Here is an 85,297-nt window from a genome sequence, read left to right on the forward strand (position 1 = left end):
GTTCCCCGCGCCCCTAAAGGGGGCTCCGCCCCTTTAGGGGCGCTCCACACATCCCTCGTTTCGGAAGTCACGTAAGGACTCGTCATGGCCAGCCATCCTGAAGCCGCCGCCCTCATCGCTCGGTCCCGGCGGCTTGGTGCTGATGCGCGGAACACGAACTACGCGGGGGGCAATACGTCCGTGAAGGGAATCGGGACCGATCCCGTCACCGGGGGTGATGTGGAACTGATGTGGGTCAAGGGGTCCGGGGGTGATCTGGGGACCCTGGGCGAGAGTGGGCTGGCCGTGTTGCGGGTGGACCGGCTGCACGCGCTCAAGGGGGTGTATCCGGGGGTGGAGCGCGAGGACGAGATGGTCGCCGCGTTCGACTACTGCCTGCACGGCAAGGGTGGGGCGGCGCCGTCCATCGACACCGCGATGCACGGGCTCGTCGACGCCGCGCACGTGGATCACCTGCACCCCGACTCCGGTATCGCGCTGGCCTGCGCGGCCGACGGGGAGAAGCTGACCGCCGAGTGTTTCGGGGACAGTGTGGTGTGGGTGCCGTGGCGGCGGCCCGGGTTCCAGCTCGGGCTGGACATCGCCGCCGTGCAGGCCGCCAACCCACGGGCCGTCGGCTGCGTTCTCGGCGGACACGGCATCACCGCCTGGGGCGACACCTCCGAGGAGTGCGAGCGCAACTCGCTGCACATCATTCGTACCGCGGAGGCGTTCCTCGCCGGGCGCGGGAAAGCCGAGCCGTTCGGTCCGGTTGCCGAGGGGTACGGGCCCCTCGCGCCGGACGAGCGGCGGGAGCGGGCCGCCGCTCTCGCCCCGTACGTCCGGGCCGTCGCCTCGCGGGACAAGCCGCAGGTCGGACACTTCACCGACGTGGACGTCGTGCTCGACTTCCTCTCGCGTGCCGAGCACCCCCGGCTGGCGGCGCTCGGTACCTCCTGCCCCGACCACTTCCTGCGCACCAAGGTCAGGCCGCTCGTCCTCGATCTGCCGGCCTCCGCACCCCTCGACGAGGCGATCGCGCGGCTGCGGGAGCTGCACGCCGAGTACCGCGAGGAGTACGCCGCCTACTACCGGCGCCACGCCCTGCCCGACTCCCCCGCGATGCGCGGCGCCGACCCCGCGATCGTGCTCGTGCCGGGCGTGGGCATGTTCTCCTTCGGCAAGGACAAGCAGACCGCGCGCGTGGCCGGTGAGTTCTACGTCAACGCGATCAACGTGATGCGCGGGGCCGAGTCGGTCTCGGCGTACGCGCCGATCGAGGAGTCGGAGAAGTTCCGGATCGAGTACTGGGCGCTGGAGGAGGCGAAGCTCCGGCGGATGCCCGAGCCGAGGGCGCTGGCGGCGCGGGTCGCTCTCGTCACCGGTGCGGGCAGCGGGATCGGGAAGGCCGTCGCCGGGCGGCTGGTCGCCGAGGGGGCCTGTGTCGTCGTCGCCGACCGTGACGCGGGGAGCGCGGCGGCTGTCGCGGAGGAGCTCGGCGGGCCTGACAAGGCCGTCGCCGTCACCGTGGACGTGACCAGCGAGGAGCAGATCGCCGAGGCGTTCAAGGCCGCCGTGCTGGCCTTCGGCGGGGTGGACCTCGTCGTCAACAACGCGGGGATCTCCATCTCCAAGCCTCTGTTGGAGACCTCGGCGCGCGACTGGGACGTGCAGCACGACATCATGGCGCGCGGGTCGTTCCTGGTCTCGCGTGAGGCGGCGCGGGTGATGATCGCGCAGGGGCTGGGCGGTGACATCGTCTACGTCACGTCCAAGAACGCCGTGTTCGCCGGGCCCAACAACATCGCCTACTCGGCGACCAAGGCCGACCAGGCGCACCAGGTGCGGCTGCTCGCCGCCGAGCTGGGTGAGCACGGTATCCGGGTCAACGGGGTCAACCCCGACGGCGTGGTGCGCGGCTCCGGGATCTTCGCGGCCGGCTGGGGTGCCCAGCGTGCGGCGACGTACGGCATCGATGAGGAGAAGCTCGGCGAGTTCTACGCCCAGCGGACCATCCTCAAGCGTGAGGTGCTGCCCGAGCACGTGGCCAACGCCGTGTTCGCGCTGACCGGCGGGGAGCTCACGCACACCACCGGGCTGCATGTCCCGGTCGATGCCGGTGTCGCCGCCGCCTTCCTCCGATGAGCCGGACGTCCAGGGCGTACGCCGCCGTCGACCTCGGCGCGTCCAGCGGACGTGTCATGGTCGGCCGGGTCGGGCCCGGCACGCTGGAGCTGACCGAGGCGCACCGGTTCGTGAACCGGCCCGTGCGGGTGCCCGAGGGGCTGCGCTGGGACGTTCTCGGGCTGTACGCCGGTGTGCTCGACGGGCTGCGGGCCGCCGGGGCGGTCGACTCCGTCGGCATCGACAGCTGGGCCGTCGACTACGGGCTGCTGGACGGCGACGGGGCGCTGCTCGGCAATCCCGTGCACTATCGAGACGCCCGCACCGAGGGTGTCGCGGAGAAGGTGTGGGCGTCCGTCCCGGCGGCCGAGCTGTACGCGGCGACCGGGTCGCAGTACGCGCCCTTCAACACCCTCCACCAGTTGAAAGCCGCCCAGGGCACCCGCCAACTGGCCGCCGCCCAAAGGCTGTTGCTCATCCCCGACCTGCTGACGTACTGGCTGACCGGCGAGGCCGGCACCGAGCTGACCAACGCCTCCACCACCCAGCTCATCGACCCCCGCACCCGCGACTGGGCCCATGACATCGCGCGGAGACTGGACATCGACCTCGGGCTGTTCGCGCCGCTGCGGCAGCCCGGTGATCCGGCGGGTGTGCTGCGGGCCGAGGTGCTGGCGGAGACCGGGCTGACCGGGCCGGTGCCGGTGACCACGGTCGGGTCGCACGACACCGCCTCGGCGGTGGCCGCCGTACCAGCCGTCGGCGAGCGGTTCGCCTACATCTGCACCGGCACCTGGTCCCTGGCGGGACTGGAGCTGGCGGCGCCCGTCCTCTCCGAGGCGAGCCGGGCCGCCGACTTCACCAATGAGCTGGGACTCGACGGCACGGTCCGCTATCTGCGCAACATCATGGGGCTGTGGCTGCTCCAGGAGTGCGTACGGGCCTGGGGCGACCCCGATCTCGGCGCGCTGCTGCGGGCGGCGGCCGAGGCGCCGGGGCTGCGGTCCGTGGTGGATGCCGAGGACGCGGGGTTCCTGGCGCCGGGGCGGATGCCGGAGCGGATCGCCGAGGCCTGCCGGGGCTCCGGGCAGCCGGTGCCCCGGACTCCGGGCGCGGTGACCCGCTGTGTCCTCGACTCCCTCGCCCTCGCGCATCGGCGGGCGGTGGCGGACGCCCGGCGGCTCACCGGGCACGGTGTCGATGTCGTGCACATCGTCGGGGGCGGGGCGCGCAACACGCTGCTGTGCCAACTCACCGCCGATGCCTGCGGGTTGCCGGTGGTGGCAGGTCCGGCCGAGGCCGCCGCGCTCGGCAACGTCCTCGTCCAGGCGAGGGCCCACGGACTCGTCGGCGACCGTGCGGACATGCGCCGGCTGCTGGCCCGTACGCAGCCGCTGACCCACTACGAGCCGTCCGGCGACGCGGCGGCCTGGGACGCGGCCGAGGACCGGCTCGCCGCCGCCCGGTGAGACAGGGATTCCCACTCCGCGCGAGGTCCGCGTACCCTGCACTCATCCGATGATCGATCGCTAGGAGCCGCGATGCGTGTCGCCCTGTTCCTTACCTGTGTCAACGACACGCTGTATCCGGACACGGGCCGCGCCGTCGTGAAGCTGCTGACCAGGCTGGGTGTCGAGGTCGACTTCCCGATGGCGCAGACGTGCTGCGGGCAGGCGCACTACAACACCGGGTACCGGCACGAGGCCGAGCCGCTCGCCCGGCATTTCTCCGATGTATTCGGGGGGTACGACGCCATCGTCACGCCCTCCGGGTCGTGCGGCGCGATGGTGCGGGAGCTGTACCCGCGGATGGGTGAGCGGGCGCGGGCCGAGGGGCGCGGGGACTCGCTCGCGGCCACCCTGGCGCCGGTCGTGCCGAAGACGTACGAGCTGACGGAGTTCCTGGTGGACGTGCTGGGGGTGACGGACGTGGGCGCCTGCTACCCGCACACGGTCACCTACCACCCGACGTGCCACGGGCTGCGCGGGCTCGGGCTGGCCGACCGGCCGCTCAGGCTGCTGCGGGCCGTCAAGGGGCTGGAGCTGCGCGAGCTGCCCGGGGCCGACGAGTGCTGCGGCTTCGGCGGGACGTTCGCGCTGAAGAACTCCGATGTCTCGGCGGCGATGGGCACCGACAAGGTGCGCAACGCCGAGTCGACGGGCGCGGAGGTGCTGTGCGCCGCCGACAACTCGTGTCTGATGCACATCGGGGGGACCATGACCCGGCTGAGCACCGGTATGCGGCCGGTGCACATCGCGGAGATCCTGGCGAGCACGGAAGAGGAGCCCCTGGCATGAGCGGGACGTTCGTCGGGATGCCGGCCTTCCCCGAGGCGGCCCACGAGGCGGTGGCCAACCAGACCCTGCGCGGCAATCTGCGCCACGCCACCCACACCATCCGCGCGAAACGGGCGGCTGCCGTCGCCGAGATGTCCGACTGGGCCGAACTGCGCGAGGCCGGCAAGCAGATCAAGGACCACACGCTGCGCCACCTCGACCGCTATCTCGTCCAGCTGGAGGAGTCGGTCACGGCGGCGGGCGGTGTCGTGCACTGGGCCGCCGATGCCGACGAGGCCAACCGGATCGTCATCGACCTGGTGCGGATGACGGGCGAGTCGGAGGTCGTCAAGGTCAAGTCGATGGCCACCCAGGAGATCGGGCTCAACGAGGCGCTGGAGGCCGAGGGGATCAGCGCCTTCGAGACCGACCTCGCCGAGCTGATCGTGCAGTTGGGCAAGGACCGCCCCTCGCACATCCTCGTCCCGGCGATCCACCGCAACCGGGGCGAGATCCGGGACATCTTCGCCCGTGAGATGAGCGAGTGGGGCCGTCCGGCTCCCGAGGGGCTCACCGACACGCCCGCCGAACTGGCCGAGGCGGCACGCCTGCACCTCCGGGAGAAGTTCCTGCGCGCTAAGGTGGGTGTCTCCGGCGCCAACTTCATGGTCGCCGAGACGGGCACCCTGGTGGTGGTCGAGTCGGAGGGCAACGGGCGGATGTGCCTGACGCTGCCCGAGACGCTGATCTCGGTCGTCGGCATCGAGAAGATCGTGCCGACCTGGCAGGACCTGGAGGTCTTCCTCCAGACCCTCCCCCGCTCCTCGACCGCCGAGCGGATGAACCCGTACACGACGACCTGGACGGGTACGACGGACGGCGACGGCCCGCAGGCCTTCCACCTCGTCCTGATCGACAACGGCCGCACCGACACCCTCGCCGACGAGGTGGGCCGCCAGGCCCTGCGCTGCATCCGCTGCTCGGCCTGTCTGAACGTCTGCCCGGTGTACGAGCGGGCCGGCGGTCACGCCTACGGCTCCGTCTATCCCGGACCGATCGGCGCGATCCTCAGCCCGCAGCTCAGGGGCACCGAGAGCGAGATCGACGCCTCGCTCCCGTACGCGTCCTCGCTGTGCGGGGCCTGCTACGAGGTCTGTCCGGTCGCCATCGACATCCCCGAGGTGCTGGTGCACCTGCGCGAGCGTGTCGTGGAGGGCGGTCCGGTCACCCAGGAGGGCAACAAGGTCGTCCTGAAGCCCGCCAAGGGCCACGCCGCCGAGCGGGCCGCGATGCGTGCCGCCCGCTGGGCGTTCAGTCACCCCGGGGCCCTGCGCACCGGCCAGCGCCTCGCCTCCCGTACCCGCCGCTTCCACCCCCGTACCCTGCCCGGCCCCGGCAAGGCCTGGAGCGCCACCCGTGATCTGCCTGCCATGCCGGCTGAGCCGTTCCGCGACTGGTGGCAGCGCACGAACGGCGGAAAGGACACCAGCAAGTGAACAGCCGCGAACTGATCCTGGACCGCGTGCGGCGCGCGCTCGCCGACGTACCCCGCGAGGACACGCCGTACGAGGGGGCCGTCGACCGCGACTACGCGCGCGAGCACGGAAACCGGAGCGTCGAGGAGACGGTCGAACTCCTCGCCGAGAACCTGGCGGACTACCGGGCGCTCGTGCACCGCTGCACCGGCGCCGAACTCCCGGCACTGCTCGCCGGGCTCCTGTCCGCGCACGGCTCGGCGTCGGTGGTCGTACCGCCGGGGCTGCCGTCGGGCTGGCTGGAGGGTACCGACATCGCCCGCGTCGAGGACAGCGCGAAGAGCACCCCTTACGACCTGGACGGCGTCTCGAGCGTCGTCACGGCCTGCGCGGTCGCCGTCGCCGAGACCGGCACCATCGTCCTGGACGGGGGCCCGGACCAGGGGCGCCGCCGGATCACCCTGGTCCCCGATCACCACATCTGTGTCGTCCGGGTACCGGACCAGGTCGTCTCGTCCGTGCCGCAGGCCCTGGAACTCCTGGACCCGGCAAGGCCGTTGACCTGGATCTCCGGTCCGTCCGCGACCAGCGACATCGAACTCGACCGGGTCGAGGGGGTGCACGGTCCGCGCACCCTGGAGGTGGTCCTGGTGAGCGGTGACGACCGGGCGTGAACGTGCCCATGGGGCCGGGCGCTGCGGCGCTCGGCCCCGCCGCGCGGTGCCGCTGGGCGGCTTGCTCCTGGTGCGGTCCGGCGGTCAGGTTCCCGGTGCCTTCGCGTAGTCCTGTGCCATGCCTCCCGCGAAGTCGTGGACGATGACCTGTTCGTCGCCGATGACCCACGCGTCGTGTCCGGGCGGGCACACGAAGACGTCGCCGGGGCCCACTTCGCCCTCGCCGCCGTCATCCATGCGGAGGCCCATCCGGCCCTGGACGACATAGCCGTTGTGGTGGATCTGGCAGCTCTTCGTGCCCGCGATGGGCCCGACCGACTCGGACCAGCGCCAGCCCGGTTCGAAGGTTCCCACGGCGAAGTCGAGGCCTGTCATGTGTACGGCTTCGAGGTGTCCGCGTGGGAAGTCACGCCGTTCGTCCGGCTTCTCGACCGTCTTGATCTCCAGCATGTCCCATGCCTCCCATCCCCCTCCATGACTGTCGGCCCCCTGCTCCCCTCCATCGTCCGCCCGTCGAGCCGGGGCCGCCATCCGGGCGATGCCCGGGGTCGGCGTTCTCGTCGGCGTTCGTCGAAGCCCTTCAGAGTTCGAAGGTCACCAGGCCGTCCGGCGCGCCGGGCTCCGGCTTCGTCACCGTGTAGCCGAAGCGGTCCTTGAGGGTGGTGACGTCCCATAGCGCCCCGCGGTCCCGGTAGTTGAAGACGATCTCCTTGCGGTCTCCGCCGTTCCGGAGGATCCGGGACATGGCGATCTCGTCGGGGTGGTCGTGCCGGGCGCCGCTCGTGGAGATCAGATAGCGGTCGCAGTCGAGGAGACCGAGCAGCTCGTTGGAGATGTTGTGGGCGCTGCCGTGATGGGCGACCTTCAGGACGTCGACATGGAGCCGCCCGCCCGCCGCCTCGGCCCGGGGGCGTATCGACTCGACGAGCCGGCCGGCCTCCCCGTCGCCGGTGAGGATGATCCGCCGGTCCTCGAACTCGAAGAGCAGCCCGATGCTGGTGACGTTCGTCGCCGAGGTGTCCGTCTTGAACGGCGTCGCGGCGAGCGCCTCCACGTCCACGGCGCCTCCGAAGTGCTCGAACCCGGGGACGACGGGCGGCTCGTCCGGGTCACGGCCCGGGATCAGCCCATGGGCGGCGCACTCCTTCACCCACACCGGCGCCAGCGCCTCCAGTTGCGCGCGGTCGGGCGAGAGCACCTCCATGGTGGACCCGTCGTCGAACCACCCGAGCTGCCGTCCGACCTCCACGCCGCGCCCGCCGAAGGCGTCGTTCCAGGGCACCTTCTGCGCCAGCAGCGCGCTGGTGAGCCGCTCGCCGTCCTGTGCGCCGAACCCCTCGGTGTCGAGCAGGTGGTCGAAGCCGTTGAACCACACGTCCCCGAGCTCCACCGGGCGTTGCGAATCCTCCAGCAGGGCGAGCACACCGAGGATGTGGTCCTGGTCGACATGCGTGACGACGAGGAGGTCGACCAGCCCGAAGGCGCGGGCCGAGAGCGGGGGTGAGCTGAGCTGGCGCATCCCGTCGGGGTCGGCGACCGGTGACTCGCCGCCGGCGAGATGCGGGTACTTGCCGACTCCGACGACCAGCGCGTGGGTGCGCGGCTGGTCGGCCGCCTCTTCGAGATGGATCACTGAACCGGCCATGGATCCTCCGGAACACCATCGCTCCCGAGCATGTCCAATGACAGCGTCTCACCTATTGTATTTCGTCATGCGCGATATGTCCTTGCGCGTTCCGCTCAGCCGGCTCGTGGCCGGGCGTGCAGGAGAAGGTGGTCGGCGAGCAGCTCCAGAGCCGCCCGGCTGTCGGCGGTGTTGCGGTCGACGAGCCAGGTCATGTTGAGGCCGTCGATCATCGAGTGGACGTATCGCGCGAGCACCGGCACGGGTCGGGTCCACTCGATCCCGGCGTTGTCCGCGGCGAGTTCGAGCAGGCCCGCGAAGGCGCGCAGGAAGATCTCGTACTGCTTCGCGGCGACCCCCTCGAAACCGGGGTTGCGCAGCGCGTACTGGGTCAGCTCGTAACTGATCTGATGCTCGCCGGGGTTGGCCTCGAAGCCCTTCCAGAACGCGTGCAGGCTGTCGAGGACGCTGTCACGGATGTCCTTGTGCGGGGCGAAGAGTTCGCGGACCTCGGCGACGTACCGCTCGGTGAGGGTCTCGGTGACGAGTTCGAGCAGTTGGGCCCTGGACTCGAAGCAGTAGTGGAAGGCCCCGAGGGTCATGTCCGCCTCGGTGACGACCGCGCGGGTGGTGGCCTTGGCCACGCCGTCACGCGCCATGACCCGGATCGCCGCCTCGAGGAGCTCGGCCCTCCGGTCGCTCGCCGCCATGCGGGGCACGCGTTCTCCTCTCCACACCGGTCTCACCTGTCAGCACCGGTCTCACCTGTGGGTTCGCCGGTCAGGATAACCAATCGGCCGGAACAGAAGTAAGTCGCTTGTCCAGGACGCTTGACTTACTTCGCGGGTCTGCGCCACCGTAGCGTGGACAGAACGGGCACGAGCAGCGTCTGGAGGCAGGGGTGCGACCGAGGGCCACAGTCGTCCTGGACGGATTCGGCGTCCTGGAGTCACTGCGCTGGCACGAGGGTTCCCTGTGGTTCTGCGACCTCGCCCACGGGACGGTGCACCGCTGGGACACCCGGGGAGAGCCCGAGACGGTGCTGGAGGTCCCCGGCCGGGCGGGCGGTCTGGGCTGGCTGCCCGACGGGCGGATGCTGGTCGTCTCGATGGACGGGCGCTGTGTGTACCGGCGCGAGCCGGACGGCTCCCTCGTCGTGCACGCCGACCTCAAGGACATCGCGGGCGGTCCCGTCAACGACATGTTCGTCGACCGGCTGGGCCGCGCCTACGTGGGCAACTTCGGCTTCGACTACCACGGCTTCGTCCGCCGACGCCCCAACTCCATGCTCTACGCCCCGCCGGGACCGCCCGCCACACCCCTCGCCTGTCTCTCCCCCGAGGGTGAACTGCTGGGCCTGAGCGAGCCGTTGGTGTTCCCGAACGGCCTGTTCCCGGTCGAGGTCGACGGGGAGCCGGCGCTGCTGGTCGCCGAGACCCTGGCGATGCGCCTCACCGCCCTTCCCGTACTGCCCGACGGGCGCCTCGGCCCGCCCCGGCCGTGGGCCCCGCTGATCCCGTCCGCGCTGTGGAGTTCCCTCAACCACCACGGGCCGCTCGGCCGTGTCACCCGGCGGGTCTCCGCCCTGCTCGACCGCCCTGCGATCGCCGAACGCTCCGCGAGCCCCATCGCCCCCGACGGCATCGCACCGGGCCGGGACGGCACGGCGTGGGTCGCCAACGCGCTGCGCGGCGAATGTGTCCGGGTGGGGCCGGGCGGTGTGATCCTGGACCGCGTCGCCACCAGCCGACGCACCCTGAGCTGCCTGGTCGCCGGGCCGGGCGGCAACACCCTGTACGCGGCCACCACACCGACCGACGACCCGGTGGCGGCGGCCCGGCTGAACGGGTCGCGGCTGGAGGCGTACGTACTGCCGTCCTGAGCGTTCCCCTGATCCCCTCGGTTCCCTTCTGTTCCCCTCGGTTCCCTTCTTTCCCCTCTGTTCCCCTCGTCGGCTCGGCCCATCTCCCCGGGAGTTCCCATGCACGGACAGCGAACGGACGGCCCCTCTCCCCCGCCCACGGGCGCCCAGGTCAGGAGCCACCGGTGAGTGTCGTCCTGATCACCGGCGCCGCGAGCGGCATCGGCGCGGCGACCGCGCGCGAGGCGGTGCGCCGGGGGCACCGGGTCGCCCTCGCCGACATCGACCTGCCCGGCGCGACGCGGATCGCGGACCGGCTGGGGCCCGCCGCCCAGGCGATCGAGCTGGACATCCGCGACGAGGCCGCGTGGGAGTCGGCCCTCGACGCGGTGGCGGACCGGTTCGGCCCGGTGGACGTGCTCGTCAACAACGCGGGGATCATCCACACCGGGTACGCACACCAGTTGTCGCCTGCCGAGCACCGGCACATGGTGGAGGTGAACCTGCTCGGTCCGATCAACGGCACACTGGCCGCCCTGTCCCGGATGCGGGCCCGGGGCCACGGGCACATCGTCACCGTGTGCAGCATGACGTCGTTCCTGCCGCTGCCCGGCTACACGACCTACGGCGCGACCAAGCACGGACTGCGCGCCTTCCACCACAGCGTGGCCATCGAGGAACGCGACGGGCCCGTGACGTTCAGCATCGTCCATCCGCCCGGCACCCGCACGCCCATGCTGGAGCAGGAGATGGCCGATCCCAGCGCGGTGATCACCTTCGCCGAGAAGCCCCTCTCCGCCGAGAAGGTCGCCTCGGTGATCGTCGACGCCATCGTGCGCAAGCCGGTCGAGGTCGTCCACCCCGCCGTCGGCGGACGCGTACAGCGGGCCGCCGGTGTGTTCCCCCGGCTGATGCGCTTCGTGATCCCCAGGGTGGAGGCCATGGCCAGGCGCCACAGCGCGGGCCTCGCACCGGCCCCCGCGGCGACATCCGCGGCATCCGACGTATCCGCCGTGTCTGACGTATCCGACGTATCCGAACCAGGAGACCCCAACCGATGACCGTCAACACCACCGTTCCCAGGGCCGGTTCGGATCCCATGTCCCAGAGCCACTTCGACGGGCTGCGGGCGGCCACCGCCGGTCTCGAACCCCCCTTCGGCGTGATCGACCTGGACGCCTTCGACGCCAACGCCCGTGACCTGGAACGCCGTGCGGGCGGCAAGCCGATCCGGCTGGCCAGCAAGTCGCTGCGCTCCCGCGCCCTCATCCGGCGCGCCCTGGACCGCCCGGGATTCGACGGCATCCTCGGCTTCACCCTGCCCGAAGCCCTGTGGCTGGCCGAGGAGTTCGACGACATCGTCGTCGGCTACCCGACCGCCGACCGCACGGCGCTGCGCCGGCTGGCCGCCGACGAGCGGCTCGCGTCCCGGATCACCCTGATGGTGGACTGCGTCGAGCATCTCGACCTGATCGACGCGGCGACCGGCCCCCGCGAGACCCGTATCCAGGTGTGCCTGGAGCTGGACGCGGCCCTGCGCCTCGCGGGCGGGCGGATCCATCTCGGACCGCGCAGGTCCCCGGTGTACACCCCGCAGCAGGCGGCGGCGTTCGCACGCGAGGTCGTGTCCCGTCCGGGCTTCGAGCTGACGGGCATCATGGGGTACGAGGGCCAGGTCGCCGGTCTGGGTGACAACCAGCCCGGCAACGCCGTCAAGCGGGCCGTCGTACGGGCGATGCAGCGTTCGTCCGTCGAGGAGCTGAGCCACCGCCGGGAAGCGGCGGTCGCGGCCGTACGGGCCGTCACACCGCTGCGGTTCGTCAACGGCGGCGGCACGGGCAGCCTGGAGACCACGACGGCCGAGGCTTCCGTCACCGAGCTCGCGGCGGGCTCCGGCCTCTACGGTCCCGGCCTGTTCGACTTCTACCGCGCCTTCCGGCCCGTCCCGGCGGCGTACTTCGTGCTGCCCGTCGTACGCCGTCCCTCGTCGTCGGTGGCGACGCTGCTGGGCGGCGGCTGGGTGGCGTCCGGGCCGCTCGGCAAGGACCGGCTGCCCACGCTGGCCTGGCCTCTCGGACTGCGCGTCACCGCCACCGAGGGCTTCGGGGAGGTGCAGACCCCGCTGGTGGGCAGGGCCGCGAGCGTGCTGAACATCGGGGACCGGGTGTGGCTGCGGCACGCCAAGGCCGGTGAACTGTGCGAGCGCATCGGCGATCTGCACCTGGTCAGCGGTGGCGCGGTGGTCGACACCGTGCCCACCTACCGCGGTGAGGGCCACCACTTCCTGTGACCGCCAAGGCCACCACCATCACCGGCCGGACGGTCCTGATCGTCGGTGCCTCCTCGGGCATCGGGGCGGCGGTGGCCCGGCGGCTCGCCCCGGCGGGCAACCGGCTCGTCCTCACGGCCCGGCGCGCCCCCGAACTGGCCGCCGTGGCCGAGGAGGTACGGGCCGCGGGCAGCGCCTGCCTGGACCTCGCCGCCGACGCCCTGGACCCGGAGGCGGCGGCCGGGGTCGTGGCCGCGGCCGTCGCGGAGTTCGGCCGCGTGGACATCGCGCTGCTCAACGCCGGTCAGGGGCCGGACATGGCCATGGACCGGGTGAGCGCGGCGGACGTCTCCCGGATCATGGCGCTGAACTACGACGTCGTCGTCAACTATCTGGTCCCGCTGATCCGGCGGTTGGGCGAGCAGCCGGACGGCGGCCTGATCGCCCACACCAACTCCCTCGCGGGGCTGATGGGCATCCCCCGCCAGGGCCCGTACTCGGCGGCGAAGGCGGCCGTACGCACCCTCCTGGACGCCGCGCGCGTCGAACTGGCGCCCAGGAACATACGGTTCACCTCGATCCACCCGGGTTTCGTGGGGACGGACCGGGTCGGCGGGGACGGCCTGCCCAAGCCCTTCCAGGTCAGCCAGGAACGCGCGGCCCGGTATGTCGTACGCGCGTTGGAGCGGGAACCGGCGCAGGCCTGCTTCCCCTGGCAGACGACGGCGCTGGTCCGCACGCTGCGTGCCCTGCCGGCACCGGTCTCGGACCGGGTGCTGCGGCTGCTGGCCGCGCGGTAGGGCCGGGCGAGCCGCCCGTGCTCAGTCCGCCGTCAGGGGCAGTACGCCGAAGGTGTGCTCCTGCCACAGGCGCCGGGAGGTCTCCTCCGGGTAGGGGGCGACGGCCGGTTCGGTGTCGAAGAGCTGGACGAGGCGCTGTTCGGTGTCGTACGCGGGCCAGCCGGGGTCGCCCGTGGTGGCGAAGGCGGTCCAGGCCGAGCGGAAGCGGGCGGACAGCGCCTCGGTCTCGGGCGGCGGCGTGGACCCGACCAGCATGCCGCCGAGACCGCCGTCGATGCCGTCGTAGTTGCCGAAGGTCAGCGGCACGTCCAGCGCGTGACAGGCGCCCAGGGCGCCGCCGTGCAACGGGGCGGGCCAGGTCAGCTCGTACACATGGGCCCGGCCGCCGCCGGCCACTTGGGCACGGGCCAGGTCCAGCGACGGCATGCGGAACAGCCAGTCGGACTGGACGAGTTCGTACAGGTACTCCGCCGAGGCGTCCGGGAACGCGGCGCGATAGGCCCGCTCGGGTTCGGGCCCAGGGCCGAACGACCGCAGGGCCGTGGCCGCCGTCTCCTCGTCCACGCGGCCGAACAGCCCGCCGAACATGAGGAAGAGACGGAACTCGTCCCGGGTGTGCCCGACGATGAGGTCCACGTCCCGCGCGGCACCGCCCGCCAGCGCCTCCCAGGGGGCGGCGGGCAGGACGTCACCGTCGACGACGGGCGAGAACGGGGTGGGAGTGAGGGCGACCGCGCCCCACCTCGACACGTACTCACGCATCCGGGGAGCGAGCGCGGCCCCCGCCTCGGGCAGCTTGCGCGGATCCACCCCGGCCAGGTCGGCGACCGTCGGCCGCAGCCCCAGCTCACCGGCCAGCGCCTCGCCGATGTCCCCGGCCAGCGTGTCGGAGAAGAACGTGCCGGGCACGCTCTGCAGGATCGCCCGCCGGAACAGCCCCCGGGCCCTGGGCATGACCAGCAGCGCGGCGATGGACCCGGCGCCCGCCGACTCCCCGAAGACGGTGACCCGGTCGGGGTCGCCGCCGAACCCGGCGACGTTCTCACGCACCCACTCCAGGGCCGCGACCTGGTCGAGCAGCCCGCGGTTGGCGGGGGCACCCTCGATCCGGGCGAACCCTTCCATGCCGACGCGATAGTTGAGGGTGACCACGACGACGTCCCCCTCGCGCGAAAGACGGCCGCCGTCGTAGTTCGGGTCGTCGGCGGAGCCCAGCTTGTAGGCACCGCCGTAGATCCACACCAGCACCGGGCGGCGCGCCGCCGGATCCGCGCCGGGCGTCCAGACGTTGACGGTCAGCCAGTCGTCCCCGGCGGACGGGGCGCCGGCGGGCACCAGTTCCTCCTGCGGAGGAGGCGGCCCGAACGCGAACGCCTCCCGTACGCCGTCCCAGCGTCCGGCCGGCCGGGGCGCCGCGAACCGCAGCTCTCCCACCGGCGGCTGAGCGAACGGAATCCCGCGAAACACCGCGGTGCCGCCCTCCAGGCGCCCCCGGACCACACCCGCGGCCGTCCTGACCTCGGGAAACTCTCCTGCGTTCATCGCCGACTCCTCAGGACACGTGCCGATGGCGGTCCAGCCCACGGTACCGAAGTGAACCAACCTTCACTGGACGAACAGCCAGGACGGGTCTCCGCGACGGATGCCGAGACATCGCTCCGTGCGCGTGGGCTCACTCCCGGACTAGGTTGTGCCCCATGAGCAACCTTGACCGTGCGCCCGTCCCCAGCGTCTGTGGCGGCCGTGGATTCGTCGTCGCCGAACCCGTGCGCGAGCTGCTGAGTCCCCGGCGCGTGAAGCTCGGGGAGAGCACCGAGGTACGCCGCCTGCTGCCGAACCTCGGCCGGCGCATGATCGGCGCGTGGGCCTTCGTCGACCACTACGGGCCCGACGACATCGCCGACGAACCCGGCATGCAGGTGCCGCCGCACCCCCACATGGGCCTCCAGACGGTGAGCTGGCTGCACGAGGGCGAGGTGCTGCACCGCGACTCGACCGGCAGCCTCCAGACGATCCGCCCGCGTGAACTGGGCCTCATGACCTCCGGCCGGGCGATCAGCCATTCGGAGGAGAGTCCCCGGTCCCACGCGCGGTTCCTGCACGGCGCGCAGCTCTGGGTCGCGCTCCCGGACAGCCACCGCCACACCGACCCGCACTTCGAACACCACGCCGACCTGCCCAGGGTCACGGCGCCCGGTGTGACGGCGACCGTGATCCTGGGCGCCCTCGACGGCGCGGCCTCGCCCGGCACGACGTACACCCCGATCGTCGGCGCCGACCTGACCCTCGCCGCCGACGCGGACGTACGCCTGCCGCTCGTGCCCGACTTCGAGTACGGGGTACTGGCGATGTCCGGGGAAGTGCACGTCGACGGGGTGCCGGTACTGCCGGGCTCGATGCTCTACCTCGGCTGCGGCCGCACCGAACTCCCCCTGCGCGCCGCGTCCGACGCGAGCGTGATGCTCCTGGGCGGCGAGCCGTTCGAGGAGGAGCTGATCATGTGGTGGAACTTCGTGGGGCGTACGCAGGAGGAGATCGCGCAGGCGCGGGAGGACTGGATGGGCGGCTCGCGATTTGGGGAAGTGAAGGGTTACGAGGGAGCGCCTCTAGCTGCCCCCGAGCTGCCGCCAACACCCTTGAAGCCGCGCGGCCGAGTGCGATGAACTGGCGTCTTTCAACACGCCAGCCATGTCACCGGGCGCGGCGAAACACACCCCGCCCGGTTCACTCAGACCACGTGAGCAAACCACGTTCACACCCCTCGTTCCGGACCGCCCAGGCCTGCCTCACCCATCAGATCCTCGTTCTGGCCGACCGCGCGTACCAGGGCGCCGGCACCACCGTCCGCACCCCCTACTACGGCCACCGTGAACTCCCGGAGCACTATCAGCGCTACAACCGCGACCATGCCCGTCTCCGCGCTCCGGGCGAACGCGCCTTCGCCCGCCTCAAGTCCTGGAGAGTGCTGCGAGGAGCACGCCGCTCAACAACCGCATCAGACGCCTGGTCGCCGCCGTGCACACCCTCTTGACCTGCCAATACTCAGGATGAAAGAGGTTCACTCACCCGATGCCGAGCATCGGAATGGCGAGACTGATAGCAGTGAGCAGCGGCACTCCTACTTCTCCTGCTGTGGCTGCGACTCGGCGAAGTCTGTCCAGAGTGCTCGGGCCCGGTCGGCGCTGCCTGATTTCTTCCAGCGATTCGTCGATCTCTTGGCGCTCTGCAGGCGACACGTGATCCCGCAGAGTCAGTGCGGTGCGGATGAGATGCCGGATTTCCGAACCGGACTGGATATTATTCACGACTTTGCCGGTGGCATTGTCTCCCGTAATCTTAATATTGTCGCCGATGTGTACTTTGTCGCTCATTTCATCACCCTGATCGCCGTGCCGTTCGGGCCGTTGATGCTGATGTTGTCACCGAGGTGAAACTTCTCGATGGTGATTTGGAAGTCCGCCAGGGGGTTATTGATCGCTGATGTGATTTCCAGAGAGATCTTGCGCAGCTGTGCGAGATTCCTGGATGCAATCGCGACGCCAGATAGTCCGGCGCTTACTATGACAAGGATTCTCACGGTAGACCTGACGTACAGGCGCCGGGCGACCTGACAGATCCCGATGGGCAACAGAATCGCTGCGACGGCCGTGCAGATTGTTGTTGGGAGATCCACGGTGTACGCGTGTTCCCTCACAAATTCTGGCGGGCCCCCCATCACGGCAGACGATCGCGTATTTCTTGTCATGGTGAAGAATATCAAGCCGGCTACAGCAGACAGGCCAGCTGCTAGCACTTGAGGAAACTTGAATTCAGGCTCAACTATCTGAGTGCTTGAAATGTTATGCATCGGGAAAGAGCTGTCGCCGACCGACAGGATTCTCTGGCTAATTTTGATGTTGACGCTGCGGCTCAACTTCCCCCACGCCCCCATGCACCCTGAAATTTTTAACAACGAGACGTGGCTGAATGTTTGCAGAAATCGAAGGCGTCGACAATCCCCGCGTTGAGATTTCCTGGGGCGCATGAGCGCACGATTGGACGTCTGTGCGCGCCCCCGAGTGGCTTCCCTGACGGCAGGGATTCGGCGTAGTTGCGTGACGCCTGGTTCGTGGCGGACCGTCAGCCCAGCGGCTGTGTTCTCGGAACGTGACAGGCACGACTTCCAAGATCATGAAGTTCTCTACGCCCCGTGATCCAAGTGGAAGACCGTGCCGGCCGACGCAATATCTCTGATCCCGCCCGCCTTTGACCAACTGCGCGAGAATCCGCAGGTCGACCTGAGGAGGCCCCGGGTCTGCTGGAACGGCTGGCCGAGGTGCCAAACCCGCGTGACCCACGCGGGGTGCGCCACCGCCTGGCCGTCGTGCTCGCTCTCACCGCGTGAGCGGTGCCGGCCGGTGCAACCTCGCTGCTGGCGGTCGGCGAATGGATCGTTGGACGAGCTGCTTCGTTTCGACTCGCCCGTCAGCACGGCCACCTTCCGGTACACCACGGAAGCCGTCACGCTCGGCGGCACCGATATCCCGGCCGGTGTCCCTGTGGTGGTCGCTCTTGGAGCGGCCAACCGCGATCCGGAGCGGTTCCCGTCACCGGACCAGCTCAACCTGCATGGGGATGCTGCCGGCCATCTCGGCTTCGGCCACGGTATCCACCGCTGTGTCGGCGCCCCCCCTGGCCAAGGCCGAAGCCGACATCGCCCTGCGCGCGGTCCTGGCCCGCTTCCCTCAGTTCCGGCTTGCCGTCCCACCTGATCAACTGCAGTGGCGGCGCACCCGCCTGGTGCGCGGACTGACCGCGCTTCCACTCCTTGTCCAGCGTCCCGGCGCACTCTAAGCAGCAGGACGCCGCCGCGACCTGGAAGAAGACGTTCGGACACCACCCGCCGATGGGGTTCGTCGACCACGGCCGTGGCGGGTCCGGAGAGGCGGTCGTGGACCTGCTGCGGCCCGGCAACGCGGGCTCCAACACCGTCGCGGACCACATCGAGGCCACCAAGCCGGCCCTGGCCCGGTTGCCGTGTGGCCGAGCACCAGCAGGTCGGATACACGGTGAGGCGACAGTGGTGCGTCACGCCGTCAGACGTGCTTTCTCGCCGAGCGCGGTCAGCCCTCGTCAGCCCTCGTCGGCCCGGTCGCCGTTCGCCTGCCCGCGGAGTAGGTCGATGACCGCCAGGACCGTTCTCGTGCCGGTCTCCGAGGTCCAGGTCTGCGGATCCTCCAGGACGGACAGCCAGTAGCCGCGAAGGAGGAGGTGCAGTACGTCCGCGGACAGCTCGGCGTCCGGCAGGCCGGCCTCGACGGCGGAGTCGTGTATCTCCTTGCGGTGTTTGCGCGACATCGCACGGAGATCCCGTTCGACGGCTGTTTCCTCGCCGTCGGCCGAGGCCTCGCCGACGACCTCCATCAACAGGCGCCGGAGGACCACGTCGTCCCGCTCGGTCGTGCACATCCACTGGGCGAACGACCTGAGCCTCTCCGGTCCGGCGAGCCCGTCGAGCGCCTCGGTCTGATCGCGTTCCCACTCCTCCTCGGCGCAGCGGATGGCGTTGAGCATCAGGGCCGAGCGGCTGGAGATGTAGTTGGTGACCATGGTCGTCGAGCCGCCGAGCCGGGCGGCGACCGCTCGGATGGTGACAGAGCGGACGCCTGATTCCCTGGCCACCTGCAGTGTCGCCGCCGCGATCTCGTTTCGGCGCCGCACCTCGTCGACCTCTATCGGCATGCCTCAGTCCTTACGTCAAGGGTTGACCCCATTGTCACGAGCTGCAATGTTGTCACACAACAGCGTTGTACAACACTGTTGTCCATCTGTTTCCGCGCTCTTCGAAAGGCCGGCATGCCTCCCTTCACCTATCAGCGGATCATCGCCGGCCCCGTTCCCGCGCAGGCCCGGCAGTACATGGTCCGCATGCGCGACGGGGTACGGCTGGCAACCGACGTCTATCTGCCGGAGCCGCCGCCGGAGGTCCCCGGCGGCGACCCGGCGGCGCCGACGTATCCGACCGTGCTGGTCCGGCTGCCGTACGACAAGAACAGCCGCTACGTGTTCTTCGACCGGATCGCCGCCCGCTTCACCGCCCGGGGTTACGCGATGGTGGTGCAGGACGTGCGTGGCAAGTTCCGCTCCGGCGGCCGGACTCTGCCGTTCCTGTCGGAGGCCGACGACGGCTACGACTCCATCGAGTGGACCACCCACCAGCCCTGGTCCAACGGGCGTGTGGGCATGTTCGGGGACTCGTACTACGGCTTCACACAGTGGGCCGCCGTGTCGTCGCAGCACCCGGCCCTGCGTGCCATCGTGCCGCGTCTGACGTGCGCGAACTTCAACGACCTTCTGCAACACGACCCGCGGGGTGCGGCCCAGACCGGCCGGCCGGTCTGGGTGGAGGGAGCGGAGTACTACGCCCACCACTGGGTGGAGAACGACACGTACGAGTTCGAGGTCGACCGCTCCGTACGCCCGATGATCGAACAGTACGAGCAGGCGTTCCGTGCCCTCGGTACCCGCTCCGAGTGGTTCGACGTGATCGCCCCGAACTACGCGAACCTCCTTCCCGCCGCCCTCGGACGGCACCCGTACGACGCCAGGCCCGTGCCCGTGCTGCACTGCGTGGGGTGGTTCGACAACGTCCGTGTCCCCCACATGCGGGACTACGAGGCACTGGCCTCACGACCCGGCTGGGACGCGGTGCAGTACCTCTGGGCGGCTTCGATCGACCACGAGAACTACACCCTTGACGGCGCACCGGTCACCGCCCCGGAGAACGACCACGCCCTCGACGACACAGCTCTCGACCGCATGCTGAACGACTACACCGGTCCCGCTCTCGATTTCTTCGACGTGTTCCTCAAGGAGACCCGTCCCGTGTCCTCGCTGCGGAAAGTCAGCTGGGAGCTCGGGCACGCCGGCCGTCGTACGTCGGACGTGTGGCCCCCTGCCGACAGCACCGTGCGGACCCTGTGGCTCGGCGACCCCGCCCGGTCGGCGGATCCCCTGCCGGGTGCGCCGCTGACCCACGTGTCCCCGCCCGAGGAGGGATCCGTGGAGTGGGCGTACGACCCGGACGCCCTGGTAGCCTCCGCCGTAAACAACAGCTTCGCGTATCTGCAGGCCTACCCGGACCTCGCGGAGACCGCCGCCCGCAGCGATGTCCTCGCCTTCACCGGACCGGTGCTGTCCGAGCCACTGGACCTCGCGGGCCCGGTCGGTCTGGACCTGTACGTCACCAGCAGCGCCCCGGTCTTCGACGTGTTCGCGCAGCTCCTCGACCTGAGCCCGGACGGGCAGGCCCGTCTGGTCGTCCGGGGCGAGGTCGAGGTCGTCCGGGAAACGGCCCCGGAGCAGATCCACGTCGAACTCGGCCACACCGGTTACCGGCTGCGCGCCGGACACCGGCTCGCACTGATCATCACCAGCAGTGACTACCCGCTCTTCCTGCCCGCCTCGGGCACGGAGGAGAACCGCTGGACCACCGCCACCCCCAAATCCAGCACCCAGACCCTCGGCACCGGAGGCGCCCGGCCGTCCCGCCTGACGGTCACGGTGCTCCCGTCAGCGACCAGCGGCTGACCACCGGCTGACCACCGGCCGGCCGTCCCGCCGACCACACGAAGTTCCTCTGCCGCCCGCACGGCAGTGAAAGGCCCCCCATAACGCCCCTGTAACTTCCACCCAGGAACAGTCACATGCGAGCTTCCAGAATCACCGCGCCCGGTGCCGCCCTGTGTATCGGTCTGCTCACCGTCTCCGCCTGCTCCTCCGGCGCCACCGGGTCGGCCGGCGGTGCGTCCGGCGCCTTCAAGCTCACCACCAGGACGCCTGCCGCCACCGGGTCCCTCGACGAGGTGACCTGGAACCTGCCCCTGGGTGAACCGACCACGCTCGACCCCGCCAAGGTAGGCGACTACTCCCCGAACACGGTGGAGGCCAACCTGTGCGATCCCCTGCTGCGTCTGCGGCCGGACTACTCCATCGCACCGGGCCTCGCCTCGTCCTGGAAGAAGCCGGACGACCAGACGCTCGTGCTGGAGCTGCGTGAAGACGTGAAGTTCTGGAACGGCGACCCGATGACAGCCAAGGACGTCGTCGCCAGCCTGACCCGGCAGAGCGCTCCGGCCACCCAGGCCGTCAACGCCTCCGTACTGGCAAGCGTGAAGTCCGTGACCGCGACCGGCGACCACCAGGTGACCATACGCTTCAAGCAGCCCGACGAACTGTTCCTGAAGTCCCTGGTCAATGGATTCGGAGGGGTCAGCGAAGCCTCGTACATGAAGAAGGCCGGTGCCTCCTACGGCACGGCCAAGGGCGGACTCATGTGCAGCGGGCCGTTCAAGCTCGAAAACTGGAAGTCGGGTGACTCCATCACCGCGGTCCGCAACGACCAGTACTGGGACGCCTCGCTCAGGCCGAAGGTCAAAAAGCTGACGTTCAAGTTCGTCACCGACTCCAACACGCTGACCAGCGCCCTGCTGTCGGGCCAGATCGACGGCAGTTACGAGATCCCCTCCAGCGTCGCCAGGGCCCTGCGCTCCTCCGGCGCCGGAAAGCTCTACTACGGTCCATCGGCGCAGACGAACTTCATCGCCCCCACCACTCCCTCCTCCCCGCTCGCCGACAGCCGCGTCGCCAAGGCACTCTCCCTGGTCCTGGACCAGGACGCGCTGATCAAGAACGTCTACGACGGCGCGGCCGGGAAACTGAAGACCGTGATCCCGCCGCTGGTGTGGAAGAACGGCGAGGCCGCCGCCGTCTACGCCCAGGGTTACGGGCGGCTCCCCGCCACCCCTGGGACGGACGAGGCCAAGGCCAAGCAGCTCATCGCGCAGGCCGCGCCGAAGAAGCGCTCCGTCATCGTGGCCATGCCGGCGGGTGACCAGCAGTCCCTGCAGATCCTGACCTTCCTCCAGGCCGCGGCCAAGACCATCGGGCTGGACGTGGTCATCAAGCAGCTCCAGCCGACCCAGATGTCGGACGTGTTCTACGACGCCGGCCTCCGCAAGGGCCTGGACGGCGTCATAGGTCTCGGGTACGTCGAGGTACCGGACCCGCTGTCGTACGTCCCGCTGTTCACCGCGCCGGACGGGCTCTTCAACTGGACCGGCTACAAGAACGCCGAGGTCACGTCCCTGCTGACCCGGGCACAGGCGGCGACGGACCCCGAAAAGTCGGCCGCCCTGTTCAATCAGGCTCAGGAGCTGTACACGAAGGACCTGGCCATCGTGCCCATCGCGGCGCCCTACGAGCGCATGTTCATGAACAAGCGGCTCAGCGGCGCGCCCTCGTCCTTCGCCTACATCAACATGCCGTGGGCGGCCTACCTCGGCGGCACCGGAGGAGCCTCGTGATCTGGCGCTTCATCGCCCGCCGCACGGCGATGCTGGTGGTGACCGTACTGGTGGCCAGCATCGTCATCTACGGTGCGCTGTTCATCGCGCCCGGCGATCCGGCCACCCTGCTGGTCGGGGGCGGCAAGCCGCCCAGCCCCCGGGTGATCGAGGAGATCCACCGTCAGTACCACCTCGACGATCCGTTCGTGCAGAGCTACTGGCGCTGGCTGACCGGCATGCTGCACGGCGATGCCGGCCAGTCCCTGTCCTACCGGGACAGCGTCACCCACCTGATCACCGACCGGATGGGCAACACCCTCTTCCTCGTCGCCTACGCCGCGCTGCTCATCATCCTGCCAGGTGTCGCCCTGGGCACCCTGGCCGCATTGCGCGGCGGCCTCGGCGAGAACCTCATCACCGTCGTGACTACCACGCTGATGGCAGTGCCCACGTTCGTGATCTCGGTGCTCCTCATCTGGTGGCTGTCCGTACGGTGGGGGTGGTTCCCGGCGTACGGCTCCGGCGTCGGGTTCGCCGGACGGATCGAGCATCTGACCCTCCCCGCCCTGGCCCTCGCCGCGTCCTGGCTCGCCTACGTGGCCCAGGTGACCCAGGCGGCGGTCCGTGCCGAACTGGCCTCGGAACACGTCGAGACGGCTCGCTCCCGGGGCATCCCGGAACGGTTCGTGCTTCGCAAGCACGTCCTGCGCAACGCCGCCGGCCCGATCTTCTCGGTGTCCGGTGTGGCCGTCGCGGGCCTGATCGCGGGGGCCTCGATCGTCGAGCAGGCCTTCGGCGTCAACGGCATCGGTGCCCTGCTGATCCAGAGCGCCGCCAAACAGGATCTCGCCGTGGTCCAGACCCTGGCTCTGATCACGGTCGTCGTCTTCGTCGCCGTCAACACCCTCGTGGACGTGGTCACCGCGGCCCTCGACCACCGGGTCTCGCTGGAGGCCGGCGCATGAGCAGCTACCAGATCGCATCCCTGGGCCGTGGGCTGATACGTAGCAGCAGGCTCCGTTCCTTCGTACGAGGCCATGGCGTACTGGCCGCCGCCGGCGCGGTCGTCGCGGTCGTGGTCCTGGCCTCGGTGTGCGCCCCGCTGATCGCGCCCTACGACCCGAACGCCGTCGACGTGATGGCCGTCTCCCAGGGCAGGTCGGCCGCGCACTGGCTGGGTACCGACGACACAGGCCGGGACATACTCTCGCGGCTGCTGTACGGAGCGCGCCTCAGCCTGCTGGCCCCGGCCGCCGTCGTCCTGATCGCCGGAGTGCTCAGTTCGGCCCTCGCGGTGAGTGCCGCCTGGCTCGGCGGCTGGTGGGACCGGACGGTCTCCGCTCTGCTGGACGTCGTCTTCGGGTTCCCCGGACTGGTCCTCGCGGTGGTCGCCGCCGCCGTCTTCGGCGCGGGTCTCACGGTGGCCGTGGTCGCCCTGTCGGTCGCCTATCTCCCGTACATCGGCCGTGTCGTACGCAATGCCGCCCTGCGCGAGTGCCAGCTGCCGTACGTCTCGGCTCTGCGGATGCTCGGCATGTCCGGGTGGCGGATCTGTCTGCGCCACGTCGTCCCCAATCTGCTGCCGATCGCCCTCGTCCAGGTGACCATGTCCTTCGGCTACGCCCTGCTCGACGTCGCCGCGTTCTCCTTCATCGGTCTCGGCACCCAGCCCCCGACCGCCGAGTGGGGACTGATGGTCGCCAACGGCACCTCCGGCATCCTGGCCGGCCGGCCCGAGCAGTCCCTCTACGCCGGCGTGGCGATCGTCGTCTTCGTCATCGCCTGCAACCTCATCGGCAACGGCCTGTCCACGCGACTCCAGGGAGAGACCCGATGAACCGGCCTCAGCCCCTCCTGGCCATCGACGAACTCCACGTCACCCTGCCCTTCAAGGGGCAACCCCGTACCGTCATCCAGCGCGTCGACCTCACTGTCCCCGCCGGCTCGGCCGTAGGGCTGGTCGGCGAGTCGGGGTCCGGCAAGTCGATGACCGCCCGGGCGGTGCTGCGGCTCCTGCCGGGCGGCGCCCGCACGGGCGGGAAGATCCTCTTCGACGGGGCGGACGTCACCACGATGAGCCCGGCCGCCCTCCGCAAGCTGCGCATCCATGACGTGGCCATGATCTTCCAGGACCCGAGGGCGCACATCAACCCGGTGCGTACCATCGGCGACTTCCTGACCGAGGCACTGGTCACGACACGGGGCGTACGCCCCCGGGCCGCCGAGGCGACCGTGACCGCGCTGCTGCGTGAGGTCGGCATCGCCGACGCCGCCCGTCGACTGCGCCAGCGTCCCTCCGAACTCTCGGGCGGCCTTCTGCAACGCGTCATGATCGCCGCCGCTCTCGCCGCCGAACCGCGTCTGCTGCTCGCCGACGAACCCACCACCGCCCTGGACGTCACGACACAGGCCGAGGTGATGGCGATCATCGACGAGGCACGCGCCGAGCGGGGACTGGCCATGCTGTTCATCACCCACGATTTGGCCCTGGCCGCCGCCGTGTGCGACCGCATCGCCGTGATGTACGCCGGCAGTGTGGTGGAGGAACTGCCCGCCGACCGGCTGCACGACGGCGCCCGTCACCCCTACACGCGTGCCCTGCTCGCCTCCCGCCCAGCCCCGGGCTCCGGCGGGTCCCTGCGGGCCATCCCGGGGCGCCCGCTGCCGGCGTACGAAACCGGCCCCGGATGTGCCTTCGGGACCCGCTGCTCACAGGCGCAGGAGGTCTGCGGCGCCGAACGGCCCCTGCCGCGCTCGGGCGGCGGAGGCACGACAGCCTGCCACTTCCCCGTCGACCCCCTCGTTCCGCAGGCCACGACCGGCGCGGGAGACAGGAGCACCACCCATGGCTGACTCGCTGCCGCCGCCGGCTCTCGAAGTCACCGGCCTGCGCAAGACGTTCGGCGACTTCACCGCCGTGGACGATGTCGCGCTGACGATCGCCCCCGGAGGGTCGCTCGCCGTGGTCGGGGAGTCGGGTTCCGGCAAGACGACGACCGCGCGCATGATCGCCGGCCTGGAGAAACCCACCGCCGGAACGATCAGACTGAACGGCCGCGGTCGCCCCGGCGTGAACGCCCGCACCTCCGAGCGCAGGGAATTCGCCCGCGAGGTGCAGATGGTCTTCCAGGACCCCTACGCCTCCCTCGACCGGCACCAGAAGATCGGCGACTGCATCGCCGAGGTCCTCACCCTCCACACCGACCTGCGCGGCCCCGCTCGCGCCGCGCGGACGGCCGAACTCCTCGAACAGGTCGGCCTGGACGAACGCCACGCCGCGTCACTCCCCCGCGCGCTCTCCGGCGGACAACGCCAGCGCGTCGCCATCGCCCGCGCACTGGCCGTCCAGCCCCGGCTCCTCGTCCTCGACGAGGCCGTCGCCGCCCTGGACGTCTCCGTCCAGGCCCAGATCCTCACCCTCCTCCAGCACATCCGCGAACAGACCAGCGTGGCCTACCTGTTCATCACCCACGACCTGGGCATCGTGCGGCACATCTGCGACGAGATCGCCGTCATGCGCCACGGACGCGTCGTCGAGAGCGGCGCCGCCGACACCGTACTCACCGACCCGCAGCACCCCTACACCCGCAAACTGCTCGACTCCGTACCCGTCCCGGGCTGGAAACCGAGCCGCGTCCTCGCCACCGCCGACACGGTCCCGTCCGTTCCGGGAACGGAAGCCTCGAAGGGGGATGCGGGCAACCGGCCGTGAAGCAGGAGTGAGGTGACCGGTCCCGGCAGGCGTCGATTGCCTGTCGGCCGCGTTCGCGCGCCCGTGGCCTGCGCCTACAGTGGGTGCGTGTCCTCAGGAAACGCCGTCGTGTCGCGCAATGTGCGCCTACTCAGAGAGCAGCGGGGTCTGTCCCTGGCCGAACTGGCCCGGCAGGCGGGGCTGGCCAAGCAGACGCTGTCCAATCTGGAGCAGGGGACGGGTAATCCCACGGTCGACACCTTGTTCTCCATCGCCGCCGCGCTCGGTGTGCCGGTCACCAGGCTGGTGGCGGAGCGGGAACAGATGATGACCGTGCAGCGGGGCGACGAGGGCGTCTGGCAGGAGCACGGGGGCTACAAGTCCCGTTCCCTGGACCACATCTACGGTTCCGGTGTCATCGAGAACTACCTGCTCCGGGTCGTCCGTGGGCCGGAGGGCACGACAACACCGTCCGAACCGCATCCGGTGGGCACGCTGGAACACCTGTACGTGATCAACGGCCGGGTGCGGGTGGGCCCGGTGGAGTCCCCGGTGGAGCTGGCGGCCGGGGATTTCGTGCGCTACCCGGGCGACCGTCCCCATCTCTACGAGTCGCTGGTGGACGAGAGCCTGCTGCACGTGGTGGTGAGCGTGCCGCGGGTCCAGCCGGGTACGGGTGGCTCGAACCCCACCCGCACGCAGGGCAACGGCCGCCGCTGAGCGGTGTTTCGGGCTCAGGAGCGGGTCGCGGCGACCGCGGCTCGACGGGCCCGGGCCGCGGCGACCGTACGGGAGGCCTCGTGGGCCACTCGGCGCAGGGCCGGGGCGAAGCGGGCGGGGTCGAAACGGGGCTCCGCGCCCGCGACGGAGAGTGCGGCCACGGGGCGGCCGGCGGGCCCCATGATCGGCACGGCCACACAGGTGAGGCCGAGAGTCGCCTCCTGGCGGTCGTAGGCGATGCCGTCCTGGCGGATGTCCCGCAGGGCCGCCCGGAAGCGGTCGGGTCCGGAAAGCGTGTACTCGGTGCGTGGTGTCAGCCCTTCCGCCACGGCCGCCTCCGCCGCGTCGTGGTCGAAGGCCAGCAGTACCTTGCCCACCCCGGTGCAGTACGCGGGCAGCCGGGCGCCGATCTGGGACGGGGAGCGTGCCGCGCGATGGCCGTGGAGCTTGTTGACGTACACGATGTCGGTGCCGTGCAGCACCGCGAGGTGCACGGTCTCGTGCGTCAGCTCGTACAGGTCCACGAGGTGCGGCATGAGTGAGTCCCGCAGCAGCACGGGGGCCGAGCCGTACGCGCGCGTGCCGATGTCCAGCATCTGGGTGCCCAGTCGGTAGTCGCTGCCGACGCGTTCGACCAGGTCATTGCGCTGGAGGATGCCGAGCAGGCGGAAGGCGGTCGACTTGGTCAGCCGGGTTCGACGCGCCAACTCGCTGACGCCGGCCTCGCCGTCGAGTTCCGCGAGCGACTTCAGCAGGACCAGGGCCTTGTCGACCGCGGTCTGCTGTTCGAGAGATGTAGACACTGTGGGCACTGCCATGACGGGCTCCGGTGGTGGCTCGGGCGGCCATTTTGATGGACGCCTGTCCAATGTAAATGACTGTCGCGAGCGTGTAAACGCATCGGGACCACACCAGGGCCTGCGACGCCGCTCACACCGCCGACACGAAAAAGGGCGGGGAGACGACCGGCTCGTCTCCCCGCCCCGCTGTCAGGAACTGACCCCGCGACTGCTCCTACCCGTTCACCAGGTCCAGCGCAATGTCCACGATCATGTCCTCCTGGCCGCCGACCAGCCCTCGCTTGCCGACCTCCAGCAGGATGCCCCGCACATCGACGCCGTACTGCCGGGACGCCGCCTCGGCGTGCCGCAGGAAGCTGGAGTAGACGCCTGCGTAGCCGAGCGTGAGGGTCTCGCGGTCGACCTGGACCGGGCGGTCCTGAAGGGGCCGTACGAGATCGTCCGCCGCGTCCTGGAGGGCGAACAGGTCGCAGCCGTGCTTCCAGCCCTGGAGGTCGGCCACCGCGACGAACGGTTCGATCGGGCAGTTGCCCGCGCCTGCCCCGTGCCCCGCCAGTGAAGCGTCGACCCTGGTCACACCCTCCTCCACGGCGACGACGGAGTTCGCCACGGCGAGGGAGAGGTTCTGGTGGGCGTGGATGCCGATCTGGGTCTCGGGATCGAGTACGTCCCGGTAGGCGCGGACGCGTTCACGGACGCCGTCCATGGTGAGCCGGCCGCCGGAGTCGGTGACGTACACGCAGTGGGCGCCGTACGACTCCATCAACTTGGCCTGTTCGGCGAGTTTTTCGGCCGGGGCCATGTGGCTGAGCATCAGGAAGCCCGAGACGTCCATGCCCAGTTCGCGCGCGGTGCCGATGTGCTGTGCGGCGACATCGGCCTCGGTGCAGTGCGTGGCGATGCGGATGGACCGGACGCCGAGGGAGTAGGCGTGCTTCAGTTCGGCGATGGTGCCGATGCCGGGCAGCAACAGTGTGGTGAGTGTGGCTCGTTGGAGGACCGAGGCCGCCGCTTCGATCCATTCCCAGTCGGTGTGGCTGCCGGGGCCGTAGTTCAGCGAGCCGCCCGCCAGGCCGTCGCCGTGTGCCACCTCGATGGCGTCCACGCCGGCCGCGTCCAGTGCAGCGACGATCCGGGTCACGTCGGCGGGCTCGATACGGTGCCGGACGGCGTGCATACCGTCCCGCAGGGTGACGTCCTGGATGTACAGGTTCTTCGGGCCATTCACGTTCTTCAGGTCCTTGGTCATGCCCGTGCCCCCTCGCGTGCGTGCTGGGCGATGCGTTCGGCGGTGCGCAGGGCGGCCGAGGTCATGATGTCGAGGTTTCCGGCGTAGGCCGGGAGGTAGTGGGCGGCGCCCTCGACCTCCAGGAACACCGAGACCTTGGTGGTGACTCGCGGCGCGTCGACGGGCAGCAGGGTGTGCACCGGCTCGTCCGGTGATACGGCGGTGAACTGGACGTCCTGCTTGAGCCGGTAGCCGGGGACGTACTTGGCGACCTCCGCCACCATGTCCGTGACCGACGCGCGGATCGCGTCCTGGTCGGCGTCGCCGGTCAGGCAGAACACCGTGTCCCGCATGATGAGCGGGGGTTCGGCCGGGTTGAGCACGATGATCGCCTTGCCGCGCGCGGCGCCGCCCACCTGCTCGATGGCCGACGAGGTGGTCTCCGTGAACTCGTCGATGTTCGCCCGGGTGCCGGGGCCCGCCGACCTGGAGGCGATCGAGGCCACGATCTCCGCGTACGGAACGGGAGTCACGCGCCCCACGGCGTGCACGATCGGGATCGTCGCCTGGCCGCCGCAGGTCACCATGTTGACGTTGTCCGCGTCCAGGTGGGCGTCCAGGTTCACCGACGGTACGACGAACGGGCCGATAGCCGCCGGGGTCAGGTCGATGAGGATCTTGCCGTAGGGCTTCAGCCGCTCGGCGTTGGCGGCGTGCGCCTTGGCCGAGGTGGCGTCGAAGACGATGTCGATGTCCTGGAAGCCGTCCAGGGCGATCAGGCCCTCCACTCCCTCGTGCGTCACCGGGACACCGAGGCGGCGGGCGCGGGCCAGGCCGTCGGAGTCCGGGTCGATGCCGACCATCGCGGCCATCTCCAGTGTCTCCGAGAGCCGGATGACCTTGATCATCAGATCGGAGCCGATGTTGCCGGAGCCGATCACGGCCACCTTGGTCTTCTTGGCGTCGGTCATGACGGGTCCTTCTCGCTGAACGTGGCGGTCACCGTGCCGAGGCCGGAGATCTCCGCGCGGACGGTGACGCCTGCGGTGACGGCGACCATGGGGCCGAGCGCCCCGGACAGGACGACCTGGCCGGCCCGCAGGGGGTCTCCGTAGGCGCGGGCCGTACGGGCCAGCCACAACAGGGCGTTGAGGGGGTCTCCGAGGCAGGCGGCGCCGTCGCCCTCGGAGACGAGGGTGTCGTCGACGTACATCCGCATGGCCGCCTCGCGCGGCTCGAACGCGGTGAGCGGCAGACGCGCCTCGCCCAGGACGTACAGGCCGCTGGAGGCGTTGTCGGCGACCGTGTCGGTGATGCGGATGTCCCAGTGGGCGACGCGGCTGTCGACGATCTCCAGTGCGGGTGTCGCGTAGGCGACGGCCGCGCGGACGTCGGCGGGCTGGATGTCGTCGCCGTCCAGGTCCGCCGCCAGGACGAAGGCGATCTCCGCCTCGGCCTTCGGCTGGAGCAGCCGTGAGGTGGGCACCTCGGCATCTCCCGAGACGTCCATGTCGGCGAACAGGACCCCGAAGTCGGGCTGGTCCACGCCGAGTTGCCGCTGGACGGCCGGGGAGGTGAGGCCGATCTTGCGGCCGCTCACGACGGCGCCTTCGGCCAGCCGGAGCCGGTTGAGGCGCTGCTGCACCTGGTAGGCGCTGTCGATGTCGAGCGTGCCCAGTACGTCGCGGACGGGGGCACACGGTTCCCCCTTGGCCCCCGCCACCAGCAGCCGGTTCGTCGCGGCCTCGATCGCTTCCTCGCGTCCCGTCATGGGTTCACCTGTCTCCGTATCGCGGCCGTCGGCGGCCTTCGGTTCGTCTCTCTGCGCGCTGCGGCTGTCCGTCATCGGTCCGCCCCCTGTCGCGCCGTCGCCACCGCGAACCCGGCGATCCACTCCGGGATCGGCGTGTAGAAGCGGGACGTCATCCGGTAGTCGCCGGTCGCGGCGAGGGACGCGAACGCGGCGATCCAGCTGCGTACCTCGTGGGCCGAGCCGCCGCCCTCCGCGCCCATCCACTCCACGGACCAGGAGTCGACGTCCGTGAGACGGCCGCTCTCCAGGGTGTCGAGCACGTGGTTGTCCCAGTCCGGATTGATCGGGATCATCGCGGTCGAGCCCGCCGCGTAGTCCCGGCCGGCCTGTACGACCCGCTCCTCGCCCCGGGCCCGCTGCTCGGGCGTGGGCGGGTGTCCCTCGATGAGCGCGTCGGCCACGCGGGGCGGCGCGCCGTCGAGGACCGGCACCGGCGGGTCGTGGGAGAGCCCGCCGGAGCCGAGGAAGAGCACGCGCCGGTCGAGCGAGGCCGCTGCCTCGCCGATCGCGGTACCCAGCGCGCGGATGCGGCTGACCGGGCCGAGCGGAGTGGCGACGCCGTTGACGAAGACCGGTACGACCGGCACCTTGTCGATGCCGCCGAACAGGACCTCCAGCGGCTGTACGAAGCCGTGGTCGACGGTCATCCGCGCCGACACGGTCAGGTCCACGCCCCGCTCCAGCACACAGCGGGCGAGCGCGCGGGCGGCGTCGGTGTCGACCGACAGAGGCCCGGCGGCGGAACCGAAGTCGCCGACCGCGTTCGCGCCGGTGGCCAGGCAGAAGGGCGGCATCTCCTTGTAGAAGAAGCCGTTGTAGTGGTCGGGGGCGTACAGGACGACCAACTCGGGGTCGAAGTCCCGTACGAAGGAGCGCGCTCCCTCGACCGCCTCCTCGACGGCGGCGAGGACCTCGGGCGCGGGATCGTTCTTCCCGATCAGCGGGGAGTGGGACAGACCCACGGCGGCTGCGGTCACGACGGTTCTCCCTGGGGGTGGATGACGAGCTTGCCGGTCAGCCGCCCGTCGATCATGAGCTGGAAGCCCTGGTGGATCTCGGCCAGGGGCAGGGTGCGGTCGATGACCGGGCGCAGGCCGGTGGCGTCCATCAGCTTCAGCAGGGAGACCAGCTCACCGCGGGTGCAGCCGGTCGAGCCGAGGATGCGCTGCTGGAGGTAGAAGACGCGGCCCAGGTCGGCGGGCGGGTTGGTGCCGCTGGTGGCGCCGGCGATGACGATCGTGCCGCCGGGCCGCAGCGACTTCAGCGAGTGCGACCAGGTGGCCTCGCCGACCGTCTCGACCACGACGTCCACCCGCTCGGGCAGCCGCTCACCGGTCGCCACGGCCTTGCGTACGCCCCAGGACTCGGCCTCCCGCCGCTTGTCCTCGCTGCGGCTGGTGGCGTACACCACGGCGCCGGCGGCCACGGCCAGGTTGATCGCCGCCGAGGCGACCCCGCCGCCCGCGCCCTGCACCAGGACCCGGTCGCCGGCCCGAAGGCCTGCCTGGGTGAACAGCATCCGGTACGCGGTACCCCAGGCGACCGGCAGACAGGCGGCCTCGTCGAAGGTGAGCCAGTCCGGCTTCGGGATCAGGTTGCGGGTGGGGACGGACAGATACTCGGCGAAGGCCCCGTTGTGCCGCTCGGACAGCAGCGCGCGGTTCGGGTCGAGGGTCTCGTCGCCGAGGCCGGCGTCCGGGTCGGCGAGCACGGGGTGGACAAGGACCGGGGTGCCGTTCTCGTCGTATCCCGCCGCGTCGCAGCCGAGGACGATCGGCAGCCGCTCGGGAGGATGGCCCACCCCGCGCAGGGTCCACAGGTCGTGCATGTTGAGCGACGACGCGACCACACGGACCGTGGACCATCCGGGGCGCGGCTCGGGCTTGGGGATGTCCTCCAGGACGAGCCCCGACAGCGGGGCGGTCGCGCTCTGGGAGGTGGCGATTGCGGCAAGCATGCGCCCACGCTCTCCCGGGTGGACGAAGTCCGACAGCGCGTGTGCCACTCTGCGGCACAGGACGTGGCACACCTTCCGCCGCTGCTGTTGCCTGTGCGCATGACCTCGACGAACGAACCCCAGGGCGCCGCCACGGCGGCACCGCGCGGCGCGCTCAGGCGCCCGGCGGACCTGGCACGGAACCTCGACGTCTCCGGGCTCGTGGACACCGAGGGCGGGCTGCTGGATCGCGTCATCTTCACCGACCAGGAGCTGTACCGGCAGGAGCTGCGCCGTGTCTTCGCGCCGAGCTGGCTGTTCCTCGCGCACACCGACCAGTTCCACAAGCCCGGCGACTTCTTCACCACGTACATGGGCGAGGACCCCGTCATCGTCACCCTCGACCGTGACAGGCGAATCCGCGCCTACCTCAACTCCTGCCGCCACCGGGGCGCCCGCCTCTGCCGTGCCGACTTCGGGCAGACCCGCAACTTCACGTGCACCTACCACGGTTGGTCCTTCAACCTGGACGGCTCGCTGGTCAGCGTCCCCAACAAGGACGGCTACCCGGACGACTTCGAGGAGGGCAAGTGGGGCCTCGTCGAGGTCCCGCACGTGGAGACCTACCGCGGCCTCGTCTTCGGCACCTGGAATCCGCAGCCGGTCCCGCTGCGCGAGTCGCTCGGTGACATGGCCTGGTACATGGACGCCATGCTCGACCACGACGACGAGGGCACTGTCGTCGTCGGTGGGGTCCACAAGTGGGTCCTGGAGGGCAACTGGAAGCTGGCGGCGGAGCAGTTCGCCACCGACTGGTACCACGTCAACATGAGCCACGCCTCCGCGCTCATGCTCCTCGCGCCGGCCGGCAAGAAGCCCCGGGACGAGGTCGTGCACCGCACCGGCCGCCAGTACTCCGACGCCAACGGCAACGGCGCCGGCTTCCCGGTCCACCCCAGGAACCGCTTCGACGCCCGGACCGTGCACGAGTGGACGGACTACGACGCCCTGCGCGAACGCCTCGGCGAGGCCCGCGTGGAAGGCCCGCTCACCAACGGGCACGCCACTGTCTTCCCGAACTTCTCCTACCTCCCCGTCAACGGCTCCGTCCGCGTCTGGCACCCCAAGGGCCCGGACAAGATGGAGGTCTGGGCCTGGACCGTCGTCGACAAGTCGATGCCAGAGGAGGTCCGCGAGGCCCAACGCCTTTACAACCTGCGGACGTTCGGGCCCAGCGGGATCTTCGAGCAGGACGACGGCGAGAACTGGAGCGAGGTGCAGGCCATCTCGCAGGGCTTCATCACCAACGGAGTCCCCCTCAACTACCAGATGGGGCTGGGCTCGGAGCGCGAGGACGGCCGCCACCCCGGCAGGACCAGCGAGTTGTACAGCGACGCGGCCGGACGCGCCTTCTACGGGCGCTGGCGCGAGCTGATGAACACCCCCGCATGGCACGAGGAGAGCAAGGCATGAGCAGCACCGGCATTCGCGTCGCCGCCCTGGACGACATCCCCGAGGGCGAGGGCATCGCCATCGACAAGGCGATCACCGGCACCGCCGACAACATCGCCCTGCTGCGCGACACCGACGACAGCGTCTACGCGCTCGACGACACCTGCACCCACGAGACGGCCTCGCTCGCCGACGGCTGGGTGGAGGACGGGTTCGTCGAGTGCCCGCTGCACTCCAGCAAGTTCTGCCTGAAGAGCGGCGAGGTCCAGGGCCTGCCCGCGACGAGGAACGCCTGCCCGCACCGCGTCGAGGTGCGCGACGGCGAGGTCTGGCTCTTCCCGGGAGAAGCGCCGTGAGCGTCGGGCGCGTGGTGATCGTGGGCGGCGGCATCGCCGGGGTCGGCACGGCGGCGGCTCTGCGGACCGGCGGTTTCGACGGCGAGGTCACCCTCGTCGACGCCGGTGAGTTCCCCTACGACCGGCCACCGCTGTCGAAGGACTTCCTGACCGGCACCAGGGACCTCAAGGAGATCGCCCTCCAGCCCCCGCAGTGGTACGACGACCAGCGCGTCCGCCTGGTCAACCGGACCGCCGTGACCGCGCTGCGGCCCCGGGACGGAGCCGTCGAACTCGCCGACGGCCGCCTGCTGCCCGCCGACCGTGTCGTCCTCGCGACCGGCGGCGCCGCGGCCCGCCCGCCGATCCCCGGCGCCGACAGCGACCGCGTGCACGTCCTGCGCACTGCCGACGACGCCGACCGGCTGCGCCTCGCGCTCAGCCCAGGCGCCCACATCCTCGTCGTCGGCGCCGGCCTGATCGGCGCCGAGGTCGCGTCCACCGCCGTACGCCTCGGCTGCCAGGTCGACCTGGTCGACCCCGTGGCCGTCCCCTTGGCCCCGGTCCTCGGCCCGGACCTGGCGGCCTGGCTGCACGGACTGCACGCCAAGAACCACGTCACCACCCTGCACGCCTCCGTGGAGTCCTTCACAGAGCGCAGTAATGGCATCGAGGCGCGGCTCACCTCGTCGACCGGCCCGCGGTTGTACGACGCCGTCGTCCTCGGCGTCGGGATGGTGCCCTGCGTCGACCTCGCCCGGACGGCCGGTCTCGATGTGGACCGGGGAATCCTGGTCGACGCCGGGCAAATGACGTCCAACCCGGCCGTACTGGCCGTCGGCGATCCGGCCCGCGTCCGCGACGAGCACCGCGCCGAGCACTGGGAGGCCGCCCAGCAGGACGGCGCCCGCGCCGCCGCCACCCTCCTCGGTGCCGCACCGCCGGAGCCTTCGGCGTCCTGGTTCTGGACCGACCGGCACGCACGGCACATCGAGGCGGTCGGACACATGGACACGGCTTCCGACACAGTCCTGCGGGGTTCCTTCGACGGACCGTCCTGCGCGGTCTTCGGCCTGCGCGACGGGTTGGTGGTCGCGGCTGCGTCCGTCGACGACCCGGCCGCCGTACGCGCGGCACGCCGCCTGATCGACCGCCGTATCCCGGCCGACGCGGCCCGGCTGGCCGACCCGTCCGTCAAACCGCGCGACCTGCTGCGCGGCTGACGCACCCGCCGCGCACCACCGGGCCCGGACCGCACAGCCCATACCCGCCCACACCCGCCCAGACCTGCCCGCCGAACCGGAGAAGGGACGAGAGGACACCGTGAGCACACCCACCGACCGGCTCCGGTCACGCGCGGGAGAACGCGCCGACCGGGACACGCACTTCGAGGTCGAGCAGTTCTACTACGAGGAGGCCGCCCTCCTCGACGAGGGCCGCTACGCCGACTGGCTCGACCTGCTCGCCGACGACCTCGACTACTGGATGCCCACCCGCACCAACCGGCTGCGCCGCCAACAGGCCCTGTCGGTGGCCGCGCGCGGCGAGGCCGCCTTCTACGACGAGACCAAGGAGAGCCTCGCCTGGCGCATCCGCCGCTTCGACTCCGGAATGGCCTGGGCCGAGGACCCGCCCTCCAGGACCCGGCACCTGATCACCAACGTCATGGTCAGGCATGTGGACCCGGCCGACCACGAGGGGTTCACGGAGAACGACCTGTGCGTCGGCTCGGCGTTCCTGGTCTACCGCAACCGCCTCGAACGCGAGGAGAACGTCTTCGCCGGCGGGCGCACCGACATCCTGCGCAAGGCCGCCGACGGACGGCTCCAGATCGCCCGCCGGACCATCCTCCTCGACCAGAACATCCTCCAGGCCAAGAACATCTCGACCTTCTTCTGACGCCTCAGACCACCCAGCCCCCTCTGACTGCTTCGACAGGACTCACCGTGACCGACCTCGAACTCAAGCACCATCAAGTGGCCACCTCCCTCGGCGAGATCGCCGTGGCCGAAGTCGGCGAGGGACCGGTGCTGGTCATGCTGCACGGCGGCGGCCCCGGCGCCTCCGGTGTCAGCAACTACCACCAGAACCTGCCCGCCCTGGCACGCCACTTCCGTGTGATCCTGCCCGACCAGCCCGGTTTCGGGGGCAGTTACCGGCCCGGGGAACAGGATCTGGCGGAACGGTCGATCACCGAGATCGGTGTCGACGCGCTGTTCCAGGCACTCGACTCCCTCGGCATCGGCACCTTCCACCTGCTCGGCAACAGCCTCGGCGGTGCCGCCGCGATCGCCATGGCCCAGCAGCGTCCCGAGCGGGTTACCCGGCTGGTGCTCATGGCGCCGGGCGGCGGCTGGCTGCCCTTCGGGCCCACCCCCACGGAGGGGCAGAAGGAGATGTTCCGCTACTACAACGCCGGCGGCCCCAGCGAGAAGAAGATGGCCGCGTTCATCCGCACCATGGTCTACGACCACAAGCAGTTCGGCGAGGACGTCGTCCGCGCCCGCTACGAGGCCTCCCTCGACACGAGCCACATCGCCTTCTACCACTACTACAACGCGGCCTTCGCGAAGCGCGGCGGCATGGACCCGCTCTGGCGCGATCTCCACAAGATCAAGGCGCCGACGCTGCTGCTGTGGGGCCGGGACGACCGCACCATCACGCTCGACGGCGCCCAACTGATGCTCAAGCAGATCCGGGACGTGCAACTCCACGTGTTCGGCAAGTGCGGGCACTGGGTCCAACTGGAGCGGCAGCACGAGTTCGAGCGCCTGGTCACGGGCTTCCTTGCCGAGGAGACGACGGAGGCGGCGTCATGAGCGGAAGCGTCATAAGTGGTGGCGGCTGGCTGGAGGGCTACACGGCCCTGATCACCGGGGGCGGTTCGGGCATCGGCCGCGCGGTGGCCGAGCGTTTCCTCGCCGAGGGTGCCTCGGTGACGATCGTCGGCCGGGACAAGGACCGGCTGGACGAGGTCGTCGACGCGGCCCCCGACCCGTCCCGTATCCACGCCGTGGCGGCCGACGTACGCGACTCGGCCGCTCTGCACTCCGCTGTCGCCGGGACCGTCGACCGTTTCGGCAAGCTGGACACGCTCGTCGCCAACGCCGGCATGTGGGACTACCAGCGCCAGCTCACCCGGCTGAGCGGCCAGGAGCTGGACTCCGCCTTCGACGAGATCTTCTCGGTCAACGTCAAGGGATACGTCCTCGCCGCCGAAGCGGCCTGGCGGGAGCTGGTGAAGACCCGCGGCAGCATCATCATGACCCTGTCCAACGCCTCCTTCTACGTCAACGGCGGCGGCCCCCTCTACACCGCCAGCAAGCACGCCTGCCTGGGCCTGATGCGCGAACTCGCCTACGAGCTGGCCCCCAAGGTCCGCGTCAACGGCGTCGCCTGCGGCGGCATGAACACCGACCTTCGGGGCCCCGAGTCGCTCGCCCTGTCCGGCCGCTCGATCGCGTCGTCGTTCGCGAAGAAGACCCCGGACGCCCCGCCGCCGCCCATCCCGCTGCACGACTCCAGCACGGACCCGCGCGACTTCACCGGCTCGTACGTGCTGCTCGCCGCCCGTGAGCAGAGCGGACCGATCACCGGGCAGGCGATCAGCGTCGACGGCGGAATCGGCGTACGCGGCTTCGCGACCGCCGCAGGCGGCGACCACCTCTGACCTCTGACCATCCGGCGCAGCTCAACGAGGAGCCGCTCGTGACCACGTTCTCCACCACGACCCCGCATCCGGCCAACTCGTGCGCGCGGGTCGACCTGAACCCCGCCGCGGCGGTCGAACGCCACGCCCGCCACGACGCGGACAGGGTCGTCGTCCGCTACGCCGGAGGCGACCTGACCTACGCCCAGCTCGACGACAAGGCGGCCCGGCTGGCCGCCGTCCTCGCCGAGGGAGGTGTCGCGGACGGGGACCGCGTCGCCTACGTCGGCCTCAACAGCAGCTCGTTCCTCGTGACGATGCTGGCTGGTTTCCGGCTCGGCGCCGTGTTCGTGCCGGTCAATTTCCGGCTGGCCGAAGCGGAGCTGGAGGCTGTGCTCACTCACAGCGGTGCCACGGCCGTGATCTGCGAGCCGGGCCACCGCGAACGCGTCGACAGCGTACGAGGACGCACCGGCCTCGCCCGTTTCCTCCTCGTGGACGACGACACGGCGGTCCCGGCCGCCGAAGTGACCGGGTGGGAGCCGTGGGCTCGGCTGCTGACGGCCACCCTGCCCACCGCCCGTGTGGTGGCCAAGCACGCCGATGACCCCGCGATCCTGATGTTCACCTCGGGCACCACGGGCGCGCCCAAGGGCGTCGTCCTGACCCACGGCAATATCTTCTGGAACGCGGCGAACGTGGAGCTGCGCCTGGACACCCGGCGCGGTGACGTCACCTACGCCGCCGCTCCCCTTATCCACGTCGGTGCCCTGAACAGCTTCGTCCTGCGCACCCTGGTGCGCGGTGGCACGGTGGTGATCCGCCGCGGCTTCGACCCGCAGGCCTGTCTGGACGACCTTGTGGCGTACGGCGTGAACTCCATGTTCGGCGTGCCCCAGATGTTCGCCGCCCTCGCCCGGGTACCGGGTGTCTTCGACGCGGACCTGAGCCGACTGCGGTCGGTCGTCGTGGCGGGAGCACCGGTCCCGCCCTCGCTGATCGAGCAGTACGCCGAGCACGGGGTTCTGCTCCAGCAGGCCTGGGGACTGACCGAGACCGCCCCCTTCGCGACCCACCTGCCGATCGAGCGCACCCTGGACAAGGTCGGCTCGGCAGGCGTCCCGATGCCCTTCACCGAGGTCCGTGTCGTCGATGCCGCGACCAACCGTCCCGTCCCGGACGGCGAGCCCGGCGAGATCGTGGTGCGCGGCCCGAACGTCACCGCCGGGTACTGGAACAACCCGCAGGCCAACAGGGCGGCCTTCGACGAGAAGGGCTGGTTCCACTCGGGCGACATGGGCCACCTCGACGAGGACGGCTGCCTCTACATCGTCGACCGCCTCAAGGACATGATCATCAGCGGTGGGGAGAACGTCTACCCCGCCGAGGTCGAACGGGTTCTGTCCGCCATGCCGGGCGTGGTCGACGTCGCGGTCGTCGGAGTGCCCGACGAACAGTGGGGGGAGACCGTGGTGGCCGTGATGAGCGTGGACGACCCGGCGATCACGCTGGAGGCCGTGCGCGCATGGGCGGCCGGACGTCTGGCCCGCTACAAGTTGCCGCGTCGGCTGACCGTCGCGCCGGCGGTCCCCAGGAACGCCTCGGGCAAGCTCGACAAGGCCGTCGTCCGCCGGATCGCCGGAGAGGACAGCTGACATGCTCGCGGTACCCGCGCTTCCCGACCTGACCGTCGAGGGTCCCTGGCAGGTCACCGTGGAGACCTGGAGTCGCCGCGAGGGCAGGCTGCGCGTGCGCGGGGCCGAGGCAGACGCCGACACCGTGGTCCGGATCGAGCGCTGCGCGGCCGGCCGGCTCCGGGACGCCTATCCCGTCGGCGCCCACGACGTGGAACTCGTACTGGAACCGGAGCAGCAGCGGGCGCGTAGGGCTCCCGCGCTGCTCCGGGCACTCGCGCTGGCCGTGCACGCTGCCGACGTGCGCTGCCGCAAGGTGGTGTACGCCGTCGAGGAGGACGACCGCGCGGGCATGGACCGGGCGGAGGCGGCCGGATTCCGATACGTGGTCGACACGGACCTTCAGGAGCGGCGGCTGAGCCTGCTGGTCCACGAACCGGCGTGGGTCACCCACACCGACATGGACCTGGACCGGGTGCCGGGCAGCTGAACGGTCCCGGTCCCAGAGGGCCTGGCCGGTCCCGGTCCCAGACGGCCTGACCGGTCCCGGACGGGCAGCGGTTCGGTCCGGGCAGGGTTCAGCGGCCACGATCCGCACGCGAACCCGTGCCTTCGGGTGATCCCTTCCCCATGCCCTGGACATTGCGTCGACCTATATATAAAACTTGCTACATAGTGGCCGTAGTACAAACCCTGAGGTCGGCCCCAGGATCACCGGAACGGCCCGAGAGGGCGAGGCGGCTTCGCCCGCCGCCCTTCGTGTCGACTCTCCCTTCAGCGTCCGGCCGCCCCGCCGGTCCAGAACATCCCCCGGAGGACTCGATGTCCGACCCAGTGGCCCCGAAGCTCGAACCGACAGTGGAAGCCTGGCCCGAGGGCTCATTCGACGCTTCGGTCCTCAAGCCCCTGTGGCTCGACAGCGACCGGCGCCCGGAGCCCCGCAGCCCGCTGGCGGGCGACGAGGACGTCGACCTGCTCGTGGTGGGCGGCGGCTTCACCGGGCTGTGGACGGCGCTCCGGGCAGTCGAGCGGGAACCCGGACAGCGTGTGCTGCTCATCGAGGGCGACCGTCTCGCCGAACACGCCACCGGCCGCAACGGCGGCTTCTGCGAGGCGAGCATCACCCACGGCGAGGAGAACGGGCGGGCCCGCTGGCCCGACGAGTACGAGAACCTGCACCGATTCGGGATGCGGAACCTGGACGAGATCGAGGAGACCGTCGCCCGTTACGGCATCGAATGCGGGTTCACGCGCGCCGGGAGCCTGCACGTCGCCACGCGCCCGCACGAGGTCGACGCCCTCGACCCGGGCGAGCCGGGGTTCCTCGACTCGGACGCCGTACGCGCACTCGTCGACTCACCCACCTACCTCGCCGGCCGGCACGTCCCCGATGAGTCCGCGCTGGTCGACCCCGCACGTCTGGCCTGGGGCCTCGCCGAGGCGGCGGAGGGCCTGGGGGCGCGGATCGCCGAGCACACCCGTCTGCTTTCGCTGAGCGGCGCCACCGGTCACGTCACCGCCGTCACCAGCGGCGGCACGGTCCGCGCCCGCAAGGTGGTGCTCGCGACCAACGCCTTCCCCAGCCCGCTGCGGTCGCTGCGCCTGTTCACCGTGCCCGTCTTCGACTACGTACTCGCCACCGAGCCGCTGACCGACGAGCAGCTCGCCGCGATCCGCTGGAACCCGGACTTCGGCGTGGCCGACTCCGGCAATCAGTTCCACTACTACCGGATCACCCCGGACCGCCGAATCCTGTGGGGCGGGTACGACGCGATCTACCACTACGGCAGGTCGGCCAGGCCGGAGCACTACGACCGCCGGGAGACCTTCGAGGCCCTGGCGCGGAACTTCGCCGCCACCTTCCCGCAGTTGCGCGGGATCCGCTTCACCCACCGCTGGTCCGGCCTGATCGACACCTCCACGCGGTTCTGCGCCTTCTACGGAACCGCGCACCGGGGGCGCACCGCCTACGCCACCGGCTTCACCGGGCTCGGTGTCGGCGCCTCCCGGTTCGCGGCGGACGTCACGCTCGACCTGCTGTCGGGCCGGGAGACCGAGCGCACCGGCCTGGAGATGGTGCGCAAACGGCCGCTCCCCTTCCCGCCCGAGCCGCTGGCCTGGACCGGCATCCAGATCACCCGCTGGTCCCTGGCCCGCGCGGACCGTTCCGGGCGCCGGAACCTCTGGCTGCGGGTCCTGGACCGGCTGGGCCTCGGCTTCGACTCCTGAGTGGGGCACCCGTCCCGTTTGCTCTCCGCACCCGCGTCGAACGACCCTGTAAATCCTGCGTGAACTCTGGCTTTATTGAATAATACGCGCTATACAGTGACTGTTATGTACGGTGCGCCTCTCGGTCCGAGGCCCATCTCGGAGCCTCGCTCCGCGCACATCAAGGAGACCCTCATGTCCCTGGCTGTGACGCCCTGTCGCCCTAGGCGCAAGGCATCTCTCATCGCCGTCGCGATCGCACTGACCGTGACGGCAAGCGCCTGTTCCGGGAATTCCGGTGACTCGTCGCAGAAGTCCCCCGGGGAAAAGCGTGAGCTCGTCTCCACCGCGGAAGCCGCCAAGGGGAAGGTCGACCAGGTGACCTGGAACCTCACCAGTGGCGAGCCGGACACCCTGGACCCGCCGAACGCGGCCACCTACGGCGGCGGCCAGGTCGTGATGAACCTGTGCGACACGCTGGTCCGCTACGACGCCGACTACAACATGTCGCCGGGGCTCGCCGACTACAAGCAGGTCTCGCCGACCAAGCTGGTCTATACCCTGCGGGGCAACGCGCATTTCTGGGACGGCAAGCCGGTGACCGCCGAGGACGTGGTCTACAGTCTGGAAAGGGCGAAGGCGAACAGTATCGTCAGCAGCTTCTTCGCGTCCGTGAAGTCGATCAAGGCAACCGGCGCCAAAGAGGTCACAGTCGAATTCTCCACGCCCGACGAGAAGTTCAACACGGAGATGACGGATATCGCCGGCGTCGTCGTGGAGAAGGCGTTCACGGAAAAGGCGGGCAAAGATTTCGGCACGGCCAGCGGTGGACTGATGTGCAGCGGGCCGTTCAAGCTCGACAAATGGAAGTCCGGTGACTCGATCACCATGTCGCGCAACGACAGCTACTGGGACCCCAAGCGGCTTCCGCTGGCCAAGAACGTCAAGTTCACCTTCGTCACCGACACCACGGCGCTGACGAAGGCGCTCGACACGGGCGAGATCGACGGCGCGTACGAGCTTCCGCCGACCGCGATCCAGGCGCTGGAGAAGTCGGCCGCCGGCCGCCTCTACTTCGGTCCGTCCACGCAGAGCGTCGCGCTCAGTGTCGCCAACAAGGGTGTGCTGACCGAGGATCCGAAACTCGCCGCCGCCCTGCAGCGCGTGATCGACCGGGAGGCTCTGGCCGAGGCCGTCTACCGAGGAGGCGGTGACGCCCTCTACACCACCGTCACCCCGCGCACCTGGCCGACGGACCAGACCGCCGCGTACCAGAAGGCGTACCAGGAGTTCGAGAAGTCGCGGTCGTACGATCTCGCGGCGGCGAAGAAGCTGGTCGACGCGTCCGGCTACAAGGGCCAGGACCTGGTGCTCGCCTACGGCGCCGGTGACCCCACCGCGAGCCGGATCGTGCAGCTGGTCCAGCAGCAGGCCAAGCAGGCCGGCATCAACATCAAGCTCCAGAGCATGGGAGCCCTGGCCTTCCAGCAGGCCGGCTACGACGCGGGCAAGCGCAAGGGCATCGACCTGATGTTCGGCTCCAGCTTCAACTCCGTCAGCGACCCGCTGGAGCCCGCGCTCTTCTCCTACCTGCCGGGATCGCCGTACAACTACACCGGCTACAGCGACGCGACGACCGGGAAGCTGCTGGGCGAGGCCGTGGCGACCTTCGACGGTGCCAAGCGGGCCCAGCTCATCATCGAGGCCCAGCGCCGCTGGGAGGCCGCGAACCTCACCGTCCCGCTGGTGGCCACCCACACCGTGACGTTCCTCAACAAGCGACTCGCCGGAGCGGTCACCTCGTTCGCGTACTGGTCGACACCGAACATGGCCTTCATCGGCTCGGCCTCCTGATCTTCCTCCGCAGGGTGCCGTGCCCACCGCTCGTGGGACACGGCACCCCCGTCCCCTCGACGCGACCGTCTGCCCGACCGGGAACGCAAAGGCAAGAACATGACATCCACCTCAGCGACCAGCGGCACCGCCCGCTGGACCCGCCCCTGGCCCCGCCTGCCCGTACTGCGCGTGATCGCGCGCAGTGTGCTGGGCGCGGCGGCGACCGTGCTGGCCGCCTCGTTCCTCATCTACGCCGCGCTGTCGCTCACCCCGGGCGACCCCGTCGACCAGATCGTCGGACAGCGGGCGACCCCGGAGCAGCGCGCGGCGGCCCGGGCACAGCTCGGGCTCGACGAACCGCTGCCCGTGCGGTACGTCCACTGGGTGACCGACGCGGTTCAGGGCGACCTCGGCCGGTCGATCACCTACCGCCAGGACGTGACCGGGCTCGTCGAGCCACGGATCGCGACCACGCTCACACTGGTCGCCCTGGCCGCTGTCATCATCGTGGTGTTCGGCATCGCCCTGGGCGCGTTCGGCGGCATGAGCGACCGGTGGCGGCCCGTCGTCAGCGCGTTCGTCGGGGTGGGGTTGTCCGTGCCCGCCTTCGTGTCGGCGACCGTCCTCATCGGCGTCTTCGCCGTGAAGCTCGGCTGGTTCCCGACGTTCGGCGCCGGTGACGGGTTCGTCGACCGGCTGCACCACCTGCTGCTGCCGGCCATCGCCCTGTCCCTCGGCTGGACGGCCTACGTCGCCCAGATGACGACGGCGGCCGTACGCGAACAGGCCGGGAAGGACCATGTGACGACGGCCGTCGGCCGGGGTCTCGGGCGCGGACTCGTCTTCCGGCGGCACATCCTGCGCAACGCCGCGCTGCCGGTCATGACCGCCTCCGGGCTCACGGTGGCCGGACTGGTCGCGGGCTCGGTCATCGTCGAGACCGCGTTCTCCGTCGACGGGATCGGCTCGCTGCTGATGAAGAGCGTGACCAACAAGGACTATCCGGTCGTCATGGCGATCTCGATGCTGATCGTCGTCATCTTCGTCGTGGTCACCACGCTGCTCGACCTCGCCCAGACGGTCCTCGACCCGCGGACCCGGACCACAGGAGGCCGGAAGTGACCACCCTCGCTCTCCCGGCCGGACGCGCCGCCCGTATCGGGCGGTCCGTCCGGCGGGCGGACCCGGTACTCCTCGCGGCGGCGACGGTCTGCTCGCTGCTGGTGCTGCTGGCCGTGCTCGGCCCGCTGCTCGCGCCGTACCCGCCGAGCCAGACCGACCTCCTCGCGGCGAGCCAGGGCCCGAGCGCCGAACACCTGCTCGGTACCGACTCCCTGGGCAGGGACATCCTGTCCCGGCTCATGAACGGTGCCCGCCTCAGCTTCATGGGCCCCGGCCTGATCGTCGTACTGAGTCTCACTCTGGGCACCGGCCTCGGGATCGTCGCGGCCTGGCGCGGCGGGATCGTCGACTCGGCGCTGTCCAAGGTCTTCAACGTCGTGTTCGCGCTGCCCGGCATCCTGGTGGCGATCGTGGCGGGCGCCGTCTTCGGCGGCGGCTTCTGGGCTCCCGTGCTCGCGCTGTCCCTGGTCTACACGCCGTACGTGGCCCGTGTGGTGCGCAGTGCGGCGGTGACCGAGCGGCGCATGGCCTATGTCGAGGCCTGCGAACTCGCCGACATGCCGGCATGGCGCATCTGCACCCACCACATCCTGCGCAATCTCCTCCCGATCGTGCTGGCCCAGGCGACCATCAGCTTCGGCTCCGCGCTCATGGACTTCGGAGCCGCCTCCTTCCTGGGCGTCGGCATCCAGCCGCCGCAGGCCGAGTGGGGCCTCATGGTCAGCGAGGGGCAGGCGGACCTGCTGGACGGGGCCATGGCACAGACCCTGTCGGCCGGCCTGATGATCCTGATCTCGGTGGTGGCGTTCAACACCCTTGGCGAACGCCTCGGTTCACGCGCGGGAGGGCGGCGATGACGGCGACGAAGACGACGGAGGCGGAGATGCGACAGATGGCGGCGGCTCCCGCACTGCTCGACATCGAGCACCTCCGTATCGACCTGCCCGGACGCGGTCGCGGCGACAGCATGCGGCGTGTCATCCACGACGTCAGCCTGAGCGTGGCGCCGGGCGCCTCGGTCGGCCTGGTCGGCGAGTCGGGGTCCGGGAAGTCGATGACCACGAAGGCGGTCATGGGCCTGCTGCCGAAGGGCGCCAAGGTCTCCGGTGCGGTCAGGTTCCGTGGGGAGGACGTCTCGACGTACGACCGCAAACGGTGGACCGCCTATCGCAGCCACGACGCCTCGATGATCCACCAGGACCCCCGGTCCTACACCAACCCCCTGGTCAGAATGGGCGACTTCCTCATCGAGTCGGTGGTCGCCACCCGGCAGATGACCCGGGACGAGGCCCGCGACAAGGCGTGCGCGCTGCTGCGCGAGGTGGGCATCGCCGACGCGGCCCGACGTATGGAGCAGTATCCGCACGAACTCTCCGGCGGCCTGCTCCAGCGGATGATGATCGTCATGGCGCTGATGCCCTCACCGTCGCTCGTGCTGGCGGACGAGCCGACCACCGCGCTCGACCCGACGGTGCAGTCCGAGGTGGTGGCCATCCTCTCCGAGCAGATCCGTGAACGCTCGGTCGGTCTCCTCTTCATCACGCACGACCTCGACCTCGCGGCGGCCATCAACGACTCCCTGGCGGTGATGTACGCCGGTGTGATCGTCGAGAAGGGCCCCTCCTCGGCGCTGGTGGCCCACCCCCGGCACCCGTACACCGCCGGGCTGCTGCGCTCGCGTCCCCGGCTGGACGAGGTCGAGGAGCTACGGGCGATCCCGGGGCGCCCGCTGTCGGCCTTCGAGGCCGGCAAGGGCTGTGTGTTCGCGTCGCGGTGCGAGTTCGCGACGGACCGCTGCCGTGAGGAGCGGCCGGAGCTGATCGAGGCCGGCGGGCGGAGCGTCGCCTGCCACCGGGCCGACGAACTGTCCGATGTCCTGGTGGGAGGGTCCGCATGACCGGCGACACCCGGATGACCGATGACATCCGCACGGCAGGCGACCCCCGCCTGGCCGAAGAGATCCGTATGACAGGCGACCCCGTGGTGACAGCCAACATCCTTGAGGTCCGCGGGCTGCGGAAGACTTTCGTCACCCGTGGCGCGGCAGGCCATGGGGAGCATGTCGCGGTCGACGACGTGTCCTTCGACGTCCCGCGCGGCTCGTGTCTGGCGATCGTCGGGGAGTCGGGCTCGGGCAAGACCACGACCGCCCGGATCGTCGCCGGCCTGGAGACCGCCGACACCGGCACGGTGACGATCGACGGTGAGACCGCCGCAGGGCGCGGGAGCCGGCGGGGACGGGCGGCACGGCCGGTCCAGATGGTCTTCCAGGACCCGTTCGGCTCCCTCGACCCCCGCCAGCGTGTGGGCGCCGCGATCGACGAACTGCTGCGGCTGCACCACCGGCTCGGCAGGGCCGAACGCCGTGCCCGGGTGCTCGAACTCCTCGCGCAGGTGGGGCTGGACGAGCGATGTGCGGGCGAGTTCCCGGGGAACCTCTCCGGCGGGCAGCGTCAGCGCGTCGCGATCGCCAGGGCCCTGTCGATGGAGCCGAAGCTGCTGATCCTGGACGAGGCGGTGTCGGCCCTCGACGTCAGTGTCCAGGCGCAGGTGCTCAACCTGCTGATCGACATCCGCCGGCAGACCGGGATCAGCTATCTCTTCATCTCCCACGACCTCGCGGTCGTCCGTCAGATCAGCGACCGCTGCGCGGTGATGTGCGACGGACGTCTGGTGGAGGAGGGCACGACGGCCGAGGTGCTCGGCAGCCCTCGTGAGGAGTACACCCGGACCCTGATCGACGCGGTCCCACGGCCCGGCTGGACACCCCGGCGCCGTACGGGACCGGCCGAGTCCGGGGAGTGAGCCATGTACCGCCTCGCGGGGCAGGTCCCCCGACTACCGCGCGACAGCGTCCGGTTCACCGGCCGGACGCCGCACTCCAAGGCCTGCCAGCCCGCGTTCGAGCACCCACTCGACACGGTCCTGCGGCCAAAGGTCCGGGTGCTCGACCACCGACAGGGTGACGCCGTTGGTCAGGGCCCGCAGATAGCCGACGGACGCTTCGAGTTCGTCGTCGGGCACCAGGTCCTGGAGCCGTTCGCGCAGGAGGGAGCGCATGCGCTCCTCCATCGCGTCGAAGAAGTGGCCGATCGAGTCGTGTTCGCCGCGATGGGGCACGAGCGCGATCCGGCCGGCCTCGGCCGTCACATCGTCCGCCTCGGCCGGAGTCATCCAGCGGAGCAGGTTGAGCAGCCGGTCGTAGCCGACCTTTCCCTGGTCGACCTCTTCCATCTGGGCGTCGTACGAACTGATCAGTTCGTCGGTGACCGCGACGAACAGCTCGTCCCGGTTGGCGAAGAAATGGGTCACGAGGGTGATGGAGCCGCCGAGTTCCTTGGCGAGGCTCTTCAGGGTCAGCGCCTGTGTTCCGCCCCTGGCGAGAATGCGGATGGCCGCGTTGGCGATCTCCAGACGGCGTGCGAGGTGGTCGATGGGGCGAGGCAACGAGGCTCCCGGTATCCGTGGGCTGTCCGCTTCCTGACGGAACTCTTTTAGTGTAACGGTTTTTACATCAAGGGGATCGCACATGGACACACCGGAGTCGGAGACGCGGGAACTCGCCGCGTCGTGGGCCGAAGTGCCCTCGCTCGCCGGGAGGGAGTTCGTCGGCGGCTGGTTCTCGGCGTCACCCGAGCGGAACGACGCGTTCGACGAGGTGACGTACGTGAACGACAACAAGCACGTGCTGGACGCGGGGCACTTCCCGGAGGGGCTGATGGAGGGCTTCTACGCCCTTGCCCTCCTCGATCACCTCGTCAACGAGGTGGTGTACGTCGACGACCCGAAGTGGAGCGGCTGGAACTACGGCCTCGACCGGGTCCGCTTCGTCACCCCGCTGACCGTGGCGGACCGCTTCCGGGTGCGCGGGACCCTGCGGGAGGTGACGCCGCGGCAGGACGGATATCTCGTCCTCCTCGACTGTGCCTACGAGGTCGAGGGCCGTGACAAGCCGGCGATGGTCGCCGAATGGCGCGTCCTGTGGACGCTGGAGAACTGAGGTCGAGATGAGCGACGAAGACATCCTCTGGATGCCCGGCCACGAGATGGCCGCGGCCATCCGGGCCAAGGAACTGTCCCCGACAGAGGCGGTCACCGCGGTCCTCGGCCAGTTGGAGAAGGTCGAGCCGCACATCAACGCCTTCGTCACGGTCACCGGCGAACAGGCGCTGGAGCAGGCGAGGGCAGCGGAGGAGCGGATCGCCCGGGGTGACGAACTCGGGCCACTGCACGGCGTCCCGATCACCGTCAAGGACCTCACCGCCACGGCGGGGGTACGCACGACGTTCGGCTCGAAGGCCTTCAAGGACTACGTCCCCGAGGAGGACGACATCTCCTGGGCCCGGCTCAAGGCGGCCGGCGCGATCCTGATCGGCAAGACCACCACCCCGCTCTTCGGCATGCTCGGCATCACCGATTCCGACCTGACCGGGAAGACCTCGACACCCTGGGCCGCGCCGACCCACACCTCCGGCGGCTCCAGCGGAGGCGCGGCGGCCTCGGTGGCCTGCGGGGTCGCACCCTTCGCCTGGGGCTCGGACGGCGGCGGCTCCATCCGGGTCCCGGCCGCCTGCTGCGGCGTGGTGGGCTTCAAGGCCACCCCCAACCTGATCCCCGGCGGCGGGGAGTCACCCTTCGAGACCTCCGCGGTGGTCGGCCCGCTCACCCGGAACGTCCGGGACGCCGCGCTGCTGCTCGACGTCACCGCGGGACCGCACCCGAGCCTGCCGCTCTCCTCCCCGCTGCCGGCGGAGGGCTTCGAGTCGGCCACGGTGAACGCCTCCCTGACCGGCCTGCGGATCGCGTACTCGCCGGACTTCGGCAGCGCGGAGATCGACCACGAAGTGCGGTCCGTCGTCGAGGCCGCGCTCCGCACGTTCGAATCAGCGGGCGGCGCCCGGGTCGATCAGGTGGAGATGAGCGTCCCCGACCCGATCGACTACTTCCACCGGATCTACGCCCCCGCCGTCCACCTGGCGATGGAGATCCCCACGCCCGCCGGCCGGCTCGGCGACCTGCCGCTGCACCCCGCCGTGTTCCACCAGGCCGAACTGGGGCGCTCCATGGCGGCGACCGACTACCACCTGGTCCAGCACACGACCCGGGAGGAGATCCTGCGGTCCTTCCTCGGAATCCTCGCGGACCACGATCTGATCGTCACCCCGACCATGCCGGTCGCCGCGTTCCCGCACCCGGGCGAGGAGGCGGGCAACACGCACGTCAACGGCAAGCCCGTACGCGAACCCATGCTCGACTTCCACCGGATGACGGAGTCGCCGACCCACGCCATGCTGCCCGCGATCAGCGTGAACTGCGGCTTTACGAATGCGGGGCTGCCGGTGGGCCTGCAGATCATCGGCCCGCTGCGCGCGGACGCCGCCGTACTGGCCGCGGCAGCCGCCTTCGAGAGCCTCACCGACTGGTCGTCACGCCGGCCGCCGATCGCCTGACGGCGCGAGTCCAGGCGGCTGCTTGTGCGGCTGGGCTGTTGATTGCCCCGCCGCACGGCGTCAATATATAGTGACCGCTACATAGCGCAGGTTACGCATGACGTGCTTCCAAGCTCTCCGCTCTCCCAGCCACAGCACGAAAGGCAGGCCCCCCATGGAGATCACGCACTTCGAGCCGGGTCCCGTCCCGGCGCAAGCCCGTCCGGTCGCGGTGCCCATGCGTGACGGGGTCCAACTGGCGGCCGATGTCTACCTCCCCTCGGACACGGGCCCCGCCCCGGCCGTTCTGGTCCGGCTGCCGTACGACAAGAACGGCGAATACTGCTTCATGCGGGAGATCGCGGCCTACATCGTCGGGCGCGGCTACGCCACGGTCGTCCAGGACGTGCGCGGCAAGTTCCGGTCCGAGGGCGACACCGTGTTCGGCGTCCACGAGGTGAACGACGGTTACGACACCGTCGACTGGGTGTCGAAGCAGGAGTGGTGCGACGGGTCCGTCGTCATGTGGGGCGACTCCTATTTCGGGCTGACCCAGCTCGCCGCCGTGGCCTCCGGGCACCCTGCGCTGCGGGCGATCTCCCCGCGCCTGACCGGCACCCAGCTCGCCTCCACCGTTCCGGCTGCCGACGGCCACCTGGCGGTGGACCCGAACTGGCGCAGGGAGTACTTCGCCACCCACTACATCACCAGGGACACCTACCTCTGGGATGCCGACTGGTCGCAGCGCCCGCTCGTCGACCAGTTCGAGCAGTTCTTCGCCGAGATCGGCGAGCGCTCGCCCAGCTACGACCGGGACATGACCGAGCCCTCCGCGCTCCGGGGTCTGGACATCGAGGACCTGGCAGGCGCCCGTCCGGTGCCGACGCTCTTCACCGTCGGCTGGTACGACAACTGCGCGATGTGGTCCTGGCAGGACATCACGAGGCTGAGCCAGGACCCCGAGTGGGCGCGGCACCTCCACCTGAGGCTTGAGGCGATCGACCACGAGAACTTCAGCCTCGCCGACGCCCCGATCACGGCGGAGACCAACCACGCGGAATCCCCGGAGCCCCGGAGCCGCCTGATCGCCAAGATCCTCGACCCCGCGCTGGCCTTCTTCGACCACTGGCTCGGTCGCGCCGAGGCCGAACAGCCGACGCGCGTCACGTACGAGGTCTGCCAGGAGGGCTGGCGTACGGCCGAGCAGTGGCCGCCGGCGGGCGGTCGTGAGCTGGTCCTGCACGCGGCAGCGGGCGACGACGAGCGCCACGGGCGTCTCTCCGCGGAGATCCCCTACGACACCGGCGAGTTCCTGCGCTGGACCTCGGACGGTTCGGACCTGGTGCCGTCCATCGCGAAGGACCCCTTCGCCATGGTGTACGGCAAGCGTGACCTTGCCGTGGACACCGAGCGCGGTGACGTGGCGTCGGTGGAGAGCGCGCCCCTCGACGACGACCTCGTCCTTGCCGGGCCGGTCTCTCTGCACGGCGTCCTGCGGGCCGACCAGCCCAGCACGGACCTGCACGTACGACTTCTCGACATCGACCAGGAAGGCAGGGGGACGCTGATCGCGCGCGGGAACGTCCGCCTCTTCGGCACCGAGAGCTACACACCCTTCCAGGTCGGTCTCCTGCACGCGGCCTACCGTGTGGCACCCGGACACCGTCTGCGGCTGCACCTCGCCGACAGCGACCACCCCGACTTCTTCTTCAACCCCGGGGACGGATCGGACTCCTGGACCGCGCTCAAGGCGGCCTCCTGCACCAGCACGCTCGCCCTCGGCGGCTCCGAGGGCCTGCGCCTCTCCCTGACGGTGCTGCCGAACCAGGCCGACTGGGCCGGCTGAGCCACGGCGACGGTCCGCCACCGCGCGGGTTCCCCTCCTGGGTTTCCACGTTCCCACGTACCACGACGACGTAAGCGAGTTCTGATGACCGACCAACTGCGTATCGAGCTGGCCCCCCACCATCGTGGCTTCCTCGGTCTGACCATCCCGGAGGCGCTGGACCTCGCGGCCGACCGGTGGGGCAACGACCTCGCGATCAGGATCGTCGAGGGCGAGCCGAGCGAGCACACCTGGTCCGAGCTGCGCGAACTCGTGGCCCGGGTCCGCTCCGGGCTGGAGGCGGCGGGTGTGGCGCCGGGCGACAAAGTCGGCATCATGCTGGGCAACCAGCTCGAGTTCCCGCTGAGCTGGCTGGGCGTCATCGAGGCGGGCGCCGTGGCCGTGCCGCTCAACGTCAAGTACACGGCGCGCGAGGTCGACTTCGTCCTGAGCGACGCCGGTGCGCGGTGGCTGATCGCCGGTACCGGGACGGTCGAACGGCTCCAGGAGGACGGCGCCGTGGGTCCCGTCCCCGCGCACCGCATCGTGGTCGTGGGCGACGACACCCAGGGCGTCGGCCCGGTCTTCTCCGACCTGGTGACGTCGGAGATCACTCCGCGCATGCACACGGCCGGGCCACTGGACGTGGTCAACATCCAGTTCACCTCCGGCACCACCGGACTCCCGAAGGGCTGCCTGCTCACCCACGAGTACTGGGTCGAGTTCGGGGTCTACTCCAGTGCCCTGTTCGACGACCCGCAGCGCCTGCTGGCCGACCATCCCTTCTACTACATGCAGAACCAGGCGTACTTCATGATCGCCATGGCCGGCGGCGGCGCCCTGTGCGTCACCGGCGGTCTCAGCCGCCGCAAGTTCATGGGCTGGCTCATCGACCACTCGATCGACTTCGCCTGGATCGACGACTTCCTCCTCGATGAACCCGAGAGGTCCACGGACCGTCAACTCGCCATCAAGAAGGCGCCGATGTCGGAGCTCTCCGGGACGGCGCACGCAGAGCTCGAAGCCCGCTTCGGCCTCCAGGCCCGCGACTGGTACGCGAGCACGGAGGCCGGCAACGGCACCTTCGTCCCCTGGGAGCGCACCGACCTGGTGGGCAGGCCGACCATCGGCCTGCTGTGGCCCACCCGGGAGGCGAAGATCATCGACGCGGAGGGCCACGAGGTGGAGCCCGGCACCGCCGGTGAACTGTGCCTGCGCGGCAGCGGCATGATGCTCGGCTACCACAACCGGCCCGAGGCCAACGCCGAACTGTTCCTGCCGGGCGGCTGGTACCGCACGGGCGACCTGGTCCGCAGGGACTCCGAAGGCCTGTTCTACTTCGAAGGCCGGATCAAGGACATGGTCAAGCGCAGCGGGGAGAACATCTCCTGCGCCGAGGTCGAGATGCGCCTCCTTGAGATGCCCGAGGTCGCCGAAGCCGGTGTGATCCCTGTCCCCGACCCCGACCGGGGAGAGGAGGCCAAGGCCATACTCGTCCTCAAGGAGGGAATGTCTGTGTCGGCCGGGGAGATCGAGGCCTGGTGCCGCCAGGGGCTCGCCGCCTTCAAGGTGCCGCGCTACATCGAGTTCCGCGCCGAACTGCCGCACACCTCCAGCGGGAAGGTGGCGAAGTCCGTACTGCGAGGCGAGGCCGAGCCGTTCGCGGGGGACCTGATCGATCTGCGGGCTCCTGTGCGGGACCGGGGCTGAATTCATGAACCCGAGGAAGGCGTCGTAATGGACCGTTGCGTCGACGCGCACGAAATCGAACTCACCCCCCTACCACTGGAGGCGGACGACATCCTCGCCGGACGTCCGGTGGCAGCCGCGCGGACACTGGGCGAGCTAGGCGGCACGGAATTCGGCCTGTGGGCCCTGACCGCCGGAACGGTTCGGGACGTCGAGGCCGACGAGATCTTCGTCGTACTCGAAGGAGACGCGACCGTCCGTTTCGAGACGGGCGAGAGCATCGAACTCACCCCCGGTGCCGTCGTACGCCTGCACGCGGGGGAACGCACCGAGTGGGAGGTCCGCTCGCCACTCCGGAAGCTCTACGTGGCCGTCGGCTGAGACGCACGCGCTTGAAGCCGGTGTGGTCGATGCTCGCGCGGCTGGGCCGGGGCGGCGGTCTTTGGCGAGGGGCTTCAGGAACGGGATCGCAGCATCGCGCACGCCCTTTCGAGGTCCTCCGGCGTGTCCACCGCGATGCCCTCGTCCCCGACGGCAAGCATCCGTACGCCGTGCCCGTGTTCTACGAGCCGGAGCATCTCGACGCCTTCGACACGCTCAACGGGTCCCTGTTCGAGGCGCCGGAACAGATCGAGTCCGCTGCGTGTGAAACCGTAAAGGCCAAGCTGCCGCAGGTAGTTCGGGCGGTGACCCCGCGGATACGGGATCGGCTGGCGGGAGAACATGAGGGCGTTCCCCTTCTCGCCCACCACGACCTTGACGACGTTGTGGTCGATGACTGATGCCGCGTCGTGCAGCTTCGCGTACGCGTTGACCGCCAGGGTCTCGGCGCTGAGGTGGACCAGGGCCTCCGAAGCCGCATCGATCGCGGCGGGGGCGATGAACGGTTCGTCGCCCTGGACGTTGATGTACGCGTCGGCCTGGACGCGCTGGGCGCACTCGGCGACGCGATCCGTCCCGGTGGGTGGTCGCCGGTCATCACACGTGGGCGCGGCGCCATTCACCGCGCGCAAGCAGGGCTGGCGTGGCGCACTCCTGCGGCGCCCGGCCGCTTTGCAGGTGGTGACCGGTCCAGCAGGACGACTGCTGTGGATCTCACCCACACTGCCCGGCCGCGCCCACGACCTGACCGCGGCCCGCACCCACCGGATCATCCGCATCTGCGAACGCCAAGGCATTCCGATCCTCGCCGACCGCGCCTGCATCGGAGCCGGCCCATGGGTGACAACACCACTCAGACGCCCACCAGGCCGCGACCTCACACCAACCCAGCAAACCGTCAACCGCGCACTGTCGGCGGCACGCGCCCCGGTCGAGCGCGGCGTCGCACGGCTGAAGTCCTGGCGGATCTTCCGCAAAGCCCGCTGCAGCCCGAGTCGATTGTCGTCAATCGCAGCCGCCGTCCTCACACGACGGCATCGCCGGCTACGGCACCGGCATCGACCTCGACGTGATCCACGCGTGCTGGTCGGCGCGAAGCCTGCCGGCGGTTCGCCGGCTGCTCGAGCACGGCTTCGACCCCTTCACGCCGGGCTGCGAGGTCGACGTGCCGAGATCCCGGATGTGACGTTGCGCGGGCCCGACTGCTACGAATGCGTTTCCACGCGTCGAGCAGGCCCCCTGGGGCGATCGCCCGCCCTTGATCTCGACAGAGCGAGGTGCGCATTCGTCGTCGGCAGATGACGACGCAGCCGAGGGTGAGCGCGAATCTCCCAGCGGATGCGCAGGCGGCGGAACCAGTGCAGCAGCTCGATCGCTCCTTCCCCGACCCAGCGGTACACGCCCAGGCCGGAGCCGTGCCCGGTGCCGCGCCGGGCGAGGTGCGGGGTGATCTGGAACCGGCGGACCTTGTCCCGGTAGACCTCGTGGTCATAGCCGCGGTCGGCGTACAGAACCAACCAGAAGTGGAACCTCAGCCGAGTCCACCCGTGTCCGGGCCGGGCACGCCCCGGCCCGGACACGGCGAAGAATCCGACGGGAACGCGCCCCCTTGTCAGGGCCATGGCCCTCCTCTACAGTCCCCGGATACGGAGACCATGGGAGCGCTCCCATGAGTGAGGTGTTCCAGCGCTCACTCCCCTCCCTCCGAGAGGACTCCCATACGAACGTCACGGCGCCCCGTCACGAAGAAGGCGGATCCCCCCATGCAGCTTCTTTCGACCCCTCGCCCGCTCACCCGAAGGCGCACCGTCAGGTTGCTGGCAGCACTCTGCTGCGCCGCGTTACCCCTTCTGGGCGCCGCGCCCCGGCCTCCCGCGGCGAGTGCCGCCGCGACCGAGGTACTGGGCAACGCTACGCACTTCGACGGGCTCGGCAGCCCGTACGGCGGCTGCGGTCTGCCGCAGCGCGAACTGGACAGCCAGGACTTCGTGGCGCTCAACGTGTTCAACACACCCGGCGACTACTCGGGCTCTTACCCGCGCCCGGTGCCGGACTCCAAGGCATCGATCAAGGGTGTCTTCGACAACGGCCGCAACTGCGGCCGCTGGGTCAAGGTCACCATCGGGGACTACTGCACCGGCACCAACGACGGCGCCGCGGGCCGGCCCTTCTGCCGCAACGGCTCCTGGGTGGCCGACAAGTACGAGGGGGCCACCCTGACCATGCTCGTCGCGGACAGCTGTGCCGATTCCAACGCCTGGTGCCGGGACGACCCCAACCACCTCGACCTGGCAACCGATTCCCTCAACCGCTTCCGGACGGGCAGCACCCCAGTGGGGACGATGTACCCCGACCACTGGAACAACCGTCATGTCTCCTGGAGCTTCGTCCCGGCCCCGGACTACAGCGGCGACATCCGCATCGGCTTCCTCCGGGGAGCCCAGCGGTACTGGCCCGCCATCGCCGTCTCCCACCTGCCCAACGGTATCCACGGCGTCCAGTACCTGGCGAACGGCACCTGGACCGACGCCGGAATGAACAGCGACATGGGGCAGTCCTACGTCATCGGCGCGACGGCCTCCGGCCAAAGCAGCTTCACCATACGGATCCGCGACGCCGCCGACGCCTGGGTGGGCGGCGAACGTACGTACTCGTTCTCCCTGCCGTCAGGCTGCGCAGGAGGCTGCCCGCAGGACTACACAGCCGTCCCCTACACCACCGGCGGCTCCGGAGGGACACCGTCTCCCACCCCCGAGCCGAGCCCCTCCGGCGACGCCGCCTGCACAGCGGAATGGAAGCTGACCAGCTCATGGCAAGGCGGGTACCAGGCCGACGTCACCGTCACCAACACCGGGTCCGGGCCGGTCACCGGCTGGTCGGTGCGTCACACCCTCCCGGGCGGTGTGACCGTGGCGAACCGCTGGAACGCGGTGGTGGATCCGTCCCGCCCCGCCACCACCGTTCACAACGCCTCCTACAACGGCTCCCTGGCGCCGGGCACGTCGACGACCTGGGGGATGACGCTCAACGGCGACGACCGAGACCTCGGCACACTCTCCTGCACCGCGTCCTGACTCCCGGAGATTGACCATGGCCATGACTTCATTACGCGTGCGCCGCCACCGCCTGCCGCTCTGGGCATTGGTACTGACCGTGGTGGCGGTGGCCCTTCCCGCCATCGCGACGTCGCGCGCACAGGGCGCGGCGACGGGTTGCACGGTCACTTACACCACCAACGAGTGGTCCGGCGGCTTCACCGCCCAGATCCGCGTCACGAATCTCGGCGCCGCCTTGAACGGCTGGCGGCTGGAGTGGACCCACGGCGGCGACCAGCAGGTCACGTCCGCCTGGAACGCGCAGGTCACCCAGTCGGGCAGCGCGGTGACCGCCGTGAACGTCGCGCACAATGCCGCGCTCGCCGCCGGCGGGTCCGTGGACTTCGGGCTCCAGGGCACCTGGCGCACCGCCGACCCGGCTCCCACCGCCTTTGCCCTCAACGGCACGCCGTGCGGCGGAACCGCGAGTCCCACCCCCACGGCGACCGCCTCACCGACGGCGACAGCCACGGCGCCGGCCGAATGCGTCGGGGCGACGATCTGCTCCGACTTCGAGGACCAGACCGGCACCGTGCCCTCGGGCCCCTGGCAGACCACGGCACCCGACTGCCAGGGCACGGGGCAGGTCAGCGTCGACACGTCCGTCGCCTACAGCGGCACCAGGTCGCTGCGCGTCGACGGCGGCGCCGGCTACTGCAACCATGCCTTCGCGGCCTCCACCCGCGATCTGTCCTCCGTCGGGCCCGTGGTGTACGTACGCATGCGGGTCCGGCACACCACCGCCCTGCCCACCAACCACGTCACCTTCGTCTCCATGCCGGACGCCTCACAGGGCGGCAGGGCGCTGCGCGTCGGCGGGCAGAACGGCGCGCTGCAGTGGAACCGCGAGAGCGACGACGCGACGCTGCCGGAACAGAGCCCGGCGGGGGTCGCGCTCAGTACGCCGCTGCCGACCGGCCGGTGGCTGTGCCTGCGATTCCAGATCGACACCACCGCCCAGTCCATGCGCACATGGGTCGACGACCGGGAGGTCGCCGGACTGCACGTGGACGGAGTACCGACCCAGAACGTCGACGGGCAGTGGCTCGCCCGCAGGACCCCTCCCCGCCCCACCGGCCTGCGCCTGGGGTGGGAGAGCTACGGCACCGGGGACGACACTCTCTGGTTCGACGACGTGGCCCTGGGCTCCTCACCGATCGGCTGCTGACGCCCGCGTGGGATCCCTCGGGAAGACAGGATTCGAACGCGCGACAGTCGTTGTTCCTTGATCCGTACGGCGCGCACTACCCGCTGCGGCAACTAGGAGATCAGGTGAAACGTCGTCACGTCCTCATGGCCACCGGCGCCGCCGGTGCACTGATCCTGGGTGGCCTTGCGATCGCCACCCTGCCCGCATCGGCAGCCGCCACCGGCTGCTCGATCGCGTACAAGGTGCAGAGCGAATGGCCGGGAGGGTTCACCGCGGACCTGGCCATCACAAATCTCGGCTCCCCCGTGCGAGGGTGGACCGCGACGTTCGACTTCCCGAACTCCGACCAGAAGGTCACAGGCGGCTGGAGTGCCACGTGGACACAGTCCGGAACCCGCGTGTCCGCCACCAGCCTTGACTGGAACGGTGCGCTGGATACGGGCAGGTCCGCTTCCATCGGGTTCACCGCCGCGTGGAAGGGCGTCAATCCGGAACCCGCATCCGTCGCGCTCAACGGCGTGACCTGTACTGGCTCGGTGACATCCCCGCCCCCCAGCCCCACCGCCACTCCGACCGGCGGTCCCAGTGATCCGGCCCCGGAGCTGAAGGCTTCCGGTAACAAGATCGTCACCGCGAGTGGCAAGCAGTACCGGCTGCTGGGTGTGGACCGCTCCAGCGGTGAATACGCTTGTGTGCAGGGCAAGGGGCTTTGGGACGGCGCCCCGGTCGACCAGGCTTCCGTCGACGCGATGAAGACCTGGAACATCCACGCGGTACGCCTGCCGTTGAACGAGGAATGCTGGCTCGGCATCAACGGCTCGCCCAATGGAACCACTTACCAGCAGGGCGTCAGAGACTACGTCAACCTGCTGGTGGCCAATGGCATCAACCCGATCCTCGACCTGCACTGGACGCGGGGCGCCTATACCAATGGGCCGGACTGGCACTGCAAGGACGCCACCGCGACCTGCCAGAAACCGATGCCGGACGCGCAGTACGCCACCCAGTTCTGGACCGGTGTCGCCAACGCCTTCAAGGGCAATGATGCCGTCGTCTTCGATCTGTTCAACGAACCGTACCCGGAGGTCGCCGGCGACTGGGACAAGACCGTCGGCTGGCGGTGCTGGCGAGACGGCGGTACCTGCACCGGCCTTCCCTACGAGACGGCCGGCATGCAGGACCTGGTCGACGCGGTCCGGGCCACCGGCGCGACCAACGTCCTCATGCTGGGTGGGCTGGAGTGGGCCAACGACATGCGCGAGTGGCTGACGCACATGCCGACCGACCCGTTGAACAACATCGCCGCGTCATGGCATTCGTACAGCTTCAACGCCTGTGCGACCGAATCCTGTTGGGACAGTCAGGTCGCGCCGCTCGCACAACAGGTACCGGTCGTCATCGGTGAGTTCGGCCAGGACAACTGCGGCTTCGACTACATGCAGCGGTTGGCGGACTGGGCTGACGCGCACAGCATGGGTTATCTCGCGTGGACGTGGAACCCGTGGGGCTGCAGCACCGGTGGCGTTCTCATCAAGGACTGGGCGGGCACCCCGGAACCTGGCATCGGCGAGGGTCTGAAGGCCCACCTGATCAGCCAGGACCCCTACACGACCCCGTAACCGCGCGCCCAGCGGTGAGCTGCCCGAGTTCCGTAGAGTCCGGTGATCTTGTTTCAGGGCCCTTCCACACGACTCGGCGGCCGGCCGTGGTCATGCTCCATGGCGGTCCGGGTCTGCCGGATTATCTGGGCGATGTCGCCCCCCATGGTCGCGGACCTCGCGCCTGTGTACCGGTACGACCAGCGTGGCACGGGTCAATCCCCGTGGCGGGGGCGCCATTCCTTCGCCCGGCACGTCGACGATCTCGTCGAGTTGCTCGACGCATGGGACGTGCCCAGAGCTGTGCTGGTCGGGCACTCCTACGGTACTGACCTGGCGAGCCGGTTCTGCCTGACGCATCCTGACCGGGTTGCCGCGATGCTGCTGATGTGCGGGCCGTTCGTCGGTGATTGGCGTACCGGGGACCGAGCGGAGCGAGGCCGCCGCATGTCCGCAGCGCAGTTGGAGGGGCTCCGCGCATTGGAGGAGTCGCCGCATCGCACGGAGGAGCAGGAAGTCGAGCTGCTCACACTGGCCTGGTTCACCGACCACGCCGATCCCGAACGCGGGTGGCACTGGGCCGCGCAGGGTGCCCGGCGGCGGCGCCCCGTCAACTGGGCTATGAACAGCGAGCTTGGCAAGGCAGGGCGCGCGGACCCGCTCGATGCGCATCTGGACGAGTTGCGCGCATGCCTGCCCGCGCGGGCGGAGCTTCTCGGTGGGGCCGACGATCCCCGCACGAGCCCTGGTTGGAGCAGCCCGACACCGTGCGTGCGCACCTTCGGCGATTCGTGCAAGGCGCGGTGGGCTCATAGGGCTTCGACCGGATCGCCGGTCGGCCTCGTCCCACGCTGCCGGCACCGCCGCAGGACCGGTGTCGAAATGGTCCTCGAACCAGGCCGCTCACCTGAGTGTTCGCCGGACGCTGAGGCGGCCTTCGTCCGATCATGTGCTCCGATGTCGATCCGGCCGCGGTTGAGGGCTCCGTACAAAGCGCCGTGACCACGTCGGTGCTCTGGCACCGGCGTCAGCTCCACCGGCGAGTTGCCTGGCCCGTCGACGCACAGCAGCGCGTCGGTGAACTCGACCAACTCATCCCACCGGGCGCCGGTCGAAGGCGGACGGCTCGGCGGACAACCCGATCACCGCGCCGAAGAACCCCCGGAACCATGAGGTTCCGGGGGTTCTTCGGCTTTCACTCGGCTCCGGTCTACTCGTTCATCACGGCGGCCACCTCCGCGGCGGTCAACGCACGGTTGTAGATGCGGAACTCATCGATCTTTCCGTCGAGGTACGGGTCGGTGGAGTACTGCGATCGTCCGAGATAGTTCTTGGTGTCGGCGCCGAGATCCGAGGGCTTGATGGTGATTCTGCCACTGGCCGCCTTCGCGCCATCGACATAGATCGTTCCGGTGGTGCCGTCCAGCGTCACGGCCACGTGGTGCCATCCGCCTGCCGGCAATGCGGCCGTTCCATCGACATCTTGCTCTGATCCGTTCCTGACTCCCGCCCGGATGAAACCGTTGGTCCCGTTCTTCGCCATCAGGAACATGTTCTGAGTCGTTCCGGAGCCGAAATCGAAGATTCGTGCCCACGTAGTGACCGAGTCCAGATTCACCCAGGCTGTGACAGTGATTGCCTTGGCACTGGAGATCAGCCCGGTCGGCAGTGAGGCGTACTGGCTCGACCCGCTCAGGTCGACGGCATTGCCCTTCGTGCCGGCCACGAACGTGGCGCCACCCGTCAACGTGCCGGTCCAGCCGTTGCCGGACACATCGCTCGCTGTCGTTCCGCTCGACTCGTTGAACGGGACCTCGACGGACGGCAGCGCGGTGAGCCCGCTCATGACGTGCCCGATTTCCACAGGGCTCAGGGCGCGGTTGTAGATACGGAAGTCGTCGATCTTCCCGTCGAGATAGGGATCGACGCTGTACTGGGACCGGCCGATCCAGTTCTGAGTTGTCACGCCCAGGGTGGAAGGCTTGAACGTCATCCCGGTGTTGGTGCCGACCTGTACACCGTCGACGTAGAGGATGCCGGTCGATCCGTTGAGGGTGACCGCGACGTGATGCCAGCTGCCGGTCGGCAACGCCGCCTGCCCGTCGATCACCTGCTCAGCGGAGTTGTTGTTCTTGATCGTGAACCGGATCTTGCCATTCGTTCCGTTTCGGGGGGTGATGAACATTTGGGTCGGCTTGCCCGAACCGAAGTCGAAGATCCGCGACCAGTTGCTCACGGTGTCCAGGTTGACCCACGTGGCGACGGTGACGGTGTCGTCCGTGGCCACGACACCGCTCGGCAGGGAGACGTACTGATTGGTGCCGTTGAGGTCCACGGCGTTACCGCTCTTGCCTGCCACGCGACTCGCGCCATTGGCCAGCGTGCCGCTCCACTCGTTGCCCGAATTGTCGTAGGCCGTGGTTCCGGTGGCCTCGTCGAACGGGAGCAGGGCCATGGTGGCGGTGTCCCCGGTGTCACCGAGGACCTTGACATCGTACAAAGCAGCTCTGGCGCCGCTCGGCATGCCCGTGACGGTGATCCTTACGAACTGCGCGTTCCCCGTGAAGTAGTCGGCCTGCAGTTGCGCTCCCCCGCTGTTGACGGGGTTGGTCTTGTCGACCATCGTGGTCCAGTTGGTGTCGTCACCGGACGTTTCGATCTTGTACTTGTAGGGCGCGCCTCCCGTGCCCCACATCACTTCGGTGCCGCCCGTGATGTTCATGCTGTGACCCAGGTCCACCTTCCACCAGTGGCCCGTCGCCGTGTCGTTGGCACTCCAACCGGTGGAAATGCTGGTGTCGTTCGCATTGCCCGCGGGACTGCCCGCCTGCTCGCTGTCGGAAGTGGCGACCTTACCGAGAGCCAGGTTCACCGGGTCGCCGAAGATCTTGAAGTCGTAGAGGCTCGCCCACGCACCGCTCGGGAGGCCCGTGACCGTGATCCGCACGTACCTCGCCTGGGCGGCGAACACATCGTTCTGGACCTGCGACGTATCCGTGTTGGCGGTCTTGTCGACCTTCAGCGCCCAGTTGGTGTTGTCGTTCGACGTCTCGATCTTGTACTGGTACGCCGCACCGCCGGCCGGCCACGCGACCTGCGTACCGTAGGTGATGTTCTTGACGTTCCCCAGGTCGACCTTGAAGGAATGTCCTGTGTTCCCGTCGTTCGCGCTCCAGAGCGTGGTGGGATTGCCATCGTTTCCGTTGGACGCCGGGAACCCGCTCTTCGTGCTGTCCGCGCTTGCGGACTTGCCCAGCGCGAGATTGATGGGTTCGCCCAGGACCTTGAAGTCGCTGATGCTCGCGGAAGCACCGCTGGGCATTCCGACAACCGTGATGCGAACGTATCTCGCCATGTCGTAGAACAGGTCGTTCTGCGTCTGCGCGGGATCGGTGTTGTCGGTCCTGTCCGACTTCAGAGTCCAGTTGGCACCATCGAGGGAGGTCTCGATCTTGTACTGATAGGCGCCGCTTCCGGGCCACCTCACCTGGGTTCCCTCGGTGATGGACTTGTTCGAGCCGAGATCCACGGTCCACCAGTGTCCGGGATTCCCGTCATTGGCGGTCCAGTTCGTCGCCGTGCTGGCGTCATTTCCTCCGGAGGCGGGATTCCCGGTCTGCGCGCTGTCGGTGCTCGCCGGCTTGTTCAGCGCGAGGTTCGTCGACGTGTAGTGAGGTATGGACACGGGCGCGGGTACCGAGCCGCCCGTGGCGATGAAATTGACGTCGTTGGTGTAGTTACCGACGGTGAAGTTACCGGCGCTCGCGCTGGTGATGACGGTCCCGTTCACCGTCAGGTTCTCGAACGTCACGTCCTGAGTCAGGCGACTGGCACTGTTGCCGTAGATCTGATTCACGTTCGCGTTCGAACCGGTGTAGCTCACGTTCTTGAAGTAGACGTTGTTCACGCCGCGCCCCGGACCCAGCCCGTAGCCCGGATTGTTGAACGTCAGAACATCGGCGATCCTGCCCGGAGCGTGGTCATCGATCCGTATGTTGTCGAACATCACGTCCGACACGACCGTTCCATCACTGGCCGTGACGGAGATCTGCAAGGCCTGGTGATAGTCCCAGATGTCGATGTTGGAGAAACTGAGCGACTCGATCGAGCCGCCACCGCCCGGCAGCGAGGGGTCGCCGTGCGTCCCGATGTTGATGGGGTGAGCCGTGTCGGGCGTCAGGATCGAATTGGTGACGCTGATGTTGTGGGAGTGGTTCCCCTGATAGACGCCGCCGCTGGGCTTCGAACCGTAAACGGCAATCGAGTCGTCGGACGTGCGCATGAAGATGTCGTTGATGGAGACATTGCTGGCATTGAAAAGGTCAATGCCGTCGCCCCACTTGTTGCCGCTGTACGCCGTCACGTTGTTGATGGTCACGTTCGTCGTGTCGGCGAGGTGGATCGCGTTCCCGCCGCTGTCACCGAAGCCGTAGTCGTCGATGATGATGCCGTCGATCGTGGCCTGATTGGCATAGTTGGCCGAGATCGCCCGAGCGGACGGGCGGTAGATGATTCCTCGGCCGATCACCTTGGAGTTCGTGGTGTTGTCGAGGAAGATCTCGCCGTTGATGACGGCGCCACCGGCGATGTAGAGCGTCTTGCCACTGGGAACCACGCGGTCGCCTGTGTAGAACCCTGGCCCGACGTAGATGACATTCGGGTCGGTCGGACTGGGCGGATTGACCTCGGTCGGATTGGCGATGATGTCCAGCGTGTTCCAGGCATCGCCGTTGACCAGTGCCGACAGTTTCATCGGTCCGGACATGGAGAAGGTCATCGTGCTGCCACTGATCGTGGGTGTGATGCCCTGGGTCGTGGGGCGAATCACCGCGGAGGTGATTGCACCACTGTTCAGTGTCACGGAAACGTCTACCGGGCCGTCGGTGTCGAAGTTGACGAACGAGACGTTGTGCGGATGGTAGTTGTCGACCTTCGCCGAATACTCGTCCAGGTCCTGCCATGCGCCACCGGGGACGCGCACCTTCACCGTGTACGCCGTGTTCAGGGCGACACCCGAGGGGGCCGGATACGTGGTCAGAGTCGTCGCGGCGTGCGCGGCGACCGGAAAGCTCAGCATCAGAGACGTGAGCACGAGCATGAGCGCGAGAAGAAACGCCGGCCGTGCCGCTCTGGGCTTTGCCCCGAGAGGATCGATGTGCATCAGTGGGCTCCATCATCTTTGTTGAAGCTGAAACGCGGGGGATTCCTCGCACACGTGACCGGGACCTGCCCCGAGGGGTGAGTGCCGTCAGCGCACCAGGCGTACTTCGCGCAGCCGGATGGTGGCTGCGGGTCCTGCCGCTTCGAAGCGGATCTCGACGGGCCCGGCAGGACGATTCGGGTGGAGCGGGAGCACCTGGGTCTCCTCGCCCTCGGCGGAGGGTAAGGGGATGAGCGTGCCCAGTACGTGTCCGTCGACCAGTACCCGGGTCGGTCCGGCGGCTGTGTCTGCGAGGTGGGTGATCTGCAGACCGGTGGCGGCGGCGTCCCGGTCTGCCAGACGGTAGGACCACCATCCGGTGGCGGCCCGCCACCTCAGCCCGTCGGTGAGCCCCGACCAGGTGTCCCGTCCATCGAACCCGTGGTCGCTTTCGGGTTGTTGCTCACCGGCGGCGACGGCGTCGACGGTGCGGTCGTGCAGTTCGAGTGACGCTTCGTCGGCAGCGCGCAGCTCCGCCCGCCGCTCCCGGAGCCGCTCCGGTTCGGCCAGGGGGAAGTAGAGGTGGTACCGGGAGTCGTGGATGCCGGCGAACGGCACGAGGGTGACGGACTCGCCCGGTCGCGTCGCTTCCACGTGATCGAGGGCGAACTCCAGCCGGTCCGGGGCGAGTCGGCGCACCCCGGCCGCCGCGTCGGAGGTGTTCCGGGCGAGTACGACGGGCAGATGCTCCAGAGGGCGCAGCGGGCCGCCCGCGACATGTCCCATCCTGGAGTCGTCGGCGAAGAGGCCGACCAGGTCGTTCCGGTCGCCCTCGGCGGCGAGGACGGTGGGCCCGTAGCGGAACGACACCCACGGCGAGCCGTCGGGGAGCAACTCGGCGCTGACGCAAGGGCGAAGGCGCAGGGTGATCGTGTCCCCCGCGTGCCACTGCCGTTCCAGACGTACGTAGGTCAGAGGCTGTCCGGTCGTCGTCCCGCGCGTCGTGAGCGAGGTGGCCGCCCCGCCCGCCGGCGGCACGCCGTTGATGTGGACCTGCGGCGCCCCTTCGTGCCAGTCGGGGACGCGGATGTGGATCGCCACAGGGGTGGCGCCGGCCTCGCGTACCAGGAGTGCGACCTTGTCGTCGTAGGGGGCCGTCGTGGTCTGCTCCAGCACCAAGCCCTGTTCGGGCAGGCTGAGCCGGGAGGCGATGAAGAGGTTGACGAACAGGTTGGCGTACAGGTCGTCGCCCTCGGTGGTGTACACCAGCTCGCCGTACTTCGCGTGGTTCTCCAGCCCGGTGCCGACGCAGCACCAGAAGCAGTTCTGGGACGTCGACACCACGCGGTAGTGGCCCGGCCGCACCGGTGTGAAATACACCAGGCCGCCCTCGGGACGCACGGACGACAGGATGTGGTTGACCGTCGCCCGCTCGTAGTGGTCGAGCACCTCGCCGTCCGGCTCTTCGAGGAACAGGGCGCGGCCGAGCTTGAGCATGTTGTACGTGTTGCAGGTCTCGGGGCCCTCGGGCGACTCCAGGGCGGAGCCGAAGTCGTCGCGGGGGTGCAGGTGTTCGCGTACGGAGTTGCCGCCGAAGGAGTACGTCCGGTGCCGGGTCATGGTCTGCCAGAAGAACCGGGCGGCGTCCCGCAGGCCCGGGTCGGCGGCGACCTCGCCGAGCCGCTGGTATCCGACGGCCTTGGCGATCTGGGTGTTGGCGTGCATCCCGTCGAGGACGTCGCGGTGCTCGCGCAGCGGGCCGAGCAGGGACCGGTCGAGGAACCGGCGTGCCAGGGCGGCGTACCGGTCCGAGCCGGTGACCTCGGCGAGGTCCGCCAGCGCCTCGCACATCCCGCCGAACTCCGTACGGAGCATGGCCTCGTGGGTGTCGCCGTCCATCCCCGCCGCCAACCGGTCCCACCAGTCCGCCAGCCGTCGTACGGCGGTCAGGGCCGCCTCCGAGCCGGTGTACCGGTGGGCGTCCAGCAGGCCGGCGAAGAGCTTGTGCAGGTTGTACCAGGGCACCCAGGCGCCACCCAACTCGAACGAGTCCCGCTCCACCTGGCCTGCGGCGACCCGCTCCCACAGCCGCACGCCGTCCGGGATACCCCCGACGTAGCCGGTGCCCAGAGCGTCCTGGCACTCGACGACGCCCTCAACCAGCCGTTCGACCATGGCTGTCGGCCGGGGATCGTCCGTCACCGCGCTCATGAGCGCGGCACCCGACAGCGCGTGCCCGACGGTGTGGCCGTCGAGCCCCGAGTTCTCCCAGTTGCCGTACGACTCCGCGACCGGCGGCAGGCCGGCCTCGCGCCGCAGGGGCGCGAGGAGCCGGTCGGTGTCGAGAGACAGCAAGTACTCCAGGGCGGTGGCCTGCGCCTCCAGGAACGGGCCGGGAAGAAGGCGTACCGCGCTGCGGGGGAAGGACTGCATGGCTACCAGCTCCCTTCGTTCGAACGTGTGGTCAGGAGTCGTTGTCGTTTCCGCCGTAAGCGCTCAGCAGCAGGTCGTACTCCGCCTGGGTCAGGGGGAGCACCGAGCCGTGCTTGGCTTCATGCGGCAGTTGGTATCCGGTCGACGGGGTCCACTTACCGGAGTCGAGATCGGTGCTCTCGAACGGGACGTAGCTGCGCCCCCCGAACTCGTCGATGAGCATGTACCACTTGTCCTCCGTGTTCGACTTGAACACGGCCGGGCCCTCACCGCGGGTGATGTCCCCCTTGCCGATCCGGTCGGCCACGAACTCGTACGAGGTGGAGGTCAGTTCGCGGGACTTCTCGGCGATGATGAACTTCGCGCCGGGCAGGGAGGGGGTCTGGTCCCGCTCGTCCTTCGTGTAGCGGTAGTAGACGCCGTTGTGCTTGATGACGGCCGAGTCGATGACGGCGTGGCCCGGATCGTGCCAGACCCTGGGTTCGCTGAAGGAGCGGAAGTCTCCGGTGGTGGCGTACAGCATGGTGTTGTACGCCTCGCCGGTGTGCTCGGGGTCGTCCTCCGCGTAGAGCTTCGAGGCCCAGAAGACGACGTACGTGCCGAGTTCGTCCGCGTAACAGGCCTTCGGCGCCCAGGTGTTGCCCGCGGTGTCGGGGGACACCTGGACCAGGCGGGGGTCGGTCCAGTGGACGAGGTCCGTGGAGTCCCACACCACGATCGACCGGCTGCCGGTGCGCTCCGCCCGGTCCCAGATGTCCGACTGCTGCTCACCGGCGCCGCCCGAGGTCAGCAGATCCGTGGCGATCAGGTGGAAGGTGTCCCCCTGGGGGGAGCGGATCAGGAACGGGTCGCGGAGTCCTCCGGTGCCGAGGCCGGAGGCCAGGACGGGCTGTCCGGCGTTGAGTTCCCGGTAGCGCAACGGATCGTTGCCGCGGCTGAGGGCGACGCGGATCCGTTCGTCGTCGGCGGTGGGGTTGCCGACGAAGTAGACGAGCAGGTAACCGGCGTAGACCGGATCGGGCTGGTGCACGAACACTCCTGAGTAGCGTGAAGGAAGTTGGGCGGGAGCGGTCCCGCGAGCGCCTGCGGCGCGCTCAGGTGGAGGTGTCCGTCGGCAGGGAAACCGTGATCGGGGTGCTTCGTCCCGCGGCCAGGGCGATCTTCCTGGCGTGCGGGCCGAGCACACTGCGGCTGGTGGGTGCGGTCGTGGTGACGGCGGTGATGCCTCGTCGGCTGATCAGCGTGATCTCCTGGGCCGTGTCCGAGGTGACGGTCACGGTCGCGGTGCCGCCGGACAGGTTCCAGTCCAGGCTGTGGACGCGGATTCGGCCGCGGGCCCGGACCCCGGTGAGCCGGCCCCTGTCCCACTGCTCGGGGAGCGCGGGAAGGAGTTCGAGCACGCCCGGCCGGGTGTGGAGCAGGGCTTCGGCCAGGACGGCGGGCAGTGCGTGGGCGGCGTCGGCGTTGTAGATGTCACGGCCGGGGTTGTGGGAGGTCATCAGCGAGCGGAAGACCATGTCGTTGCCGGTGATCTTCCGGAGGCTGTCGTAGAGCTTGGCGCTGTCCTTGAGCCGGGCGGCAGCCAGGGCCCGGTGGAGACTGCCGTGCGCGGACAGGTTCTGGTCTTCGCGCCGTTCGAGGGCCTTGAGCGCCGGGGTTACGAGGTCGGGGCGCTCCTCCGGGTTGATCTCGTCCAGCGGCCAGGCGCCGTACAGGTGCTGGATGTGGCGGTGGTCGTAGTGGTCGGTCAGGGTGGGCCAGGACCATTCGGCGAGGGCGCCGTCCTCGTTGATCCGGTACTCGGGGAGCTTGTCGAGCAGTGCCGTCCAGCGTTCGACGCCCTCGCCGGTGCCCTGCTCGACGCCGAGGACACCCGCCGCGTCGATGGCGGCCCGCAGGGCGTGCCGGCCGGCGGTGATGTCGCCGGTGGCGTTGACGGACAGGTGCTCGCCCGTGTTGCCGGGGGCGTTCTCCATGGAGAAGGACGGTACGAAGACCACCTTGCCGTCGGTGTCGGTGCGGGTGAGGAAGTCCTCGTAGAACAGGGCGAGTTCGAGCAGCGCGGGACCGAGCCTGTCCCGCAGGAAGGCATGGTCGCCGGTGACCTCGTAGTACTCCAGGAGCGGCTGGAGCAGCCAGTCGGCGCCGCCGGTCCAGCAGTGCCCGGGGAAGTCACTGTTGTTGAAGTGGAGCATGTGGCCGTACTCGCCGTCGGTACGGGAGGGGGCGAGGAAACCACGGGCGCCGTAGAGGTTCCTGGCGTTGGTCCGCCAGTGGTCCAACTGGCCGAGGACCAGGGTGAAGTAACCCTCCATCACCTCGGTCAGGTCGAGGATGTTGCCGCCGGCCACCTGGAGGTTGACGTTGGCGTCCGTGGTGAAGTCACCGGCCCAGGCGGCGGTCCACGCCCCTGTCCAGATACCGGTCAGGCGGGGTGGCAGGATGCCGCTGGAGCTGAGGAAGAGGTAGCGGCCGGAGTCGTAGAGCCGCTCCAGCAGGGCCGTGCCGATGACGGTGGGGTCCGCGTTCTGACGGGCGATCAGCTCGGTGGTCGAGAGCCCGCGGTCGGCGGTGGGGACGTTCAGGTCGAGGCGGGAGCGGTCGTACAGCTCCGAGTGGATCTTTGTGTGGCGGGCGAGCAGTGCCTCGTAGTCGGCGTCCAGGGCGGCCAGTTGGGCGTGCAGCGGCCGGGAGTCCCAGGCGCCGGGCGTCTCGTACCGGTCCAGCCGGGTGAGGAGGGTGAGTCCGGTCGTCCCCCTGACCGTGACGGTCGGGCCGTCGGCGGTGATCGTGCCGCCGGTCGGCACGATGCGGGTGACGCCCTCGTAGCCGTAGGCGCCCATGCCCTCGGGGTAGGTGCCGCGCAGGTTCAGCCAGCCGGAGCCTTCACCGACGTCGGCCAGGGTGGTGAACCGCACGCGGGTGTGCAGGCCGTCGCGTCCGCTGTGGACGGTGGGTGTGTCGTCGAGGGCGGTGTGCACGCTCAGGGTGACGTCGACGGTACGGCCGGGGGGCGGGGTGAGTTCGTGGACGACGACCCGGTCGGCGCGGGAGACGAAGACCCGGCGGGACCAGGTGCCGTGCGTGTCCGCCCAGGCGGAGGTGACCTCGCCGGTGCGGAAGTCGGTGACCCGGACGTACTCGTCGGCGGTCGGGTCCTCCTCGGTGGCGATCCGCAGCTCGTACGCGGGGTGGTAGGTCTGGGTCCAGCGCAGCTCCCACCCGTCGGCGAAGTCCCGGCACGCTCCCGTGTAGTCCCCGGCCAGTGCCTTGTCCCGCACCGCTTCCAGCCGGTCGGCGAGCACCGGCGGGGCGACGTCACGGGTGCCGTTCGGCAGGACGAGGCGGTGGTGGTTGAAGACGGTCTTCTCCAGCGCCGGGTCCCCGTACACCACAGCCCCGTACTCACCGTTGCCGGTGACGAAGCCGTCCGTCCACGCGTCGGCGGGAACGGTGTCATGGATCCCACGGTCGGGAAGCGCGACCAGGGCAGGCCCGGGCGAGTTCGGGTCGCCCGCGGAAGGACGTACGGAGTGCATGGCTTTCCAGTCTTTCGTGCGGAGGAGCGTCATCGTCGGCGAGGACACGGGGTTCCGGGACGCGGCCGGCCTTCGCTCGCCGCGTGAGTCCCGGCACCGGGCCGGGGGGTGAGGTGCCCTGGCCCGGTGCCGGTGGTCTCCCTCGGAGAGATCCGAGGAGTCCGGCGCCGATCCGGGCCGGTCAGCTGAACTGCGCCGCCACGGCTGCCCCCTCGCGTACGAAGACGGGGATGCGCTCCAGCGGGGCGTCGGCGTCGAGCGTCGTACCGCCCTCCAGCACGCTTCCGGTGACCGGGTCCAGCCAGCGCGCTCCGGACGGCAGGTACACCCGGCGGGACCGAGCGCCCGCCTCGTACACGGGCGCCACCAGCACATCGGGACCGAGCAGGAACTGGTCGTCGACGTCCCAGGCGTGCTCGTCGTCGGGGAAGCCGAAGAACAGCGGTCGCATCGGCGGGGCGCCGGTGCGGTGGGCTTCCTCGGACAGTTCCCGCAGATACGGGCGCAGGCGCTCGCGCAGCGACAGGTGCTCCCGGAGGATGCCGTACGCCTCCTCGCCGTAGGACCAGACCTCGTTCGGGCCGCCGCTCATGTCCGTCGAGAACGTGGGGTGGTTGGGCTTACGGTCGCCGTGCAGGCGCATGACGGGGCTGAAGGTGCCGTACTGGAACCAGCGGATCAGCACCTCGTGGTAGGCGGGGTCGGCCGGGTCGCCGCCGCCGAAGCCGCCGATGTCGGTGTTCCACCAAGGGATGCCGCTCATCGCGACGTTGAGCCCGGCCCGGATCTGCTGCGCGAGAGAGGAGAAGGTCGAGGGGATGTCGCCGGACCACAGGGCCGCCCCGTACTTCTGGCTGCCGGCCCATGCGGACCGGACCAGGGACAGCGGCCGGTCGTCGCCCGCCGCGGCCAGGCCGTCGGCGACCGTACGGGTGTGCAGCACGGGGTAGAGGTTCGCGACCTCGGCTGCCGGCCCGGCCGCGTAGAGGGCGCGGTCGGCGGCCTCGCGGGTCAGCAGGTCGGGTTCGCAGGCGTCCAGCCAGAAGGAAGTCACGCCCAGCGAACGGTAGTTGTCGTTCAGCCGCTGCCACAGCGCCGCCCGTGCGCCGGGGTGGGTGGCGTCGTAGTAGGCCATCGGGCGCATCGGTTCCTCGGCACTGCGCGACGGCCACGGGAAGGTGAGCAGTCCGCCGTCCGTGTCCTGGACGAGGTGTCCGGACGCGCGCAGTTCGTCGAAGGTGTCACTGCCTGGCTCGACGGTCGGCCACACCGAGACCGCGAGCTTCACCCCGAGGTCGTCGAGCTCCTCGACCATGGCGGCGGGGTCGGGCCACTCGCTCTCCTCGAAACGCCAGTCGCCCATGTTCGGCCAGTGGAAGAAGTCGCAGACGATGACCGACAGCGGCAGCCCGCGCTCCCTGTACTCCCGTGCCACCGCGAGGAGTTCCTCCTGCGTGCGGTAGCGCAGCTTCGACTGCCAGAAACCGGACGCCCACTCGGGGAGGAGAGGCGGGCGTCCGGTGACCAGGGTGTACGCGTCGATGATCTGGGCCGGGGTGTCGCCCGCCGTGACCCAGTAGTCGACGCGCCCGCCGCCGTCGGCGGTCCACCGGGTGGTGTCGGCGCCCAGCTCGACACGGCCGGTGGCGGGGTTGTTCCACAGCAGTCCGTAGCCGCGCGAGGAGTGCAGGAAGGGGATGGCGGCCGTGGTGTTGAGCTGGACCAGGTCGATCACACAGCCCTTCTGGTCCAGACGCCCGTGCAGATGCTGTCCCAGGCCGTGCAGCCGCTCACCGTCGTATCCCTCGAAGTGCTGCTCCGTCCGGCCGCCCGCCGCGTGGACGCGGGGGCCGGCGTGGTGGACGTACGGCTTCTTCTCGGCGAGGAGTTCACAGCCCGAGGCGGCGTCCAGGAACCGCAGCCTGCCGTCCGCCGAGGCCTCGACGGCGACACGGCCGTTGACCAGGCGGGCGGAGCCGTCGTCCGACAGGGACAGCTCGGCCTGCGAGGACGGCGGGAGGCTGTCCAGCGCGCCGGGAGCGACGGGGTCGATGGTTCCCGAGGCGGCCCGCACCCGGACGGCGTGTGGCCCCCAGGCCTCGATACGGAGGATCTCTTCGGCGGTGTGGCGTTCCAGACCGCCGAAGCGAATGCTGTAGGACAAGGCATTTCCTCTGTGCTCTCAAGGCCCCTGGACGGGGCCCGCGTGCGGGTGTGGCCACGAGGGTCGGGCACGGCCTGCGGTTGCCGGGCGGCACAGGCCACCTGATGGGTCGGTGCGCGGTTCCCGGTGAAGGTGACGGCCGCCCCGACCCGGCCTGGCCGGGGTGAACCGTGCGGTCACTTCATCCCGGAGGTGGCGACACCCGACACGAAGCCGCGCTGCATGATCAGGAAGAGCACCAGCACGGGCACGACGTACATCACGGCACCGGCGGCCACCAGGTTGTTCAGCGGTGTGCCGTTCGGGGTGGCGTAGCCGTTGGCCAGTTTCACCGCGAGGGTGGTGCGGTCGTCGTCCAGGAGCAGGGCGGGAGCGAGGTAGTCGCCCCATGCCCAGGTGAAGGACATGATCATGCTGGTGGCGATGACCGGCCAGGACTGGGGGAGGAAGATCCGCCAGAAGATGCGGACCTGCCCACAGCCGTCGACGATCGCCGCCTCTTCCAGTTCCTTCGGCATGTTGGCGAAGAACTGCCGGAACAGGAAGATCAGGTAGGGCGCGCCGGCCAGCCCCCACAACACCCACGGCATGTAGGTGTTGACCAGGCCGGCCTTGGAGAAGAGCAGGTAGGTGGGGATGAGGGTGATGACCTGCGGCATCATCATCGTCGACAGCAGTACGCCGAAGACGACGGGCTTTCCCGGGGCGTTCAGCCGGGCGAAGCCGAAGCCGGCCCAGGCGGAGGAGAGGGTGATCAGTACGGAGTACAGCCCCGCGATCACCAGTGAGTTACGGGCGTAGCTGAGGTAGTCGATGCGGGTCAGGGCCTGCCGGAAGTTGTCCAGGCTGGGCTCGTGGGGCCACCAGTGGATCGGCACGGCCCGCAGCTCGGAGGGCGCCTTGAAGGAGGTGATTCCCAGCCACAGGAACGGGCTGAGCATGAGCACCAGGACACCCACCAGGATCATGTAGACGCCTGCGCGGCGGGACAGGGTCATCGAGCGCTTCCTATCGTGCGCGGCGTCTTTTTCGCCTTTTCGGGTTCGAAGGAGTAGAACACCGCGCCCTTGCTGAGCCGGAAGATCAGGAGCGTGATGACGATGATGATCGCGAAGAGCACCCACAACAGCGCGGAGGCGTAGCCGTACCGGCCGTTGGCGAAGGTCTGAGCGAAGACGTGGATCATGTACAGGTAGTTGTCCTGGGGGACCGCAGTGACCCCGGCCGGAGTGGAGTTGAGGGAGATCAGCAGCGGCGCGAAGCTCTGCAGCGCGGCGATGACACCGGTGATGACCTGGAAGAACAGCACCGGCGAGAGCAGTGGGACGGTGATACGCGTGAACGTCTGCCACGCGTTCGCGCCGTCCATCCTGGCCGCGTCGAGCACCTCACGGGGGATGTCCTGGAGCCCCGCGAGCGAGATGATCATGACGTTGCCGACGGCCCACAGAGTGAGCATGATCAACACCCAGTGGGCGTACGGATCGACCAGCCAGGACACTCCGTCGACACCGAGGAGGTCCAGTACGCCGTTGGCGGATCCAGAGTCCCGGTCGAAGATCATCTTGAAGGTGAGGGCCGCTCCGACCGGCGGTACCACCGCCGGCAGGTACAGCAGCGTGCGGAACAGACCACGCGCGCGGATCGGCTGGTTCACCAGGACCGCGAGCAGCAGTCCGGCCACGAGGGACAACGGCACGGTGACGGCGGTGAAGACGCCGGTGCGTGCCAGCGAGGTCATGGTGTCCGGATCGGAGAAGACCTCGCGGTAGTTGGCCAGGCCCACGAACTCGGTACGCGGTGAGAGCCCGTCGGAGTTGGTGAAACTCAACCACAGGGCGTAGCCGAGCGGGAAGACCGTCAGCGTCAGGAAGCCCAGGATCCAGGGGCCGGAGAACAGGTAGAAGGCCCAGGCCCGGCGCGTCCGCAGCGAGGCGCGCCGGCGTCCGGGGCGCCCGGCGGGGCGGCGGGCCTCCACAGAGGCCCGCGCCCCCCGCACGGAACGGGAGAGTTGCTCAGTGCTCATCCGGCCAGTTCCTTGCCCCGGGCAAGCTGCTCGTTCATGCGCTGGTTCAGTTCGTCGGCGATCTTGCCGGTCGGGGTGTTGGACTTGACAGCCCCCGGCAGCACCTTGTTCAGCACCGCCTCCAGGGCGGTCACCTCGGCGTAGGGCGTGAAGGAGAGCGTGGAGAAGTACTTCATCTCGTTCTCCTGCACCTTGTAGGCCTGCTTCTGGAACGGCTTCTCCTGAGGCATCTTGGCCTGGAGCGACTTCAGGGAGGGGATGCCCCAACCGCCGGTCGCCCGGTCCTGGGCGGGCTTGCCGCCGAAGTACCACTCGAAGAACTTCCAGGCCGCGTCCTTGTTCTTGGATTCCCGGGGGATCCAGAAGCCGGTGGCACCGAAACAGGGGCTGACGCGGTTCGAGCCCAGCTGCGGGGCCGGAGCGAACCGGGAGAGCTCGCCGATCTTGGGGTCGTCGAGGAACGAGCCCCCGAACCAGTAGCCGTCGGTGGCCATCGCCATCCGGTTGGCCTGGTAGGTGGGCCAGTCCCAGCCGTCCGGGTTGGGGTTGGCCACGTTCGGACCGATGTCCGCACGCGTGTAGTCCAGGATCCACTGGAGCGCCTTGCGCGCTTCGGGCGCGGAGAAGTCCACCGAGGCGAGGTCCTCCGCGAACACGCTGCCCCCGGCCGACGCGGTCAGGGAGGTGAGCTGGGCGAAGGTGCCCATGCCTCCGGCGCTCAGCCCGTACACCTTGACCTTGCCCAGCCGGCGCTTGGTCAGCCGCTTGCCGAGGTCGAGCCACTCGTCGCAGGAGAGGGGCTCGGTGTCGCTGGGGAGGTCGATGCCCGCCTCATGGAACAGATCCGTGCGGTACCAGAACATCGAGTCCTGCGAGTAGTCCTTCGCCATGCCGTAGCGGGGGCCCGCGCCCTGCTTCTGACCGTCGAAGCGCCACAGGTCGTTGACGGGGTCGAGGTCGGTGGTCCTGAGGGCGCTGCTCTTGGCGAAGTACGGGTCCAGATCGGTCATCAGCCCGCGCTTGGCGAAGTACGGCGTCTCCAGCGCGCCGATGCCGCGCACCACGTCCGGCGGGTTCTTGCTCGCCAGCATGGCGTTCAGCTTGGAGGGGTCATACTTCATGACGCGGATCGTCATCCCGAGCGCCTTCTGGGCATCGGCCTGGAAGGTCTTCGGGTCCTCCGTGGTCATGACACTGATCGTTCCGCCGCCCTTGGCGCCGCCGGAGGACGAGTCGTTGACAGAGGCGGCACAGCCGGGCAGGGCGGTCGCGGCGAGTGCGGCACTGGCAGAGGCGATCAGGAAGTTGCGCCGGTCGAGGGAGAATCTGGCTGAATCGGACATGGCTCGGCAGCCTTTCGGGCGGTGTGGAGACGGATTGTGTGCGTGCGGGCGGGCAGGCGGGCAGGCAGGCAGGCAGGTGCTGCACGCGGGGAGGCATGTGGAGAGCGGGCGAAGGCGCGCGTTCCGTACTCGGCCGTGGTGCGCGGTCCAGGAACCGTGCGGAACGAGCCTCGGCACGTTGAGAGGTCAGACGCCGCCTTGTCCCAAGAAGGACGTCATCGCTGCTCGTGAGCGAGCAGGCTCCCGTTGCCGGGGGAGGCGGGGGACGCCGTGATTGAACGGCATGCCTGCAACCGTTGCGACAGGCAGGGCTCAGCGCACTTCTGACGCTTCACCAGGCAGAAAACGGAAGTGAGATGGGTGACGTCGGCATCCTGGCGGCCGTCGCGTCGGCTGCCGGGCACCTTAAGGATCGCTTCATTGCACACCTCGCCCACCGTCGGCTCTACCTGTGTGGAACTTGTCGGCATCGAGAGGGATGGTCCGGCTCTTCGGCTCTGGGGGATCTGCCCCGGTAATGACCGCCGCGAACCGGTTGCGGCGAGACATCGGCGAACGCTAGGTCTGCCCCTTGGAGGCTGTCAAGGGGGGTCGGGGCAACAGTTCTCGAAGTTTGGTGACCCTGTGACCGAGCAAGTTGCCGCACAGCTCTTGACTTCACGGGTATCGCGATGGCAGCGTTTTTACCGGTACAAGTAAGGTGCTCAAAGGCGGCTGTTTACGGACGAACAGCATGCCCGAAAGCCCTGTGCCCCGCCGTTCGCTCGCTGTCCGGTGGCCCGAGAGCCGGGAATCGAGAGCCGAGAGTCGGTACCCGGCAAGCCAGCCGTACCGCTCGACCCCGCCACATCAACGCTGGAGCAGATCCATGCCCGTCCCGACCCCGGTCCTCCGCCTCGACGCCGAGCCCTCGACGGCCAGCCGCGACCACGCCCCGTACCGAGGTCACGTCGAGCCCTCCGGCCGGTACGGCCACGGCGGGCCGCGGCTCGGGCGCGATTCTCTGCCTCTCCATACAGGCGGCCCGCGCCCGGATCTGGTTGCGGCCGGTGCGCGCCCCGAACGGTTCAGGCCCTCGCCGGCCGGATGCCTGTCGCGTCGAAGCAGGGCACGGCGGCGGCCGGACGGGAGCCGGTCCGTACGGGGCGACATGAATGAGTGATCGCGGTCGCGGACGGACGGCCGGGGCGCGTGAGCCGAGGCGGAGTGCGAGCCGTCGGCTGCGGGGCGGAGACCCCTGGGGATTCCGCTCGCTGCCCGCTGGTGCCGAGGACAGGACCAGAGGCGGTGCCGGGGGAAACGCCACCCCTATATATAGGGGACAGCACAGTCCGGCTGAGGGGCATTGCCCCGGGGCGGGATTCGAGACCATGGACCAGGGGCGCACGTGGCAACGATTCGGGATGTGGCGAAGGCGGCCGGTGTCTCGGCGATGACCGTCTCCAACGTCATCAACGATCATCCGAACGTGCGCCGGGCAACGCGCGAGAAGGTCCTGGAGGCGATGACGCGACTCGACTACCGCGTCAACGTCGCGGCCCGCAATCTCAGCAAGGGCCGAACCGGCACCATCGGACTCGCCGTCCCCCAGGTGAACAGCCCCTACTACAGCCGGCTCGCCGCCACCATCATCACCGCGGCGGAACGCCACAACCTGAGGGTGAGCATCGAGCAGACGGGGGCGTCGCGGGACAGCGAACTCGCCGCGCTGTCGATGTCACGCAACCGTCTCTATGACGGGCTCATCCTGAGCGCCGTAGGACTGGGGCCGACCGATGCCGAGCGTCTCAAGGTCGATCACCCGGTGGTCATCCTGGGTGAGCGGTTCTTCGGCGGTCCCGTGGACCATGTCGCCATGCCCAATGTCGAGGCGGCCGAGGCGGCCACCAGCCACCTGATCGAACGGGGCTGCCGGCGTATCGCGATCCTGTCCGGCAGGGTCGACATAGTCGACAGTTCCACCCTCCGGCTCGCGGGCTACCGGCAGGCGCTGGAGAAGGCCGGCCTGCCGGCGGATCCGGCCCTGGTGCAGACGGTGGACAGGACGGACATGGCCGAAGGCGCCGAACGGGCCCGGAAGATGGTAGAGAGCGGACTCGGCTTCGACGGCTTGTTCTGCGTGAACGACTCCTTGGCCATGGGTGCGCTGCGGGGCCTGGCGAGTGCCGGGGTGCGGGTGCCGGACCAGGTCAAGGTCATCGGGTTCGACAACGTCAAGGAGAGCGAGTTCCTCGTCCCCGCGCTCTCCACCATCGACCCGGACCACGACGCGATGGCCGAACGGGCGGTCCACCTGCTGATCAGGCGTATCGAGGAGACCGAGCCCAGCACGGATCACGAGGAGTTCTTCAGCTCTTTCTCCGTGGTGATCCGCGAGTCGACAGGTGGCTGACCGGGCCGGGCGCCAACCCCGGTCGTACCCGTCCGTACGCGCACATCGTCATGCCTTGCCGGGCGCGGCCCGGAAGAAGGGCGCCGACGCCACACCCTGCCCTGTTCCTCGTACCGCCTCACCAGATACCGGAGACAACGGTGAACGCCGTAGCCGACGCCCCTCTCTTCCGTGACCCCGTGTTCGACGGTGCCGCGGACCCCGTGGCCGTCCACCACCGCGAGAGCGGCGAGTGGTGGCTCGTCTACACCAACCGCCGGGCCACGGCCCCGGGCCCCGGGGTCACCTGGGTGCACGGCAGCGACCTGGGCGTGGCATCGTCCGCGGACGGTGGCCGCACCTGGACGTACCGGGGCACTCTCACCGGCCTGGACACCGAGTGGGGCAGAAACACCTTCTGGGCGCCGGAGATCATCTGGCACGACGGCACCTATCACATGTACGTCAGCTACATCCGTGGCGTACCCGACTCCTGGACCGGAGCCGCCCGGATCCGCCACTACACCAGCCCCGACATGCTGGCGTGGACGTATATAGGGGAGCTGGACCTCGGCTCCGACCGGGTCATCGACGCGTGCGTGTACCCGCTGCCCGATGGTGGCTGGCGGATGTGGTTCAAGGACGAGTCCCGGTCCTCGGTCACCTGCGCCGCCGACAGCCCCGACCTCTACCACTGGCGGCCCACCGGCGTGGTGCTCGACCACCGTGGGCACGAGGGCCCCAACGTCTTCGAGCTGGGCGGCCACTACTGGATGATCGTCGACGAGTGGCGCGGACAGGGTGTGCTGCGGTCGGACGACCTGACGAACTGGGAACACCAGGGCCTGATCCTGGACTCGCCGGGCAGCCGGCCCGACGACGGCAACATCGGCCTCCACGCCGACGTGCTCGTCCAGGGAGACACGGCCTACATCTTCTACTTCACCCACCCCGGCCGCCCCGCGCACGACAACGAGGACGACGGCACCCCGGCCACCCGCCGCTCCTCGCTCCAGGTCGCCGCCGCACGAGTCGTCGACGGCAGACTGCGCTGCGACCGCGACGAACCCGTCCGACTCGAGCTGGCCCCCATGCCATAGCCGGCCGCGGTCGCACTCGTTCCAGGGCCACCGGCCGAGTGCCAGGCCCGAAAACCAGGCCCGAAGTCCACACCCGCCAATCCTCCCCCGCCACGAAGGACGTTCCATGACCGCGCACACCCCGACGAGCCAGCGACTCTCCTCGTTCAGCCCCGGTGAGGGGCGTCTGGCGCCGAGGGCGAGTGCCCGCAGCGACGCCAGGAGTATCGACCTGGACGGCCGCTGGCGGTTCCGGCTCAGTCCTTCGGTCCGGGAGATGACCGAAGGGTTTCACGAGCCCGGATTCGACGACTCGGCGTGGGACGGGCTGCGCGTTCCCGGAATGTGGCAGATGGAAGGCCTGCGGGACGACAACGGCGACCTCCTCGACCAGAGCGAGGCCCGCTTCGGGCTGCCCGCCTACACCAACATCGTCTACCCCTTCCCGGTGGAACCGCCGCACCCGCCGCAGGACAACCCCACCGGTGAGTACCGCCGTGAGTTCACGCTCGACTCCATCGCTCCCGGCGCACGCTGGGTGCTGCGGTTCGAGGGCGTGGACTCGCACTTCACGGTCTGGCTGAACGGCACGGAACTCGGCTGGTCGACCGGCAGCCGGCTGCCCGCCGAATTCGACGCCACTGACGCCCTACAGCCCGGCAGAAACGTTCTTGCGGTCCGGGTCCACCAGTGGTCCGCCGCCAGCTACCTCGAAGACCAGGACATGTGGTGGCTGTCCGGGATCTTCCGCTCCGTCCGCCTGACCGAGCGGCCCGTGGGAGCGATCGGCGACCACTTCGTGCACGCGGACTTCGACCACCGCACCGGCGAGGGACTGCTGCGCGTCGAGTGCGATGTCCCGGCCGTCGTCGACATCCCGGAACTCGGCGTCACCGGCCTGACCGTGGGCGAGACTCACGAGATCGCCGCCGTCGAACCCTGGACGGCCGAGACACCCCGGCTGTACGCGGCCACCCTGCGCTCCGAGGGCGAGACGATCAGCCTCTCCATCGGCTTCCGTACCGTCCGGATCATCGACGGAATGATCACCGTCAACGGCTCGCCCATCCACTTCCGGGGCGTCAACCGGCACGAATGGCACCCGGAGACCGGCCGCACCCTCGATCCGGAGACCATGCTTGCCGACGTACTGCTGATGAAGCGGCACAACATCAACGCGGTCCGCACCAGCCACTACCCGCCCGACGCCCGGTTCCTGGACCTGTGCGACGAGTACGGCCTGTGGGTGATCGACGAGTGCGACCTGGAGACGCACGGGTTCAGCCCGCTCGCCTGGAAGAACAACCCGTCCGCCGACGAACGCTGGCGTGACGCCTACCTGGACCGGGTCCAGCGGATGGTCGAACGCGACAAGAACCACCCCAGCGTCGTCATGTGGTCGATGGGCAACGAAGCCGCTGAGGGCGACAACATCCGGGCGATGGCCGAGTGGACCCGCGACCGCGACCCGGAGCGCCTCGTCCACTACGAGGGCGACTACGACAGCCCCTACACGGACGTGTACAGCCTGATGTACGCCACCCCCGACGAGGTCGCCCTCATCGGGATGCGCGCCGAGCCCCGCACCACCGACGCGGCGAACGACTCGCACCGTCGACAGCTGCCCTTCATCCTCTGCGAGTACGCGCACGCGATGGGCAACGGCCCGGGAGGCCTGGCCGAGTACCAGGAGGTGTTCGACCGGTATCCCCGGCTGCACGGCGGCTTCGTGTGGGAGTGGATCGACCACGGCATCCTCCAGAGGACCACCGAGGGCCCGAACACCGGCCGGCCCTTCTACGCCTACGGGGGCGACTTCGGCGAGGTGGTCCATGACGGCAACTTCATCGCCGACGGACTGGTCTTCCCCGACCGCACGCCCTCGCCCGGCCTCGTCGAGTACAAGGCGGTCATCGCTCCCGTACGTCTGCGACTGGAGCACGGGACGAACCGGCCGGCGCTGCGCATCCGTAACGACTTCGACTTCGTCGACACCGCTCTCCTCTCCTTCGACTGGCGCCTGGAGGCCGAGGGGGTCCCGCTGGCGGACGGTGTCCTGGACCTGCCGCCGATCCCGGCGCGCACGAGCCATGAGGTGACCCTCGACGAAGTGGTCGCCACGGCTTCACCGGCCGCCGGTGAACAGGTCCTGACCGTACGGGCCGTACTGGCGAAGGACCACAACGGCGTCCCCGCCGGACACGAGATCGCCTTCACGCAGTTGATCCTGCCCGTGCACGAGGAGCCGCGCCCCGAGCCGGCCCCGGTCCGCCCGCAGCACACCGCGGATGGATGGACCCTGGGTGGGGCGACCTTCAGCGTCCAGGGCGAACTCGTCCGGCTCGGCGACCTCGAACTGGTCAGCCCCCGGCTAGACCTGTGGCGAGCCCCCACGGACAACGACCGCGGCGGCGACAACGGACAGGCACGGTTCTGGAAGGAACTGGGCCTGGACCGGCTCGTGCACCGCACCGTCGACTGCGCCGTCGACGGTGACGGCGAGCGACTGGTCGTCGACACCGTCAGCCGGGCCGCCGGTCAGGACGGAGGCGTACAGGCGCGCTGGACCTGGACCGCGTACGACTCCGAGACCCTGGAACTCAAGCTGGACCTCACCCCGGTCGGCCAGCTCGACACCGGCCTCGGGGACCCGCGCCACGGAGTCGGACCGGGGCAGCCGGCCACCCTGGCGAAACTCGGGATCCGGCTCGGTCTGCCGGGCGGCGCGGCAGATCTCGACTGGTACGGGTACGGGCCCGGCGAGTCGTACCCCGACAGCGCACGGGCCGCCCGCCTCGGCAGGTTCCAGGCCACCGTGGACGAGTTGCAGACCCCCTATGTACGGCCCCAGGAGAACGGCAACCGCAGCGGCGTGCGCGACGCGGCGATCCGCTGGGCCGACGGCCAGGCGCTGCGGCTCACCGCGCCCACCGGCATCGACCTGTCCCTGCGCCCGTGGACGGCCGAGGCGATGGACGCGGCCCGGCACACCGTTGACCTCGTCCCGGACGGCACCCTCTGGCTCACCCTCGACCTGGCCCACCACGGACTCGGCAGTGCCTCCTGCGGCCCCGACGCCCTTTCGCAGCACCGCCTCCACCCGCACGCGGCGACCCTCATCGTGCGCTTCGGCGTCGGCGGCTCAGGAGGGACGCCGTCCTGAACCGTCGCCGTACGACACCAGGGCCTGTCGTAAGCCATTGACCGGCAGAGCCTTGGCGAGATCGAAGTCCCCCTGTGCCCCGCGCCCGCTGAGGAGTGGTCATTACCAGCAGAAAGGCCGAAGCCGTCACCGAGACGGTGATCCACGTGGACACCGTGGCGCCCGGCACAGGCATCTCGCCCGATCTCTTCGGTGTGTTCTTCGAGGACATCAGCCATGCGGCGGACGGCGGTCTGTACGCCGAGCTGCTGCAGAACCGCTCCTTCGAGTACGGCCCCGCCGACCGGCCCGACTGGCATGGACTCACCGCCTGGGAGTTGCTGGAGCGGGACGGCGCGGCCGGTTCGGTCGCCGTGTCGGTCGAGGCTCCGCTGCATCCGGCCAACCCGGTCCACGCCGTCCTGCACACCACAACCGTCGGGATGGCCGGCCTCGGTGCCGGACTGCGCAACGAGGGCTTCGACGGCATCCCCGTCCAGGCGGGCGCACAGTACGACGTCAGCGTCCACGCCCGGCTCACCGACGGACCGGCCGACCGGCTGGTGGCGAGGATCGAGAGCGGAGACGGCCAACTGGTGCACGCGGAGGCCGTGTTGGGGCCCCTCGCCGGGTCCTGGGAGCGGCACGCAGGCGTGCTTACGTGTGCCGTCACCGACCCGGACGCCCGGTTCACCGTCACCGCGACCGGCGTCGGCAACGAGGACGCCATCACCGACACCTTCCGCGACCGCTTCGCCCGCATCCAGGACGCCCTGAGCGAGCACCACCCGGAGATCACCGTGGTGGGCACGGTCGGCCCCTCTCCCAGCGGCCAGGAATGGGAGGACGGCTGGGCGTTCGCCCGCGAGCGCCAGGTCCCGGTGGTCGACGAGCACTCGTACAAAAGCCCGCGTTGGTTCCTGGAGAACACCCGCCGCTTCGACGCCCTGGACCGCGAGGACCCGCACCTCTGCATCGGGGAGTACGGGAGTTGGGGCAACGACGGCCGCCATGCCGTCGCCGAGGCCGCCTACATGATCGGCATGGAGCGCAACGGCGATGTCGTACGGCTCGCCTCCTACGCCCCGCTGCTCGGCAAGCGCGACCACATCGACTGGGCGCCCGACCTGATCTACTTCGACAACACCCACGTCTGGCCCACGCTCAACTACCACGTCCAGCGGATGCACTCGGTCAACTCCGGCGACACGGCGCTGCCCGTCACGGTGACCGGGGCCCCCGAGGCGCCGACGCCCGTGGCAACCGCCCGGCACCGGGTCCAGCTGGGCACCACGGCCGACACATGCGCGGAGTTCGCGGACATACGCCTGGGCCCCCTCGGCACGGAGACGGCCCCCGGATTCGCCGACTGGCAACCGGAGTCGGGTGTCTGGAAGCCTGACGGCGAGGCTCTGATCCGGCAGACGCGGAACGACGCGTCGTCGGACACCAGGCTGTCGCTGGCGGACGCCGTGGCCGGGCCGTCGTACGTCTTCGCGGTCCGGGCCCGGAAGACGGCCGGGACCGAGGGGTTCGTCCTCGGCTTCGGCGGGACCTCCGCCGCCGACCGGTACGAGTGGTCGGTCGGCGGCTGGAAGAACCGGTCCACGCGCCTTCAGCGTGTGGACGAGGGCACCCGGCACGACATCACCGACCCCGTGCCGAACCCCGTCGAGACCGGCCGCTGGTACGACCTGCGCGTCGAGGTGGACGGGCTGCGCTTCCGCTGTTTCCGCGACGGCGAGCTGGTCCACGACTTCGAGGACGTGCGCCGGGAGCCGGAAGTCCTCGCGGTGTCGGCGGTCCGTGACAGCGCGCACGGCGAGGTGATCATCAAGATCGCGAACGCCACCGCCGACACCGTCACCGCACGGCTGAACCTGGCCGGCGCGGACGGTGACACGGAGTTCACGCGGACCACACTCGCGACCCAGCCGCACGCCACGAGCCGCTTCGAACCCGCCCCGGCCTCCCCGGTCGAGGACCGTGTGACGGGTCGGATCCACGATCTCCCGCCCTGCTCCTTCACCGTTCTGCGCACCCGTGCGAAAGACTGACGTG

General features: G+C 69.6%; 67 protein-coding genes and 6 pseudogenes. 49 read left to right on the forward strand and 24 right to left on the reverse strand.

Annotation, left to right across the window (positions count from 1 at the left end; genetic code table 11):
* The first annotated feature begins 84 nt into the window (after positions 1 to 84).
* The 5 genes from AOK08_RS04595 (at position 85) to AOK08_RS04615 (ending at position 6,528) form a co-directional block, all read left to right on the forward strand.
* Positions 85 to 2,124 carry a bifunctional rhamnulose-1-phosphate aldolase/short-chain dehydrogenase gene (locus AOK08_RS04595; RefSeq protein WP_055523881.1) on the forward strand — a complete coding sequence of 680 codons (2,040 nt, stop codon included), beginning with the start codon at positions 85 to 87 and terminating at the stop codon, positions 2,122 to 2,124.
* Positions 2,121 to 3,572, forward strand: a complete 1,452-nt coding sequence (locus tag AOK08_RS04600) for a rhamnulokinase (protein ID WP_055523883.1) — start codon at positions 2,121 to 2,123, stop codon at positions 3,570 to 3,572. Before AOK08_RS04595 ends, AOK08_RS04600 begins: the two co-directional genes overlap by 4 nt.
* A 72-nt stretch (positions 3,573 to 3,644) precedes the next feature.
* Positions 3,645 to 4,400, forward strand: a complete 756-nt coding sequence (locus AOK08_RS04605) for a (Fe-S)-binding protein (RefSeq protein WP_055523885.1) — start codon at positions 3,645 to 3,647, stop codon at positions 4,398 to 4,400.
* Entirely contained in the window at positions 4,397 to 5,875 is a 1,479-nt protein-coding gene (locus AOK08_RS04610; RefSeq protein WP_198539109.1) for a LutB/LldF family L-lactate oxidation iron-sulfur protein, read from the forward strand. Before AOK08_RS04605 ends, AOK08_RS04610 begins: the two co-directional genes overlap by 4 nt.
* A complete protein-coding gene (locus AOK08_RS04615; protein WP_055523887.1) occupies positions 5,872 to 6,528 on the forward strand; it encodes a LutC/YkgG family protein in 657 nt (218 codons plus the stop codon). Before AOK08_RS04610 ends, AOK08_RS04615 begins: the two co-directional genes overlap by 4 nt.
* A gap of 84 nt (positions 6,529 to 6,612) precedes the next feature.
* Here AOK08_RS04615 and AOK08_RS04620 read toward each other — a convergent pair whose 3' ends face one another.
* From AOK08_RS04620 to AOK08_RS04630, 3 genes are all read right to left on the reverse strand, one after another.
* Positions 6,613 to 6,978, reverse strand: coding sequence for a cupin domain-containing protein (locus AOK08_RS04620; protein ID WP_055523890.1), 366 nt, complete (start codon positions 6,976 to 6,978; stop codon positions 6,613 to 6,615).
* A 130-nt stretch (positions 6,979 to 7,108) separates the two neighbouring features.
* Positions 7,109 to 8,173 (reverse strand): ComEC/Rec2 family competence protein, encoded by a 1,065-nt coding sequence (locus AOK08_RS04625; protein ID WP_079053816.1) that lies wholly within the window; start codon positions 8,171 to 8,173, stop codon positions 7,109 to 7,111.
* A 95-nt stretch (positions 8,174 to 8,268) separates the two neighbouring features.
* Positions 8,269 to 8,862, reverse strand: coding sequence for a TetR/AcrR family transcriptional regulator (locus tag AOK08_RS04630; RefSeq protein ID WP_055523892.1), 594 nt, complete (start codon positions 8,860 to 8,862; stop codon positions 8,269 to 8,271).
* Positions 8,863 to 9,053: 191 nt separating this feature from the next.
* Between AOK08_RS04630 and AOK08_RS04635 the strand changes: the two genes are divergently transcribed.
* The 4 genes from AOK08_RS04635 to AOK08_RS04650 all read left to right on the forward strand — a co-directional run bounded on the left by AOK08_RS04635 (position 9,054) and on the right by AOK08_RS04650 (position 13,082).
* On the forward strand, positions 9,054 to 10,034 hold the full coding sequence (locus AOK08_RS04635) for an SMP-30/gluconolactonase/LRE family protein (RefSeq protein ID WP_055523894.1): 981 nt from the start codon (positions 9,054 to 9,056) through the stop codon (positions 10,032 to 10,034).
* 164 nt (positions 10,035 to 10,198) lie between these two features.
* Entirely contained in the window at positions 10,199 to 11,074 is an 876-nt protein-coding gene (locus AOK08_RS04640; RefSeq protein ID WP_079053817.1) for an SDR family NAD(P)-dependent oxidoreductase, read from the forward strand.
* Positions 11,071 to 12,303 carry an amino acid deaminase/aldolase gene (locus AOK08_RS04645; RefSeq protein WP_079053818.1) on the forward strand — a complete coding sequence of 411 codons (1,233 nt, stop codon included), beginning with the start codon at positions 11,071 to 11,073 and terminating at the stop codon, positions 12,301 to 12,303. Before AOK08_RS04640 ends, AOK08_RS04645 begins: the two co-directional genes overlap by 4 nt.
* Positions 12,300 to 13,082, forward strand: coding sequence for an SDR family NAD(P)-dependent oxidoreductase (locus tag AOK08_RS04650; protein WP_055523896.1), 783 nt, complete (start codon positions 12,300 to 12,302; stop codon positions 13,080 to 13,082). The genes AOK08_RS04645 and AOK08_RS04650 overlap by 4 nt, the downstream gene beginning before the upstream one ends.
* A 21-nt stretch (positions 13,083 to 13,103) precedes the next feature.
* On the opposite strand, the gene AOK08_RS04655 is transcribed toward AOK08_RS04650, so the two are convergent.
* Positions 13,104 to 14,624 (reverse strand): carboxylesterase/lipase family protein, encoded by a 1,521-nt coding sequence (locus tag AOK08_RS04655; RefSeq protein ID WP_055523897.1) that lies wholly within the window; start codon positions 14,622 to 14,624, stop codon positions 13,104 to 13,106.
* A 155-nt stretch (positions 14,625 to 14,779) separates the two neighbouring features.
* Between AOK08_RS04655 and AOK08_RS04660 the strand changes: the two genes are divergently transcribed.
* A complete protein-coding gene (locus AOK08_RS04660; protein ID WP_055523898.1) occupies positions 14,780 to 15,745 on the forward strand; it encodes a pirin family protein in 966 nt (321 codons plus the stop codon).
* Between the two features lie 113 nt (positions 15,746 to 15,858).
* Positions 15,859 to 16,133: pseudogene (locus AOK08_RS42715) on the forward strand (transposase family protein); the annotation flags it as partial.
* Between the two features lie 11 nt (positions 16,134 to 16,144).
* Here the strand turns inward: AOK08_RS42715 and AOK08_RS45520 are convergent.
* Entirely contained in the window at positions 16,145 to 16,453 is a 309-nt protein-coding gene (locus tag AOK08_RS45520; RefSeq protein WP_157876566.1) for a hypothetical protein, read from the reverse strand.
* Positions 16,450 to 16,995 (reverse strand): DUF6232 family protein, encoded by a 546-nt coding sequence (locus AOK08_RS45525; protein WP_157876567.1) that lies wholly within the window; start codon positions 16,993 to 16,995, stop codon positions 16,450 to 16,452. Before AOK08_RS45525 ends, AOK08_RS45520 begins: the two co-directional genes overlap by 4 nt.
* 517 nt (positions 16,996 to 17,512) lie before the next feature.
* Here AOK08_RS45525 and AOK08_RS42725 point away from each other — a divergent pair.
* A pseudogene (locus AOK08_RS42725) lies at positions 17,513 to 17,915 on the forward strand (cytochrome P450); the annotation flags it as partial.
* A pseudogene (locus AOK08_RS42730) lies at positions 17,899 to 18,099 on the forward strand (IS1380 family transposase); the annotation flags it as partial. The pseudogenes AOK08_RS42725 and AOK08_RS42730, both read left to right, overlap by 17 nt.
* 95 nt (positions 18,100 to 18,194) lie before the next feature.
* Here AOK08_RS42730 and AOK08_RS04675 read toward each other — a convergent pair.
* Positions 18,195 to 18,803, reverse strand: coding sequence for a TetR/AcrR family transcriptional regulator (locus AOK08_RS04675; protein WP_055523902.1), 609 nt, complete (start codon positions 18,801 to 18,803; stop codon positions 18,195 to 18,197).
* A gap of 114 nt (positions 18,804 to 18,917) precedes the next feature.
* On the opposite strand from AOK08_RS04675, the gene AOK08_RS04680 reads away from it, so the two are divergent.
* The 7 genes from AOK08_RS04680 (at position 18,918) to AOK08_RS04710 (ending at position 26,819) form a co-directional block, all read left to right on the forward strand.
* The gene (locus AOK08_RS04680) at positions 18,918 to 20,651 is read left to right on the forward strand and encodes a CocE/NonD family hydrolase (protein ID WP_241826825.1); all 1,734 of its coding nucleotides are present in this window, start codon (positions 18,918 to 18,920) and stop codon (positions 20,649 to 20,651) included.
* A gap of 116 nt (positions 20,652 to 20,767) precedes the next feature.
* On the forward strand, positions 20,768 to 22,426 hold the full coding sequence (locus tag AOK08_RS04685; protein ID WP_055523904.1) for an ABC transporter substrate-binding protein: 1,659 nt from the start codon (positions 20,768 to 20,770) through the stop codon (positions 22,424 to 22,426).
* Positions 22,423 to 23,373 carry an ABC transporter permease gene (locus tag AOK08_RS04690; RefSeq protein ID WP_079053820.1) on the forward strand — a complete coding sequence of 317 codons (951 nt, stop codon included), beginning with the start codon at positions 22,423 to 22,425 and terminating at the stop codon, positions 23,371 to 23,373. The genes AOK08_RS04685 and AOK08_RS04690 overlap by 4 nt, the downstream gene beginning before the upstream one ends.
* The gene (locus AOK08_RS04695) at positions 23,370 to 24,245 is read left to right on the forward strand and encodes an ABC transporter permease (RefSeq protein WP_055523905.1); all 876 of its coding nucleotides are present in this window, start codon (positions 23,370 to 23,372) and stop codon (positions 24,243 to 24,245) included. Before AOK08_RS04690 ends, AOK08_RS04695 begins: the two co-directional genes overlap by 4 nt.
* Positions 24,242 to 25,261 carry an ABC transporter ATP-binding protein gene (locus tag AOK08_RS04700; RefSeq protein ID WP_055523907.1) on the forward strand — a complete coding sequence of 340 codons (1,020 nt, stop codon included), beginning with the start codon at positions 24,242 to 24,244 and terminating at the stop codon, positions 25,259 to 25,261. The genes AOK08_RS04695 and AOK08_RS04700 overlap by 4 nt, the downstream gene beginning before the upstream one ends.
* Positions 25,254 to 26,120 (forward strand): ABC transporter ATP-binding protein, encoded by an 867-nt coding sequence (locus tag AOK08_RS04705; RefSeq protein ID WP_055523909.1) that lies wholly within the window; start codon positions 25,254 to 25,256, stop codon positions 26,118 to 26,120. The genes AOK08_RS04700 and AOK08_RS04705 overlap by 8 nt, the downstream gene beginning before the upstream one ends.
* A gap of 87 nt (positions 26,121 to 26,207) precedes the next feature.
* Positions 26,208 to 26,819, forward strand: coding sequence for a helix-turn-helix domain-containing protein (locus tag AOK08_RS04710; protein WP_055523969.1), 612 nt, complete (start codon positions 26,208 to 26,210; stop codon positions 26,817 to 26,819).
* 14 nt (positions 26,820 to 26,833) lie between these two features.
* Here AOK08_RS04710 and AOK08_RS04715 read toward each other — a convergent pair whose 3' ends face one another.
* From AOK08_RS04715 to AOK08_RS04740, 6 genes are all read right to left on the reverse strand, one after another.
* The gene (locus AOK08_RS04715; protein WP_055523910.1) at positions 26,834 to 27,637 is read right to left on the reverse strand and encodes an IclR family transcriptional regulator; all 804 of its coding nucleotides are present in this window, start codon (positions 27,635 to 27,637) and stop codon (positions 26,834 to 26,836) included.
* A gap of 196 nt (positions 27,638 to 27,833) precedes the next feature.
* Positions 27,834 to 28,868 carry a 4-hydroxy-2-oxovalerate aldolase gene (gene dmpG / locus AOK08_RS04720; RefSeq protein ID WP_055523911.1) on the reverse strand — a complete coding sequence of 345 codons (1,035 nt, stop codon included), beginning with the start codon at positions 28,866 to 28,868 and terminating at the stop codon, positions 27,834 to 27,836.
* Positions 28,865 to 29,818 carry an acetaldehyde dehydrogenase (acetylating) gene (locus AOK08_RS04725; RefSeq protein WP_055523912.1) on the reverse strand — a complete coding sequence of 318 codons (954 nt, stop codon included), beginning with the start codon at positions 29,816 to 29,818 and terminating at the stop codon, positions 28,865 to 28,867. Before AOK08_RS04725 ends, dmpG begins: the two co-directional genes overlap by 4 nt.
* The gene (locus tag AOK08_RS04730) at positions 29,815 to 30,618 is read right to left on the reverse strand and encodes a 2-keto-4-pentenoate hydratase (RefSeq protein WP_055523970.1); all 804 of its coding nucleotides are present in this window, start codon (positions 30,616 to 30,618) and stop codon (positions 29,815 to 29,817) included. Before AOK08_RS04730 ends, AOK08_RS04725 begins: the two co-directional genes overlap by 4 nt.
* 71 nt (positions 30,619 to 30,689) lie before the next feature.
* Positions 30,690 to 31,637, reverse strand: coding sequence for a 3-carboxyethylcatechol 2,3-dioxygenase (locus AOK08_RS04735; RefSeq protein WP_055523914.1), 948 nt, complete (start codon positions 31,635 to 31,637; stop codon positions 30,690 to 30,692).
* Positions 31,634 to 32,617: a zinc-binding dehydrogenase gene (locus AOK08_RS04740; protein ID WP_055523916.1), complete on the reverse strand. Its 984-nt coding sequence runs from the start codon at positions 32,615 to 32,617 to the stop codon at positions 31,634 to 31,636. Before AOK08_RS04740 ends, AOK08_RS04735 begins: the two co-directional genes overlap by 4 nt.
* Positions 32,618 to 32,716: 99 nt before the next feature.
* Between AOK08_RS04740 and AOK08_RS04745 the strand changes: the two genes are divergently transcribed.
* The 14 genes from AOK08_RS04745 (at position 32,717) to AOK08_RS04810 (ending at position 47,637) form a co-directional block, all read left to right on the forward strand.
* Positions 32,717 to 34,069: an aromatic ring-hydroxylating dioxygenase subunit alpha gene (locus AOK08_RS04745; protein ID WP_079053831.1), complete on the forward strand. Its 1,353-nt coding sequence runs from the start codon at positions 32,717 to 32,719 to the stop codon at positions 34,067 to 34,069.
* Complete coding sequence (locus AOK08_RS04750) at positions 34,066 to 34,404, forward strand: non-heme iron oxygenase ferredoxin subunit (protein WP_055523917.1); 339 nt, start codon at positions 34,066 to 34,068, stop codon at positions 34,402 to 34,404. The genes AOK08_RS04745 and AOK08_RS04750 overlap by 4 nt, the downstream gene beginning before the upstream one ends.
* Complete coding sequence (locus tag AOK08_RS04755) at positions 34,401 to 35,606, forward strand: NAD(P)/FAD-dependent oxidoreductase (protein WP_055523921.1); 1,206 nt, start codon at positions 34,401 to 34,403, stop codon at positions 35,604 to 35,606. Before AOK08_RS04750 ends, AOK08_RS04755 begins: the two co-directional genes overlap by 4 nt.
* A 100-nt stretch (positions 35,607 to 35,706) precedes the next feature.
* Positions 35,707 to 36,282 (forward strand): 3-phenylpropionate/cinnamic acid dioxygenase subunit beta, encoded by a 576-nt coding sequence (locus tag AOK08_RS04760; RefSeq protein WP_055523923.1) that lies wholly within the window; start codon positions 35,707 to 35,709, stop codon positions 36,280 to 36,282.
* A gap of 47 nt (positions 36,283 to 36,329) precedes the next feature.
* On the forward strand, positions 36,330 to 37,202 hold the full coding sequence (locus tag AOK08_RS04765) for an alpha/beta fold hydrolase (protein ID WP_055523925.1): 873 nt from the start codon (positions 36,330 to 36,332) through the stop codon (positions 37,200 to 37,202).
* A complete protein-coding gene (locus tag AOK08_RS04770) occupies positions 37,199 to 38,053 on the forward strand; it encodes an SDR family NAD(P)-dependent oxidoreductase (RefSeq protein ID WP_055523926.1) in 855 nt (284 codons plus the stop codon). Before AOK08_RS04765 ends, AOK08_RS04770 begins: the two co-directional genes overlap by 4 nt.
* A 38-nt stretch (positions 38,054 to 38,091) precedes the next feature.
* A complete protein-coding gene (locus AOK08_RS04775; protein ID WP_055523928.1) occupies positions 38,092 to 39,687 on the forward strand; it encodes a long-chain-fatty-acid--CoA ligase in 1,596 nt (531 codons plus the stop codon).
* A 1-nt stretch (position 39,688) separates the two neighbouring features.
* A complete protein-coding gene (locus tag AOK08_RS04780) occupies positions 39,689 to 40,156 on the forward strand; it encodes a hypothetical protein (RefSeq protein ID WP_055523930.1) in 468 nt (155 codons plus the stop codon).
* Between the two features lie 332 nt (positions 40,157 to 40,488).
* Positions 40,489 to 41,895, forward strand: coding sequence for an NAD(P)/FAD-dependent oxidoreductase (locus AOK08_RS04785; RefSeq protein WP_079053823.1), 1,407 nt, complete (start codon positions 40,489 to 40,491; stop codon positions 41,893 to 41,895).
* Positions 41,896 to 42,069: 174 nt separating this feature from the next.
* A complete protein-coding gene (locus tag AOK08_RS04790; RefSeq protein ID WP_055523932.1) occupies positions 42,070 to 43,728 on the forward strand; it encodes an ABC transporter substrate-binding protein in 1,659 nt (552 codons plus the stop codon).
* A 99-nt stretch (positions 43,729 to 43,827) separates the two neighbouring features.
* A complete protein-coding gene (locus AOK08_RS04795) occupies positions 43,828 to 44,832 on the forward strand; it encodes an ABC transporter permease (RefSeq protein WP_079053824.1) in 1,005 nt (334 codons plus the stop codon).
* The gene (locus AOK08_RS04800; protein ID WP_241826826.1) at positions 44,829 to 45,689 is read left to right on the forward strand and encodes an ABC transporter permease; all 861 of its coding nucleotides are present in this window, start codon (positions 44,829 to 44,831) and stop codon (positions 45,687 to 45,689) included. The genes AOK08_RS04795 and AOK08_RS04800 overlap by 4 nt, the downstream gene beginning before the upstream one ends.
* On the forward strand, positions 45,686 to 46,729 hold the full coding sequence (locus AOK08_RS04805; RefSeq protein ID WP_241826827.1) for an ABC transporter ATP-binding protein: 1,044 nt from the start codon (positions 45,686 to 45,688) through the stop codon (positions 46,727 to 46,729). The genes AOK08_RS04800 and AOK08_RS04805 overlap by 4 nt, the downstream gene beginning before the upstream one ends.
* A gap of 68 nt (positions 46,730 to 46,797) precedes the next feature.
* Positions 46,798 to 47,637, forward strand: coding sequence for an ABC transporter ATP-binding protein (locus AOK08_RS04810; protein ID WP_055523981.1), 840 nt, complete (start codon positions 46,798 to 46,800; stop codon positions 47,635 to 47,637).
* 33 nt (positions 47,638 to 47,670) lie between these two features.
* On the opposite strand, the gene AOK08_RS04815 is transcribed toward AOK08_RS04810, so the two are convergent.
* Positions 47,671 to 48,279 carry a TetR/AcrR family transcriptional regulator gene (locus tag AOK08_RS04815; protein WP_055523933.1) on the reverse strand — a complete coding sequence of 203 codons (609 nt, stop codon included), beginning with the start codon at positions 48,277 to 48,279 and terminating at the stop codon, positions 47,671 to 47,673.
* An 82-nt stretch (positions 48,280 to 48,361) separates the two neighbouring features.
* Between AOK08_RS04815 and AOK08_RS04820 the strand changes: the two genes are divergently transcribed.
* The 5 genes from AOK08_RS04820 to AOK08_RS04840 all read left to right on the forward strand — a co-directional run bounded on the left by AOK08_RS04820 (position 48,362) and on the right by AOK08_RS04840 (position 54,156).
* Positions 48,362 to 48,832, forward strand: a complete 471-nt coding sequence (locus AOK08_RS04820; protein WP_055523935.1) for a hotdog family protein — start codon at positions 48,362 to 48,364, stop codon at positions 48,830 to 48,832.
* A gap of 7 nt (positions 48,833 to 48,839) precedes the next feature.
* Positions 48,840 to 50,282, forward strand: coding sequence for an amidase (locus tag AOK08_RS04825; RefSeq protein WP_241826829.1), 1,443 nt, complete (start codon positions 48,840 to 48,842; stop codon positions 50,280 to 50,282).
* A 154-nt stretch (positions 50,283 to 50,436) separates the two neighbouring features.
* Complete coding sequence (locus AOK08_RS04830) at positions 50,437 to 52,107, forward strand: CocE/NonD family hydrolase (RefSeq protein WP_055523936.1); 1,671 nt, start codon at positions 50,437 to 50,439, stop codon at positions 52,105 to 52,107.
* 84 nt (positions 52,108 to 52,191) lie between these two features.
* Positions 52,192 to 53,796 carry a class I adenylate-forming enzyme family protein gene (locus AOK08_RS04835; RefSeq protein WP_107100860.1) on the forward strand — a complete coding sequence of 535 codons (1,605 nt, stop codon included), beginning with the start codon at positions 52,192 to 52,194 and terminating at the stop codon, positions 53,794 to 53,796.
* 27 nt (positions 53,797 to 53,823) lie between these two features.
* Positions 53,824 to 54,156 (forward strand): cupin domain-containing protein, encoded by a 333-nt coding sequence (locus AOK08_RS04840; protein ID WP_055523938.1) that lies wholly within the window; start codon positions 53,824 to 53,826, stop codon positions 54,154 to 54,156.
* A 74-nt stretch (positions 54,157 to 54,230) separates the two neighbouring features.
* Here the strand turns inward: AOK08_RS04840 and AOK08_RS04845 are convergent, their stop codons facing one another.
* Positions 54,231 to 54,779 carry a cytidylyltransferase domain-containing protein gene (locus AOK08_RS04845; protein ID WP_241826834.1) on the reverse strand — a complete coding sequence of 183 codons (549 nt, stop codon included), beginning with the start codon at positions 54,777 to 54,779 and terminating at the stop codon, positions 54,231 to 54,233.
* Positions 54,780 to 54,828: 49 nt separating this feature from the next.
* Here AOK08_RS04845 and AOK08_RS42735 point away from each other — a divergent pair.
* Positions 54,829 to 55,200: pseudogene (locus AOK08_RS42735) on the forward strand (transposase family protein); the annotation flags it as partial.
* Positions 55,187 to 55,342 (forward strand): annotated as a pseudogene (locus tag AOK08_RS47015) (aminoglycoside phosphotransferase family protein); the annotation flags it as partial. The pseudogenes AOK08_RS42735 and AOK08_RS47015, both read left to right, overlap by 14 nt.
* Before the next feature lie 133 nt (positions 55,343 to 55,475).
* Here AOK08_RS47015 and AOK08_RS47020 read toward each other — a convergent pair.
* A pseudogene (locus AOK08_RS47020) lies at positions 55,476 to 55,670 on the reverse strand (IS5/IS1182 family transposase); the annotation flags it as partial.
* Positions 55,671 to 55,970: 300 nt separating this feature from the next.
* On the opposite strand from AOK08_RS47020, the gene AOK08_RS04855 reads away from it, so the two are divergent.
* The 4 genes from AOK08_RS04855 (at position 55,971) to AOK08_RS04870 (ending at position 61,001) form a co-directional block, all read left to right on the forward strand.
* Positions 55,971 to 57,230, forward strand: coding sequence for a cellulose binding domain-containing protein (locus AOK08_RS04855; RefSeq protein ID WP_241826830.1), 1,260 nt, complete (start codon positions 55,971 to 55,973; stop codon positions 57,228 to 57,230).
* Between the two features lie 22 nt (positions 57,231 to 57,252).
* Entirely contained in the window at positions 57,253 to 58,419 is a 1,167-nt protein-coding gene (locus AOK08_RS04860; RefSeq protein WP_055523986.1) for a cellulose binding domain-containing protein, read from the forward strand.
* Positions 58,420 to 58,544: 125 nt separating this feature from the next.
* Positions 58,545 to 60,020, forward strand: coding sequence for a cellulase family glycosylhydrolase (locus AOK08_RS04865; protein ID WP_055523942.1), 1,476 nt, complete (start codon positions 58,545 to 58,547; stop codon positions 60,018 to 60,020).
* 144 nt (positions 60,021 to 60,164) lie between these two features.
* Positions 60,165 to 61,001, forward strand: coding sequence for an alpha/beta fold hydrolase (locus AOK08_RS04870; RefSeq protein ID WP_277816007.1), 837 nt, complete (start codon positions 60,165 to 60,167; stop codon positions 60,999 to 61,001).
* A 208-nt stretch (positions 61,002 to 61,209) separates the two neighbouring features.
* Here the strand turns inward: AOK08_RS04870 and AOK08_RS04875 are convergent, their stop codons facing one another.
* The 8 genes from AOK08_RS04875 to AOK08_RS04910 all read right to left on the reverse strand — a co-directional run bounded on the left by AOK08_RS04875 (position 61,210) and on the right by AOK08_RS04910 (position 76,644).
* Positions 61,210 to 65,160: a LamG-like jellyroll fold domain-containing protein gene (locus AOK08_RS04875; RefSeq protein ID WP_055523943.1), complete on the reverse strand. Its 3,951-nt coding sequence runs from the start codon at positions 65,158 to 65,160 to the stop codon at positions 61,210 to 61,212.
* Positions 65,161 to 65,247: 87 nt separating this feature from the next.
* On the reverse strand, positions 65,248 to 67,572 hold the full coding sequence (locus AOK08_RS04880; protein ID WP_055523945.1) for a beta-L-arabinofuranosidase domain-containing protein: 2,325 nt from the start codon (positions 67,570 to 67,572) through the stop codon (positions 65,248 to 65,250).
* 31 nt (positions 67,573 to 67,603) lie between these two features.
* Positions 67,604 to 68,602 (reverse strand): glycoside hydrolase family 43 protein, encoded by a 999-nt coding sequence (locus AOK08_RS04885; protein ID WP_055523947.1) that lies wholly within the window; start codon positions 68,600 to 68,602, stop codon positions 67,604 to 67,606.
* Between the two features lie 64 nt (positions 68,603 to 68,666).
* A complete protein-coding gene (locus AOK08_RS04890) occupies positions 68,667 to 71,111 on the reverse strand; it encodes a glycosyl hydrolase family 95 catalytic domain-containing protein (RefSeq protein ID WP_241826832.1) in 2,445 nt (814 codons plus the stop codon).
* A 181-nt stretch (positions 71,112 to 71,292) separates the two neighbouring features.
* Positions 71,293 to 73,275 (reverse strand): glycoside hydrolase family 31 protein, encoded by a 1,983-nt coding sequence (locus AOK08_RS04895; RefSeq protein ID WP_055523953.1) that lies wholly within the window; start codon positions 73,273 to 73,275, stop codon positions 71,293 to 71,295.
* 176 nt (positions 73,276 to 73,451) lie between these two features.
* Positions 73,452 to 74,273, reverse strand: coding sequence for a carbohydrate ABC transporter permease (locus tag AOK08_RS04900; protein WP_055523955.1), 822 nt, complete (start codon positions 74,271 to 74,273; stop codon positions 73,452 to 73,454).
* The gene (locus tag AOK08_RS04905) at positions 74,270 to 75,301 is read right to left on the reverse strand and encodes a carbohydrate ABC transporter permease (RefSeq protein WP_055523957.1); all 1,032 of its coding nucleotides are present in this window, start codon (positions 75,299 to 75,301) and stop codon (positions 74,270 to 74,272) included. Before AOK08_RS04905 ends, AOK08_RS04900 begins: the two co-directional genes overlap by 4 nt.
* The gene (locus AOK08_RS04910; protein WP_055523958.1) at positions 75,298 to 76,644 is read right to left on the reverse strand and encodes an extracellular solute-binding protein; all 1,347 of its coding nucleotides are present in this window, start codon (positions 76,642 to 76,644) and stop codon (positions 75,298 to 75,300) included. Before AOK08_RS04910 ends, AOK08_RS04905 begins: the two co-directional genes overlap by 4 nt.
* A 1,387-nt stretch (positions 76,645 to 78,031) precedes the next feature.
* On the opposite strand from AOK08_RS04910, the gene AOK08_RS04915 reads away from it, so the two are divergent.
* From AOK08_RS04915 to AOK08_RS04930, 4 genes are all read left to right on the forward strand, one after another.
* On the forward strand, positions 78,032 to 79,036 hold the full coding sequence (locus AOK08_RS04915; protein WP_079053829.1) for a LacI family DNA-binding transcriptional regulator: 1,005 nt from the start codon (positions 78,032 to 78,034) through the stop codon (positions 79,034 to 79,036).
* A gap of 140 nt (positions 79,037 to 79,176) precedes the next feature.
* On the forward strand, positions 79,177 to 80,115 hold the full coding sequence (locus tag AOK08_RS04920) for a glycoside hydrolase family protein (RefSeq protein ID WP_055523960.1): 939 nt from the start codon (positions 79,177 to 79,179) through the stop codon (positions 80,113 to 80,115).
* Between the two features lie 106 nt (positions 80,116 to 80,221).
* Positions 80,222 to 83,257, forward strand: a complete 3,036-nt coding sequence (locus tag AOK08_RS04925; protein WP_055523961.1) for a glycoside hydrolase family 2 TIM barrel-domain containing protein — start codon at positions 80,222 to 80,224, stop codon at positions 83,255 to 83,257.
* A 146-nt stretch (positions 83,258 to 83,403) separates the two neighbouring features.
* Positions 83,404 to 85,293: an alpha-L-arabinofuranosidase C-terminal domain-containing protein gene (locus AOK08_RS04930; protein ID WP_241826833.1), complete on the forward strand. Its 1,890-nt coding sequence runs from the start codon at positions 83,404 to 83,406 to the stop codon at positions 85,291 to 85,293.
* Positions 85,294 to 85,297 lie beyond the last annotated feature (4 nt).

Source organism: Streptomyces graminilatus, from assembly GCF_001418565.1.
In the GTDB taxonomy this organism is placed as follows: domain Bacteria; phylum Actinomycetota; class Actinomycetes; order Streptomycetales; family Streptomycetaceae; genus Streptomyces; species Streptomyces graminilatus.

What these genes read in the sequence shown, in the direction of transcription:
- AOK08_RS04595 (WP_055523881.1), top strand. Translation starts at nt 85, where the DNA reads ATGGCCAGCCATCCTGAAGCCGCCGCCCTCATCGCTCGGTCCCGGCGG.
- AOK08_RS04600 (WP_055523883.1), top strand. Translation starts at nt 2,121, where the DNA reads ATGAGCCGGACGTCCAGGGCGTACGCCGCCGTCGACCTCGGCGCGTCC.
- AOK08_RS04605 (WP_055523885.1), top strand. Translation starts at nt 3,645, where the DNA reads ATGCGTGTCGCCCTGTTCCTTACCTGTGTCAACGACACGCTGTATCCG.
- AOK08_RS04610 (WP_198539109.1), top strand. Translation starts at nt 4,397, where the DNA reads ATGAGCGGGACGTTCGTCGGGATGCCGGCCTTCCCCGAGGCGGCCCAC.
- AOK08_RS04620 (WP_055523890.1), bottom strand. Translation starts at nt 6,978, where the DNA reads ATGCTGGAGATCAAGACGGTCGAGAAGCCGGACGAACGGCGTGACTTC.
- AOK08_RS04625 (WP_079053816.1), bottom strand. Translation starts at nt 8,173, where the DNA reads ATGGCCGGTTCAGTGATCCATCTCGAAGAGGCGGCCGACCAGCCGCGC.
- AOK08_RS04630 (WP_055523892.1), bottom strand. Translation starts at nt 8,862, where the DNA reads ATGGCGGCGAGCGACCGGAGGGCCGAGCTCCTCGAGGCGGCGATCCGG.
- AOK08_RS04645 (WP_079053818.1), top strand. Translation starts at nt 11,071, where the DNA reads ATGACCGTCAACACCACCGTTCCCAGGGCCGGTTCGGATCCCATGTCC.
- AOK08_RS04655 (WP_055523897.1), bottom strand. Translation starts at nt 14,624, where the DNA reads ATGAACGCAGGAGAGTTTCCCGAGGTCAGGACGGCCGCGGGTGTGGTC.
- AOK08_RS04660 (WP_055523898.1), top strand. Translation starts at nt 14,780, where the DNA reads ATGAGCAACCTTGACCGTGCGCCCGTCCCCAGCGTCTGTGGCGGCCGT.
- AOK08_RS45520 (WP_157876566.1), bottom strand. Translation starts at nt 16,453, where the DNA reads ATGAGCGACAAAGTACACATCGGCGACAATATTAAGATTACGGGAGAC.
- AOK08_RS04675 (WP_055523902.1), bottom strand. Translation starts at nt 18,803, where the DNA reads ATGCCGATAGAGGTCGACGAGGTGCGGCGCCGAAACGAGATCGCGGCG.
- AOK08_RS04680 (WP_241826825.1), top strand. Translation starts at nt 18,918, where the DNA reads ATGCCTCCCTTCACCTATCAGCGGATCATCGCCGGCCCCGTTCCCGCG.
- AOK08_RS04685 (WP_055523904.1), top strand. Translation starts at nt 20,768, where the DNA reads ATGCGAGCTTCCAGAATCACCGCGCCCGGTGCCGCCCTGTGTATCGGT.
- AOK08_RS04695 (WP_055523905.1), top strand. Translation starts at nt 23,370, where the DNA reads ATGAGCAGCTACCAGATCGCATCCCTGGGCCGTGGGCTGATACGTAGC.
- AOK08_RS04700 (WP_055523907.1), top strand. Translation starts at nt 24,242, where the DNA reads ATGAACCGGCCTCAGCCCCTCCTGGCCATCGACGAACTCCACGTCACC.
- AOK08_RS04705 (WP_055523909.1), top strand. Translation starts at nt 25,254, where the DNA reads ATGGCTGACTCGCTGCCGCCGCCGGCTCTCGAAGTCACCGGCCTGCGC.
- AOK08_RS04715 (WP_055523910.1), bottom strand. Translation starts at nt 27,637, where the DNA reads ATGGCAGTGCCCACAGTGTCTACATCTCTCGAACAGCAGACCGCGGTC.
- dmpG (WP_055523911.1), bottom strand. Translation starts at nt 28,868, where the DNA reads ATGACCAAGGACCTGAAGAACGTGAATGGCCCGAAGAACCTGTACATC.
- AOK08_RS04725 (WP_055523912.1), bottom strand. Translation starts at nt 29,818, where the DNA reads ATGACCGACGCCAAGAAGACCAAGGTGGCCGTGATCGGCTCCGGCAAC.
- AOK08_RS04730 (WP_055523970.1), bottom strand. Translation starts at nt 30,618, where the DNA reads ATGACGGGACGCGAGGAAGCGATCGAGGCCGCGACGAACCGGCTGCTG.
- AOK08_RS04740 (WP_055523916.1), bottom strand. Translation starts at nt 32,617, where the DNA reads ATGCTTGCCGCAATCGCCACCTCCCAGAGCGCGACCGCCCCGCTGTCG.
- AOK08_RS04745 (WP_079053831.1), top strand. Translation starts at nt 32,717, where the DNA reads ATGACCTCGACGAACGAACCCCAGGGCGCCGCCACGGCGGCACCGCGC.
- AOK08_RS04750 (WP_055523917.1), top strand. Translation starts at nt 34,066, where the DNA reads ATGAGCAGCACCGGCATTCGCGTCGCCGCCCTGGACGACATCCCCGAG.
- AOK08_RS04770 (WP_055523926.1), top strand. Translation starts at nt 37,199, where the DNA reads ATGAGCGGAAGCGTCATAAGTGGTGGCGGCTGGCTGGAGGGCTACACG.
- AOK08_RS04780 (WP_055523930.1), top strand. Translation starts at nt 39,689, where the DNA reads ATGCTCGCGGTACCCGCGCTTCCCGACCTGACCGTCGAGGGTCCCTGG.
- AOK08_RS04785 (WP_079053823.1), top strand. Translation starts at nt 40,489, where the DNA reads ATGTCCGACCCAGTGGCCCCGAAGCTCGAACCGACAGTGGAAGCCTGG.
- AOK08_RS04790 (WP_055523932.1), top strand. Translation starts at nt 42,070, where the DNA reads ATGTCCCTGGCTGTGACGCCCTGTCGCCCTAGGCGCAAGGCATCTCTC.
- AOK08_RS04795 (WP_079053824.1), top strand. Translation starts at nt 43,828, where the DNA reads ATGACATCCACCTCAGCGACCAGCGGCACCGCCCGCTGGACCCGCCCC.
- AOK08_RS04805 (WP_241826827.1), top strand. Translation starts at nt 45,686, where the DNA reads ATGACGGCGACGAAGACGACGGAGGCGGAGATGCGACAGATGGCGGCG.
- AOK08_RS04810 (WP_055523981.1), top strand. Translation starts at nt 46,798, where the DNA reads ATGACAGGCGACCCCGTGGTGACAGCCAACATCCTTGAGGTCCGCGGG.
- AOK08_RS04820 (WP_055523935.1), top strand. Translation starts at nt 48,362, where the DNA reads ATGGACACACCGGAGTCGGAGACGCGGGAACTCGCCGCGTCGTGGGCC.
- AOK08_RS04825 (WP_241826829.1), top strand. Translation starts at nt 48,840, where the DNA reads ATGAGCGACGAAGACATCCTCTGGATGCCCGGCCACGAGATGGCCGCG.
- AOK08_RS04830 (WP_055523936.1), top strand. Translation starts at nt 50,437, where the DNA reads ATGGAGATCACGCACTTCGAGCCGGGTCCCGTCCCGGCGCAAGCCCGT.
- AOK08_RS04835 (WP_107100860.1), top strand. Translation starts at nt 52,192, where the DNA reads ATGACCGACCAACTGCGTATCGAGCTGGCCCCCCACCATCGTGGCTTC.
- AOK08_RS04840 (WP_055523938.1), top strand. Translation starts at nt 53,824, where the DNA reads ATGGACCGTTGCGTCGACGCGCACGAAATCGAACTCACCCCCCTACCA.
- AOK08_RS04860 (WP_055523986.1), top strand. Translation starts at nt 57,253, where the DNA reads ATGACTTCATTACGCGTGCGCCGCCACCGCCTGCCGCTCTGGGCATTG.
- AOK08_RS04865 (WP_055523942.1), top strand. Translation starts at nt 58,545, where the DNA reads ATGGCCACCGGCGCCGCCGGTGCACTGATCCTGGGTGGCCTTGCGATC.
- AOK08_RS04870 (WP_277816007.1), top strand. Translation starts at nt 60,165, where the DNA reads ATGGTCGCGGACCTCGCGCCTGTGTACCGGTACGACCAGCGTGGCACG.
- AOK08_RS04875 (WP_055523943.1), bottom strand. Translation starts at nt 65,160, where the DNA reads ATGCACATCGATCCTCTCGGGGCAAAGCCCAGAGCGGCACGGCCGGCG.
- AOK08_RS04880 (WP_055523945.1), bottom strand. Translation starts at nt 67,572, where the DNA reads ATGCAGTCCTTCCCCCGCAGCGCGGTACGCCTTCTTCCCGGCCCGTTC.
- AOK08_RS04890 (WP_241826832.1), bottom strand. Translation starts at nt 71,111, where the DNA reads ATGCACTCCGTACGTCCTTCCGCGGGCGACCCGAACTCGCCCGGGCCT.
- AOK08_RS04900 (WP_055523955.1), bottom strand. Translation starts at nt 74,273, where the DNA reads ATGACCCTGTCCCGCCGCGCAGGCGTCTACATGATCCTGGTGGGTGTC.
- AOK08_RS04905 (WP_055523957.1), bottom strand. Translation starts at nt 75,301, where the DNA reads ATGAGCACTGAGCAACTCTCCCGTTCCGTGCGGGGGGCGCGGGCCTCT.
- AOK08_RS04910 (WP_055523958.1), bottom strand. Translation starts at nt 76,644, where the DNA reads ATGTCCGATTCAGCCAGATTCTCCCTCGACCGGCGCAACTTCCTGATC.
- AOK08_RS04925 (WP_055523961.1), top strand. Translation starts at nt 80,222, where the DNA reads ATGACCGCGCACACCCCGACGAGCCAGCGACTCTCCTCGTTCAGCCCC.